Annotated in this window: 103 protein-coding genes and 1 tRNA gene (2 of these 104 only partly in view); 42 read left to right on the top strand and 62 right to left on the bottom strand. The window is 62.1% G+C overall.

Annotated elements, in window-relative coordinates; all coding sequences use genetic code 11:
• A protein-coding gene (locus AC07VH_RS18095) for a phenylacetate--CoA ligase family protein (protein WP_494787575.1) crosses the window boundary here: on the top strand, positions 1-1,097 show its 3' portion. Its footprint begins 160 nt before the window's first position; 1,097 of the gene's 1,257 nt are visible here — the last part of the coding sequence; its start codon lies off the left edge, out of view; it ends in the stop codon at positions 1,095-1,097.
• Between the two features lie 63 nt (positions 1,098-1,160).
• A complete protein-coding gene (locus AC07VH_RS18090; RefSeq protein ID WP_086137290.1) occupies positions 1,161-1,742 on the top strand; it encodes a hypoxanthine-guanine phosphoribosyltransferase in 582 nt (193 codons plus the stop codon).
• Positions 1,743-1,851: 109 nt separating this feature from the next.
• Here AC07VH_RS18090 and AC07VH_RS18085 read toward each other — a convergent pair whose 3' ends face one another.
• The 4 genes from AC07VH_RS18085 to AC07VH_RS18070 all read right to left on the bottom strand — a co-directional run bounded on the left by AC07VH_RS18085 (position 1,852) and on the right by AC07VH_RS18070 (position 4,211).
• The gene (locus tag AC07VH_RS18085) at positions 1,852-2,805 is read right to left on the bottom strand and encodes an NAD(P)H-dependent flavin oxidoreductase (RefSeq protein ID WP_494787576.1); all 954 of its coding nucleotides are present in this window, start codon (positions 2,803-2,805) and stop codon (positions 1,852-1,854) included.
• Positions 2,806-2,905: 100 nt separating this feature from the next.
• On the bottom strand, positions 2,906-3,829 hold the full coding sequence (locus AC07VH_RS18080; protein ID WP_494787577.1) for an MBL fold metallo-hydrolase: 924 nt from the start codon (positions 3,827-3,829) through the stop codon (positions 2,906-2,908).
• 8 nt (positions 3,830-3,837) lie between these two features.
• On the bottom strand, positions 3,838-3,987 hold the full coding sequence (locus AC07VH_RS18075) for a DUF1289 domain-containing protein (protein ID WP_230504287.1): 150 nt from the start codon (positions 3,985-3,987) through the stop codon (positions 3,838-3,840).
• Between the two features lie 74 nt (positions 3,988-4,061).
• Positions 4,062-4,211 carry a hypothetical protein gene (locus tag AC07VH_RS18070; protein WP_475418101.1) on the bottom strand — a complete coding sequence of 50 codons (150 nt, stop codon included), beginning with the start codon at positions 4,209-4,211 and terminating at the stop codon, positions 4,062-4,064.
• A 131-nt stretch (positions 4,212-4,342) separates the two neighbouring features.
• Between AC07VH_RS18070 and AC07VH_RS18065 the strand changes: the two genes are divergently transcribed.
• Positions 4,343-4,756, top strand: a complete 414-nt coding sequence (locus AC07VH_RS18065; protein WP_034752801.1) for a CopG family transcriptional regulator — start codon at positions 4,343-4,345, stop codon at positions 4,754-4,756.
• 54 nt (positions 4,757-4,810) lie between these two features.
• Positions 4,811-6,088: an extracellular catalytic domain type 1 short-chain-length polyhydroxyalkanoate depolymerase gene (locus tag AC07VH_RS18060; protein ID WP_494787578.1), complete on the top strand. Its 1,278-nt coding sequence runs from the start codon at positions 4,811-4,813 to the stop codon at positions 6,086-6,088.
• On the opposite strand, the gene AC07VH_RS18055 is transcribed toward AC07VH_RS18060, so the two are convergent.
• The 3 genes from AC07VH_RS18055 to AC07VH_RS18045 all read right to left on the bottom strand — a co-directional run bounded on the left by AC07VH_RS18055 (position 6,081) and on the right by AC07VH_RS18045 (position 10,608).
• The gene (locus tag AC07VH_RS18055) at positions 6,081-7,232 is read right to left on the bottom strand and encodes a response regulator (RefSeq protein WP_494787579.1); all 1,152 of its coding nucleotides are present in this window, start codon (positions 7,230-7,232) and stop codon (positions 6,081-6,083) included. The genes AC07VH_RS18060 and AC07VH_RS18055 overlap by 8 nt on opposite strands.
• Before the next feature lie 31 nt (positions 7,233-7,263).
• A complete protein-coding gene (locus tag AC07VH_RS18050; protein ID WP_494787580.1) occupies positions 7,264-10,311 on the bottom strand; it encodes a response regulator in 3,048 nt (1,015 codons plus the stop codon).
• A 108-nt stretch (positions 10,312-10,419) separates the two neighbouring features.
• Positions 10,420-10,608, bottom strand: a complete 189-nt coding sequence (locus AC07VH_RS18045; protein WP_494787581.1) for a cysteine-rich CWC family protein — start codon at positions 10,606-10,608, stop codon at positions 10,420-10,422.
• A gap of 231 nt (positions 10,609-10,839) precedes the next feature.
• Between AC07VH_RS18045 and argB the strand changes: the two genes are divergently transcribed.
• Entirely contained in the window at positions 10,840-11,733 is an 894-nt protein-coding gene (gene argB / locus AC07VH_RS18040) for an acetylglutamate kinase (protein WP_010393729.1), read from the top strand.
• A 65-nt stretch (positions 11,734-11,798) separates the two neighbouring features.
• Positions 11,799-11,873, top strand: a tRNA-Thr gene (locus AC07VH_RS18035).
• A gap of 143 nt (positions 11,874-12,016) precedes the next feature.
• Here AC07VH_RS18035 and AC07VH_RS18030 read toward each other — a convergent pair.
• Positions 12,017-12,886, bottom strand: coding sequence for a TraB/GumN family protein (locus tag AC07VH_RS18030; protein ID WP_489629281.1), 870 nt, complete (start codon positions 12,884-12,886; stop codon positions 12,017-12,019).
• A 90-nt stretch (positions 12,887-12,976) separates the two neighbouring features.
• Here AC07VH_RS18030 and AC07VH_RS18025 point away from each other — a divergent pair, with 90 nt between their 5' ends.
• The 3 genes from AC07VH_RS18025 to pabB all read left to right on the top strand — a co-directional run bounded on the left by AC07VH_RS18025 (position 12,977) and on the right by pabB (position 16,249).
• Positions 12,977-13,711, top strand: a complete 735-nt coding sequence (locus tag AC07VH_RS18025; protein ID WP_121670813.1) for a pyrimidine 5'-nucleotidase — start codon at positions 12,977-12,979, stop codon at positions 13,709-13,711.
• A gap of 102 nt (positions 13,712-13,813) precedes the next feature.
• Positions 13,814-14,389 (top strand): nucleoid occlusion factor SlmA, encoded by a 576-nt coding sequence (gene slmA, locus AC07VH_RS18020; protein WP_070313104.1) that lies wholly within the window; start codon positions 13,814-13,816, stop codon positions 14,387-14,389.
• Between the two features lie 21 nt (positions 14,390-14,410).
• Positions 14,411-16,249 (top strand): aminodeoxychorismate synthase component I, encoded by a 1,839-nt coding sequence (gene pabB / locus AC07VH_RS18015; protein WP_494787582.1) that lies wholly within the window; start codon positions 14,411-14,413, stop codon positions 16,247-16,249.
• Here the strand turns inward: pabB and AC07VH_RS18010 are convergent.
• Together AC07VH_RS18010 and AC07VH_RS18005 are read right to left on the bottom strand one after the other, a co-directional pair.
• On the bottom strand, positions 16,242-16,604 hold the full coding sequence (locus AC07VH_RS18010) for a DUF1428 domain-containing protein (RefSeq protein ID WP_494787583.1): 363 nt from the start codon (positions 16,602-16,604) through the stop codon (positions 16,242-16,244). The genes pabB and AC07VH_RS18010 overlap by 8 nt on opposite strands.
• 116 nt (positions 16,605-16,720) lie before the next feature.
• Positions 16,721-17,299 carry a glutathione peroxidase gene (locus tag AC07VH_RS18005; RefSeq protein WP_494787584.1) on the bottom strand — a complete coding sequence of 193 codons (579 nt, stop codon included), beginning with the start codon at positions 17,297-17,299 and terminating at the stop codon, positions 16,721-16,723.
• A 181-nt stretch (positions 17,300-17,480) separates the two neighbouring features.
• On the opposite strand from AC07VH_RS18005, the gene AC07VH_RS18000 reads away from it, so the two are divergent.
• Positions 17,481-18,611 carry an extracellular catalytic domain type 2 short-chain-length polyhydroxyalkanoate depolymerase gene (locus tag AC07VH_RS18000; protein ID WP_489629284.1) on the top strand — a complete coding sequence of 377 codons (1,131 nt, stop codon included), beginning with the start codon at positions 17,481-17,483 and terminating at the stop codon, positions 18,609-18,611.
• A gap of 144 nt (positions 18,612-18,755) precedes the next feature.
• Here AC07VH_RS18000 and gabD read toward each other — a convergent pair whose 3' ends face one another.
• From gabD to AC07VH_RS17925, 15 genes are all read right to left on the bottom strand, one after another.
• Positions 18,756-20,210, bottom strand: coding sequence for an NADP-dependent succinate-semialdehyde dehydrogenase (gene gabD, locus AC07VH_RS17995; protein ID WP_475415757.1), 1,455 nt, complete (start codon positions 20,208-20,210; stop codon positions 18,756-18,758).
• Between the two features lie 92 nt (positions 20,211-20,302).
• Positions 20,303-21,145, bottom strand: coding sequence for a PPK2 family polyphosphate kinase (locus AC07VH_RS17990; RefSeq protein WP_475415758.1), 843 nt, complete (start codon positions 21,143-21,145; stop codon positions 20,303-20,305).
• Positions 21,142-21,564: a CoA-binding protein gene (locus tag AC07VH_RS17985; protein WP_475415759.1), complete on the bottom strand. Its 423-nt coding sequence runs from the start codon at positions 21,562-21,564 to the stop codon at positions 21,142-21,144. Before AC07VH_RS17985 ends, AC07VH_RS17990 begins: the two co-directional genes overlap by 4 nt.
• Before the next feature lie 66 nt (positions 21,565-21,630).
• Entirely contained in the window at positions 21,631-22,284 is a 654-nt protein-coding gene (locus AC07VH_RS17980) for a bifunctional 2-keto-4-hydroxyglutarate aldolase/2-keto-3-deoxy-6-phosphogluconate aldolase (RefSeq protein ID WP_475415760.1), read from the bottom strand.
• A gap of 13 nt (positions 22,285-22,297) precedes the next feature.
• Positions 22,298-23,191 carry an SMP-30/gluconolactonase/LRE family protein gene (locus AC07VH_RS17975; RefSeq protein ID WP_475415761.1) on the bottom strand — a complete coding sequence of 298 codons (894 nt, stop codon included), beginning with the start codon at positions 23,189-23,191 and terminating at the stop codon, positions 22,298-22,300.
• A gap of 144 nt (positions 23,192-23,335) precedes the next feature.
• Positions 23,336-25,066 carry an L-arabinonate dehydratase gene (gene araD, locus AC07VH_RS17970; RefSeq protein ID WP_494787585.1) on the bottom strand — a complete coding sequence of 577 codons (1,731 nt, stop codon included), beginning with the start codon at positions 25,064-25,066 and terminating at the stop codon, positions 23,336-23,338.
• On the bottom strand, positions 25,063-26,076 hold the full coding sequence (locus AC07VH_RS17965) for a 2-dehydro-3-deoxygalactonokinase (RefSeq protein WP_494787586.1): 1,014 nt from the start codon (positions 26,074-26,076) through the stop codon (positions 25,063-25,065). Before AC07VH_RS17965 ends, araD begins: the two co-directional genes overlap by 4 nt.
• 83 nt (positions 26,077-26,159) lie before the next feature.
• Complete coding sequence (locus tag AC07VH_RS17960; protein WP_494787587.1) at positions 26,160-26,933, bottom strand: aldose epimerase family protein; 774 nt, start codon at positions 26,931-26,933, stop codon at positions 26,160-26,162.
• A complete protein-coding gene (locus AC07VH_RS17955; RefSeq protein ID WP_494787588.1) occupies positions 26,930-28,129 on the bottom strand; it encodes a XylR family transcriptional regulator in 1,200 nt (399 codons plus the stop codon). The genes AC07VH_RS17960 and AC07VH_RS17955 overlap by 4 nt, the downstream gene beginning before the upstream one ends.
• Before the next feature lie 67 nt (positions 28,130-28,196).
• Positions 28,197-29,339 (bottom strand): sugar ABC transporter permease, encoded by a 1,143-nt coding sequence (locus AC07VH_RS17950; RefSeq protein WP_077398401.1) that lies wholly within the window; start codon positions 29,337-29,339, stop codon positions 28,197-28,199.
• A complete protein-coding gene (xylG, locus tag AC07VH_RS17945) occupies positions 29,336-30,919 on the bottom strand; it encodes a D-xylose ABC transporter ATP-binding protein (RefSeq protein WP_494787589.1) in 1,584 nt (527 codons plus the stop codon). The genes AC07VH_RS17950 and xylG overlap by 4 nt, the downstream gene beginning before the upstream one ends.
• Positions 30,920-30,993: 74 nt before the next feature.
• Entirely contained in the window at positions 30,994-31,968 is a 975-nt protein-coding gene (xylF, locus tag AC07VH_RS17940; RefSeq protein ID WP_494787681.1) for a D-xylose ABC transporter substrate-binding protein, read from the bottom strand.
• 154 nt (positions 31,969-32,122) lie between these two features.
• Positions 32,123-33,910, bottom strand: coding sequence for an IlvD/Edd family dehydratase (locus tag AC07VH_RS17935; RefSeq protein WP_494787590.1), 1,788 nt, complete (start codon positions 33,908-33,910; stop codon positions 32,123-32,125).
• On the bottom strand, positions 33,907-34,674 hold the full coding sequence (gene xylB / locus AC07VH_RS17930; RefSeq protein WP_494787591.1) for a D-xylose 1-dehydrogenase: 768 nt from the start codon (positions 34,672-34,674) through the stop codon (positions 33,907-33,909). The genes AC07VH_RS17935 and xylB overlap by 4 nt, the downstream gene beginning before the upstream one ends.
• A gap of 26 nt (positions 34,675-34,700) precedes the next feature.
• Positions 34,701-35,861 (bottom strand): fumarylacetoacetate hydrolase family protein, encoded by a 1,161-nt coding sequence (locus tag AC07VH_RS17925; RefSeq protein ID WP_494787592.1) that lies wholly within the window; start codon positions 35,859-35,861, stop codon positions 34,701-34,703.
• Between the two features lie 429 nt (positions 35,862-36,290).
• Here AC07VH_RS17925 and chvE point away from each other — a divergent pair, with 429 nt between their 5' ends.
• From chvE to mmsB, 3 genes are all read left to right on the top strand, one after another.
• On the top strand, positions 36,291-37,313 hold the full coding sequence (gene chvE, locus AC07VH_RS17920; protein WP_225243237.1) for a multiple monosaccharide ABC transporter substrate-binding protein: 1,023 nt from the start codon (positions 36,291-36,293) through the stop codon (positions 37,311-37,313).
• 113 nt (positions 37,314-37,426) lie between these two features.
• Complete coding sequence (gene mmsA / locus AC07VH_RS17915) at positions 37,427-38,968, top strand: multiple monosaccharide ABC transporter ATP-binding protein (protein ID WP_494787593.1); 1,542 nt, start codon at positions 37,427-37,429, stop codon at positions 38,966-38,968.
• Positions 38,958-40,175, top strand: coding sequence for a multiple monosaccharide ABC transporter permease (mmsB, locus tag AC07VH_RS17910; protein ID WP_489629294.1), 1,218 nt, complete (start codon positions 38,958-38,960; stop codon positions 40,173-40,175). The genes mmsA and mmsB overlap by 11 nt, the downstream gene beginning before the upstream one ends.
• 64 nt (positions 40,176-40,239) lie before the next feature.
• Here the strand turns inward: mmsB and AC07VH_RS17905 are convergent, their stop codons facing one another.
• Both AC07VH_RS17905 and AC07VH_RS17900 read right to left on the bottom strand, forming a co-directional pair.
• Positions 40,240-41,859, bottom strand: coding sequence for an NAD(P)-binding protein (locus tag AC07VH_RS17905; protein ID WP_494787594.1), 1,620 nt, complete (start codon positions 41,857-41,859; stop codon positions 40,240-40,242).
• On the bottom strand, positions 41,859-43,370 hold the full coding sequence (locus tag AC07VH_RS17900; RefSeq protein ID WP_494787595.1) for a polyamine aminopropyltransferase: 1,512 nt from the start codon (positions 43,368-43,370) through the stop codon (positions 41,859-41,861). The genes AC07VH_RS17905 and AC07VH_RS17900 overlap by 1 nt, the downstream gene beginning before the upstream one ends.
• A gap of 59 nt (positions 43,371-43,429) precedes the next feature.
• Between AC07VH_RS17900 and AC07VH_RS17895 the strand changes: the two genes are divergently transcribed.
• The 7 genes from AC07VH_RS17895 to rsgA all read left to right on the top strand — a co-directional run bounded on the left by AC07VH_RS17895 (position 43,430) and on the right by rsgA (position 48,870).
• Positions 43,430-43,816 carry a DUF350 domain-containing protein gene (locus AC07VH_RS17895; RefSeq protein WP_494787596.1) on the top strand — a complete coding sequence of 129 codons (387 nt, stop codon included), beginning with the start codon at positions 43,430-43,432 and terminating at the stop codon, positions 43,814-43,816.
• Positions 43,817-43,847: 31 nt separating this feature from the next.
• Positions 43,848-44,888, top strand: coding sequence for an SPFH domain-containing protein (locus tag AC07VH_RS17890; protein WP_494787597.1), 1,041 nt, complete (start codon positions 43,848-43,850; stop codon positions 44,886-44,888).
• Positions 44,889-44,908: 20 nt separating this feature from the next.
• Positions 44,909-46,372: a DUF4178 domain-containing protein gene (locus AC07VH_RS17885; RefSeq protein WP_494787598.1), complete on the top strand. Its 1,464-nt coding sequence runs from the start codon at positions 44,909-44,911 to the stop codon at positions 46,370-46,372.
• The gene (locus AC07VH_RS17880; RefSeq protein ID WP_475415776.1) at positions 46,369-46,539 is read left to right on the top strand and encodes a hypothetical protein; all 171 of its coding nucleotides are present in this window, start codon (positions 46,369-46,371) and stop codon (positions 46,537-46,539) included. The genes AC07VH_RS17885 and AC07VH_RS17880 overlap by 4 nt, the downstream gene beginning before the upstream one ends.
• Before the next feature lie 2 nt (positions 46,540-46,541).
• Positions 46,542-46,907: an adenosylmethionine decarboxylase gene (speD, locus tag AC07VH_RS17875; protein ID WP_494787599.1), complete on the top strand. Its 366-nt coding sequence runs from the start codon at positions 46,542-46,544 to the stop codon at positions 46,905-46,907.
• Positions 46,908-46,976: 69 nt separating this feature from the next.
• Positions 46,977-47,531, top strand: a complete 555-nt coding sequence (locus AC07VH_RS17870) for a hypothetical protein (protein WP_070218932.1) — start codon at positions 46,977-46,979, stop codon at positions 47,529-47,531.
• A gap of 274 nt (positions 47,532-47,805) precedes the next feature.
• On the top strand, positions 47,806-48,870 hold the full coding sequence (rsgA, locus tag AC07VH_RS17865) for a ribosome small subunit-dependent GTPase A (RefSeq protein ID WP_494787600.1): 1,065 nt from the start codon (positions 47,806-47,808) through the stop codon (positions 48,868-48,870).
• Between the two features lie 75 nt (positions 48,871-48,945).
• On the opposite strand, the gene AC07VH_RS17860 is transcribed toward rsgA, so the two are convergent.
• From AC07VH_RS17860 to mnmG, 13 genes are all read right to left on the bottom strand, one after another.
• The gene (locus AC07VH_RS17860) at positions 48,946-49,365 is read right to left on the bottom strand and encodes a F0F1 ATP synthase subunit epsilon (RefSeq protein ID WP_065307860.1); all 420 of its coding nucleotides are present in this window, start codon (positions 49,363-49,365) and stop codon (positions 48,946-48,948) included.
• A 62-nt stretch (positions 49,366-49,427) separates the two neighbouring features.
• Positions 49,428-50,828: a F0F1 ATP synthase subunit beta gene (gene atpD / locus AC07VH_RS17855; protein ID WP_034752705.1), complete on the bottom strand. Its 1,401-nt coding sequence runs from the start codon at positions 50,826-50,828 to the stop codon at positions 49,428-49,430.
• A 29-nt stretch (positions 50,829-50,857) separates the two neighbouring features.
• Positions 50,858-51,733 carry a F0F1 ATP synthase subunit gamma gene (gene atpG, locus AC07VH_RS17850; RefSeq protein ID WP_034783836.1) on the bottom strand — a complete coding sequence of 292 codons (876 nt, stop codon included), beginning with the start codon at positions 51,731-51,733 and terminating at the stop codon, positions 50,858-50,860.
• Between the two features lie 62 nt (positions 51,734-51,795).
• The gene (atpA, locus tag AC07VH_RS17845) at positions 51,796-53,337 is read right to left on the bottom strand and encodes a F0F1 ATP synthase subunit alpha (protein WP_034752701.1); all 1,542 of its coding nucleotides are present in this window, start codon (positions 53,335-53,337) and stop codon (positions 51,796-51,798) included.
• A gap of 78 nt (positions 53,338-53,415) precedes the next feature.
• Complete coding sequence (locus AC07VH_RS17840; protein ID WP_076564768.1) at positions 53,416-53,961, bottom strand: F0F1 ATP synthase subunit delta; 546 nt, start codon at positions 53,959-53,961, stop codon at positions 53,416-53,418.
• Positions 53,962-53,963: 2 nt separating this feature from the next.
• The gene (locus AC07VH_RS17835; protein WP_034752697.1) at positions 53,964-54,434 is read right to left on the bottom strand and encodes a F0F1 ATP synthase subunit B; all 471 of its coding nucleotides are present in this window, start codon (positions 54,432-54,434) and stop codon (positions 53,964-53,966) included.
• A 43-nt stretch (positions 54,435-54,477) separates the two neighbouring features.
• The gene (gene atpE / locus AC07VH_RS17830; RefSeq protein WP_034752695.1) at positions 54,478-54,756 is read right to left on the bottom strand and encodes a F0F1 ATP synthase subunit C; all 279 of its coding nucleotides are present in this window, start codon (positions 54,754-54,756) and stop codon (positions 54,478-54,480) included.
• Between the two features lie 59 nt (positions 54,757-54,815).
• A complete protein-coding gene (gene atpB / locus AC07VH_RS17825; protein WP_046681851.1) occupies positions 54,816-55,625 on the bottom strand; it encodes a F0F1 ATP synthase subunit A in 810 nt (269 codons plus the stop codon).
• Between the two features lie 51 nt (positions 55,626-55,676).
• Positions 55,677-56,045 carry an ATP synthase subunit I gene (locus AC07VH_RS17820; protein ID WP_034752692.1) on the bottom strand — a complete coding sequence of 123 codons (369 nt, stop codon included), beginning with the start codon at positions 56,043-56,045 and terminating at the stop codon, positions 55,677-55,679.
• Between the two features lie 270 nt (positions 56,046-56,315).
• Complete coding sequence (locus AC07VH_RS17815) at positions 56,316-57,203, bottom strand: ParB/RepB/Spo0J family partition protein (protein WP_475415779.1); 888 nt, start codon at positions 57,201-57,203, stop codon at positions 56,316-56,318.
• A 64-nt stretch (positions 57,204-57,267) separates the two neighbouring features.
• A complete protein-coding gene (locus AC07VH_RS17810) occupies positions 57,268-58,038 on the bottom strand; it encodes a ParA family protein (protein ID WP_046681849.1) in 771 nt (256 codons plus the stop codon).
• 167 nt (positions 58,039-58,205) lie between these two features.
• Positions 58,206-58,850, bottom strand: a complete 645-nt coding sequence (gene rsmG, locus AC07VH_RS17805; protein WP_494787601.1) for a 16S rRNA (guanine(527)-N(7))-methyltransferase RsmG — start codon at positions 58,848-58,850, stop codon at positions 58,206-58,208.
• A complete protein-coding gene (gene mnmG / locus AC07VH_RS17800; RefSeq protein WP_475415781.1) occupies positions 58,847-60,784 on the bottom strand; it encodes a tRNA uridine-5-carboxymethylaminomethyl(34) synthesis enzyme MnmG in 1,938 nt (645 codons plus the stop codon). Before mnmG ends, rsmG begins: the two co-directional genes overlap by 4 nt.
• 327 nt (positions 60,785-61,111) lie before the next feature.
• Here mnmG and sugE point away from each other — a divergent pair, with 327 nt between their 5' ends.
• The 5 genes from sugE to AC07VH_RS17775 all read left to right on the top strand — a co-directional run bounded on the left by sugE (position 61,112) and on the right by AC07VH_RS17775 (position 64,945).
• On the top strand, positions 61,112-61,432 hold the full coding sequence (gene sugE, locus AC07VH_RS17795) for a quaternary ammonium compound efflux SMR transporter SugE (protein ID WP_494787602.1): 321 nt from the start codon (positions 61,112-61,114) through the stop codon (positions 61,430-61,432).
• A gap of 11 nt (positions 61,433-61,443) precedes the next feature.
• Positions 61,444-61,803, top strand: a complete 360-nt coding sequence (locus AC07VH_RS17790) for an NADH-quinone oxidoreductase subunit A (RefSeq protein ID WP_494787603.1) — start codon at positions 61,444-61,446, stop codon at positions 61,801-61,803.
• An 84-nt stretch (positions 61,804-61,887) separates the two neighbouring features.
• On the top strand, positions 61,888-63,045 hold the full coding sequence (locus AC07VH_RS17785; RefSeq protein WP_494787604.1) for an iron-containing alcohol dehydrogenase: 1,158 nt from the start codon (positions 61,888-61,890) through the stop codon (positions 63,043-63,045).
• A gap of 44 nt (positions 63,046-63,089) precedes the next feature.
• A complete protein-coding gene (locus AC07VH_RS17780) occupies positions 63,090-63,881 on the top strand; it encodes an EAL domain-containing protein (protein ID WP_494787605.1) in 792 nt (263 codons plus the stop codon).
• A 95-nt stretch (positions 63,882-63,976) separates the two neighbouring features.
• Positions 63,977-64,945: an IS1595 family transposase gene (locus AC07VH_RS17775; RefSeq protein WP_494804030.1), complete on the top strand. Its 969-nt coding sequence runs from the start codon at positions 63,977-63,979 to the stop codon at positions 64,943-64,945.
• 53 nt (positions 64,946-64,998) lie between these two features.
• On the opposite strand, the gene AC07VH_RS17770 is transcribed toward AC07VH_RS17775, so the two are convergent.
• The 7 genes from AC07VH_RS17770 to AC07VH_RS17740 all read right to left on the bottom strand — a co-directional run bounded on the left by AC07VH_RS17770 (position 64,999) and on the right by AC07VH_RS17740 (position 73,739).
• Positions 64,999-67,062: a 3-hydroxybutyrate oligomer hydrolase family protein gene (locus AC07VH_RS17770; protein WP_494787682.1), complete on the bottom strand. Its 2,064-nt coding sequence runs from the start codon at positions 67,060-67,062 to the stop codon at positions 64,999-65,001.
• Positions 67,063-67,144: 82 nt separating this feature from the next.
• On the bottom strand, positions 67,145-68,125 hold the full coding sequence (locus AC07VH_RS17765) for a branched-chain amino acid ABC transporter permease (RefSeq protein WP_230540106.1): 981 nt from the start codon (positions 68,123-68,125) through the stop codon (positions 67,145-67,147).
• 31 nt (positions 68,126-68,156) lie between these two features.
• Positions 68,157-69,041, bottom strand: a complete 885-nt coding sequence (locus AC07VH_RS17760; RefSeq protein ID WP_475415787.1) for a branched-chain amino acid ABC transporter permease — start codon at positions 69,039-69,041, stop codon at positions 68,157-68,159.
• Positions 69,042-69,202: 161 nt separating this feature from the next.
• Positions 69,203-70,411, bottom strand: coding sequence for an ABC transporter substrate-binding protein (locus tag AC07VH_RS17755; protein ID WP_494787607.1), 1,209 nt, complete (start codon positions 70,409-70,411; stop codon positions 69,203-69,205).
• A gap of 70 nt (positions 70,412-70,481) precedes the next feature.
• Positions 70,482-71,210, bottom strand: a complete 729-nt coding sequence (locus AC07VH_RS17750) for an ABC transporter ATP-binding protein (protein WP_070218917.1) — start codon at positions 71,208-71,210, stop codon at positions 70,482-70,484.
• Positions 71,210-71,980, bottom strand: a complete 771-nt coding sequence (locus tag AC07VH_RS17745; protein WP_035823437.1) for an ABC transporter ATP-binding protein — start codon at positions 71,978-71,980, stop codon at positions 71,210-71,212. Before AC07VH_RS17745 ends, AC07VH_RS17750 begins: the two co-directional genes overlap by 1 nt.
• A gap of 133 nt (positions 71,981-72,113) precedes the next feature.
• Positions 72,114-73,739: a GMC family oxidoreductase gene (locus AC07VH_RS17740; protein ID WP_494787608.1), complete on the bottom strand. Its 1,626-nt coding sequence runs from the start codon at positions 73,737-73,739 to the stop codon at positions 72,114-72,116.
• Between the two features lie 1,474 nt (positions 73,740-75,213).
• On the opposite strand from AC07VH_RS17740, the gene AC07VH_RS17735 reads away from it, so the two are divergent.
• Positions 75,214-75,990 carry a 5'-methylthioadenosine/adenosylhomocysteine nucleosidase gene (locus AC07VH_RS17735; protein WP_494787609.1) on the top strand — a complete coding sequence of 259 codons (777 nt, stop codon included), beginning with the start codon at positions 75,214-75,216 and terminating at the stop codon, positions 75,988-75,990.
• Between the two features lie 76 nt (positions 75,991-76,066).
• On the opposite strand, the gene putA is transcribed toward AC07VH_RS17735, so the two are convergent.
• Positions 76,067-79,720 (bottom strand): trifunctional transcriptional regulator/proline dehydrogenase/L-glutamate gamma-semialdehyde dehydrogenase, encoded by a 3,654-nt coding sequence (gene putA / locus AC07VH_RS17730; protein WP_494787610.1) that lies wholly within the window; start codon positions 79,718-79,720, stop codon positions 76,067-76,069.
• 207 nt (positions 79,721-79,927) lie between these two features.
• On the opposite strand from putA, the gene AC07VH_RS17725 reads away from it, so the two are divergent.
• Together AC07VH_RS17725 and AC07VH_RS17720 are read left to right on the top strand one after the other, a co-directional pair.
• A complete protein-coding gene (locus tag AC07VH_RS17725; protein WP_010393827.1) occupies positions 79,928-80,383 on the top strand; it encodes an Lrp/AsnC ligand binding domain-containing protein in 456 nt (151 codons plus the stop codon).
• A 205-nt stretch (positions 80,384-80,588) separates the two neighbouring features.
• Positions 80,589-82,148 carry a methyl-accepting chemotaxis protein gene (locus AC07VH_RS17720; RefSeq protein ID WP_489629306.1) on the top strand — a complete coding sequence of 520 codons (1,560 nt, stop codon included), beginning with the start codon at positions 80,589-80,591 and terminating at the stop codon, positions 82,146-82,148.
• Between the two features lie 51 nt (positions 82,149-82,199).
• Here AC07VH_RS17720 and AC07VH_RS17715 read toward each other — a convergent pair whose 3' ends face one another.
• Positions 82,200-83,180, bottom strand: a complete 981-nt coding sequence (locus AC07VH_RS17715) for a LysR family transcriptional regulator (protein ID WP_034752642.1) — start codon at positions 83,178-83,180, stop codon at positions 82,200-82,202.
• Between the two features lie 192 nt (positions 83,181-83,372).
• Here AC07VH_RS17715 and AC07VH_RS17710 point away from each other — a divergent pair, with 192 nt between their 5' ends.
• Positions 83,373-83,678: a hypothetical protein gene (locus AC07VH_RS17710; protein ID WP_489629307.1), complete on the top strand. Its 306-nt coding sequence runs from the start codon at positions 83,373-83,375 to the stop codon at positions 83,676-83,678.
• A gap of 72 nt (positions 83,679-83,750) precedes the next feature.
• Here AC07VH_RS17710 and AC07VH_RS17705 read toward each other — a convergent pair whose 3' ends face one another.
• From AC07VH_RS17705 to AC07VH_RS17685, 5 genes are all read right to left on the bottom strand, one after another.
• Positions 83,751-84,359, bottom strand: a complete 609-nt coding sequence (locus AC07VH_RS17705; protein ID WP_475415793.1) for a chalcone isomerase family protein — start codon at positions 84,357-84,359, stop codon at positions 83,751-83,753.
• Between the two features lie 108 nt (positions 84,360-84,467).
• Positions 84,468-84,734 (bottom strand): YfhL family 4Fe-4S dicluster ferredoxin, encoded by a 267-nt coding sequence (locus tag AC07VH_RS17700; protein ID WP_070218911.1) that lies wholly within the window; start codon positions 84,732-84,734, stop codon positions 84,468-84,470.
• Positions 84,735-84,748: 14 nt separating this feature from the next.
• Complete coding sequence (gene coaD, locus AC07VH_RS17695; protein ID WP_034752633.1) at positions 84,749-85,246, bottom strand: pantetheine-phosphate adenylyltransferase; 498 nt, start codon at positions 85,244-85,246, stop codon at positions 84,749-84,751.
• A 112-nt stretch (positions 85,247-85,358) separates the two neighbouring features.
• Positions 85,359-86,018 (bottom strand): 16S rRNA (guanine(966)-N(2))-methyltransferase RsmD, encoded by a 660-nt coding sequence (rsmD, locus tag AC07VH_RS17690; protein WP_494787611.1) that lies wholly within the window; start codon positions 86,016-86,018, stop codon positions 85,359-85,361.
• A gap of 71 nt (positions 86,019-86,089) precedes the next feature.
• A complete protein-coding gene (locus AC07VH_RS17685) occupies positions 86,090-86,995 on the bottom strand; it encodes a DUF6279 family lipoprotein (protein ID WP_494787612.1) in 906 nt (301 codons plus the stop codon).
• A gap of 26 nt (positions 86,996-87,021) precedes the next feature.
• Here AC07VH_RS17685 and glmU point away from each other — a divergent pair, with 26 nt between their 5' ends.
• Complete coding sequence (glmU, locus tag AC07VH_RS17680; protein ID WP_494787613.1) at positions 87,022-88,398, top strand: bifunctional UDP-N-acetylglucosamine diphosphorylase/glucosamine-1-phosphate N-acetyltransferase GlmU; 1,377 nt, start codon at positions 87,022-87,024, stop codon at positions 88,396-88,398.
• A gap of 652 nt (positions 88,399-89,050) precedes the next feature.
• Here glmU and AC07VH_RS17675 read toward each other — a convergent pair.
• Complete coding sequence (locus AC07VH_RS17675) at positions 89,051-89,524, bottom strand: Lrp/AsnC family transcriptional regulator (protein WP_475416973.1); 474 nt, start codon at positions 89,522-89,524, stop codon at positions 89,051-89,053.
• Positions 89,525-89,685: 161 nt separating this feature from the next.
• On the opposite strand from AC07VH_RS17675, the gene glmS reads away from it, so the two are divergent.
• Both glmS and AC07VH_RS17665 read left to right on the top strand, forming a co-directional pair.
• The gene (gene glmS / locus AC07VH_RS17670; protein WP_034782627.1) at positions 89,686-91,515 is read left to right on the top strand and encodes a glutamine--fructose-6-phosphate transaminase (isomerizing); all 1,830 of its coding nucleotides are present in this window, start codon (positions 89,686-89,688) and stop codon (positions 91,513-91,515) included.
• Positions 91,516-91,680: 165 nt separating this feature from the next.
• Positions 91,681-92,505 (top strand): TniQ family protein, encoded by an 825-nt coding sequence (locus tag AC07VH_RS17665; RefSeq protein ID WP_494787614.1) that lies wholly within the window; start codon positions 91,681-91,683, stop codon positions 92,503-92,505.
• Here the strand turns inward: AC07VH_RS17665 and AC07VH_RS17660 are convergent.
• Positions 92,436-93,598 (bottom strand): IS3 family transposase gene (locus AC07VH_RS17660; RefSeq protein ID WP_494787683.1). Its coding sequence is split into 2 segments (ribosomal slippage): positions 92,436-93,343 and positions 93,343-93,598, totalling 1,164 coding nucleotides; the frame shifts between segments, so codons are not numbered across the junction. The two genes, AC07VH_RS17665 and AC07VH_RS17660, sit on opposite strands and share 70 nt — an antisense overlap.
• 242 nt (positions 93,599-93,840) lie before the next feature.
• Here AC07VH_RS17660 and AC07VH_RS17655 point away from each other — a divergent pair.
• From AC07VH_RS17655 to AC07VH_RS17645, 3 genes are all read left to right on the top strand, one after another.
• Positions 93,841-95,013, top strand: coding sequence for a dsDNA nuclease domain-containing protein (locus AC07VH_RS17655; RefSeq protein WP_494787615.1), 1,173 nt, complete (start codon positions 93,841-93,843; stop codon positions 95,011-95,013).
• A gap of 8 nt (positions 95,014-95,021) precedes the next feature.
• Complete coding sequence (locus AC07VH_RS17650) at positions 95,022-96,755, top strand: hypothetical protein (RefSeq protein ID WP_494787616.1); 1,734 nt, start codon at positions 95,022-95,024, stop codon at positions 96,753-96,755.
• A 1,201-nt stretch (positions 96,756-97,956) separates the two neighbouring features.
• The gene (locus AC07VH_RS17645) at positions 97,957-99,075 is read left to right on the top strand and encodes a serine hydrolase domain-containing protein (protein WP_494787617.1); all 1,119 of its coding nucleotides are present in this window, start codon (positions 97,957-97,959) and stop codon (positions 99,073-99,075) included.
• Between the two features lie 27 nt (positions 99,076-99,102).
• Here AC07VH_RS17645 and AC07VH_RS17640 read toward each other — a convergent pair whose 3' ends face one another.
• Entirely contained in the window at positions 99,103-100,002 is a 900-nt protein-coding gene (locus tag AC07VH_RS17640) for a LysR family transcriptional regulator (protein WP_489629311.1), read from the bottom strand.
• A 128-nt stretch (positions 100,003-100,130) separates the two neighbouring features.
• Here AC07VH_RS17640 and msuE point away from each other — a divergent pair, with 128 nt between their 5' ends.
• The 3 genes from msuE to AC07VH_RS17625 all read left to right on the top strand — a co-directional run bounded on the left by msuE (position 100,131) and on the right by AC07VH_RS17625 (position 102,812).
• Positions 100,131-100,712 (top strand): FMN reductase, encoded by a 582-nt coding sequence (gene msuE, locus AC07VH_RS17635; protein WP_494787618.1) that lies wholly within the window; start codon positions 100,131-100,133, stop codon positions 100,710-100,712.
• 70 nt (positions 100,713-100,782) lie between these two features.
• The gene (locus AC07VH_RS17630) at positions 100,783-101,763 is read left to right on the top strand and encodes a DUF1852 domain-containing protein (RefSeq protein ID WP_494787619.1); all 981 of its coding nucleotides are present in this window, start codon (positions 100,783-100,785) and stop codon (positions 101,761-101,763) included.
• A 23-nt stretch (positions 101,764-101,786) separates the two neighbouring features.
• On the top strand, positions 101,787-102,812 hold the full coding sequence (locus AC07VH_RS17625; RefSeq protein ID WP_494787684.1) for a methionine synthase: 1,026 nt from the start codon (positions 101,787-101,789) through the stop codon (positions 102,810-102,812).
• A 262-nt stretch (positions 102,813-103,074) separates the two neighbouring features.
• Here AC07VH_RS17625 and AC07VH_RS17620 read toward each other — a convergent pair whose 3' ends face one another.
• The 4 genes from AC07VH_RS17620 to AC07VH_RS17605 are packed head-to-tail and all read right to left on the bottom strand — an operon-like array spanning position 103,075 to position 109,118.
• Positions 103,075-105,783, bottom strand: coding sequence for a bpX6 domain-containing protein (locus AC07VH_RS17620; protein WP_494787620.1), 2,709 nt, complete (start codon positions 105,781-105,783; stop codon positions 103,075-103,077).
• Positions 105,773-107,584, bottom strand: coding sequence for a hypothetical protein (locus AC07VH_RS17615; protein ID WP_494787621.1), 1,812 nt, complete (start codon positions 107,582-107,584; stop codon positions 105,773-105,775). The genes AC07VH_RS17620 and AC07VH_RS17615 overlap by 11 nt, the downstream gene beginning before the upstream one ends.
• Entirely contained in the window at positions 107,581-107,997 is a 417-nt protein-coding gene (locus AC07VH_RS17610; protein ID WP_070288922.1) for a bpX5 domain-containing protein, read from the bottom strand. The genes AC07VH_RS17615 and AC07VH_RS17610 overlap by 4 nt, the downstream gene beginning before the upstream one ends.
• On the bottom strand, positions 107,997-109,118 hold the full coding sequence (locus tag AC07VH_RS17605; protein WP_494787622.1) for an AAA family ATPase: 1,122 nt from the start codon (positions 109,116-109,118) through the stop codon (positions 107,997-107,999). The genes AC07VH_RS17610 and AC07VH_RS17605 overlap by 1 nt, the downstream gene beginning before the upstream one ends.
• Positions 109,119-109,490: 372 nt before the next feature.
• Between AC07VH_RS17605 and AC07VH_RS17600 the strand changes: the two genes are divergently transcribed.
• Positions 109,491-111,962 carry a DUF3772 domain-containing protein gene (locus AC07VH_RS17600; RefSeq protein WP_494787623.1) on the top strand — a complete coding sequence of 824 codons (2,472 nt, stop codon included), beginning with the start codon at positions 109,491-109,493 and terminating at the stop codon, positions 111,960-111,962.
• Positions 111,963-111,972: 10 nt separating this feature from the next.
• On the opposite strand, the gene AC07VH_RS17595 is transcribed toward AC07VH_RS17600, so the two are convergent.
• A complete protein-coding gene (locus AC07VH_RS17595; RefSeq protein ID WP_494787624.1) occupies positions 111,973-112,461 on the bottom strand; it encodes a DUF2938 domain-containing protein in 489 nt (162 codons plus the stop codon).
• A gap of 63 nt (positions 112,462-112,524) precedes the next feature.
• Between AC07VH_RS17595 and AC07VH_RS17590 the strand changes: the two genes are divergently transcribed.
• From AC07VH_RS17590 to AC07VH_RS17580, 3 genes are all read left to right on the top strand, one after another.
• Entirely contained in the window at positions 112,525-113,169 is a 645-nt protein-coding gene (locus AC07VH_RS17590; RefSeq protein WP_489629318.1) for an ArsR/SmtB family transcription factor, read from the top strand.
• A complete protein-coding gene (locus AC07VH_RS17585; RefSeq protein WP_494787625.1) occupies positions 113,169-113,681 on the top strand; it encodes a ClbS/DfsB family four-helix bundle protein in 513 nt (170 codons plus the stop codon). The genes AC07VH_RS17590 and AC07VH_RS17585 overlap by 1 nt, the downstream gene beginning before the upstream one ends.
• Positions 113,682-113,776: 95 nt before the next feature.
• A protein-coding gene (locus AC07VH_RS17580) for an NAD+ synthase (protein ID WP_494787626.1) crosses the window boundary here: on the top strand, positions 113,777-114,427 show its 5' end (the start). Its footprint extends 1,065 nt past the window's final position; only the first 651 of its 1,716 coding nucleotides appear in the window; its start codon is at positions 113,777-113,779; the stop codon falls past the right edge of the window.

Here is a 114,427-nt window from a genome sequence, read left to right as displayed (position 1 = left end):
CGCTGGCGCAGCTGCCCGTCACGCGCAAGTCCGACCTCAAGCAACTGCAGCACGCGCAGCTGCCGTTCGGCGGCTTGAACACGACGCCGAAAAACGCCCTGTCGCGCGTGTTCGTCTCGCCCGGCCCCATCTTCGATCCGGAAGGCCGCGGCCCGGACTGGTGGCGCTTTGCGCGCCCTATGTATGCGGCCGGCGTGCGCGCCGGCGGCCTGCTGCAGAACTGCTTTTCGTATCACTTCACGCCGGCCGCCTTCATGGTCGAAGGAGGCGCCGCGCGCATCGGCTGCACCGTCATCCCGGCCGGCATCGGCCAGACGGAAATGCAGGTGCAGGCGATGGCCGATCTCAAGCCGGACACGTATATCGGCACGCCCTCATTTTTAAAACTGATCATCGAGAAGGCGCGCGAAATGGGCGCCGACATCAGCAGCGTCACCAAGGCCCTGATGGGCGCGGAAGCCTTGCCCGAATCCTTGCGCAGCTGGTTTGCCGAGAACGGCGTGCCGCACGTGTTCCAGACCTATGCCTCGGCCGATATCGGCAGCATCGCCTATGAAACGGCCAGCCATGGCAAGCTCAATCCCGGCATGGTCGTCGATGAAAACGTGCTGCTCGAGATCGTCCATCCGGGCAGCGGCATTCCCGTCGCGCCGGGCGAAGTGGGCGAAGTCGTCGTCACCGTCTTCAATGCCGACTACCCGCTGATCCGCTTTGCCACCGGCGATCTGTCGGCCGTGCTGACGGGCGCGCCGGAGTCGCCGTGCGGGCGCACGAATACGCGCATCAAGGGCTGGATGGGACGCGCGGATCAAACCACCAAGGTGCGCGCCATGTTCGTGCATCCGTCGCAGGTGCATGAGATCGCGCGCCGCCACCCGCAAATCAGGAAGGCGCGGCTGGTGGTGTCGGGTCGCATGGCCAACGACGAGATGGCCCTGCATTGCGAAGTCGACGATCCGGCGGACGCCAGCGGCGTGGAAGCCATCATCGGCTCGATCCGCGAACTGACCAAGCTGCGCGGCGACGTGGTGCTGGTGGCGGTGGGCAGCCTGGCCCAGGACGGGAAAATCATCGACGACATGCGCGATTACAAATAAGGCCGATTTGCGGGATAATACCGGCATTGACCATCAGCCCTATTCATCGCCATGCAAGAGTCCATGCAAGAATTTCATCACAACCGTGCCCGTGACCTGATCAAGAACGCGGAACTGCTGTTCGACCAGGAGGCCGTGCAGGCGTCGATCACGCGCATGGCCGATGTGCTCAACACGCGCTTCAACGCCGAGGATTCGAAAGAGTTCCCGCTGGTGCTGGGCGTGATGGGCGGCGCCGTCGTGTTTACGGGCAGCCTGCTGCCGCAACTGAGCTTCCCGCTCGAATTCGACTACATCCACGTCAGCCGCTACGGCGACGACGACAAGGGTGGCGAAGTGGTGTGGAAAGTCATCCCCCGCTCGAACGTGGCGGGCCGCACCGTCATCGTGCTCGACGATATTCTCGACGAAGGCGAAACCCTGGCGCACGTCAAGCAGCGCCTGCTGGACATGGGCGCCTCGGAAGTCATCCTGGCCGTGTTCGCCGACAAGGCCATCGGCAAGAAAAAGCCCGTACAAGCCGACATCGTCGGCCTGGTGATCCCGAACCGCTTCGTCGTCGGCTTCGGCATGGATGCGTACGGCTACTGGCGCAACCTGCCGGGTTTGTGGGCCATCAAGCCGGAGGATTTGAAGCAGGAGTGATTGTGGTGTTGTCGGATTACGCGCTGCGCGCTAATCCGACCTACCGAATCCATGGTCGTAGGTCGGATTAGCGCAGCGTAATCCGACACCACCATCATCGCAACAACGATTACAGCGTCAACCGCGCGCGCGCCGCATCGTATTCGGCCTTCAGGCGCGCCACCATCTCTGCCACGCTGGGCACGTCGTCCATCAAGCCCACGCCCTGGCCCGCGCCCCAGATGTCGCGCCAGGCCTTGGCGCTGCCGGAACCGAAGTTCATCGCGCTCTTGTCCGCTTCGGGCAAGGCTTCCGGATCGAGTCCGGCCGCTTCGATCGATTTTTTCAGGTAATTGCCGTGCACGCCCGTAAACAGGTTCGTGTAGACGATGTCCGCCGCGCTTGAATCCACGATGGCGTCGCGGTAGCCGTCGCTGACGTTCGATTCCTTGGTCGCCAGCCAGCGCGAGCCGATGTAGGCAAAGTCGGCGCCCATCGCTTGCGCGGCCAGCACGGCGTCGCCCGTGGCGATGGAGCCCGACAGCGCCAGCGGGCCGTCGAAGAATTTGCGCACTTCGCCCACCAGCGCGAACGGCGACAGGGTGCCCGCGTGGCCGCCGGCGCCGCTGGCGACCAGGATCAGGCCATCGACGCCCGCTTCCAGCGCCTTTTTCGCGTGGCGGATCGAGATCACGTCGTGCAGCACGATGCCGCCATAGCTGTGGATGGCGTCGAGCATTTCCTTGGGCGGCGCGCGCAGCGAGGAAATGATGATGGGGACCTGGTGTTTCACGCACACTTCCACGTCGTGCGCGAGACGGTCGTTCGACTGGTGCACGATCTGGTTGACGGCGATCGGCCCGACTTTTTTATCGGGATTGGCGGCCTGGAAGGCGGCCAGCTCGGCCTGCAGGTCGGTCAGCCACGTGTCGAGCAATTCGGCGGGACGCGCGTTCAGGGCCGGGAAGGAACCGACGATGCCGGCCTTGCACTGCGCCGCGACGAGGGCCGGGCCGCTGGCGATGAACATCGGCGAGGCGATAACGGGTAAGGAGAGGTTTTGCAACGCAACAGGCAATGCCATGGCGGACTCGCTGGAAAGTTGATCGGACGTGAAAGACACACTGAACGTTGATTATAGTGCAGAAAAAGTACGATCGTGCTGAATTTATCGCAAGTCCCGCTCAACCCTCGTTGAGCAAGTACTCACCCTCGACCCGCGCCGCAGCAGCCCTGCATAGCTGCGATACGGCCCACTCGGCCAGCGCGGCCGCCTCCTGGCGCAGGAAGCGCCGGTTGGCCTCCTCGAAGATCGGCATGCCGCGCAGCATGGCCGGTATCTCGGCCAGGGCGATGCGCTGGCGCTCCAGCAGCAAAAACTTCAGCAGCACTTTGACCGCATTCTGCGCATTGCGCACGGGCTCGGACGCCAGGTAGTCGAGGCGCGAATACGCGCGCTGCAGGGCGCCGGCGGTGTCCGTGAACGGCCGCCCGTGGCCGGGAATGACGACGCGCACGTCCAGGCCCGCGATCAGGTCCAGCGTGGCGCGCGCTTCCGAAAAGCCGGAGCCGCCATCGAGTTCCGGGAAGATCACGCCAAAGCCGTTTTCCCACAGGGCGTCGGCGGAGATCAGGATGCCCTCTTCGGCACAGTAAAAAATCAGCGAGTGCGGGTCGTGGCCCGGTGCGCCCAGCGCCTGCCAGGCCATGCCGGCCAAAGTCAAGGTGTCGCCGGGAGAGACGGTGGCGTCAAAGCCGAAGCGCGGGCATTGCTGGCCCGTGGCCTGGAAGCTGAGGGCATCGGCATCCCACGTGCGCACCTTGTCCGCTTCCGCCACGGGAATGGCCGTGTGGCAGCCGTATGCGGCTTGCAGCAGCGCGTTGCCGCCGCAATGGTCGGAGTGCAGGTGGGTGTTGAACAGGCGGTCCAGCGGCCGGCCGGCCAGGCTGTGGCGCAGCAGGGCCAGGGTTTGCGGCGCATGCGTGACATAGCCGCTGTCGATCAGGGCCGTGTCATCCGTCCCCTGGAACAGGATGTTGTTCGACGACAGCCAGCCGCGTTCGAACACCTGCATGGCATCGGGGAACAGCGCTGGCGATCGCGGCATGGGCTTCCTCAGTAGTCGGGCTCGAAATCGAGCAAGGATTCGCGGCCTGGCAATTCGGCCCACACGGCGCGCTTGAAGTCGTCGTCGGCCTTGCTCCAGGCGATGATCTCGTCGAGCGTGCGCAGGCAGCCTTCGCACAAGCCGCTGTTGCGGTTCATCTTGCACAGGCTGACGCATGGCGACGGCACCGGCGACGGGAGCGGAACGGCTGGCGGAGGTGGGGGAGCGACCATCATGGAGCGGCATCGGTAAACGTGAAGGCTTTCATTATGCCGCGAAACCGCGCCGGCGAGGCGATGGCATCGCCTTGCAATGTTTCCGTGAATATATTTTCCAGCGAAACAATGGTCAACAACTGCTCTTCCGGAAATATATTTTTCACACATTCTCACTCTACGGGTGCCCGTCCTACACCACGATCAGGCCAGATCCTGCTTGACTTGAGACATTTCAGAACTATACTACCATCCATACAGATGGCAAATGGATGCCACGTGGAGTTTTTGGAGAGATATGGCCAAGCAAGACAGCAAGCCCAAAATTGGGGAATCCGAGAAAATCACCATCAACCTGGGCTTGATCGACCTGGGGCAGATCGATCTGCTGGTCCAGGAGGGATTTTATTCCAACCGCACGGATCTGATCCGTACGGCCATACGCAACCAGCTGGGCACCCACGCCGACGTGGTGAAACAGACCGTCGCCCGTAAAAGCCTGGTATTGGGCATGCAGCATTACTCGCGCGCCGACCTGGAAGCGATCCAGGCAGCCGGCCAGCGCCTGCAGATACAGGTGCTGGGACTGGCCAGCATCGCCAGCGACGTCTCGGTGGAACTGGCACTGGCCACCATCGAGTCGATTTTCGTATTAGGTGCCCTGCACGCCAGCACCGTCGTCAAGACGGCGCTCGCAGGGCGAATTCACTAGCGTATTGGTTCGCGGCGATGACCCGGCCGATGCGCGGCACCGTTAAGGATGGTCATGAAACTACCTCTCAACATGCTGGCGCAGATGCGCGCCGCGACCCGTAATCTGATGGGCAGCGGCCCTGCCGCCGCCACCGAAGCGATCCAGCAGGCGCTGTCTGCGGCCGGCCTGGCGCCGCAAGCGGCCGCCACGCAAGCGCCGCCACCGCAGCCGATGCGCGACATTAATCCGCCACCTGCGCCGCCACCGGCACAGGCCCGGGCCGGGCAGCCGCAAGCTGACGCCGCACCGGAAGCGGCATCGGTGCCGCCCACGCCCGCGCAGGCGGCGCAGGACTTCGCACAGGATTTCATGGCGCGCCTGGGCGTGCCGGCCGGCCTGGGCCAGCACAGCTTCGACATGCCCAGCTTCGAGCTGCCGAATTTTCATCCGCCCGGCTTCAACGCGCCGGCCACCACGCCGGCGGAGATCCCCGCCGGCGCGCAGTTCATCGATGGCGTGTACCGCAACCATGCAGGCACGCGTTCGTACAAGCTGTATATCCCCAGCAGCTACCACGGCCAGGCCATGCCGCTGATCGTCATGCTGCACGGCTGTACGCAAAATCCCGACGATTTCGCCGCCGGCACGCAGATGAATGCGCTGGCCGAAGAAAAGGAGTGTTTTGTCGTCTACCCGGCGCAGACGCAGGGCGCCAACAGTTCGCGCTGCTGGAACTGGTTCAACGCCATCGACCAGCAGCGCGGCCAGGGCGAACCGTCGCTGATCGCCGGCATCGCGCAGCAAGTCATCGACGACTACCCGGTCAACGAGCGTGAAGTGTTCGTCGCCGGCCTGTCGGCGGGCGGCGCCATGGCCGTCATCGTCGGCACCCTGTACCCCGACCTGTTTGCCGCCGTCGGCGTGCATTCGGGCCTGCCCTTCGCCTCGGCGCAGGACTTGCCGTCGGCGCTGGCCGCCATGAAGGGCGGCGCCATGCCCAATGCCCAGCGCAAGGCGCCGGCAGGCGGCGTGCCCATCATCGTTTTTCACGGCGACCGCGACACCACCGTCAACCCGCGCAATGGCGATGAACTGATCGCCCAGGGCGTGCGCAGCCAGGCGGGCGGCAAGGCGGCCAGGGCCGCCTCCGTCGACGGCAGCGTGCCGAACGGCCACCGCTACACGCGCACCACGCACAGCCAGGCCGACGGCTCGCCGCTGGGCGAACACTGGGTCATCCACGGCGCCGGCCATGCCTGGTCCGGCGGCAGCAACAACGGCAGCTATACGGACGGAAAAGGGCCGGACGCCAGCCGGGAAATGCTGCGCTTCTTCAAGACCGTCAGCTGATGTTTCCGGTGTAGGGCGCGATCTGCCGCTGCTTGTCGGCGATCTCGCATACGCCGTCGGCATAGCGGTTGGAGATGGCGATGAACTGGTCCTGGATCTGCAGGAAGGCGTCGACGATCTCAGCGTCGAAGTGCGAACCGCGTCCCTCGACGATGATCTGCACGGCCTGCGCGTGGTCCATGCCCTGCTTGTAGATGCGCCGGCTGATCAGGGCGTCGTACACGTCGGCCAGCGCCATCAGGCGCGCCGAGATCGGGATATCTTCGCCCGCCAGGCCTTGCGGGTAGCCGCTGCCATCCCATTTTTCATGGTGGCTGTAGGCGATCTCTTTCGCGTACTTGAGGAAATCGACTTCGATGCCCAGCTCGTGTTCGGCCGCCAGGATGGCGTCGCGCCCCAAGGTGGTGTGCGTCTTCATGATGGCCATTTCGTGCGGCTCGAAGCGCCCCGGCTTGAGCAGGATATGGTCGGGGATACCCACCTTGCCGATGTCGTGCAGCGGCGCCGTCTTGAACAGCAGTTCGATATTCTTGTCCGTCAAGAAATCGCGGAAACGCGGCAAGTTGCGCACCTTCTCGGCCAGCGCCTTCAGGTAGTGCGAGGTGCGGCGGATGTGGTTGCCCGTCTCGCTGTCGCGCGTCTCGGCCAGCGACGCCATGGCGTGGATAGTGACGTCCTGCAGCGCCGCCACTTCCTGCACGCGGCGCTCCACTTCCGTTTCCAGGTACTGGTTCTGGTCGCGCAGGAAATCCTGCATCTGCTTCATCGCCAGCTGCGTCTTGATACGGGCCAGCACGATGGGCGCGGAAATCGGCTTGGTGATGTAATCGACGGCGCCCAGGGCCAGACCCAGCTGCTCGTCGGCCACCTCGCTCATGGCGGTGACAAAAATCACGGGGATGCCGGCCGTGGCGGGATCGGCCTTCAGCGCGCGGCACACATCGTAGCCGCTCATGCCCGGCATCATGATGTCGAGCAGGATCAGGTCGGGCTGGTCGCCGCCGGCGGCGATCTTCAGGGCGCGCTCGCCATTGACGGCGATCTTGGTGCGGTAGTCGTCTTCCAGCACCGCGCGCAGCAGGTCGATATTGTCTGGCGTGTCATCGACCACCAGGATGGTTGGCTTGCTTGCCGGCGCTCTCATGCCCGTCCTTCGCTCTGCATAGTTATCCTTATCACAGTGTCAGCTCCAGCACATCGGCCACCTCGCCCAGCTGCGCCAGCGCACCTTCGAAATCGTATTGTCCCAGCATGCGCTTCAACTGGCGCGCATGTTCCGCCTGCCCCGCCGCGACCAGCACGGGACCGATGCCGTCAAGGTGCTTGACGGCCTGCGCATCGTCCTGCTGCAGCAGCTGCGACAGCTCGCGCAAGCCCGCTTCCAGGCAGGCCCGGTCCACCGGCGCCACGTGCGCCACCGGCGCGCCGCCCGCCTCGGCCGCGTTGCCGCGCGACTGCATCGCCAGCACGATCTTCGGCACCAGCTCGTCGAGCGCCAGGGTGCAGGCGGACAGCGCCTGCGGCAAGCCATCGTGCGAGCCCAGGCTGAGCAGGTGCTCGACCCGCGCGGCGCTGTCGGCCAGGCCGCCGGCACCGATATTGCCAGCCAGTCCCTTCAGGGTATGCGCTTCGCGGATCGCCGTCTCGAGCTGGTTGTTCTCGATGGCGGCAACGATGCGCTGCATGGCGTCGAACTGGGTTTCCACAAAACGGTCCAGCAATTTTCGCATCAAAGCGGCATTGCCGCCCACGCGGCGCATGGCCTCCGTCATTTTCAGGCCGGCGATCACGGGCAGCTCCGCGTCCGGCTGCGCCACCGCCGCCGCCATTTCCTGCGGCGCGGCCGGCGCGATCCAGCGCGCCAGGGTGCCGAACAGCTGCGCCACGTCGATCGGCTTGGCGATGAAATCGTTCATGCCGGCGTCCAGGCATTTTTCCTTGTCGCCGACCATGGCATTGGCCGTCATGGCGATCACGGGCAGATTCGAGTAACGGGGATCCTGGCGCAGCTTGCGCGTCGCCTGGTAGCCATCCATCACCGGCATCTGGCAATCCATCAGCACGCCGTCATAGGCGTTTTCCTCGATCTTCGCCAGCGCGATGGCGCCATTGCCGGCGATGTCGACGCGGATGCCGGCGTCGTTGAGAATATGCTGCGCCACTTCCTGGTTCACTTCATTATCCTCGACCAGCAGCAGCCAGGCGCCGCGCAGGGCGCGTTCGTCGTCGCGGTAGCTGCTCTGGCGCTGCGTCTTGCGGCTCTGCCCCGTCACGCCGCCAAACACGAACGATATCTGGTCGAGCAGGGTCGAAGCGCTGACCGGCTTGTTCAACACGCCGTCAAGCGGCAAATCGCGCTGGCGCGCCGCCTCCAGCAGCGCTTCGCGATGGAAGGCCGTGACCATGATGCAGGCCGGCGTGGCATCGATGCCGGCGGCATCGGCGCGGATGCCGGCCAGGGTATCGAGGCCGTTCATGCCCGGCATTTTCCAGTCCATCAGCACGAGGCCGTACGGGCGCCCCTCGGCGCGCGCCTGCGCCACGGCGCCGATGGCCGGCACGCCGCCAAACACGGCCCGCGCCTCGAAGCCGAGCGCCGTCAGCATGCTGACGAAGATTTCACGCGCGCTGGGGTTGTCGTCGACCACCAGCACGCGCAAGCCCTCGAAGCGCTGCGGAGCAAGCAGGCTGTCGCGCGGCACGGCGGCCAGGCCGAAGCGGGCCGTGAAGAAAAAGGTGCTGCCCACGCCCGCTTCGCTGACCAGGTCGATCTCGCCTTCCATCATCTCCACCAGGCGCTTGCTGATGGTCAGCCCCAGGCCCGTGCCGCCATGGTGGCGCGTGGTGGAGGTGTCGGCCTGGGTAAAGGCCTGGAACAACTTGCTGCGCTGGGGCGGCGTCAGGCCGATGCCCGTGTCGCGCACGTCCACGCGCAAGACAGCCGCATGCTCTTCCAGCTGCTGCAGGCGGATGGTGACGACGATCTCGCCCTTGTCCGTAAACTTGATCGCATTGTTGGTGAGATTGATCAGCACCTGGCCCAGGCGCAGCGGGTCGCCCTGCAAGGCGTTCGGCACGTCGGGGGCGATGTCGAACAGCAGTTCGAGCCCCTTGTCCTGCGCCCGCATCACGGACAGGTCGGCGATCTGCGCCAGCACGTCCTCGAGGAAGAAATCGACTTTTTCAAAGGCCATCTTGCCCGCCTCGATCTTCGAGAAATCGAGAATGTCGTCGATGATGGCCAAGAGGTTCTTCGAAGCCGACTCCACCTTCTCCAGGTAGTTGCGCTGGGTCGACGTGAGCTCCGTCTGCAGCGCCAGGTGGGTCATGCCGATGATGCCGTTCATCGGCGTGCGGATCTCATGCGACATATTGGCCAGGAAGTCCGACTTCATCTTGGTCGCATCCTCGGCCACTTCGACGGCATGGCGCAGGTCCTGCTCGACGGCCAGGCTGGTGCTCATGTCCTTGAGCGCCTGCAGCAATTCGCCCGTCTCGTCGCGCGACGTCACTTCGATGACGGAACTGAGGTCGCCATTGGCCACGCGCGTGGCGATCGCCACGGCCTCGCCCAGCGGACGCGTGATCGAGCGCGCCGACCAGGCAAAGGCCAGGCCCGTCAGCAGGGCCGCCAGGCCGATGCCGCCCATCAGCAGCAGCGAGGTATCGATGTCGTTGCGTATCCTGGCCGCGCTGTCGCGGATCAGCTGCTGCTGCAGGTCGTCGAGCTGGCCCACGTACAGCAGCACTTTTTCCAGCACCGGCAAGGTCTGCGTCTGCATGGCCTGCTCGGCGCGGGCATCCTCGCCGCGCTCGACCAGCTCGAACATCGTCTTGAGCGAGCCATAGTAATCGGCGCGCGCCAGGTGCATCTGTTCCAGCAGGCGCCGTTCCTCGGGCCGCGCATCGAGACCGTCGAGGATGCGCACCTGCTCGTCGATGCCTTGCTTGATCGCTTCCAGGCGCGCCTGGTTCGCCTGGCGCAGCGCCAGCTCGTGCTGGTTCGGCAGGTTGCCGATGCGCGTGGCCGCCTCGCGCGCCAGCCCGTGGATCTTGCTGGTGGCCTTGGCGGCGACCCAGTCGCGCTGCAGGATATCGTCGGTCTCGGCGCGGATGGCATAGATGCGGCTGCCAGACAGGACGATGACGACCAGCATCAGCACGATCAACATGGCATAACCGGCATTGATGCGCACGCCGATACTGATATCCCTGAAGCGCATAACTTTCCTATAAGAAATTCTTGAAAATCGAAGTCTGAACGTATTCCCCTACGGAAAGCAAGGTTTATTGCAAAGCAATTGCATGCCGAAGCACTTAATTAGCCGACGTTAGGGCTTGGCAGGAGGTGCCAGGGAGGCGATGTGCGCTTGCAGGCAGGCGGGGCACCAGCAGCCAACGGCGGCGCTGCCGGGCACGGGAACGGCGGGCGGCAGGGCGAGGCACCAGCAGGGTTCCTTGGCGTCCGGGTCGAGCTGGCCGCACTGGAAAGTGGCGCCACACAGGGTGCACTGGCTCATGGCTGTGTTTGAATTGGCAAGTGTGTGTCATGCTGCGCCGGGATGCGACGCAGATGTAACGGGCAGTAAAAGGGCTGGCTGGGGCACATATCGGGCCAGACTATAGGATCATCAGGGAAAATACAACAAGATCGCCCTATAATGCCTCCAGGATTTTCTTCTTCCCTGTAAAATCGCACAAATCTATTTTCCGGACTCGCCATGAATCAACTAGCTAACTTGAACCTGGACATGAATGACGACTTGACGGCGGTGTCGCCGCAAATCAAGGCGCAGATTCTGGCCGAGGCCCTCCCCTACATCCGCAATTTCCACGGCAAGACCATCGTCATCAAATACGGTGGCAACGCCATGACGGACGAACGCCTGAAGCACGGCTTCGCGCGCGACGTCATCCTGCTCAAGCTGGTCGGCATGAACCCGGTCGTGGTGCACGGCGGCGGACCGCAGATCGACAACGCGCTGAAAAAAATCGGCAAGCAAGGCACCTTCGTGCAAGGCATGCGCATCACCGATGAAGAAACCATGGAAGTGGTGGAGTGGGTGCTGGGCGGCGAAGTGCAGCAGGATATCGTCATGCTGATCAACCATTACGGCGGCCAGGCCGTGGGCCTGACGGGCAAGGATGGCGGCTTGATCCGCGCGCGCAAGATGCAGATGCCGGACCGCGAACATCCGGGCGAATTCCTCGACATCGGCTTTGTCGGCGAAATCGACGCGATCAACCCGGCCGTCGTCAAGGCGCTGCAGGACGACGCCTTCATTCCCATCATTTCGCCGATCGGTTTCGGCCAGGATGGCCAGGCCTACAACATCAACGCCGATGTCGTGGCGGGCAAGATCGCGGAAATCCTGAAGGCGGAAAAGCTGATCATGATGACCAACATCGCCGGCGTCCAGGACAAGCAGGGCAACCTGGTGACCGACCTGTCGGCGCGCGAAATCGACGAGATGTTCGCCGATGGCACGATCTCGGGCGGCATGCTGCCGAAGATCTCGTCCGCGCTCGACGCCGCCAAGTCCGGCGTGAACACGGTGCACATCATCGACGGCCGCATCGAACACTCATTATTGCTGGAAGTGTTGACCGAGCAGGCTTTTGGTACTATGATCCGTTCGCACTAAAAAAATCGCAATGCATCACAGCGAGTAGTTTGGCGGCGCAGATCACCTGGCGCCGCTTTTAATTTGCCCTTGTAGCTCAGTGGTAGAGCACTCCCTTGGTAAGGGAGAGGCCACGTGTTCGATCCACGTCAAGGGCACCAACTATATATCCCCGCAGCTGTAAAAATGCCCATGGCGGCGTTGTCCTTCCTCGCCGTACATTCGTACTGTCTTCGTCAGGACGCCTTGCCCTGAACATTTTTCCATCTGCTCTGCTATCTGTCGCCCGCATCGCCTCCGCGTTTCAATACACCCGCTCGACCTTCAAGCCCTTCTGACGCAATAAATCCGGCACGCTTTTCGCTCCGACCAGGTGCAGCACGCCGATGGCGGCCAGGCTGTGCTTTTCGCGCGCCAGCAGCTTGGCGATGCCGTCGGCCAGGGCCGGGTTGCGGCCGTCCAGCAACACCTTTTGCACGAACTGCGCGGCGAACGAGGGGTCTTGCGCAGCCTTGGCCGCCAACTTGTCGAAGGCAGCCGCGTCGGCGTTGCGCCAGGCGTCGGCGATCTCGCGCGCTTCCTGGCTTTGTTCCTGGTCCTCGATCGAGGCCACGCCGTCTTCCAGGAAGCGGCACTGCTCAAACGGCGACATGGCGCCAAACAGCGCCATCTGGCCTTCCATCGATTCGAGTTCCAGCACGGGGATCTTGCGCGCCCTGGCCTGCTGCGACAGATAATTGTCGACAGCCAGGTCGGAGCGGTAGCCCAAGGTGGAAAATTCGCCGATGGCCAGGATGCTGGCCAGCATCCATGGCTTCATCGGCGCCACCGATTCGGCCGGAATGCCGTATTTTTGCAACAGCGGCGCCAGACGCGGGGCCAGGGTCTGGCGGCAGTCGGCAGGCGCTTTGCTGCCCGGCGCCTCCATGCCGTATTTCAGCACGGCGCCCATGGCGGCGCGCGGATCGGCGCCGGGATCGATCTCCAGCGCCAGCGCCCCGGCCTGGTGCAGCGCCTGCGTTACCGTCGGCTCGAGCGGATAAAAATCGGGCGCGCCGACGTGGATGGTGCCGAACAGATACAGGGTGTGGGCCGCGTCCTGCACCTTGAACAGCGCGCCCCGGTTTTGCGCCACGGGCGGCGCTTCGGCGAAGGCCGCCTGCAACGGCAGCAAGAATAATCCGCAAAACATCACTATAATCTGGCGTCGCATGGTTTTCCTGATTGTTGAATTTTTCATCTTCTCTCGCTAGCAAAGACTCTCGTGCCTGTGTCCCATCTTAACCGCTCGTCGCCGGTCTGGCTGTTTGACCTCGACAACACGCTGCACAATGCCTCGCACGCCATCTTCCCCACCATCACGGCCAATATGAACACGTATATTGCCCGGGTGCTGGGCGACGGCGTGACGCCGGCCGACGACGCCATCGTCAATGCGGCGCGCGCGGCTTACTGGCGCCGCTATGGCGCCACCTTGCTGGGCATGGTCAAGCACCATCAGGTGCAGGCCGCGCATTTTTTGCACGAGACGCACGCCTTCGACGATTTGCGCGCCATGATACGCGCCGAGCGGGGACTGGGGGCTTTACTCAAACGCCTGCCTGGCCGTAAAATTTTACTCACCAACGCGCCGCTGCGCTATTCGAGCGACGTGATGCGTCACCTGGGACTGCGCCGGCACTTTTCACACCACGTCGCCATCGAGGCGATGCAGGTGCACCGCCAGCTGCGGCCCAAGCCATCGACGCTGATGCTGCGCAAACTGATGCGCAAGCACCAGATCCGCCCTGGCCGCTGCATCCTGGTGGAAGACACCCTCGCCAACCTGAAGGGCGCAAAAAGACTGGGCCTGCGCACGGCCTGGGTCACGCAATACCTGAAAATGGCCGATCCGATCGGCGTGGCGAAGCTGCCCAAGGCGTTAAATCGCCCCGCTTACGTCGATGTCAAAGTAAAATCTGTCCGGCATTTGGCACGCCGCCTTCACCGTCTGCGTTGAAGGGGACTCCTGGGCTTGCGGCTGACGCCGGAAGCCGCACCGCTAGCGGCGGTGACGGACCTCCCCATCAAGGCAGCATTTTTTTTAACGACAAGAGAAAATATGGCAAGCACACCGCCGGGCCAACGCAGGCTACAAATTCTTCAGGCCCTCGCCGCAATGCTGGAGCAGCCGAAAGGCGAAAAGATCACCACCGCCGCACTGGCGGCCAGACTGGCCGTCTCGGAAGCGGCCCTGTACCGCCATTTCGCCAGCAAGGCGCAAATGTTCGAAGGGCTGATCGAATTCATCGAGTCGAGCGTCTTCGGCCTGATCAACCAGATCGCGGAAAAGCACAGCGACGGCATGACGCAGACGCGCGACATCATCGGCATGCTGCTCAATTTCGCCATCAGCAATCCGGGCATGACGCGCGTGCTGATCGGCGACGCCCTGGTCAATGAGGACGAGCGCCTGCAAGTGCGCATGAACCAGTTCTACGACCGCGTGGAGCTGGCGCTCAAGCAGGCCTTGCGCGTGGCCGCCGCCGAAGGCCATGGCAAGGAAAGCGAAGTGGCGGCACGCGCCACCCTGATCGTCAGCTTCGTCATCGGACGCTGGCACCGCTACGCCAAGAGCGGCTTCAAGATCAATCCCTCCCAGGAAGCGGCGCTGCAAATCGCCATGCTGCTGGGGTAAGTCACCGCCGCGGCTGTCCCCATGCATACCGACTGTTTCGCCCTGCTCGACGACGCCAGCACGCCCGGCGCCGGTTCGCGCCTGTACACGGGCCTGGCGGCGGTCCTGCGGTGCAGCGAGGGGGAGCAGTGGCCGGCCCTGCTCGAAGGGCTGCAAGCGGCCTTGGAACGCGGCCAGTACGCCGTCAGCGTGTGCAGCTACGAGCTGGGCGCGCACTTGCTGGCCATGCCGCCGCGCGCGGCGGGTCCCGGCGCGCCGCCGCTGGCGCAGGTGCTCGTCTTCGAACACTGCACCCAGCTGTCGCAGGACGAGGTGCTGCAGTGGCTGGCCGCACGTACGCCGGCGATGGAAACGCCGGCCGGCATCGCCGGCATCCGCGCGAACGTGGATCAGGCCGAATTCACGCGCGCGCTGGGGCGCATCCACGACTACATCGTGGCCGGCGACACCTATCAGGTCAACTATACGTATCGGCTGCGCTTCGATGCCTTCGGCTCGCCCCTGACCCTGTATGCGCGGCTGCGGGAACGCCAGCCCGTGCCGTATGGCGCGCTGGTGATGCTACCCGATGGCGGCGCCCTGCTGTCGCTGTCGCCGGAACTGTTCGTGCGCCATGCGCAGGGCGAGCTGACGGCGCGTCCGATGAAAGGCACGGCGCCGGCCGCCCCGCCTGAACAAACGGACGAAAACGCGCGCCGCGCCGCCGCCCTGGCCAATGATCCGAAAAACCGCGCGGAAAACCTGATGATCGTCGACCTGCTGCGCAACGACATCGGCCGCATCGCCGCCACGGGCTCCGTCAAGGTGCCGGCCCTGTTCCAGGTGACACGCTACAGCAGCGTGCTGCAGATGACGTCCACCGTGCAGGCGCGTTTGCGCGGCGACGCCAGCCTGGCCGACATCTTCCAGGCCTTGTATCCATGCGGCTCGATCACGGGGGCGCCGAAACGCCGCACCATGGAAATCATCGCCGAACTGGAGCCGGCGCCGCGCGGCATCTACACGGGCGCCATCGGCTGGTTCGATCCGCCGGCCATCGGCACGGCCCACCCAATGGGTGACTTCTGCATGTCGGTGCCGATCCGCACCCTGGCCCTGCAGCCGGCGGGCCCTGACGGCCTGCGGCGCGGCGAGATGGGCGTGGGCGCCGGCATCGTCTTGGACAGCGACCCGCACGAGGAATTTGCGGAATGCCAGCTCAAGGCCCGCTTCCTGACGGGGCTGACCAATGACTTCGAACTGTTCGAGACCCTGCACGCGAGCCGCGCCGGCGGCTGCCGCCAGCAGGAGCGCCACCTGGCGCGCCTGGCCGCCTCCAGCGCCTACTTCGGTTTTGCCTGGGACCAACATGCTGCCCGCGCCGCGCTGCAGGCAGCGTGCGCGGCGCGTCCCGACGATATCCCCTTCCGCCTGCGCCTGGCGCTGCGCCAGGATGGCCGCTTCACGACGCAAAGCGGTGCGCTCAGCGCCTTGCCGGACACGGTCACCATCCTGCTGGCGTCCGACGCCACCACGGCGGATGACCTGTTCCTGCGCCACAAGAGCAGCGTGCGCGCGGGCTATGACGCAGCGTGGCGCGCGGCCGAGGCGCAAGGCGCCTTCGACATGCTGTTCTTTAACGAGCGGGGCGAGCTGACGGAGGGCGGGCGCAGCAATGTCTTCGTCCGGCTCGATGGCCGCTGGCATACGCCGCCCCTGTCCTGCGGCCTGCTGCCCGGCGTGCAACGCGCGGCCATGCTGGCCGATCCCGCATGGAATGCGCAGGAAACCATCATCACGCGCGCCATGCTGGCGCGGGCAGATGCCATCGTCGTGTGCAATGCGCTGCGCGGGGCGCTGCCGGCAAAACTGATTACTTGATGTCAACCTGCATCTCGTAGCCGCCGTAGATCATCCGCTTGCCATCGAACGGCAGCTTGGCCGGATCCATCATCTCGGCCAGGCGCGGGTCTTTCATGACCTTGTCGTTGATTTCATCGCGCTTGGCACGCGACGCATACACGATCCATGAAAACACCACCACTTCGCCATCCTGCAAGTCCACCGCCTGCGGAAACGAAGTCAGCTTGCCCGGCTTGACATCGTCGCCCACGCACTCGCGAAATTCCAGCGCGCCATACTCGCGCCAGACGGCGCCGCAGGCGCGCGACATGGCCAGATAGGTATCGAGCTTGGCCTTCGGTACGGGCACCACAAATCCATCGACATACACCATGATGTTCTCCTTTGTTGTGACAAACGCGAACAACCAGCTTAGGACAATGATGGCAAGACGACAAGCACGGCATTGAAAAAAAAGCAGGCGCGCTGGCCTGCTTGTGTGTCGGCAACTTACATCGCCAGCGCTTTTTCCACCGCGCCAACGAGCTTCTTGTCGTCCGGCGTCACCTTGCTGGGGAAGCTTTCCAGCACTTTACCGTGGCGGTCGATCAGGTATTTATGGAAATTCCAGGCCGGGGTCTTGCCCGTCTGCTTGATCAGGTCCACGTACAGCGGGTTCGGATTGGGGCCGGAGACGACGGACTTCGAAAACATGGGGAACTTCACGCCGTAGGTGTTGTAGCAGAAATCGGCGATTTCCTTGCTGTTGCCCGGCTCCTGCTTGCCGAAATCGTTCGACGGAAAGCCCAGCACCACCAGGCCCTTGCTGCCGTACTTGGCGTACAGCGCCTCGAGTCCTTCATACTGGTTGGTAAAACCGCAATAGCTGGCCGTATTGACGACCAGCACGACCTTGCCCGCGTACTGGCACAGGTTTTGCGGCGCTTCATCCTGCAGGCGGTTGAAGGTCTGCTTGAGGATGGCGGGGCAGGCGGCTGGCGCGGTTTCGGCGGCATGGGCCGGCATGGCCAGGCTGGCGCCGGCGGCAAGGGTGGTGAGCGCAAACAGCTGGGCTAGGGTCTTGGACATGAGGGGCACCATGGTTGAACGGAAAAAAACCATTCTATGTCAAACGCGGCGCGCACGTACAAGACGGTCAACAACAGCGATAGCTTGAGCGACATCAACGACGGTGCAGTACTTGCCCAGCGCACAGTTTTTTTACCTATGCTCGGCCTTCCTGTCCCTTTTCTTGCCTTTTGGAGTAGCCATGCCCTTCCCGCACCTGACCGCATTACCCACCGCCCTGCTGGCCGCCAGCCTGCTCATCCTGGCGCCCGGCGGCGCGCACGCCGCCACGGCCGCAAAAGCAGCCGTCAAGCCCGCCGCGAGCAAGGACGCCCCCGCCCTGCCCGCCTACCAGGCCGATCTGAGCCAGACCACGGTGTCCGGCCTGTCCTCGGGCGGCTTCATGGCGGCGCAGTTTGCCGTCGCCTACTCGGCCACCGTCGCCGGCGCCGGCATCATCGCGGGCGGCCCGTATTTCTGCTCGGGCCAGCCGGGCCGCTTCCCGTATATTCCCTACCTGACGAATGCCCTGACCACCTGCATGAATCCAGGCAGCTCGCAAGTGGCGCCGCCCGTGGCCAGCGAATTGCTGCGCGCGGCGAACGATTTTGCGCAGGCCCGTCTCATCGACGACACGGCCAACCTGAAACGCCAGCGCGTATATCTGTTCAGCGGAACGAAAGACCAGACCGTGACGCGGCCGGTGGTGGAACAGGTGGGAAAATTCTATCAACTGGCGGGCACGCCGGCGGCGCAGATCCGCTTCGTCGACACGCTAGGCGCGGGCCACGCCATCCTGACCGACAGCAATCAGGACAAGCCCTGCGCCGTGACGGAGTCGCCCTTCATCAACGACTGCGACTACGTGCAGGCGCGCGACATCCTGCAGCACCTGTATCCGGACCTGCAGCCGTCGTCGACCACCCTGACGGGCAAGCTGATCGCCTTCAACCAGCGCAGCTTCATCCAGAACGCGTATTCGAGCATGAACAATACGGGCTATGCCTACATCCCGAAAGCCTGCGACAGCGAGAGCTGCCGCGTGCACGTGGTGTTCCACGGCTGCCTGCAAACGACGCAGGCGATCGGCGACCGTTTCTATACCAGCACCGGCTACAACCAGGTGGCGGACGCCAACAAGATCATCGTGCTGTATCCGCAGGCCGAACCGAGCCCCGTCTATCCGTACAACCCGAAAGGCTGCTGGGATTTCTGGGGCTACACCAGCATCAACCCGATCGATCCGGATTTCTACCGCAAGAGCGGCACGCAGATGGAAGCGGTCAAGGGCATGCTGGACAGGTTGGGATCGGCTCGCAACAGCCGCCGATAACGGACGTCACGGATGCTTGAGAAAATCGTAGCGAGCGGCAACGAGGCTCGGCGCCCCCATCTGGCTAAGAAGCGCAGCTGTACTAAAGTACAGCGAGCATCGCAGGCCGGAAAGCGCGCCGCGCAGCAGATTTAATCAAGCATTCTAGATGCCGCCCATGCAGATGTACTTGATCACGAGGTAGTCTTCGATACCGTAGGTCGACCCTTCGCGGCCCAGGCCCGATTGCTTGACGCCGCCGAAGGGCGCGATCTCGTTCGAGATCAGGCCCGTGTTGACGCCGACCATGCCCGTTTCCAGGCCTTCGGCCACGCGCCAGATGCGGCCGATGTCGCGCGAATAGAAGTAGGCGGCCAGGCCGAATTCCGTGTTGTTGGCCAGGGCGATCACTTCATCGTCCGTCTTGAAGCGGAACAGGGGCGCCAGCGGGCCGAAGGTTTCCTCGGTGGCCACGCGCATGTCGTTCGTCACGTCGGCGATGATGGTCGGCTCGAAGAAGCCGTTGCCCAGCGCATGGCGCTTGCCGCCGGCCAGCAGGCGGCCGCCCTTGCCCAGCGCGTCGGCCACGTGCTCTTCCACCTTGGCGACGGCCTTGGCGTCGATCAGCGGGCCTTGCGTGACGCCCGCCTCGATGCCATTGCCCACCTTCAGCTTGGCCACGGCGGCCACCAGCTTGGCGGCAAACGCGTCGTACACGCTGTCCTGCACGTACAGGCGGTTGGCGCACACGCAGGTCTGGCCCGCATTGCGGTACTTCGAGGCGATGGCGCCTTCCACGGCCGCATCCAGGTCGGCGTCGTCGAAGACGATGAACGGCGCATTGCCGCCCAGTTCCAGCGACAGTTTCTTGATCGTCGGCGCGCACTGTTCCGCCAGCAAACGGCCCACCTGGGTCGACCCTGTGAACGTCAGCTTGCGCACGATGGGGTTCGAGGTCATTTCGCCGCCGATGTCTTTCGGCGCGCCCGTGACGATGCTGAACACGCCCGCCGGCACGCCGGCGCGTTCGGCCAGCACGGCCAGCGCCAGCGCGGAAAACGGCGTCGCTTCGGCCGGCTTCAGGACCATCGGACAGCCGGCGGCCAGGGCCGGGCCGACCTTGCGGGTGATCATGGCGGCGGGGAAATTCCACGGCGTGATGGCGGCGCACACGCCGATCGGCTCCTTGGTGATGACCAGGCGGCGGTCGGGCCACGGCGATTGCAGGGTATCGCCCGCCACGCGCTTGCCTTCTTCGGCAAACCACTCGATGAACGAGGCGCCGAACTGCACTTCGCCCTTCGCTTCCGGCAGGGGCTTGCCCTGCTCGGTGGTCATGATCAGCGCCAGATCGTCGGCGTTTTCCAGGATCAGGTCATGCCAGCGGCGCAGCACGGCCGCGCGCTCCTTGGCCGTCTTCTTGCGCCAGGCAGGCCAGGCGGCATTGGCCGCCTCGATGGCGCGGCGCGTCTCGGCCGCGCCCATCAGGGGCACCGTGCCGATATGCTCGCCCGTGGCGGGATTGCTCACATTAATCGTCTGGCCACCATCGGCGTCCATCCAGGCGCCATTCACGTAAGCCTGGTGACGCAACAAGGTAGGATCTTTCAACTGCAGCATATGGATCTCCGGTCTGGTTTGAATTATCGACGAGGGATACTATGCCACAGCGCGGCCGATTCCGCAGGCGGACAGCCGAATCGCCCGCGTATTTACTCGACCTTGAACGACGACAGTTTCGGGTCCGGCGCCGGATATTCGAGCTTCATGCCCTGCAGCGTTTCCAGCAGCAGCGAGGCCACCACCAGGTTGCGCTGCGTCTTGGAATTCGATGGCACCACGTACCACGGCGCGTGATCGGCATCGGTCTCGCGGATCGCCGTTTCATAGGCGCGCTGGTAGCCATCCCACTTCTTGCGCTGGGCGATATCGTTGGGATCGAACTTCCACTGGCGGTCGGGATCGTCGAGCCGCTCCTGCAGCCGTCCCCGTTGCTCGTCCTTCGAGATATGCAGGAAGACTTTCAGGATGATGGTGCCCGTTTCGCTCAGCATGCGCTCGAAATCGCGGATCTGCGCATAGCGGCGCCGGCATTCGGCCTTGTCGATCATGTCCTGCACGCGCGTGATCAGCACATCTTCGTAATGGCTGCGGTTGAAGATGGCGATCTCGCCCTTCACGGGCACGTGCTGGTGCACGCGCCACAGGTAGTCGTGCGCCAGTTCGATATCGGTGGGGCCCTTGAACGCCACGGCGCGGATACCCATCGGGTTGATATTGCTGAAGATGGCCTTCACCGTGCCGTCCTTGCCCGAGGTATCCATGCCCTGCAGGACCAGCAGCACCTTCTTCTTGCGCTGCGCATACAGCATGCTCTGGCACTCGGCGATCTGCGCCGTCAGCGCCACGGTTTCTTCGATGTCCAGGGCCTTGCACTGGGCTGGCGTCAGCTTCTTGTTCGCCGCCTTGGTGGCCGCGCCCAGCAGGCGCTTGCCGGCGAATTCCTCGTTCAGGTCGAAGCCCTTACCGGCGCGAAATTGCGTGCGCGCCTTCATGCCGCCACCGCCAGCTTGCGGTGCTCGATTTTTGTGCAATGGTCCATCACCACGTCCAGGCCCGCCGCCCGCGCCAGCTGCGCCGCCTGCTCGTTGACGATGTCGAGCTGCAGCCACAGGCAGCCCGCCTTGACGGCGATGGCTTCCTCGGCGATGGGCAGGATATCTTCCGGCTTGCGGAAGCAGTCGACGATGTCGATGCGCGCCGGCGCGACAGCCGCCGCGGCCTGCGCCAGGGTGGCATAGGCGCGCTGGCCCAGCACGTCGCGCCCGGCCAGGGCCGGATTGACGGGCAGCACGCGGTAGCCATGCCGCAGCAGGTAGTCGGCCACCTCGTGGCTGGCGCGTTCGGGCTTGTCGGACATGCCGACGATGGCGATGATGCGGCTGTCTTGCAGGATGCGGGCGATGTTGGGCATATTCGGGGCGTGGTTAGGCGTGCGACATTGCCCGCCTAGCGTAGCAGAATTATCCAGCGCAGGGAGCTATCCAGAAGACCTGGAACTCCGCACGGCCGCCATCTGCGCGACAAAAGCCTGCGCGCGCGCCGTCACGGCCGCGAAATCTCCCGTGGCGCCCGGGCCACTCAGGCTGCTGCCGATGCCCACGGCCACGGCGCCGCTGGCAAACCATGCGTGCAGGTTCTCCACCGTCACGCCGCCCGTCGGCATCAGCGGCGCTTGCGGCAGCGGGGCGCGCAAGGCCTTGATGTAGGCGGGGCCGAACATCTCGGCGGGGAAGACCTTGACGATGTCCGCGCCCGCCTGCAGGGCCGTGACGATCTCCGTCGGCGTCATCGCCCCCGGCATGGCCAGCACCTGGTAGCGCTGGCACAGCGCGATGGTCTCCACGTTCACGCCGGGCGAGATGATGAACTGGGCGCCGGCCAGGATGGCGGCGCGGGCCGTTTCCGTATCGAGCACCGTGCCCGCGCCCAGCAGCACGTCAGGACCATGGCGTTCGCGCAAGGTGCGCAGCACACCCAGGGTGTCGGGCGTGGTGAACGCCACTTCCAGCGCCGTGATGCCGCCGGCGATGCACGCCTCGGCGATCTGCAGTGCCGCATCGGGCGAGTCGGCGCGCACGATACCGACCATGCCCCGCTCGAGGATGCCATTGAAAACCATGTGCTTTTGCATCTGCTCTCTCCTGTCAGGCCGGCAGGGCGCCAAAGCGCACTTCCGGCAAACCGCGCACGCCCACCTGACGTGCATGAAACAATCCGCCGGCCAGCGGTTCGCCCGCCAGCTGCGCCGGGGTCAAGCTTTCCTGCGCCGTGGTGACGAACAATTCGTCGTAATGCGGACCGCCCAGGCTCACGCAGCTGGGCTGCGAGACGGGCAAGGCTATCGCCCGCTCGACGCTGCCGTCCGGCGCGAAGCGCAAGACCCGTCCCGCGCCCCACTGCGCGCTCCACAAGTGGTCATCCGCATCGATGGTGGCGCCATCGGCCGCGCCCGGCCCCGGATCGAGCACGGCAAACACGCGCACCCGGCTGGCGTCGCCCCCCAGGTAATCATCCCAGCGGTAGATCGCCTTCTTCATCGAGTCGCAAAAATACATGGCCGTGCCATCGGTGCTGAAGCAGATGCTGTTCGAGATGGCGATCTGCGGCAGCGGCAGCCGTTCCAGGCTCAAGTCCAGGTTGAGGCGATAGAAGCTGGCGATGGCATCGCGGCACGGCCGCTCATCGAGCGTGCCGAAGACAAAACGTCCCTGGCGGTCGCAGCGGCCGTCGTTCAGGCGCGTCATGGGCAGGTCGCCCTCCACCGTGTGCAAGGGTGTGACGGCCCCGCTGCGCGCGTCAAACCACGCCAGGCGCGAGGCCAGTCCCAGCAGCAGCACGTCGTCGCGGTCCGTCAGCGCGAAACAGGCCAGGCGCTCGGGCATATCCCAGCGCTGGCGCTCCCCCGTGCTCAATACCAGCGCATGCAGCTGGCAGCCTTCGATATTCGTCCAGAAAACGCGGCCGCTGCGCTCGCACCAGCGCACGCCTTCGCCCAGGAAGTTCTGTGCATCAACCAGTAATTGGGCCTGTGTCCCCATTATTTTTTTCCTTTAACTCTGTATAACGCATGATAAAACCGTCGCGAGCGGAAGTCAGTTGTGGCCGAGACGCGCAACTGTGCTTGAGCACAGTGAGCATCGAGGCCGCAAATGACGACGCGCAGCAGGTTTGATCGTGCGTTATCAATGTGACTCGCGCGGCACGGCCGAACCACGGCAGCCGACGAGGAAATCGAGGTCCGCGCCTTCGTCGGCCTGCGTCACGTGCTTGATGTACATGGACTGGTAGCCGCCCTGCATGGCCGGCTCGGGGGCGCGCCATTCTGCGCGCCGGCGCGCCAGCTCGGTCTCGTCGACGTCCAGGTGCAAGCGCCGTCCCGCCACGTCCAGCTCGATCATGTCGCCGTCGCGCACCAGCGCCAGCGGCCCGCCCACGGCCGCTTCCGGCGCCACGTGCAGCACCACCGTGCCGTAGGCCGTGCCGCTCATGCGCGCGTCCGAGATGCGCACCATGTCGCGCACGCCCTGCTCCAGCAGTTTTTTCGGTAATCCCATATTGCCCACTTCAGCCATGCCAGGGTAGCCCTGCGGGCCGCAATTTTGCAGCACCATCACGCAGCTGGCATCGATATCGAGCGCGGGATCGTCGACGCGCTTTTTATAGTGCTCGATGCTGTTGAAGACGACGGCGCGGCCACGGTGCTGCATCAGTTCCGGCGAGGCGGCGGAAGGCTTGATGACGGCGCCGCGCGGGGCCAGGTTGCCCTGCAGGATGGCGATGCCGCCCTCGTCCTTGAATGGCTGCGCCAGCGGGGTGATCACCTCGGGATTGAAATTTTCCGCCTCGGCCACGTTGACGGCCATGCTGGCGCCCGTGACGGTGAGCGCCCCGCCATGCAGTTTGCCCAGCAGGTCGCGGATGATCACGGGCAAGCCGCCCGCATAGTAAAAGTCTTCCATCAGGTACTGGCCCGACGGCATCAGGTTGAGCAGGCAGGGGATCTCGCGGCCCAGGCGGTCCCAGTCGCCCAGGCGCATGTCCACGCCGATGCGCCCGGCAATGGCCAGCAGGTGGATCACGGCATTGGTCGAGCCGCCGATGGCGCCGTTGACCATGATGGCGTTTTCAAACGCTTCACGCGTGAGGATTTGCGACAGTTTCAGGTCTTCATGCACCATGTCGACGATGCGCCGGCCCGTCAGCTGCGCCTGCAGCTTGCGGCGCGCATCGACGGCGGGAATGGCCGCGTTGCCGGGCAGGGTCACGCCCAGCGCCTCGACCATGCTGGCCATGGTGGAGGCCGTGCCCATGGTCATGCAGTGGCCGGCGGAACGCGACATGCACGATTCGGCCTGCTTGAATTCGTTTGAGGTCATGCGCCCGGCGCGCACGTCTTCGGAAAACTTCCACACGTCCGTGCCCGAGCCGATCGGCTTGCCCCGGTAATTCCCGTTCAACATGGGGCCGCCCGACAGCACGATGGTGGGCAAGTCCACGCTGGCCGCGCCCATCAGCAGGGCCGGGGTGGTCTTGTCGCAGCCCGTCAGCAGCACCACGCCGTCGATCGGGTTGGCGCGGATCGATTCTTCCACATCCATGCTGGCCAGGTTACGGAACAGCATGGCCGTCGGGCGCAGATTCGTCTCGCCCAGCGACATGACGGGAAATTCGACGGGAAAGCCGCCCGCTTCGAGCACGCCGCGCTTGACCATCTCGGCCAGGTCGCGGAAATGGCCATTGCAGGGCGTCAGTTCGGACCAGGTATTGCAGATGCCGATGACGGGACGACCATCGAAAGCGTCGCTGGGATAGCCCTGATTCTTCATCCAGCTGCGGTGAATGAAACTGTCCTTGTCGTCGCCGCCAAACCACGCTTGCGAACGCAAGGGACGCTTGTTCTTGTTGCTGCTCATACTGTCTCCTGCGGGGAAATCAAGCCGCGCGCGGCGGCGATCAGCAGCGCACCGTGACCGGCCAGATTGGCCTGCTGCTGGTCGTCGACGATGATGCGCTTGCCATAAAAAAATCCATGTTCTTCGATCAGCAGCCCGAGCGCCTGGCGCAGCATGGGCTTGCCGGTAATGACGAGCGGCGTATCGGGCCGCATCTGGATGGCGGTGCTGTTGCGCAGCGCCAGCAGGTCGCCGCTGAGGACGGCGCCCATCAGGAAATTGGCCCGTTCATTGCATTCGATGGCGCTGAACTGGCCCAGGGTGCGCACGCTGAAGCAGGCGCGCGCCAGCCCCGTCTTTTGCGCCGCGGCCGCGCCGGCCAGCAGCATTTTCGGCACCAGGGTCTGCGCAAAACCGCCATCGACCGATTGCTTGATCAGGGTGTGCTGCGTGATCGCCTGCAGCAGTTCCCCGGCGATGGTGGTGCTGCAGCCGAGGATGCGGCGCTGCTCGTCCACGCTGATCAGTTTGGTATGCGAGCCGGGCATGATCAGGGTCGCCGCGCCCCGCAACTGCAGGCGCTCGAGCAGCGCGACGACTTCCGTCTCTTCGCCGCGCATCATGTCCATCGCTTCGACGTTATGCAGGCCGACGGCGCCGTGCTGGTTGCGCACGCCGGGAATCAGCCACAGGGGCTGCGCCAGCACGTCGGGCAAGTCCACCGCCTGCATGCCTTGCGCCAGCTGGGCCAGGCCGGCGGGCGCCGGCAAATGCGGCACTTCCCGCACCCCCATGGGCGAAGTGATCATGCCAGACGCCAGCGCCAGGTCCACGGCAGACGGCGCGATGCCCGCGCTGGCCAGCACGCTGGCGATGGTGTCGCGCAGCGCCTGTTTCAGCGCGCCGTTATGGCCATCGATGGCGGTATTGCGCACGCCCGTTTCCAGCTGCGCCTGGGCGACGACGGCGCCGGCGCGCCACAGCAAGGTACGCGTATTGGTGGTGCCGGCATCGATGGTGAGTATGTTCATGGCAGGTTGGCAGCGTCGGTAAGGGCAAAAATAAATGAGGGAAAAACTACCCCATGGTAGAACTGCCCCGCATATCTGACCAATCACTTATTTGACATCATTGATACCGGTTCGGATATGTCAAACGCATCGATATCCTGCACGCCCAAACGGTAGGCGAGCTGGAACCGCCTCACCTGTCCCGGCTGCAATTGCACGCCCTGCGCCAGCAGGGAAAAACAGCGCGCATCGGAATACAGATGACAGCTATCCTGGGTGCTGGAAAAACGCAGGACCCGGCCGGAAGCGGGGTCGGCAACCTGCGCCGCCTCGCGCAGCTGGCCGCTGCCCGTCCAGTAAAAGTCATGCCGGAATCCCGGCGATTGCGCCAGCGCGGGCCAGGCCAGGCGCGACGTGAGCGGCGCCGGCTGGCGGAAGTCAAACGCACTGCCCGCCACGTCGAGCGGAGCGCTGCACGCGCAGCCGCCGGGCCAAGGCCGGTAACGGTCCGCGGCCAGGCGCAGCACATGGTCGCCCACGGCGGCGCGGCCGCCCTGCAGGTTGAAGCGGGGCGCGGCAAGCGCAAAACGGGAAACCATATCGGCCGTGGCGGCGCAGTCGAGGTGCAGGCTGCCATCGTCGTCAAGCCGGTAGGCCAGGCGCACCGACAGGCCGTCGTGCGCCAGGTGCAGCAACAAGCGGCCGTCATCCGGCGGCGCGCACTGCCAGCCCGCAGGCGCACGCGCCGCAGGGGGCGCCGCGCCCAGCACGTCGGCCAGGCGGCCATAACGGTCGGGCGCCCACCAGGCCCGCACGCTGGCGTCGTGCGCGTCGATGGCCACGCGCATGCCGCGCGCATTGCGCAGCAGATGCATCATGGCGCCTGCCCGGGGGCTGGCGGCGGCCGGCTGCGCTGCTGGAATTCGCGCGGCGTGCAGCCGAGTTCGCGCTTGAAGACGGCGTGCATGTACTGCACCGTGGTAAAGCCGCAACGCACGGCCACCTCGGCCACCTGCCCCGGCCCGCGCGCCAGCAGGGTCTTGGCCGCATCGAGCTTGAAATGCAGGATCTCGTCGTGCACGCTGCGCCCCAGCTCGTGGCGGAAGTGCGCTTCGAGCGAGGAACGCGACACGCCCACGTAATCGGCCACCTGCTCCGTCTTGATGCCCTGGCAGGCGTACTGGCGGATGAAATGGCGCGCCTGCATCACCTGCGGATGCTGGAAGGGCTGGTGGCGCGTGGAGGCGAGCACGTTCAGGCCCGCCGGCGGCACCAGGATGCGCGTGCCGGACAGGCGCACGCCGTTCAACATCTGGTGCAGCAGATGCGCGGCCGTGCGGCCCATTTCCTCGGTGCCCTGGATCACGGAGCTCAAGGGAATGCGCGTGAGCATGCGCGCCAGCGGGTCGTTGTCGATGCCGATCAGGGCAACTTGCTCCGGCACGGCGATACCCGCGTGCATGCACGCCTGCAGCAGCTGGCGCGCGCGCGCATCGCTGACGGCGATGATGCCGACGGGTTTTTCCAGGCTGTTGAGCCAGGCGATCTGCTGCTCCACCGCCTCGTCCCAAGACGGCGCGCTGGTGGCCACGCCCCGGTACACGTCGGCGCGCATGTGGTCGCGCTCCATCAGGGTGCAAAACGCCGTTTCGCGCTCCTGGGCCCAGCGGTTGACATCCGCCTCGGGCAGGCTGAAACAGGCAAAGCGGCTCAGGCCCGCTTCCACCAGGTGTTCATAGGCCAGCTTGACGATCTTGAAATTATCGGTCGCCACGTACGGGATGCCGGCAGGGTAATCCTCGGCGTGCGCATACGAGCCGCCCACGGCCACCACGGGCAGGCGGCTGTGCGCCAGCGCCGCGCAGACGGCGGGATCGTCGAAATCGGCGATGATGCCGTCGCCCTGCCAGCGTTCGATACCGGGCAGGCGACAGCGGAAATCCTCTTCCAGGAACAGGTCCCACGACACGCGCGTGGTGTTCAGGTAGGCGGCGATGCCCGCGATGATGTCACGGTCGTAGATTTTGTTCCCGTTAAACAGCAGCGCGATCCGGTGCGCGGTCGGTAACTTCATGCTGGCGTCTCCTCCATGTGGCGGCCGGGACGTATTTTCGCCCCTGGCTGCCGGTCACGCATCGGTCTTACCGGCGTCCCGCCCTTGTACTGACATCGACCCAGACGGCGAGGGTGAGGATACTGCCTTTCACGATCATCTGCCAGTAGGTGTCCACGTCCAGCATGGACATGCCGTTATCGAGGCTGGCCATCACCAGCGCGCCGATCAGGGCGCCGTACACGGTGCCCGAGCCGCCGCGCATCGAGGTGCCGCCGATGAAGCAGGCGGCGATGGCGTCGAGTTCGCTGAAGGTGCCGGCGGACGGCGAACCGGCCGCCAGGCGGCCCGTGTTGATCAGGCCAGCCAATGCGCACATCAGGCCCATGATGCCGAAGATCCACAGCTTGACGGCTTTCACGTTGATGCCGGACAGGCGCGTCGCTTCCATATTGCTGCCGACAGCGTAGATGCGGCGGCCGAACACGGTCTGGCTGGTGATGTAGCTGAACAGCCCCAGCAAGGCCAGCAGCAGCAGAACGGGCAGCGGAATGCCTTCATAGCCGTTCAGGGTCTGCACGAAGGCATACAGCACGGCGCCGATGACGGCCAGGCGCAAGCCGTCGGCCCAGGGCGCCGTCTGCGGCAAGCCGTGCTGGGCGCGGCTGGCGCGCGCGCGCCACGTCAGAAAGGCGGCCAGCAGGAACAGGCCGATGCCCAGCACGACGCCGGGCACCGCGGGCAGGTAACCCTGTCCCAGATAGACCATCGGCTCGGAGACGGGGGCGATCGTGATGCCGCCCGTGATGCCCAGCAGGATGCCGCGGTACGCCAGCATGCCGCCCAGTCCCACGATGAAGGACGGGATGCCGCGGTACGCCGTCAGGTAGCCATTCAAGAGGCCGATCACCAGGCCGCAGCCCAGCACCGCCATCAGGTTCAGCGCCAGCGGCCAGTGCTGCGTGACGTCCAGCACGGCGGCGATGCCGCCGAGTAGCCCCAGCAGGGAGCCGATCGACAGGTCGATCTCGCCGGCGATAATCACCAGCACCATGCCGCAGGCGAGGATGCCGGTGACGGACATCTGGCGCAGCAGATTCGACAGGTTGCGCGGCGTGAGGAAGCTGCCCTGCGTTTTCCATGAAAAGAAGGCCCAGATCAGCGCCACGGCGATCAGCAGGGCCAGCATCTTGTATTGGGTGAACAGCTGTTTGATACTGTGCGGTTTCATGCTGCGGCTTCCTTGTTTGCGGTGTTGGCGGCGGGCGCCGGGCGCTGGTCCAGCGCCGCCGCCAGCACGGTTTCCTGGCTCAGGCCATCGTTGATAAAGTCGCCGCGCAGGCGGCCTTCGCCCATCACCAGCACGCGGTCGGACACGCCCAGCACTTCGGCCAGTTCCGACGAGACCATGATGATGGCCACGCCCCGGTCGGCCAGCGCCAGCATCAGTTTGTAGATTTCATATTTGGCGCCCACGTCCACGCCGCGCGTGGGTTCGTCGAGGATCAGCACGCGCGGGCGCGTCAGCAGCATCTTGGCCAGCACGGCCTTTTGCTGGTTGCCGCCCGACAGGCTCGTAATGGGCAGCGACGGGCTGGCCGCCTTCAGTTCCAGCTGGGCGATCTCGCCGCGCACGGCCGTCAATTCCGCCTCGCCATCGATGCGCGTGGCACGCGCGAATTGCTCCAGCACAGCCAGGGTGATGTTCTGCCCCACGTCCAGATCCGGCACGATGCCGTGATGCTTGCGGTCTTCCGGCACCATGGCCAGGCCCATGGCGATGGCCTTTTGCGGCGACGAAGTGTCGATGCGGCGGCCATCGAGCCACACTTCGGCCTGGCACGGCCCCTGGTAGGCGCCGAACAGGGCCGAGACGAGTTCCGTGCGCCCCGCCCCCACCAGGCCGGCGATGCCGAGTATCTCGCCACGGCGCAGGGTGAACGACACATCGTCGACCCGCTTGCGCTGCGGGTTGTCGGCATCGATGCAGCTCACGTGGCGTGCCTCGAACAGCACTTCGCCGATGGCCGCAGGCGCATTGTTCCCCACTGCGCGCTGCGGATACAGCTGGCACATTTCGCGGCCCACCATCTGCGCAATGATGCGTTCCACGTTCATCTGCGCCATCGGCGTGGTGGCGATATGCTTGCCGTCGCGGATGACGACGATGGTGTCGCAGATGGCCGCCACCTCATCGAGCTTGTGCGAAATGTAGATGCAGGTGACGCCCTTGGCCTTCAGCGCGCGCAGGATATCGAGCAGCACGGCGATTTCCGAGGCCGTCAGCGACGACGACGGCTCGTCGAGGATCAGCAGGCGCGCATTCTTGTTGAGCGCCTTGGCGATTTCCACCAGCTGCTGGTGGCCGCCGCCGTAATTCATCACGGGCTGTGCCACGTTCAATTCGGGTATCTTCAGTTCGCGCAGCAGCTCGTCGGCGCGCTTGTACATGGCCGCGTAATGCATGCGCCCGCCGGGCAGGGTAAGTTCGCGGCCCATGAAAATATTCTCGGCCACGGACAGCTGCGGCACCAGCATCAGTTCCTGGTGGATGATGATGATGCCCGCGTCTTCCGTGTCGCGGATCGATTGCGCGCGCAGGGGCTGGCCATCCCACAGGATCTCGCCGTCCCAGGTGCCGTGCGGGTACACGCCGGACAGCACCTTCATCAGGGTCGACTTGCCGGCGCCATTCTCGCCGCACAGGCCGATGCACTCGCCGGCCCGCACCTGCAGGTCGATGCCGTCGAGCGCGCGGACACCGCCAAACTGTTTGACGATGCCTTTCATTTCAAGCAGATATTCAGACATCTGAGCTCACATTTATTGACCAGGAAAGAGGCGTAGGTCGGGTTAGCGCGCAGCGCGTAACCCGACACCAGCACTTAATTACCCAGCTGCGCCTTGGTATAGAAACCGTCGTCGACGAGAATATTCACGTTCGCCTTGGTCAAGGGCGTGGGTTTGAGCAGCACCGTGCTGACTTTTTTCAGGCCGTTGTCATAGCTGGAGTTGTAGGCCGGCTTTTCATTGCGCGCCAGTTGCACGGCCAGCTTGGCCGCTTCGGCGGCGATGGTTTTCAGGGGTTTGTAGACGGTCATCGACTGCGTGCCGGCGATGACGCGCTTGACCGCCGCCAGGTCGGCGTCCTGGCCCGAGACCGGCACCTTGCCGGCCAGTTTTTGCGCGGCCAGGGCCTGGATGGCGCCGCCGGCCGTGCCGTCGTTCGAGGCGACGATGGCGTCGATCTTGTTGCCGTTGGCCGTCAGCGCGTTTTCCACGATGGACAGCGCTTCGGTGGCGCTCCAGTCCTTCACCCACTGCTGGCCGACGATCTTGATATCGCCCTTGTCGATGTACGGTTTGAGCACCTTCATCTGGCCTTCGCGCAGCATCTTGGCGTTGTTGTCGGTCGGCGAACCGCCCAGCAAATAGTAATTGCCCTTCGGCTGCAGCTTGGTCACGCCTTCGGCCTGCATCTCTCCCACTTTCTCGTTGTCGAACGAGATATACGCATCGATATCGGCGTTCAGGATCAGGCGGTCATACGACAACACCTTGATGCCGGCCTTTTTCGCTTCCTTGACGGTGTTGTTGAGCACCGTGGCGTTGAACGGCACGATCACCAGCACGTCCACGCCGCGCGAGATCAGGTTTTCGATCTGCGAAATCTGGCGCTGTTCGCTGGCGTCGGCCGACTGTACGAAGACCTTGGCGCCCTGCTTTTCGGCGGCGGCGATGAAGAAGTCGCGGTCGCGCGTCCAGCGCTCGACGCGCAAGTCATCGATGGAAAAGCCGATCTTCGGGTTTTTCGCATCGGCCAGGGCGGCGCTGCTGCTCAATGCCAGCATGGCGGTCATGATGGCTGCACTGATGATCTTGTTCATTGTGTGTCTCCTTGTTGGATTTTATTAACAACGTTTTTTGAACTGCGGGTACTGCTAAAAAATTTTATGTCTGTGGTGGTGTCGGGTTACGCGCGGAGCGCTAACCCGACCTACCGCGACCTGCCTGCTAATGGTTATGGCGCGGCAGGGTCTGGCCCACGGCGCGGTATTTCAGCGCCAGCTCCATGCAGGCGCCCGTTTCCAGCTGGCCCACGCTGGCGCGATAGAGTTCCTGCCACGGCGTGGCGCTGTCGTTGACGGGTGGCGGCAGTTCCATGGCGCGGCGCGCCAGTTCCTGTGCCTCGACCAGCATGTCGCACTGCCCCCCGTTCAGGTCCACGCGGATGATGTCGCCCGTGCGCAGCAGCGCCAGGCCGCCGCCGACGGCGCTTTCCGGCGATGCGTTCAGGATCGAGGGGCTGTCCGAGGTGCCCGACTGGCGCCCGTCGCCCAGGGTCGGCAGGTTCAGAATGCCGGCCTTGAGCAGCGCGTCGGGCGGCTGCATGTTGACCACTTCGGCCGAACCGGGCCAGCCCACGGGACCCGCGCCGCGCATGACCAGCATGCAGCTGTCGTCGATATTGAGCGCCGGGTCGTTGATGCGCGCGTGATAGTCGCTTGAACCGTCGAAAACGATGGCGCGCGCCTCGAACACGCCCTCGCTGCCGGGACGCGACAGGTAGCGCTCGCGGAAAGCGGGCGAGATCACGCTGGTCTTCATGATGGCGAAGTCGAACAGGTTGCCCCGCAAGGCCATGAAACCGGCCTTTTCCTTCAGCGGCGCGGCAAACGGGCGGATCATCTCGCGGTCCGCGCTCTCCCGGCCTTGCAAGTTGGCCGCCATGCTCTGGCCCGTGACCGTCAAGCGGTCCGCGTGCAGCAGGCCCGCCTGCTGCAGCTCCCACATCACGGCAGGCACGCCGCCGGCGCGGTGGAAGCGCTCGCCCAGATACTTCCCGGCCGGCTGCATGTTCAACAGCAGCGGCACGTCGTAGCCGTGCGCCATCCAGTCGCTCGAGTGCAATGCCACGCCCGCATGGCGCGCCATGGCCATCAGGTGCGGCTGGGCGTTGGTGGAGCCGCCGATGGCCGCGTTGACGATGATGGCGTCCAAAAATGCCTCGCGCGTGAGGATGCGCGACGGGCGCACGTCGTCATGCGCCATGCCGACGATGCGGCGCCCCGTTGCATAGGCGATCTGGCCCCGTTCGCGGTACGGCGCGGGAATGGCCGAGCAGCCCGTCAGGGACATGCCCAGCGCCTCGGCCAGCGCATTCATGGTCGATGCCGTGCCCATGGTGTTGCAGTGGCCAGCCGACGGCGCCGAGGCGGCGGCGATCTGCAGGAATTTGTCGTTGTCGATCACGCCGGCGGACAGCTGGCGGCGGCCCTTCCAGATGGCCGCGCCGGAACCGACCAGTTCACCGTCCATCCAGCCGTCGAGCATGGGGCCGCCCGACAGCACGATGGCGGGAATGTCCACCGTGGCCGCCGCCATCAATTGCGCCGGCGTGGTCTTGTCGCAGCCCGTCGTCAGCACCACGGCGTCGATCGGGTAGCCATGCAGGATCTCCACCAGGCCCAGATACGCGAGGTTGCGGTCCAGCGCGGCCGTGGGACGGCGGCAGTTCTCGAAGATCGGGTGCAGCGGGAATTCCATCGGGATGCCGCCCGCGTCGCGGATGCCGTCGCGCACGCGCTGGGCCAGTTCCAGGTGGATGCGGTTGCAGGGACTGATGTCGCTGCCGCTTTGCGCAATGCCGATGATGGGCCGGCCCGAACGCAGTTCCTCGGCCGTGATGCCGTAGTTCATGAAGCGCTCGAGGTACAGCGCCGTCATATCGATGTGGTCGGGATTGTCGAACCAGTCCTGCGAGCGGAAACGCCGCGCCTGGCGGTTGCCTGGGGTACTCATGCGCCGTACCAGCCTGCGTCGACATAGTATTCGCGTCCCGCGCACTTGGCCGCGTTGTCCGACGCGAGGAACAGCGCCAGCGCCGCCACGTCTTCCGGCTCCACGCGCAGCTGCAGGCATTGTCCCTGCAGGATCACGGCTTCCGCTTCCGGCGTATGCCACAGCCGCTCCTGGCGCGGCGTGCGCACGGCGCCGGGAATGATGCAGTTGACGCGGATGCCGTCGCCCCCCAGGTCGCGCGCCAGTCCGCGCGTCAGGCCCTCGATGCCGGCTTTCGCCGTCATGTAGATCGACAGGTTCGCCTGCGCCAGGTGCCAGGAAATCGAGCCCAGGTTGAGGATCACGCCGCTGCCCTTGGCGCGCATGGCCGGCGCCACTGCCTGGGCGCAGAAATACTGGTGGCGCAGGTTGACGGCGATGCGCTCGTCCCAGTAGGCGGGCGTGACGTCCTGCAACTGGTGGCGGTCGTCATTGGCCGCGTTGTTGATGAGGATATCCGTGGCGCCCGCGCTGTGTTCGATCTCGGCGAAGGTGGCGGCCAGGGCCGCCAGGTCCGTCAGGTCGCAATAGCGGAAAACGGGCGGCTGCGGCAGGTGGGCCAGCCTTTCCTGCAGCGCCAGCGACGCCTCGCGGGCGATGTCGAGAAAGGTGACGCGGGCGCCCTGGCGCGCGAACGCCTCGACGATGGCCACGCCGATGCCGGTGCCGCCGCCCGTGATGACGACGCGTTTATCAGTCAGGCTGGGATAGGTTGCATGCTGCATGGTGTCTCTCTTTTCAAAAAATCGGATCAAAGCAAACCGCGGCGGGCCAGGTTCTGGTACAGCGCGCGCACGCCGAACGTCCAGGGGGCAATCGCATCGCAGCGCTGCACTTCGTTGACCAGCGCGCCCAGCGCGGCGCTGGCAATCGTCACGCGGTCGCCCAGGTGGTGCGTGAAGCCGCCGCCCTGCGCGCCGCGGTCCTTCACGGGCGAGAACATGGTCCCCAGGAACAGCATGAAGCCGTCCGGATACTGGTGATACTGGCCTGCCGTCTGGCGCACCAGGTCGAGCGGGTCGCGGCTGATCTCGCGCATGAAGCTGGCGCCTTCGAGCACAAAGCCGTCGTCCGCGCCCTCGATCAGCAGCGACACTTCCGCCTGGCGCACGGTGTCGAGCGTGAAGTGTTCGTCGAACAGGCGGATGAAGGGGCCGATGGCGCAGGAGCCGTTGTTATCCTTGGCCTTGCCCAGCAAGAGGGCGCTGCGCCCTTCGATGTCGCGCAGGTTGACGTCGTTGCCCAGGGTCGCCCCCAGCACCTCGCCACGGCTGTTGACGGCCAGGACGATCTCCGGCTCCGGGTTGTTCCAGGCCGACGATGGCAGCAAGCCCACCTGCGCGCCGCAACCCACCGACGACATCGGCTGCGCCTTGGTAAACACTTCCGCATCGGGGCCGATGCCCACTTCCATGTATTGCGACCAGGCGCCGCGCTGCTGCAGCTGCTGTTTCAGGCGCTGCGCCGCGTCCGAGCCCGGTTTCAATGCGGACAGGTCGCCGCCCAGCGTCGTTTGCAGGGCGGTGCGCAGGCTCGCCGCGCGTGCCGCGTCGCCGCCCGCCTGTTCCTCGATCACCCGTTCCAGCAGGCTGACGGCGAAGGTCACGCCGCAGGCCTTGACGGCCTGCAGGTCGCACGGCGCCAGCAGGAACGGCTCGCCAGCCGGCGCGGCCAGCGCCTGCGCCAGCAGCGCCTGCACGGAGCCGAGCGCGACGCCGGGCGCATGACGGGCGATATCGAGCGCATCGCTGCGCTCGAACAGCTCGGCCACCGTCGCCACCGTCTGCGTGATGTCGACCACCTCGCCGCCGCGCACGGCGACGACGCAGGGGCCGTCACGCCAGATACGGCCGATGAGGAGAGCCTGCGCCAGGTCGGCGGGCAACAGGGAGGCGGGGGAAATCGGCTGCATGGCAAGCTTTCAAAAGGTCGTGACGGGATGGCTGGTCTTCAAGTCCGGACCGATTCTGCGCGCCGCCCTGTGTCGCCGCAATTACGAAAATCACCAAATTGAATGATGATTATTGGTATTGCAGTGCACCAAAAAAAGCCGCCGCCCGTCCTCCGCTCCCGCCCTGTCCGCAGGCGGGAAGGGGCGCTATGGCGCATCGCATCAATTGGCCTATCGATATCGTTTTGGATATCGGCTATGCGAAAAAAGTGATTGGTGAGGGATGGATGGACAAACTAGTATCAGCCGTGGCCCGCAATCGGCCATCCGCACGGAGCCCGCCCGCTGGACGACGGCCCTGGCACATTCAACTATCGAAGACGGTGGAGACCTGAAATGAAAACAACAATGAAAATGCTGACCGCGAGCCTGGCGCTGGCCATCTCCGGCATGGCGGTAATGCCCGTGGCAAGCGCCGCCGACAAGGGCGCGATCGGCATCTCGATGCCGACCAAATCGTCCATGCGCTGGATCGCCGACGGCGACAACATGGTCAAGGTATTCAAGGAGCGCGGCTACAAGACGGACTTGCAGTTTGCCGACGACGATATCCCGAACCAGCTGGCGCAGGTGGAAAACATGATCACCAAGGGCGCCAAGGTGCTGGTGATCGCCGCCATCGACGGCACCACCTTGTCGAACGTACTGCAAAAGGCGGCCGACAAGGGCATCAAGGTCATCTCGTATGACCGTCTGATCCGCGGCACGAAAAACATCGATTACTACGCCACCTTCGACAACTTCCAGGTCGGCGTGCTGCAAGCGGGCTATATCGAATCGGCGCTGAAACTCAAGGAAGGCAAAGGGCCGTTCAATATCGAACTGTTCGGCGGCTCGGCCGACGACAACAATGCGCACTTCTTCTACAACGGCGCGCTGTCGGTCCTGAAACCGTACATCGACAGCGGCAAGCTGGTGGTGCGCTCGAAGCAGATGGGCATGGAAAAGGTCGCCACCCTGCGCTGGGACGGCGCCGTGGCGCAGGCCCGCATGGACAACCTGCTCAGCGCCTACTACGGCAATGCGCGCGTCGACGCGGTGCTGTCGCCGTATGACGGCTTGAGCATCGGCATCCTGTCCTCGCTCAAGGGCGTCGGCTACGGCACGCCGAAACAGCCGTTCCCCGTCGTCACGGGCCAGGATGCGGAGATTCCGTCGGTGAAATCGATCATCCGCGGCGAACAGGCATCGACCGTGTTCAAGGACACGCGCGAACTGGCCAAGGTCACGGCCAACATGGTCGACGCGATGATGAGCGGCAAGACGCCGGCCGTCAACGATACCAAGACCTATAACAACGGCGTGAAGGTCGTGCCGTCCTACCTGCTCAAACCCGTCACCGTCGACAAGGCGAACTGGAAGCAGGTGCTCGTCACCGGTAGCGGCTACTACACGGAAGCGCAAGTGAAATAAGCATCCAAGGTACTGAAGGCCCGGCACTGCCGGGCCTTTCGCTTCACGCACGATCAAGAACAAGACTGCCGCACGACCGCTGCCCACCAGCGCGGCCGTGCCAGAGAGGTTATATGACGAACACTATCCTGGAAATGCGCGGGATACGCAAAACATTCCCGGGCGTCGTTGCGCTCGACAATGTCAACCTGCGGGTACGCAGCGGCGAGATCCACGCCATCGTCGGCGAAAACGGCGCCGGCAAATCGACCCTGATGAAAGTGCTGAGCGGCGTCTACGGCCATGGCAGCTATACGGGCGACATCGATTACCTGGGCCAGACGCGGCACTTCCGCGGCATCAAGGACAGCGAAGAAATCGGCATCATCATCATCCACCAGGAACTGGCGCTGGTGCCCCAGCTGTCGATCGCCGAGAATATCTTCCTCGGCAACGAGCCGGCCCGCATGGGCGTCATCGACTGGGAATACGCGCAAGCGAAGACGCGCGAACTGCTGCAGAAAGTCGGGCTGAAGGAGTCCCCGGACACCCTGATCACCAACCTGGGCGTGGGCAAGCAGCAGCTGATCGAAATCGCCAAGGCGCTGTGCAAGGACGTCAAGCTCTTGATCCTCGACGAGCCGACGGCCAGCCTGAATGAAAGCGACAGCGCGGCCCTGCTCGACCTGCTGCTGGGCCTGAAAGCCCAGGGCATCGCCTCGATCCTGATTTCGCACAAGCTCAATGAAATTTCACGGGTCGCCGATGCCATCACGGTGCTGCGCGACGGCAACACGGTCGACAGTTTCGACTGCCGCACGGAGCCCGTCAGCGAAGACCGCATCATCGAAAAGATGGTCGGGCGCGAGATGGCCGACCGTTATCCGCCGCGCACGCCCACCATCGGCGAGACCATTTTCGAAGTGTGCGACTGGCGCGTCTTCCATCCCGAGCATGCCGACCGCCCCGTCATCAAGGGCATCAATATGCACGCGAAAAAGGGCGAGATCATCGGCATCGCGGGCCTGATGGGCTCCGGGCGCACGGAACTGGCGATGAGCCTGTTCGGCCGCGCCTACGGCCAGCGCATCAGCGGCACGGTGCTCAAGCATGGCCAGGAGATCGACGTCAGCACCATCGGCAAGGCGATCGCCCACGGCCTCGCGTATGTCACGGAAGACCGCAAGGGCCTGGGCCTGATCCTCGAGGAAGACATCCAGAAGAACACCAGCCTGGCCAACCTGGACGCGATTTCGCGGCACATGGTGATCGACGAGCAGCGTGAGTTCAGCGTGGCCGAGGAGTTCCGCCGCAAGCTCAAGACCCGTTGCTCGAGCGTGGCGCAGAAGGTGGTCAACCTGTCCGGCGGCAACCAGCAGAAGGTGGTGCTGGCGAAGTGGCTGTTTTCGCGCCCCGACGTGCTGATCCTCGATGAACCGAGCCGCGGCATCGACGTGGGCGCCAAGTACGAGATCTACAGCATCATCAGCGAGCTGGCCGCCGAAGGCAAATGCATCATCATGATTTCCTCGGAAATGCCGGAACTGCTGGGCATGTGCGACCGGATCTATGTCATGAACGAAGGCCGCTTCGCGGCAGAACTGAGCGCGGCAGAAGCATCGCAGGAACGCATCATGCGCGCGATCGTTACACACGGAGAAAACAATGGACAATAAACTGACAGCGGGAGCGGCGGCAGGCACCACCCCCGGCACCGCGCCGCAAGCGAAAAGCTATGCCGGCTTCCTGAAAAACAATATGCGCGACTACGGCATGCTGCTCTCGCTGATCGTCATCATGGGCTTTTTCCAGTACATGACGGACGGCACCCTGATGCAGCCGCTGAACCTGACGAACCTGGTGCTGCAAAACAGCTACATCGTCATCATGGCACTGGGCATGCTGATGGTCATCGTGGCCGGCCATATCGATTTGTCCGTCGGCTCGGTGGTGGGCTTCGTCGGCGCGCTGGCCGCCGTCCTGATCGTCAACTACGAGATGAACTTTGTCGCCGCCAGCATCCTCTGCCTGCTGGCCGGCGCCGTCATCGGCGGCGCGCAAGGCTATTTCGTCGCCTTCTTTAAAATCCCGTCCTTCATCGTCACCCTGGCCGGCATGCTGGTCTTCAAGGGCCTGACCCTGGCGCTGCTGGCAGGCCAGTCGGTCGGCCCCTTCCCGGAAGGCTTCCAGATGCTCAGCTCGGGCTTCCTGCCCGACCCGTTCGGCGGCGACAACCTGCGCGGCTTCTCTCTGCTGCTGGGCGTGATCGCCGCCGTGGCACTGATCGTCACCTCGCTGCGCAGCCGCGCCAAGCAACTGAAACACGGCATGGAAAACGAGCCGCGCGCCTTCTTCCTGTTGAAAAACGGCGTGTTCGCTGCCGTGATGGTGTATTTCAGCTACCTGCTGGCGTCGTACCGCGGTTTCCCCAACGTGCTGGCCGTGATGTCGCTGCTCATCGTCGCCTACACCTTCATCACCAACCGCACCGTGCTGGGCCGCCGCGTGTACGCCGTGGGCGGCAACGAAAAGGCGGCGCGCCTGTCCGGCATCAAGACGGAACGGGTCAGCTTCTACACCTTCGTCAACATGGGCATGCTGGCCGCGCTGGCCGGCCTGATCTTCGCGGCCCGCCTGAACACGGCCACGCCGAAGGCGGGCACGGGCTTCGAGCTGGACGTGATCGCCGCCTGCTTCATCGGCGGCGCCTCGGCCTCGGGCGGCGTGGGCAAGGTGATGGGGGCCGTCATCGGCGCCTTCATCATGGGCGTGATGAACAACGGCATGTCGATCATGGGCATCGGCATCGATTACCAGCAGGTGATCAAGGGCCTGGTGCTGCTGGCGGCCGTGTTCATCGACGTGATTAATAAAAATAAATGAGAAGAACAAGGAAGCACAGGTTCGAGCCTTAGGGGGCTCTGGCCGGCGTTCGCGCCGGCCTTTTTTATTTTGCCGCAAGGCGCGCCGCCCGATCCCCCCACCAGGCCGCCTCTTCGAACACGGAAAAGCCCGACAAATCCGCATGCGCGAACAGGATGGCGCCGTCGTGTTCGCGCAAGGCCTTCAAGCCCGCGTTGCTGCGAAATCCCGGCAAGGGCGCCGCCATGGCGTGGCCGCGCACGGTGATGTCGACGCGCTCGACGCAGCGCGCGAAATCGCGCCCATACGCCGTCTTTAAATCGACGCTGGCCAGCGCCAGCAGTTCTTCGGGGCTGGCCGTGTCGAGCCACTTGCGCGCTTGCTGCGGCGTGCGGTCGGACAGGGCCACGTAGGCGCTGAAGACGGTTTTCTCGGGCGGGCGCACGCGGATGTCCTGGTGCGTCGAGACGACATAGCCGAGGCCCGGTTCCTGGTACACCACGTTGTCCCAGCACAGGGGCGCATGCGGCAGTTCCTCGGGAAAGCGTTTCAGTAAAAAATTCGCCACCAGCCACGGCGCATACGCGGGCGTATCGCGCTGCGCGTCAAAGCCATACCCGGCGATATTCTTCACCACGCGCGCCGCCACATACAGTGGCATGGCGCAAATGGCCTTGCGTGCCTTGACCAGGTAAGTGCGCGGCTGGCCGTCGACCAGTTCCAGGCACAGCGCCTCCACGCCCTGTTTTGTGGTGGTCACGGAAACCACCGTGCCCGCATGACGTTTGACGCCCGACGCCTGCTCCATGGCCGTGGCGACCGGCTGCATGCCGCCCGGCCAGGTCAGCCAGGCGCCATTGCCGGCATTCGCCGCCTGGCCCCAGCGGCTGCAATAGTAATGCAAACCGGCCCAGGCCGAGACCTGGTCGTAGCGCGTACCGTAATCGTCGCGGCAGCAGTAGTTCAGGTACCAGTGCAGGGTGGGCGAGGTATAGCCTTCGCGCTCCATCCACTGCTTCAAGGTGATGGTGTCGAGCGCCTGCCAGGCCGGGTCTTGCGACGACGCCACGGTAGGGAAAACGAAGACGCGCTTGCCATCGTTGCCATGCGCCTGGCGCAGGCGCCGCACCTCGGCAAAGAAGCGTTCATGCTGCGCCAGTTCCGCAGGCGGCACGCCTTCGGTGGGAATGAAGCCGTCCTGCCAGTGGCCGTTGAACAGCAATCGCTCTTCCGGCGCATGCAGGATGTAGCGCTCGTCATAGTACGGCTTTTCCGCCATCGGATCGCGCTGGATAATGCCCAGGTCGAACAGGATCTCGCGCACATGGGTCGATTCGGGCGAAGGCAGCGGCAGGTAATGGCCGCCGGTCGGATAGGCCAGGTCGCCGAAGCGGCCGCCGGCCGCGTTGCCATACGGCTGCGGGCCGTCGATCATGAGAAAGTCCCTGTGCCCCAGCTTGTTCAGGCGCCAGGCAGCCGTCAGGCCGGCGATGCCGGAACCAAGGATGGCCACATCGGTCGTCAGCGTTCGGGTAGGCGCTGGCAATGCCTTGCGATCGCGAAGATAGTGTCCTTCGCTGCGGCCCGGATACAACACCTTCGGCGTAATTTCCTGCCAGCGCAGATACGCGGCGATGCTGCCGATGCCAGCGGCGGCCGCTGCCGTGCCACCGGCAGCCCACAGCAGGAAGGAACGGCGCTGCATCAGCGGATCACCCGGTTCCAGTCCTGCTCGAATTCATGCACGAGCGACTGGGTGTTGAGGCGGTTCGGCGCCATCGGCAACGGCTGCATGTCGGGCGGGAAGATGAACATCTCGCGCGTGGTGTCCGCATTCAGGTAGCGCATGGGCAGGCGGTAGCTGGTGGGCGGTTTGTAGTCGAGCTGGGGGGAAGCGAGAATAAAACCCCACTCGCCGAACGAGGGCACGTAGGCGTGGTAGGGCCAGGTGCGCATGCCCACTTCGCGCAGGGTCGAATTGATGGTCCAGTAGGCGTGCGGGGCAAAGAACGGCGACGTCGATTGCACCACCATCAGGCCCTTGGCCGCCAGGTGCTTTTTCACCAGATCGTAGAACGGCACCGAGTACAGTTTACCAAGCGCGAAGCTGGATGGATCGGGAAAGTCGACGATGGCCGCGTCGAACATGTCGCCGTTGTTGCGCAGCCAGACGGCGGCATCGGCATTGACGACGGTGACGCGCTTGTCCGAGAACGAATTGTTATTCAGCTTTGCCAGCTCCGGGCGCGTGGTAAAGGCGGCCGTCATGGCGGGGTCGAGGTCGACCACGGTGACGTGTTCGATCTGTGGATAACGGAGGATTTCGCGCAGGGCCAGGCCATCGCCGCCGCCCAGCACCAGCACGCGGCGCGCCCACGGCAAGGCTTCCAGCACGGGGTGTACCAGCGCTTCGTGGTAGCGGTACTCGTCGCGCGAGGAAAACTGCAGGTTGCCATTGATGTACAGCCGCGTATCGTCCTTCCAGCGCGTGATCACCAGGCGCTGGTAGGGCGTGGTGGTGGAATACACGATCTGGTCGCCGAACAGGCCGTGTTCACCCCAGGCCACCATGCGGTCCGACATGGCAAAGCCGGCGATCAATACCAGCATCACGGCGCAGGCGCGCAGGAAGCGCCCCGTCAAATTCTTCAGCTCCGCGCGGAACACCCAGATCGTCCACAGGCCCACGCCCACGTTGAGCATGCCGAACAAAAAGCCCGTGCGCACCAGCCCCAGGTAGGGCGACAGCACCAGCGGGAACAGCAGGGAGACGGCCAGCGCACCCAGATAATCGAAGGTGAGCACGCGGCTGACCAGTTCGGAAAACTCCGTCTGGCGCGAATTCAGGGCACGCATCACCAGCGGCACTTCCATGCCGACCAGTGCGCCGATCAGGAACACCATCACATACAATAAGGTCCGAAAGGGCGCGGCCATCCACGAAAACGTCATGAACAGGATGGCGGCCGACAGGCCGCCGATCAGGCCCACGGCCAGCTCGATGTCGACGAAGCGCGAGAGCACGTCGTCGTCCCGCACATACTTGGAAAAGTGAGCGCCCACCCCCATGGCAAACAGGTAGCAGCCGATGATGGTGGAAAACTGCAGGATGGAGTCGCCGAGCAGGTAGCTGGACATGGCGCCGGCGATCAGTTCATACGCGAGGCCGCAGGAGGCGACCACGAAGACGGACAAAATCAGAATCTTTTTGTTCATTGGACTTTTTTTGTTCTAATATGCGTTGACGTTATCAAATACTCATTGCGAGGAAAGCCGTGCCCGCCATCCTAAACTATCTGATCCATCTTATACTGGCCGCCGCGCTGCTGATTGCCTTTTTTATCATCTACACGCGCGTCACGCCGTATAACGAAGTGCTGCTGATCCGCCAGGGCAATCAGGCGGCGGCCCTGTCGCTGGGCGGCGCGCTGCTGGGCTTTTCCGCCACCATCGCCTCGTCCCTGATGCACACGGCCGACTACCAGCAATTCTTCGCCTGGGCCTTCGGCGCCATGGTGGTGCAATTGCTCGCCTATGTGGTCACCACGCGCCTGCTGCGCATGTCGAAGGACCAGATCGAATCGAACAACAACGCCTTCGGCGGCCTGCTGGGCGCCATTTCGCTGTCGATCGGCGCCATCAACGCCGCCTGCATTTCCTGACACCGCTTTATCTTATTCAAGGACATCCATCATGAGCATCGGCAGCTTTATCAAGAAGCAGTTTATCGACGTACTGCAGTGGAACGAAGAGACGGAAGGCGTGCTGGCCTGGCGCTTTCCCATGCAGGATTTCGAGATCCAGAACGGCGCCATCCTGAATGTGCGCGAATCGCAGGTCGCCGTCTTCGTCAATGAAGGCAAGATCGCCGACGTCTTCGGTCCCGGCACGCACAAGCTGACGACGCAGACGTTACCGTTGCTGACCAACCTGAAAAACTGGGACAAGCTGTTCGATTCGCCGTTCAAGTCGGACGTGTATTACTTCAGCACGCGCGTGCAGACCGGCCGCAAGTGGGGCACGCCGCAGCCGATCACCATCCGCGACAAGGATTTCGACATGATCCGCGTGCGCGCCTTCGGCATGTATTCGTACCGCATCGCCGACGCCCGCACCTTCTTCACCGAGATCAGCGGCACGCGCGAAGTCTATACGCGCGACGAGGTGGAAGATCAGTTGCGCGGCATTCTGATGTCGAGCATGGCCAGCTCGCTGGGCGGCGCGAATGTCCCCTTCCTCGACATGGCGGCCAACCAGGCGCTGATGGCGCAGGAAGTCAAGGATGGCCTGACGCAGGCGTTTGCCCGCTACGGCGTGGGCCTCGATGAATTCAACGTGGCCAGCATCAGCCTGCCCGAAGAATTGCAGGCGGCGCTCGACGAGCGTATTTCCGCCGGCATGAAGGGCGGCCTGGGCGCCGACAAGATGAGCGGCTACACCAAATTCCAGGTGGCCAATGCCATCCCGCTGGCGGCGCAGAACGAAGGCGGCATGGCCGGCATCGGCGCCGGCCTGGGCGCCGGGCTGTCGATCGGCCAGGTGATGGCGCAAAGCATGGGCGGTGCGCTGCAGCAGCCCGCCCCGGCCCCCGCTCCGGCGGCGCCACCGGCACCCGCGGAAGAACCGATCGAGGCGCGCCTGGAAAAACTCAAGGGTTTATTGGACAAGGGACTCATTTCGCCGGCCGACTACGACGGCGCCAAGGCTGAACTGCTGAAAAAACTGATCGGCTGATTAGAGCGAAATACGACTGCATGCAAACTGTTTCCTGTCCCAGCTGCGGCGCGGAAGTCCGTTTCCGCTCGCACGCTTCCGTGCTCGCCGTGTGCGAGTACTGCCACAGCACCATCCTCAAGGACGCCGATGCCGTCAGGGACGTGGGCAAGATGTCGGCCGTCCTGGAAGACTATACACCGATCCAGATCGGCACGGCCGGCGTGCACGACGGCGTGCACTTCACCGTCGTCGGCCGCATCCAGCAGCGCTACAGCGCCGGCACGTGGAACGAGTGGTATCTGCTGTTCGACGACGCCAGCACGGCGTGGCTGGGCGACTCGTCCGGCCTGTACACGCTGACGCGCGAGCGCGGCACGCAGGACGCACTGCCCGCCTTTGGCGAGCTGGCGCCGGGCAGGCGCTACACGATCTGCGGCGAACCGTACACGGCCGCCGAGATCCGCAACGCCGAGTGCATCGCCGGCCAGGGCGAGCTGCCCTTCAAGGTGGGCGCGGGCTGGCGCATCCAGGTGGCGGATTTCCGCAACTACGCCAGCTTCGTCACGCTCGACTACACGGATGGCCCGCAACCGGTCGTCTACCAGGGCGTGGCCGTCACCCTGGACAGTTTGCAGTGCCAGCTGCTGCGCGACGACGATGCCATCGCCAAAAGCGCCGGCAAGTACCGCGGCAAGCTCGATGCGCTCGACTGCCCCTCCTGCGGCAGCGGCATCCAGTATGTACCCGGCGCGGCGGCGCAGATGGTGTGCCCCGCCTGCCACGCGCAGCTCGACGCCAGCGGCCCGGAAGCGCAGGTGCTGGCCATCGGCAAGCAGGTGCACGACAACGCCGACATCACGCTGGAGCTGGGCGCCAGCGCGAAGATCAGCAATGTGGATTTCACGGTGATCGGCATGATGCGCCGCGCCGACGACGAGGGCAGCGAGTGGAACGAATACCTGCTGTACAACGCGCGCGCCGGCTTCTTCTGGCTGGTGGAGACGGACGAGGGCTGGTCGCGCTCGAACGTGCTGCCGAACTGGCCCAACTGGGCCTCGCTGGACGCCGCCAGCTGCACGCTCGATGGCGCCACCTACCGCAAACTGTATGACTACGGCTCGCAGGTCGTGTATGCGGCTGGCGCCTTCAACTGGAAGGTGGCCGTCGGCGACAGCACGCGCGTGTTTGAATTCGAACAGGGACAGACCAAGCTGGCGGCGGAGCTCACGGGCGAGGAGATGACCTGGTCGCGCTCCGTGCCCGTCGCCTATGACCAGATGGCCGCCTGGTTCGGCGCCGCCTTCCATGGCGGCGCCAAGGCGCAGAATATCCAGCTGAGCCACCGCGGCATCGCCAAGGTCTTCATGGTCATCGTGCTGGTCTTGAACGCGATCCCCATGTTCGTCTCGTTCTCCAGCACCTTGATGTGGAGTTTGCTGGGCTGCCTGGCGCTGTTCCTGCCCGCCGTTTTCCTCGACAAGAATGCAAAGAATCCCCCATGAGTAAATACGTGATCTATGCCCTGATGGTGACGTTTTCCGTCACGGCCGCCAACTGGGTGCGCATGTTCAAGGTGGCCGGCAGCGGCAGTGGCAGCAGCTGGAGTTCGCGCACGGGCGGCGGCGGCGGCAGCTATGGCGGCGGCTCCAGCGGCGGCAGCCACAAATAAGCATGGCGTCCACACCGCATCTGCCCCTGGGCACCCATCTGCTGGCCGACCTGCCGGGCATCGCGCCGGAGCGCCTGCGCGATTGCGCCGCGCTCGAAGGCCTGCTGCGCGCGGCGGCGCTGGCCGCCGGGGCGCAGGTACTGCACGGCCATTTCCACAGCTTTGGCCCCGGCCAGGGCGTCACGGGCGTGCTGCTGCTGGCCGAGTCGCACATCTCCATCCACACCTGGCCGGAATGCGGCTTTGCCGCCGTCGACATCTTCATGTGCGGCCCGGCCCGGCCGCAGTTGGCGCTGGACATCATCCAGGCGGCGCTGCAACCGGCGCATTGCCAGCTGCAGTCCGTGCGCCGTGCCCCGCCCGGGTAGACCTGGCGTCGCTGGTGGATCGCGCGGGGATCGCTTACACTGTCGGCTGATCCCCCAACCGTGACTCCCATGCGCCGTTCCGCCCTCCTTGCCCTGCCCCTGCTGCTGCTGGTTTCCGCCTGCGATGACTACACGGCGCCCAGCCTGTATCAGGCCACCACGCCCGAGTGCAAGACGTGGACGGATGGCTCGCGTTTCGAACTGCCGCGCGGTATCAGCATCTACGCCACGCCGCCCGTCACCTTGAAGGAAGGCGGCACGGAGCTGGCGCTGATCTTTACCTTGCCCGTCGGCACGCAAGCCAGTTTTACGCGCCTGTCCTTCCTGCTGGAAGAACCGAAAAAGCCGCCTTTCGCGGAAGCCAAGATACTCACCATTTACCAGCGCGGCATGAACCAGAAGGCGGAGATCGTCGACGTCATCGAGCAGCTGCCCATCATGTTTGCCGCCGTCGGCAACAGCAAGGAAACCCAGTGGCGCCTGCGCCTGCAACTGCCGCGCCAGCTGCCGCAGCGCTTTGATCTGTCCATGCCCGACATGCTCGTCGGCGGCAAGCGCTATCCGGTGCGCACGTTTACGTACCGTTATTTCCCCGAACGCCAGGCATACGGCATGTGCAGCTGAGCCACACCGTCCATTGACGGCGGCGCGTGCCGCTGGCACACTGGCGTTTTCCATCACACAACAGGAGTAGACAACATGCGCCATTCGGATACTGCCGTGCTGTCGGCTGCCTGATCACTGTTTCCCCAGCTAAGCCTTTTTAGCCCGCCATTCCCCATACGCGTGATCGCGTAGCCGACTTCCCTTCTTTCGTGCCAGTCATTGCGACTGGCGGTGCCTGCACGCGCAGGCTACACGTCCGCACGCGGACGACAGAATCTGGAATAACGCTACCATGATCGCATTCGATTTTGCGCAACTACGCCTTATCGGGCTGCAGCAGGCCATCGCCGGCGCAGCCACCCAACTCGACTTATCTTCCCCCGCCACGCAGCTGATGCGCGTTTGCGCCGTCCACCGGGACAGCCTGCTCGTGCACGACGGCAGCCTGGAACAGCCGGCGCAGATCCTGCCGCGCCTGCTGCACGCGCTGCTGGAACACGACACCATCCTCGCGGTCGGCGACTGGGTCGCCGCCGAACCCGATGGTCACGGCACGCTGTGGATAACGGCGCACTTATCCCCGGTCACGCAGATCGCGCGGCGCGGCAATGACGGCCGGCGCCAGGTGCTGGCCAGCAATGTCGACACGGCCCTGCTGGTGATGGGACTCGATGGGGATTTCAATCCGCGCCGCCTGGAGCGTTATCTGGCCATCGTGCTGGCGGCCCAGGTCAGCCCCGTGGTGGTGCTGAGCAAGGCCGACGTGGCCGACGATGTGGCGCGCAAGCTGGCGCTGCTGAAACAGCGTCTGCCGCCCCACGTACCGTTGTTTGCCATCGATACGCGCCATGCGTATGACGTGGCCATCCTGGAGCCCTGGCTGGGCGCCGGCCAGACCCTGGTGCTGCTCGGCTCATCGGGCGCGGGCAAGTCCAGCCTGACCAATACCTTGTGCGCGGCGGATCAAGCGACCAATGGCGTGCGCCATGGCGACGGCCGCGGCCGGCATACGACGACGGCCCGCTCGCTGCACCTGTGTGCGGATGGCGCCTGCATCATCGACACGCCGGGCTTGCGCAGCTGGCGCGCCGATGCCGATGCGCAGACCCTGGCCGCCACCTTTGACGACATCGCGGCGCTGGCAGCGACGTGCCAGTTCCGCGATTGCCAGCATGCCAGCGAACCCGGTTGCCAGGTCCGTGGCGCCGTCGACGGGGACCGCCTGCGCAACTATCACAAGCTGCTGCGCGACGCCCGCCGTAGCGAGGAGACGCCGCTCGAGCGCATTGCCGCGCGCGCCAAGTGGAAGACGGTCTTGAAGGCGGGGCTGGAAAGGGGGAAGGACAAGCGCCGTTAATTTTTACTGACATCCGTTTGCTGAAAAAAAAGGCAGCCCGCAGGCTGCCTTTTTGTATTACTGCATGCGAGCAAATTAATGCTTGCGCAGCTTCTGGATCGCCGCCAGCTGCGCAATCGCGCTGGCCAGCTCGGCTTGCGCTTGCGCGTAGTCGATGCCCGAATCCTTGTTGTGGATATTTTCTTCCGCCAACTTCTTCGCTTCCAGCGCTTTCGCTTCGTCGAGGTCGTGACCGCGGATCGCGGTATCGGCCAGGACGGTCACGGTATCCGGTTGCACTTCCAGCAAGCCGCCGGCAACGAAGACGAACTCTTCTTCAGCCTGGCCGACTACCTTGATGCGGACCGCGCCCGGACGGATGCGGGTAATCAAAGGCGTGTGGCGTGGGTAGATACCCAGCTCGCCCTGTTCACCCGGCAACGCGACGAATTCTGCTTCGCCTGAAAAAATCAGTTCTTCAGCGGAAACCACGTCAACGTGAATTGTGTGTGCCATGTGTGTCCTATCGGGTTGAAGAACCCCGCCGTGTAAGGGGCGGGGTTAGGCCCAGACTTAACTTAGTTAAGTTTCTTGGCTTTTTCGATTGCTTCTTCGATCGTGCCGACCATGTAGAACGCTTGTTCCGGCAGGTGATCGAGTTCGCCCGAAGCGATCATTTTGAAGCCCTTGATCGTGTCTTTGAGCGAAACGTATTTACCAGGCGCGCCGGTAAAGACTTCAGCGACGTGGAAAGGCTGCGACAGGAAACGCTGCATCTTACGTGCACGGGCAACCAGCAGTTTGTCTTCCGGTGCCAGCTCGTCCATACCCAGAATCGCGATAATGTCGCGCAATTCCTTGTAGCGTTGCAGGGTCGTTTGCACGGCACGCGCGGTGTCATAGTGCTCTTGACCAACGATCAACGGATCGAGCTGACGCGAGGTCGAATCCAGCGGGTCCACGGCTGGGTAGATACCCAGGGAAGCGATGTCACGCGACAGCGCAACGGTCGAATCCAAGTGAGCAAACGTGGTAGCAGGCGACGGATCGGTGTAATCATCGGCTGGAACGTAGACGGCCTGGATCGAGGTGATCGAACCGGTCTTGGTCGACGTGATACGCTCTTGCAGACGGCCCATTTCTTCCGCCAGGGTCGGTTGGTAACCCACAGCCGACGGCATACGGCCCAGCAGTGCCGACACTTCGGTACCGGCCAGCGTGAAGCGGTAGATGTTGTCGACGAAGAACAGAACGTCCTTGCCTTCATCACGGAACGATTCAGCGATCGTCAGGCCGGTCAGCGCGACGCGCAGACGGTTACCTGGCGGTTCATTCATCTGACCGTAGACCATCGCGACCTTGGAGTTCTCTGGATTTTCCAGATCGACCACTTTCGCGTCAGCCATCTCGTGGTAGAAGTCGTTACCTTCACGGGTACGCTCACCCACACCGGCGAACACGGACACGCCGCTGTGCGCCTTGGCGATGTTGTTAATCAGTTCCATCATGTTCACGGTCTTGCCTACGCCAGCGCCGCCGAACAGACCAACTTTACCGCCTTTTGCAAACGGGCAAACCAGATCGATCACCTTGATGCCGGTTTCCAGCAGTTCTTGCGATGGCGACAGTTCGTCGTATGCAGGAGCGGTGCGGTGGATCGACGCGATCTGCTCGTGCGACACGGGGCCGCATTCGTCGATCGGGTTGCCCAGCACGTCCATGATGCGACCCAGGGTTGCTTTACCGACTGGCACCATGATAGGTTTGCCGGTATTTTGAATCATCATGCCGCGACGCAGGCCATCGGACGAGCCGAGTGCAATGGTACGGACAATGCCGTCGCCCAACTGCTGTTGTACTTCCAGGGTCAGTTCCGAGCCTGCCATCTTCAAGGCATCAAATACCTTAGGCATCGCGTTGCGGGGAAACTCAACGTCCACCACAGCGCCGATACACTGAACGATTTTGCCATCAGCCATGTTCGTTCCTTCAATATAGTTAAATTCGTTTAAACCGCAGCCGCACCGGCGACGATTTCGGAGAGTTCTTTGGTAATCGCAGCTTGGCGGGTCTTGTTGTAGATCAGCTTCAATTCGCCGATCACACTACCCGCGTTGTCGCTTGCAGCTTTCATCGCGACCATCCGTGCCGATTGCTCGGACGCCAGATTCTCCGCGACTGCCTGGTACACCAGCGCTTCTACATAGCGCTCCAGCAATTCGTCGATCACGCTTTGCGCGTCCGGCTCGTAGATGTAATCCCACGAGTGGGCACCCTTGTCGGCGACCATCTTGTCGGCCGTCAGGGGCAGCAACTGCTCCACGACTGGTTCCTGTTTCATCGTGTTGATGAATTTGGTGTAGCACAGGTACACTGCATCGATCTTGCCTGCCTGGAACTCTTCGAGCATGACCTTGACAGGTCCGATCAATTTGTCCAGGTGGGGCGTATCACCGGTTTGAATGGCGTGCGCAATGATCTTGACGCCGATGCGATTCAAAAAACCCAAACCCTTGTTACCGATGGCAACAGCTTCAACCCGGTTGCCAGCTGCTTCCAGCTCGCGCGACTTCGACGTCACCTGGCGCAGGATGTTGGTGTTCATGCCGCCGCACAGACCCTTGTCGGTCGTGACAACGATGAAACCCACTGCCTTCGCTTGCGTACCCTGGGCAGCTGCCAGGAACGGGTGCGTGTATTCCGGATTGGCGGTCGCCAGATTGGCGGCGATATTCCGAATCTTGTCACTGTAGGGACGGGCGGCGCGCATACGGTCCTGCGCTTTGCGCATTTTCGATGCGGCAACCATTTCCATCGCCTTGGTGATCTTCTTCGTATTCTCTACGCTCTTGATCTTGCCACGTATCTCTTTGCTTGATGCCATGAGTCCTTACTCCTTCTGCGCGTAGGGCGGCGCCTCACTCGAGGCGGGCGCCGCCTGGCCGCTTAATATGCGCCGGATTTCTTGAAATCAGCAATGGCCGCCGACAGAGTTGCTTCGCTGTCTTTGTCGAGTTGCTTGGTTTCTTCGATCTTGGCCAGCAGAGCAGCTTGCTTGGTCTTCATGTAAGCGTGGACACCAGCTTCGAACGACAGCACTTGCTTGACTGGCACGTCGTCCATGAAGCCTTTGTTCACCGAGAACAGCGATACGGCCATCAGCGAGATCGACAGTGGCGAGTACTGGGCTTGCTTGAGCAATTCCGTCACGCGGGCACCACGGTCCAGCTGCTTGCGGGTCGATTCATCCAGGTCCGAAGCGAACTGCGCAAACGCGGCCAGTTCACGGTACTGCGCCAAGTCGGTACGGATACCGCCGGACAGGTTTTTGATGACCTTGGTCTGGGCGGCGCCACCGACGCGCGATACGGAAATACCGGCGTTAATCGCAGGACGGATACCGGCGTTGAACAGCGAGGTTTCCAGGAAGATCTGACCATCGGTAATCGAAATCACGTTGGTTGGCACGAAGGCGGATACGTCGCCAGCTTGCGTTTCAATGATCGGCAGTGCCGTCAGGGAACCGGTCTTGCCTTTGACGGCGCCGTCGGTGAACTTCTCGACGTAGTCGGCGTTCACGCGTGCTGCGCGTTCCAGCAGGCGGCTGTGCAGGTAGAACACGTCGCCTGGGTACGCTTCGCGACCTGGTGGACGGCGCAGCAGCAGCGAGATTTGACGGTATGCAACAGCTTGTTTGGACAGATCATCGTAAACGATCAGTGCATCTTCACCGCGGTCACGGAAGTATTCGCCCATGGCGCAACCGGAGTACGGCGAGATGTATTGCATGGCGGCCGATTCCGAAGCGGAAGCGGCGACAACGATGGTGTATTCCATCGCGCCGTGCTGTTCCAGCGAGCGCACGATGTTCTTGATCGACGAGGCTTTTTGGCCAATCGCGACGTAGATACATTTCATGCCCTGGCCTTTTTGATTGATGATCGCATCAATCGCCACGGCCGACTTGCCGGTTTGACGGTCGCCGATGATCAGTTCGCGCTGGCCGCGGCCAACGGGAACCATCGCATCGATCGACTTCAGGCCGGTTTGCATCGGTTGCGAAACGGATTCACGGGCGATCACGCCCGGGGCGATTTTTTCAATCGCGGCCGTCAGTTTGGTTTCGATGGCGCCTTTGCCGTCGATCGGCTGGCCCAGCGCGTTGACTACGCGGCCGAGCAGCTCAGGACCGACTGGCACTTCCAGAATGCGGCCGGTGCATTTCACCGTGTCGCCTTCGGAGATGTGCTCGTAGGCACCCAGAATCACGGAACCGACGGAGTCGCGTTCCAGATTCATTGCCAGGCCAAACGTGTTGCCTGGGAATTCCAGCATCTCGCCTTGCATCACGTCCGACAAACCGTGGATGCGGCAGATACCGTCGGCGACGGAAATAACCGTGCCTTGATTACGCACTTCAGCGCCGCCGTCAAGACCTTGGATCCGGCTCTTGATCAACTCGCTGATTTCAGATGGGTTGAGTTGCATACTAACTCCTAAAAGTGTTTCTCTCAGCTTGCGCGAGGGGTAAGGGTCTGTCTAAGCTGGCCTGCCGAAGCGCGTGTCTTACGACACCAGTGCAGCGTGCAGTTGCTGCAGCTTGGCGCGCACCGAGGTATCGAGCACTTGGTCGCCAACAACCACGCGCACGCCGCCGAGCAGCGATGGATCCACTGTGACGGCAGGGTTGAGCTTACGACTGAATTTCTTTTCCAGCGTTGCGACCAGCTCGGCCGTTTGGCCTTCGCTCAGATCGAAAGCGCTCGTGATCTCGGCGTCAGCCGCACCTTCCACACTGTTTTTCAACGTATGGAATTGCGCGCCGATTTCCGGCAGCAGGCTGATGCGGCCATTTTCGATCAACATGGTGACGAAGTTTTTCACTTCCTCATTGAGCGGCGATTTCAACAACGACAGGATGGTGGCGGCGACGTCGCTTTCCGAGACTTTCGGATTGCGCGCGTACGCCTGTACCTCGGGGTGGCTACCGATCTGTGCCAGTTCGGACACCAGTTCGGACCACGCCGCGAGGTTGCTTGACTCCTTACCAGCTTGGGCTACGCGGAACAAAGCTTCCGCGTAGGGACGGGCGACGGTTGCGAGTTCTGCCATGATTACAGCTCGACAGCAAGACGCTGCAACATTTCGGCGTGAGCCGTAGCGTTGACTTCACGCTTCAAGATCTGCTCGGCACCCTTGACAGCCAGGTCAGCCACCTGAGCGCGCAATTGTTCGCGTGCTTTCGACAGTTGCTGTTCGGCGTCCGACTGGGCTTGCGCAATGATACGCGCAGCTTCAGCTTGTGCATTTTGCTTGATCTCTTCAGCAACCAGCTGCGCGCGCTTTTCAGCGTCCGCAACGCGTTGCGACGCTTCTTCACGTGCACTGTTCAATGCCTCTTGCGCACGCTTTTCAGCGACAGCCATCGAAGCCTGACCTTGATCGGCCGCAGCCAATCCATCCGCGATTCGTTTGGCACGCTCATCCAGCGCATTGTTCAGCGCTGGAAATACGAACTTCATCGAGAACCAGACCAACACCGCGAAGGTGATCATCTGGCCGATGAGCGACATATTGATGTCCATACCTTTGCTCCTAACTAAAAGTTTCTCCTAGGGTTGGAGCGAATTACTGAGCAACAGCCGTCAGAGCGGACAGGAACGGGTTAGCGAACGTGTACAGCAGAGCAACACCAACGCCGATCATCGAGATAGCATCCAGCAGACCAGCGATAACGAACAGTTTGGTTTGCAGTTGTGGCATCAGTTCTGGTTGACGTGCCGAAGCTTCCAGGAATTTGCCACCCAAGATAGCGAAGCCCAGAGCGGTGCCGATTGCGGCCAGGCCGATGATGATTGCTGCTGCCAGAACGGTCATGCTTTGTACTTGTGCGATCAGAGCTTGCATAAAATTCTCCTAAATTTAAAAACGAAAGATACTAAAAAAACAAAATATAAAGTTAATGATTAATGTTTCTCAACCGCGAGGCTCAGATACACAACCGTCAACGCCATAAACACAAAAGCTTGCAAAGTTACAATCAAGATATGGAAAATTGCCCATGGACCACCCAACGCCCACTGTGCCCACCAAGGCAACAACGCGATCAAGATGAAAATCAGTTCGCCGGCATACATATTGCCGAACAGTCGCAGCGACAGGGAGATCAGTTTTGCAACCAGCTCAACCATTTGCAGCAAGAAATTGACAGGTGCCAGGGCGATCGTGCCGATCAGGCCGCTCGCATGGAACGGTGCCGTGAACAGTTCCTTGATCCAGCCGCCCAGGCCCTTGGCCTTGATCGAGAAGGCGATCACGCACAGCACCACCGACAGCGACATGGCGAAGGTGTGGTTGACGTCGGCGGTCGGCACGGCGCGCAGTTTATGCACGCCAAACCAGCTCAGGATCTTCGGCAACAGGTCAACCGGCAGGAAGTCCATCGCGTTCAACAACCAGACCCACACAAAAATAGTGATGGCCAGCGGCGCGATGACCTTGCTTTTCGCGTGGAAGGCCCCATTAATAGTGTCATTGACGATTTCCATGACCATTTCGACGAAGTTTTGCAACTTGCCAGGGACACCAGCCGTCGCGCGGCGCGACGCCATATAGAAAACAGCCAGGAAAACAAAGCCCAGAATGGCCGAAATCCAGAACGTATCCAGATTGATCATGCCGTCGGCACTTCTCAGGTGGGCCAGATGGTGACTGATGTATTCTGTGGCGTTGGCCGGGGCAGCATGGCCCGCTTCAATAGCGTGTTCTGTGGTCATAATGAATTTAGATTTGTCGTTTCAGAGCTCAACAGGCCCCAAAACCAATGATTAAACAGCGAGCAATGAAAACCAGTATGCTAAGGTTGCCACCGCGAAACCCAAGATCAGCCATAACCAGGCGGCCGACTGAAACAACACCAGTGCCAATATAAACAGCACCGCTGTGATAAATATTTTCACCACTTCTGCGCGCAAATGCGCCCGGAATGCCTTGTTGGCGTCGCTAGAACCGCGAACCACCAACAGGGCATACACCAGGCTACCGATGACTGCGATAGCGCCGCCGTATGCGGCGGACCAGCCTCTGACACTGCCACCAAAAAACAGGGTAACCGTGGCAAAACTGATAGCGATTGCTAGCTGCAATGCAACTACTTTGTAGACTGGCTTGGCAATACTTTGTTGTGAATCACTCAATTGCCAAGTTCCCAGAAAAATCTACACACGCAAAGACACGGGATTATAGTTGGCTTTGATCTATAGAGTCAAACGTTGCTGCACCGCAGCAGGGCAATTGCTGCGTGAAACTGACGCTTTACCGACTATTCGCCGCCATTTGCACCACTATATGGCAAAGTCGCTTGTCTGGCCGCTTCCAGCCGTGTTATCAAGGAATCACGTGGTGCATCCGGAAAGCATGGCCGGATCGGCCACACCCACATGGCCCCTGTCTTTGCAGCTTGCTATTTAACCACGCAAGCGGGTCAACAAACCATCCAGTACGTCAAGATCGGCAAAATCAATCACCAATTGGCCACGGCCCTTGTTGCCCATTTTGAACACCACGGGCGTGGCCAGCGCATCGGACAGCTCTTCTTCCAGGCGCGCGATGTCGCCGGACTTTTCCTTTTGCCGCGGCTCGACCGGGTTGGCCGCTTCCTCGACCGTGCGGGTGACGAGCTTTTCCGTTTCGCGCACCGACAGGCGCTTGGCCACGACCTGGTTGGCCAGGGTGATCTGGCTGGCCGCATCGACGGCCAGCAGCGCGCGCGCATGGCCCATGTCGATATCGCCGGCCATCAGCATGGTCTGCACGGGTGCGGCCAGGTTCATCAAACGCAACAGGTTCGACACGGCGCTGCGCGAGCGTCCCAGCGCAGTGGCCGCTTGCTCATGCGTAAAATTGAAGTCGGCGATCAGGCGGTGGATGCCCTGCGCTTCTTCCAGGGGATTGAGGTCTTCGCGCTGGATGTTTTCGATCAACGCCATGGCCGCGGCGGCCAGGTCGTCCACATCGCGCACCAGCACCGGTACTTCCGTCAGGCCGGCCAGCTGCGAGGCGCGGAAACGGCGCTCGCCCGCAATGATTTCATATTTGACAAGTCCGCTCAGGGTGTCTTGCCCGATGGGACGCACCAGGATCGGCTGCATCAGTCCTTGCGCCTTGATCGAGGCGGCCAGTTCATTCAAGGCCCCCTCGTCCATGCGCGTGCGCGGCTGGTACTTGCCGGCTTGCATTTGCGACACTGGCAAGTTCGACGGTTGATGCGTGTCCGGACTGGCGAAGTCGCCGCCGCCGCCGCCCAACAGGGCGTCGAGTCCGCGACCCAGTCCTTTTAATTTTTTCGTAGCCATGCTGTCCTAATCGTGTTTTCAGAGTAAGCGCTCACATCAAACCGTGCAGGCGCCCGCCCCTTGTTTACATATGTTTGATGCGTTCGACCATCTCGGCGCCGAAGGCGATATACGCCTGGGCACCTTTCGAGCTGGGGTCGAAGGTCACGCCGGGCAAGCCGTACGACGGCGCCTCGGCCAGACGCACGTTGCGCGGGATGATGGTATTGAAGACCTTGTCGCCGAAGTGCTGTTCCAGCTGCGCCGACACTTGTTGCGATAATGTCATGCGCGGATCGAACATCACGCGCAGCAAACCGATGATCTTCAAGTCCGGGTTCAGGTTCGCATGCACCTTCTTGATGGTGTTGACCAGGTCGGACAAGCCTTCCAATGCGTAGTACTCGCACTGCATCGGGATGATCACGCCATGCGCGGCGCACAGGCCATTCAGGGTCAGCATCGACAATGCCGGTGGGCAATCGACCAGGATGAAGTCATATTCACTGTCGACTTCGGCCAGCGCATCCTTCAGGCGGCGTTCGCGGTTGTCGAGTTCGACCATCTCCACTTCGGCGCCGGCCAGCTCGCGGTTCGACGGCAGCACATCGAAGCGCCCCGCTTCCGAACGCTGGCGTGCCGTCTTGACATCGGACTCGCCCAGCATGACCTCATAGGTCGACGCCTTCAGGCCGGCCTTGTTGATGCCGGCGCCCATGGTCGCATTGCCCTGCGGGTCGAGGTCGACCAGCAGCACGCGCTGGTTCAACTTGGCCAGACCGGCGGAGAGGTTGACGCTTGTTGTGGTTTTACCAACACCACCCTTTTGATTTGCTACACAAAAAATTTTGGCCATGTATCTTCTAGTTGTAAAGAGATGCAAACTTCATCGTGCGCCCCGGCATCCGGCCGAAACGATTTATACTGTTTATTTCATTTATACGATATAAATCGTTTATACGGTTTATATTATTTATACCGTATAAACTGTTTATATGATTTATACCGTTAATTCAGCGGCCTTTAAATTCTTGCCATAAAGACCAGATGACGCTCTGCATTTAGCCCTGGCACCTGGATCGCCCGTAATTCCGTCACTTTCCAGTCTGCCGGCAGTCGCTCGCGCTCGTCTGGCGGTGCCACCCCTTTCAAGGCGATGAATTGCCCGCCCTCGGCCAGCACGTGGTGCGACCAGTTGACGAAATCGGACAGGTCGGCAAAGGCGCGCGAGGTGATCACGTCGAATTTCTGCGCCACTTCCAGCTGTTCCACCCGCTTCGTGTACACGGTGACGTTGGCCAGCCCCAGTTCCGCCTTCACTTGCATCAGAAAAGCCGTCTTTTTATGCACGGTGTCGATCATCGACACCTTCACGTCGGGCCGCGCGATGGCCAGGACCATGCCCGGCAAACCGCCGCCGGCGCCCACGTCAAGCACATTCTTTGCATCCGCGAACGCCGGCACGGCGGCCAGCGAATCGAGCACGTGCAGGGTCAGCATCTGCATCGGATCGCGCACCGACGTCAGGTTGTACACGCTGTTCCATTTGGCCAGCAAGGCCAGGTAATCGAGCAGTTTTTCCGTCTGATCCGCGCTCAGGTCCAGCCCCAGCGCGGCGACGCCTTCATCCAAAATCTGGGCCAATGCGGCCCGGTCAAACTGCTTCATTCAACAACCTCGTCCTTTAAAGTGGTGGTCTGCGCGGCGCCGAAGCCGCGCTTTTTCAGGTGTACCAGCAGCAGCGAAATCGCCGCCGGCGTCACGCCGGAAATGCGCGAGGCCTGGCCCAGGGTTTCAGGGCGCTGCTTGTCCAGTTTTTGCCGCACTTCGACCGACAACGCGCCGATATCCAGGTAATTGAAACCTTCCGGCAAGGCCAGGTTTTCATAGTGTTCATGGCGCTCGATTTCCTTGCTCTGGCGCTCGATGTAGCCCGCATATTTGAGCTGGATTTCCACCTGCTCGCGCACGGCGGGGTCTTCCACGCCGGGGCCGGCCAGGGCCTGGCCTTCGATGCCCGTCATGCTCATCAGGGTGTCGTAGGCGACGTTCGGGCGGCGCAGCAGGTCCGCCAGCGAGTATTCGCGCTCGAGGGCCTGGCCGACGATGCGTTCCGATTCGGCGGCCGCCAGGATGCGCGGATTGACCCACGTGGAACGCAGGCGCTCGAGCTCGCGCGCCACCGCTTCGCGCTTGGTCTCGAACGCTTGCCACTGGGCGTCGCCCACGCAGCCCAAGGCGCGGCCGATTTCCGTCAGGCGCATGTCGGCATTGTCTTCGCGCAGGCTCAAACGGTACTCGGCGCGGCTGGTGAACATGCGGTACGGCTCCTGCACGCCCTGGGTGATCAGATCGTCGACCAGCACGCCCAGATAGGCCTCGGAGCGGCCCGGTACCCAGGCTTCCTTGTCCTGCGTCAGCAAGGCCGCATTCAGGCCCGCCAGCATGCCTTGCGCGGCCGCTTCCTCGTAGCCCGTGGTGCCGTTGATCTGGCCGGCGAAGAACAGGCCCGCGACGGCCTTCGTTTCCAGCGACGCCTTCAAGCCGCGCGGGTCGAAATAATCGTATTCGATGGCGTAGCCGGGACGCAGGATATGGGCGTTTTCCATGCCCTTCATCGATTGCACCAGGGCGATCTGCACGTCGAACGGCAAGCTCGTGGAGATGCCGTTCGGATAGAACTCGTGCGTCGTCAAGCCTTCCGGCTCGAGGAAGATCTGGTGCGATTCCTTGCCCGAGAAGCGGTGGATCTTGTCTTCGATCGAGGGGCAGTAACGCGGACCCACGCCTTCGATCACGCCCGTGTACATGGGGCTGCGGTCCAGGCCGGCGCGGATGATGTCGTGCGTCTGGCTATTCGTGTGCGTGACCCAGCACGGCACCTGGCGCGGGTGCATGGCCGTGTTGCCCATCACCGAAAACACGGGCACGGGATCGAGGTCGCCCGGCTGTTCCTGCATCACGGAAAAGTCGATCGTGCGGCCATCGATGCGCGGCGGCGTGCCCGTTTTCAGGCGGCCTTGCGGCAGTTTCAACTCTTTCAGGCGGGCGGACAAGGAGATGGCGGGCGGGTCGCCGGCGCGGCCGGCCGAGTAGTTATTCAGGCCCACGTGGATCTTGCCGTCGAGGAAAGTACCGGCCGTCAGCACGACGGCGCGCGCGAGAAACTTCAGGCCGATCTGCGTCACGGCGCCGACGACCCGGTCGCCTTCGACGATCAGGTCGTCGACCGCTTGCTGGAACAGCCACAGGTTGGTTTGGTTTTCCAAGCGCGTACGGATGGCGGCCTTGTACAAAATACGGTCGGCCTGGGCGCGCGTGGCGCGGACTGCCGGGCCTTTCGAGGAATTCAGGATGCGGAACTGGATGCCGGACTCGTCGGTGGCAATCGCCATCGCGCCGCCCATGGCATCGACCTCCTTGACCAGGTGGCCCTTGCCGATGCCGCCGATGGAGGGATTGCACGACATCTGGCCCAGTGTCTCAATATTATGCGTGAGCAATAGCGTCTTCTGCCCCATGCGGGCGGAAGCGAGGGCCGCCTCGGTACCGGCGTGACCACCACCGACAACGATGACGTCGAATTCTGTAGGAAATAACATGATAAATAGGTAACAGTGCAAGTAAAAATGCGGGAAGAGAGCTCCGATTATAGAGTCTTTTTGCGAGCGCAACCTTCCACGGGCCAATTTTTGCTTAATTTTTACTCAGCAAGGGCAAGTCAACGGCGATTTTTGTTTCACGTGGAACACGCAGCAGTGCCAGGACAGGGGCCTGCATGGGGCTGCGGCAGGGTGAAATGTTTGCTACAATTGCCCATCGTCCACTACCGTGGTCACGCCAGTGACCATCGCGACGATCATCCAGGAGGACGGCCTCCCCCATCATGGGAACACACCGGGACGGCCCGCTCTGTATAAGGAGCCGCCATGGCCTGGATACTTTTAATGATTGCCGGCATGCTTGAAGTCGTGTGGGCATACTCGATGAAACTCTCCGCGGGTTTCACCAGACTCACCCCCTCCGTGATTACCATCGTCATGATGATCGCCAGCTTCGGCTTGCTGTCGCTGGCCATGCGCACCCTGCCCTTGGGCACGGCCTACACCATCTGGACGGGCATCGGCGCCGTCGGCGCCTTTGTCGTCGGCATCGTCTTTCTGGGCGAACAAGTCAATGCCATGCGCGTGTGCGCCGCCGTCCTCATCGTGTGCGGCATCGTGCTGATGAAACTGTCATCGAGTCACTGAGAGGAATCCCCATGCTCCTCGAAAACTATTTCCCCGTGCTGCTGTTCATTCTGATCGGCATCCTCGTCGGCATCGTGCCCATGCTGCTGGGACGCGTACTCGGTCCGCACAAGCCCGATCCGCAAAAACTGTCCCAGTACGAATGCGGCTTCGAGGCGTTCGGCGATGCGCGCATGAAGTTCGACATCCGCTTCTACCTGGTCGCCATCCTCTTCATCCTGTTCGATATCGAGGTGATCTTCCTGATGCCCTGGGCGGCCAACGTCAACGCACTGGGACTTGCCGGCTTCTGGGCCGTCATGGGGTTTCTGGCCGTGCTGACCATCGGCCTGGCCTATGAATGGAAACGCGGCGCGCTGGAGTGGGAGTAAGCCCGGCTTCTGGTTCCACGTGAAACATGCGCGGGGTGGGAAAGCGGAGTAAGCTGGGCTTCTGTCCTTTTGTCGGGAGTTTGCATGTCCGCCTTCCAATTCCGCACCGTGCCGCATCTCATCGTGGAACCGGGCGCCGCCGCCCAGCTGGGCGTGCACATCGCCCACCACTTCCCTGCCGTGCGCCGCGCCCTGCTCGTCACCGACGCGGGCTTTTTGCGCACCGGCCTGGCCAATGCCTCTCTGCACAGCTTGCAAGCAACGGGCATCGAGGTCCATGTCTTTTCCGACGTGCAAGCCGATCCGCCCGAAGCCGTCGTGCTGGCCGGCGTGGCCCAGGCCCAGATGTTTCACGTGGAACTGATAATCGGCCTCGGAGGCGGCAGTTCGCTGGACGTGGCCAAGCTGATCGCCGTGCTGGCACCGGGCCGCCAGGAACTGGCCCAGCTGTATGGCATCGGCAATGTGCACGGCCAGCGCCTGCCCCTGGTGCAATTGCCGACGACGGCCGGCACGGGTTCGGAGGTGACGCATATCGCCATCGTCACCACGGGTGCCACCAGCAAGATGGGCGTGGTCGCGCCGCAGCTGTATGCGGACCTGGCCATCCTCGACGCCAGCCTGACCCTGGGCTTGCCGCCCGCCGTGACGGCCGCCACCGGCATCGACGCCATGGTGCATGCGATCGAAGCCTACACCAGCCGCCTGCAGAAAAATCCCTTGTCCGACATGCTGGCCACCCAGGCGCTGTCGCTGCTGTACGCCAATCTCGTCACCGCCTGCCGCGATGGCAGCAACTTGCCGGCGCGGCAAGCCATGCTGCTGGGCGCCATGCTGGCCGGCCAGGCGTTTGCCAATGCGCCCGTGGCCGCCGTACATGCGCTCGCCTATCCCATCGGCGGCCTGTTCCACGTGCCACACGGCCTGTCGAATGCGCTGGTGCTGCCCCACGTGCTGCGTTTTAATTTGTCCCATGCAGCACCGCTGTATGCGCAACTGGCCACCATCCTGCAGCCCGGCATTGTCGGCAGCGACGAAGCGCGGGCCGTGGCCCTGATCGACGCCATGCAGGCCATTGCCCAGGCCACGGGCATCGCGCGCACCCTGCGCGAAGTGGGCATCGCATTCAGCGACCTGGACCGTCTGGCCGATGAAGCCATGCTGCAAACGCGCCTGCTGGGCAACAATCCGCGGCCCCTCACGCGCGGCGATGCACGCGCCATCTATGCGGCCGCACTGTGAACCAGCAGACGGAGTCTGCCAACCCGCCCTGCTACACTGCCGCCATGACGCCTCCCGATATCCCCTTTCATCCCGACAGCACCAGTTTTCCCTACGGCGCCTGTGCCGGCTGCCATGACAGCGCGCCGCTGCCGTTTGCCTTCGAGTATGCCTATCAGCCCATCGTCGACCTGGCCACGCGCAACATCTATGCGCACGAGGCGCTGGTGCGCGGCCCCAACGGCGAAAGCGCGGCCAGCGTGCTGGCGCAAGTCAACGACGCCAACCGCTACCGCTTCGACCAGGCGTGCCGCGTCAAGGCCGTGGCCGGCGCCGCCCGGCTGGGCATGCAGGGCTTCCTGTCGATCAACTTCCTGCCCAATGCCGTCTACCGCCCGGAAGTGTGCATCCGCAGCACCCTGGAAGCGGCCAGGCTGCACCGCTTCCCTACCGACAAGATCATCTTTGAAGTGACGGAAGGCGAACGGGTGCAAGACCGTCCCCACCTGGTCGATATCTTCCGCGCCTACCGGCGCTTCGGTTTCCAGACGGCCATCGATGATTTCGGCGCCGGCCATGCGGGCTTGAACCTGCTGGCCGAATACCAGCCCGACATCATCAAGATCGACATGGACCTGGTGCGCGGCATCGATACGCTGGCGCCGCGCCAGGCGATCGTGCGGGCCATCGCCAGCCTGTGCAGTGAACTCGGTATCCGCGTGCTGGCCGAAGGCATCGAGACACGCGCCGAACGCGACTTCCTGGCCAGCTGCGGCATTTCCCTGATGCAGGGCTACTGGTTTTCCATGCCGGTCTTCCAGGGACTGGGCCGGATCGCCGATACGGCCTGGGAGTAATAAAAAGGCTCTGTCCCCGCTAAGTAGGGGAAGTCCGGGAATCTTCCTGTATCCCTGCTGTCTGACTGTACATCGCAGACAAACGGGAGCCCTCCATGCAGACCGGCCAATGGAAAACCTTCATCGCCCAGTTCGCCGCACTGAACCGTCGCCAGCGCCTGGCGGGTATCGCTCTGCTGCGAGGAAGCGCACCGCAGGACGCTGCCGCGGTACTCGTCGAAAACGTGGCCCGGCAGCGATTGCACTGTCCTGCCTGCAAGAGCAATCATGCTCACCGGCATGGCCATGCGCACGGACTGCAGCGCTACCGTTGCGTGCCGTGCGGCCGCACCTTCAATGCGCTCACCGGCACGCCGCTGGCGCGCTTGCGCCATAAATCACTGTGGCTCGATTACGCCGATTGCCTGCTGGCATCCGATTCCGTGCGCAAAGCGGCGTTACAGCTGGGCGTGCACCGCAACACCACCTTTCGCTGGCGCCACCGGTTTTTATCGTTGGCAAAAACGGACCGACCGCATTGCCTGCATGGCATTGCCGAAGCGGACGAACTGTATGTGCTCGAATCGGAAAAGGGAGCGCGGCATCTGACCCGTCCGGCGCGCCGCCGGGGCGGTCATGCCCGCCAACGTGGCATTTCCGATGAGCAGGTCTGCATCCTGGTGGCGCGCGACCGCACGGGGCAGACACTCGATTTCGTCACGGGAAAAGGAGCGCTGACGCAGGCGCAGGTGCGCCATTATTTGTTGCCCATGATCGACAAGGATATCCTGTTGCTCACCGATGGCCATGCCGCCTACCGGGCTTTTGCAAAGGAGGCGGGGATCAGCCACCAGGCCGTCAATTTGCGCGCAGGCATCCGGGTGCAGGGCGCCGTGCATGTGCAGCACGTCAATGCCTATCACAGCCGCCTGCGGGAATGGCTACGCCCCTTTCACGGGGTGGCGACGCGCTACCTGCCAAATTACCTGGGCTGGCGCTGGATACTCGACGCCGGGCGTATCCGTTCGCCGGAAACATTATTGAAGGCAACACTGGGAGCATTCCCACATCTGACGGTGACATAGCCAATAAAAAAGGCCACGTGAAACGTGGCCTTAGGTTCCACAGGCATTACCGCCTAGTTGGGAATATCGACCTGCGTCCCCGTCACGCTGATGGCATTAGCGGGCGCCGGCGTTGCCGCAATCGCCGGCACGTTGACGTTCGTGATCAAGGTCGACGCATCGGCACGCGTCACCGTGCGCACCACCTGCGATGGCGGCAAGGCTTGCTTGGCATTCAAGTGCGCATACATGGCGTCGAGCGCCCGGTTCAGGTACACGTGCAGCGGCACGATCAGGGTCGGCAAGGCGCTGCTGAAGGAATCGAAGTGGTTGGCATTGGTCACCTCGATATAGCGCAGCCGGCTATTTGCCCCTTCCACGGCGGCGTTCAGGCCCAGGTAGGCGCGCGCAGCGTGGTTGACGGGAATCAAGGTATCGCTGCGCCCGTGCACGATGAGGGCCGGCTTGCCCTGCAATTTGCCGCTGGCCGCTACCTCGGCCATGCCCGCCCGCACGCGCACGCTCTGCCCGGCCAGGGTGCCCTGCAAGTTGGCGCCGCTGACGGCGTCGCGCCCCGTCGCCAGGCTGCGCAGGCACAGGAAGCCATCGAGCGACTGGTCCGCCAGGCTGGTCGATGGCGACACGCCGGCCGTGTAGACCTTGGCGCCGCCCACGCTGTTCTCGTACACGACATTACCAGGGATGCCGTTTTGCGCGGCAAAGCTGACCGCCTTTTGCGCCGATGTGAACGCGATCGGATTGCCGCTGCCATCCGTCTGCGCAAACGTGAAACCGCACACTTTATCGGTCACGGAGAATTTTCCGTAGGCATACGCATACGTGACGGCCACGAGGATGTTCGTGCCCGCGTGCGAAGCCTGCAGCGGATCGGAATCGACCAGCCAGCCATACGCGCGCAAGCGCTGCTTCGCGTCCGCCTGCTGCGCCGCCAGGTCGGCGCCGTTTAGTAAGCCCTTCGCCACGAGCGCCGTGCAGCGTCCCGCATTGCCGGCCACGGAAGCGATGCACGGCTGATACAGGGCCGCATAGGTGGCGTAGTCGAACAGCGCGCGGCCCGGATTGGCGACCACCACCCCGCCCTGGCGCACGCTGTAGGCGCTCGACGCCGCCGGCTGGATTTGCGGCTCGCTGGCCGCCACGCCGCTGATCAAGCCTTTCGTATCCTGTTCCGCCGCCAGCAGGGCCGAGCCGGCGCCGTTGGAAATGCTCGAAGCGATCGTGATCGTGTTCTTCGGCGTCAGCCGCACGATGCGCGAACTGCCGTCGCGGGCCAGCACGCCGTAGCGCTCGTTCAACACGTAATACGCCATCTCGACCGCCTGCAAGGTGACCTTGCCCCAGTCCTTCTCCGGATTCTGCTGCGAGTGCGCATGCTTGAAGGCGACGCGGTTCGGGTAGGCGCCAGCCCAGGCCAGCCGGTCGGCATCGCCCAGGTCCGGCGCGAAGAGCGCGTTCTTGCCGGCGGCGACTCTTCCCACGCGCAAGCCGTTCTGCAGATTGACGCTGTCGTCCTCGAACACATACAAGCCCGTGCCGGAACCCTTGTCCGCATACGCCACGGCGCAGCCCTTCTTCAAACCCCATTCGCCCGAGCTGCCGATGGCGCCGTAGATGCCGCGCGAACCGCTGGACGTGCCCGTGACGATGCAGGCATGGTCCGGGTCGAAGCTGGCCGGCACCTGCACCATCAGGGTGACATTCTTCTTGCCCGTGCCATCGTCGGCATAGGCGAGGTATTCGCTGCCCGCCACCAGGCCCTCGCCGCTGCCCACGTTGCCGGCCGCATCCACGTTCGGTCCGTACAGGGTGCCGTAGCCGCTGTTGGCGGCGATGTCGAGCACGGCGCGGTAATTGGCGTAGATCGCATTGCGGCGCAGCTCGAGCGGCGTCGGCTGTTCAGCATTCGCATACGCGGGCGTGGCGCCCGCCAGCCCCGTCTTGCCCAGCCCTGCCGTCAGCAGATCGTTCGTCTTGCCGTCGTAGTCGGCGCGCGTGATGGTGCCCAGGTAGCTGGGCATCTGGTTCAGTTCTTCCGGCGCATGGTTGCTGCCGCAGGCTGCCAACGCCAGCAGGGTGCACAGGCTCGTGCCAACAGTGCCCGCGCGCGTGATCGTCATTTGCATGGTGGTTCTCTCCGTTGAAGTAACAGTGGACGCACAATGAAAAACGCCGGACGATCCGTCCGGCGTTGCTTGAAAATCAGACAGCGGCTTTTGCCGCCCTGCCGCCGAAACGCGCGATGGCTTCGCCGACGATGCCGCGCCGGAACAGCAGCACGCAGATGACGAAGATCACGCCCGTGACCATGCCCACCGATTCGCCCAGGGTGCCGAACCACTCGATGCCCGTGTGCGTGGCCAGGTAGGTGCCAACATCGCCCAGCTTGTTTTCCAGCGCGATGATCAGCACGGCGCCGAGGATGGGGCCGGACAAGGTGCCCATGCCGCCCACCAAGGTCATCAGCACGACCAGGCCCGACATGCCCCAGTACACGTCGGTCAGGGTTTCAAAGCCCAGCACCAGGGTCTTGGTGGCGCCGGCCAGGGCGGCGAGCGAAGCAGACAGGACGATGGCCATCAGCTTGTACTTGTTGACGTCGTAACCGAGCGAGATGGCGCGCGGCTCGTTTTCCTTGATCGCCTTGAGGACCTGACCGAAAGGCGAGTGGATGGTGCGTACGATCAGGGCGAAGCCGGCGACAAAAATGGCCAGCACGACGTAGTACAACACCGTGTCATTGCCCAGGTCTATCGTGCCCAGCAAGGTTCCACGTGGAACACCCTGCAAGCCGTCCTCGCCGCCCGTGAAGGGCAGGCGCAAGGCCAGGAAGTACACCATCTGCGCCAGCGCCAGGGTGATCATCGTAAAGTAGATGCCCTGGCGGCGGATCGCCAGGCCGCCGATCACCAGCCCCAGCAAGGCACCCGTGGCGACGCCGGCCAGCAAGCCCAGTTCCGTCGGCCAGCCCCAGGTGCGCAGCGCGTAGCCGGTGACATAGCCGGCGCCGCCGAAGAAGGCCGCGTGGCCGAACGACAGCAAGCCCGTATAGCCGATCAGCAAGTTGAACGCGCAGGCAAACAGGGCAAAGCACAGCAACTTCATCAGGAAGACGGGATAGCCGTAAAACGGGGCCGCCAACGCCAGCAGCAGGGCAATGGCGTAGCCTACATTCTTATTCATCGTGGTAGCTCCAATACATGACTGATGAGGATTACTTTTCTTTGCCGAACAGGCCGGCGGGACGCAGCAGCAGCACGATGACCATCACCACGAACACCACGGTGGCCGAGCCTTCCGGGTAGAACACGCGGGTCAGGCCCTCGATCACGCCCAGGCCGAGGCCCGTCAGGATGGAGCCCATGATGGAACCCATGCCGCCGATCACCACCACGGCAAACACGACGATGATCAGGTTCGAGCCCATCAGCGGCGAGACCTGGATGATCGGCGCCGCCAGCACGCCGGCGAACCCGGCCAGCGCCACGCCGAAGCCGAACGTCAGCGTCACCATCAGCGGCACGTTAATGCCGAACGCTTCCACCAGTTTCGGGTTTTCCGTGCCGGCCCGCAGGTAGGCCCCTAATTTGGTTTTCTCGATGACGAACCAGGTGGCCAGGCACACGGAGAGCGAGGCGATCACCACCCAAGCGCGGTAGTTCGGCAAGATCATGAAACCGAGGTCCGTCGCGCCGGCCAGCGCTTCGGGCACGGCATACGGCTGGCCCGAGACGCCATAGAAGGAGCGGAACACGCCTTCCATGATCAGGGTGATGCCGAACGTCAGCAGCAAGCCATACAGGTGGTCGAGTTTGTACAGCCAGCGCAGCATGGTTTTCTCGATCAGGATGCCGACCAGGCCGACGAGAATCGGGGCGACGACCAGCATGACCCAGTAACTGATGTCGAAATAGCTGAGGCCCATCCAGGCCAGGAAGGCGCCCATCATGTACATGGCGCCATGCGAGAAGTTAATAACGTTAAGCAAGCCGAAGATGACGGCCAGACCGAGGGACAACATGGCATAGAACGAGCCGTTGACGAGACCCAGCAGCAGCTGGCTCATCATCGCTTGTAATGGAACGCCGAAAATTTCCATGGCATCACAGTATAAAAAGCACCGCCGCAAGACGGTGTGGTATCAAGGGAAACGCGCCACCGCAAACGGGTACGGCGGCGCAAGGCGAACCCTGCGAGCGAAGCGCATGCAGGACGGAGCGCCCGCGCGGCGGCGGGCGCTCCGCGGATGTGGCTACAGCGTTACTTCCACAGCGAACACTTCGATTCAGCCTTGGTCACATACGCTTGCGCACCGGGTACGGTGGCCACCACCTTGTAGTAATCCCATGGGTATTTCGACTCGGACGGTTTCTTGACTTCCATCAGGTACATATCGTGCACCATGCGGCCATCGGGACGCACTTCGCCATTCTGGGTGAACATGTCGTTGATCTTGGTCTTTTTCAGATACGCCATGACCTTCTCGGTATCATCCGTGCCGATCGCCTTGACGGCTTTCAGGTAGTTCGCCGCGGCCGAATAATCGGCCGCCTGCAGCATCGACGGTTCCTTCTTCATCTTGGCGAAATAGCGTTTCGACCAGGCGCGCGTTTCCGCATTCAAGTCCCAGTACCAGCCATCGGTCAGGTACATGCCTTGCGTCAGGTTCAAGCCCAGCGAGTGGATGTCATTGATGAAGATCAGCAAGCCGGCCAGTTTCATCGATTTGGTCAGGCCGAACTCATTGGCCGCCTTGATGCTGTTGATGGCGTCGCCGCCCGCATTGGCCAGGCCGAGGATTTGCGGTTTGGCCGCTTGCGCCTGCAGCAGGAAGGACGAGAAATCGGACGCGCCCAGCGGATGCTTGACGCTGCCCAGCACCTTGCCGCCGGCCGCCTTGACGACCTCGGCCGTGTCTTTTTCCAGCGAATGGCCAAACGCATAGTCGGCCGTCATGAAATACCAGTTCTTGCCGCCCTGTTTGACGATGGTGCCGCCCGTGCCGCGCGCCAGCGCCACCGTGTCATAGGCGTAATGCACGGTGTACGGCGTGCACTCTTCATTCGTCAGACGCGAGGAGCCGGCGCCGATGGCAATAAAAATTTTCTTCTTTTCCGCCGCGACCTTGGCCATGGCCAGGCTGGCGCCGGAATTGGTGCCGCCGATCAGCATGTCGACGCCTTGCTGGTCGAACCATTCGCGCGCCTTCGAGGCGGCGATGTCGGCCTTGTTTTGATGGTCGGCGGAAATAAACTCCACCTTCTTGCCGGCCAGTACCACGCCGGCATCGGCGATCGCCATCTTGATGGCTTCCGCGCCGCCGAGGCCGTCGACGTCGGAATACACGCCCGACATGTCGGAAATAAAACCGATCTTGATGGTGTCGCCCGATACCTGGGCGTGCGCGGCAGCGGAAAAGCCCAGGGCGCAAATAGTGGCGGTGGCAATGGCGATAGCGTTACGTTTCATAGTGTCTCCGTTGGGATTATTGTTTGCTATTTAAACGATTGCTCGACGACGATACGGAACTACATGGGCATTACACGCCAAGCAGCTCGGTCAATACCGGCATCTTGGCTTCCAGTTCGGATGCAGCAAAAGTCTCGACGATCTGACCGTGCTCCATCACATAAAACCGGTCCGCCAGCGGCGCGGCAAACCGGAAATTCTGTTCCACCATGACGATGGTGTACCCCTTCGCCTTCAGGGTGGTGATCATGCGCGCCAGCCCCTGCACGATGACGGGCGCCAGGCCTTCGGAAATTTCATCGAGCAGCAGCAATCGCGCGCCCGTGCGCAGGATGCGGGCCACGGCCAGCATCTGCTGTTCCCCGCCCGACAGGCGCGTGCCCTGGCTGTGACGGCGTTCCTGCAAATTCGGGAACATGGCGTAGATTTCCTCCACCGACATGCCCTTCTCTCCGCTGGCCAGGGTCGGCGGCAGCAACAGGTTTTCCTCGGTCGACAGCGACGAGAAAATACCGCGCTCTTCAGGACAGTAACCGATACCCAGGTGGGCGATTTTGTGCGTGGCCAAACCTATCGCTTCGCTGCCATTGACTTTGATGGAGCCCGTGCGCGCGCCCGTCAGTCCCATGATGGCGCGCAAGGTGGTCGTGCGGCCGGCGCCGTTGCGGCCCAGCAAAGTCACCACTTCGCCCTGCTCCACTTTCAGATTGACGTCGTGCAGGATGTGCGATTCGCCATACCAAGTGTGCAGTTGCGTAATTTCCAGCGCGGGTGCGCCGCCATTCACTTGTGTCGCCATCAATGCGCCCCTTCCAGTTCGGCGTGGGTGGTGCCCATGTACGCTTCCATCACCTGCGGATTGCGCGACACTTCCGCGTAACTGCCCTCGGCCAGCATGGCACCGCGCTGCAGGACGGAAATCTTGTCGCAGATGCCAGACACCACGCTCATATTGTGTTCCACCATCAAAATCGTGCGGCCGGCCGACACTTTCTTGATCAGCTCGGTGACGCGGTGCACGTCTTCGTGGCCCATGCCTTGCGTCGGTTCATCGAGCAGCATCATTTCCGGCTCCATCGCCAGGGTCGTGGCGATCTCCAGCGCCCGCTTGCGCCCGTAGGGCATATCGACCGTGATGGTGTCGGCAAACTCCGTCAGGTCGACTTCGGCTAGCAAGGCCATGGCTCGGTCGTTGAGCTGGTTCAAGGCACGTTCGCTTTGCCAGAAGTGGAACGAGGTACCGAGCTGGCGCTGCAAGCCGATGCGTACATTCTGCAGCACGGACAAATGCGGGAAGACGGCGGAAATCTGGAAGGAACGGATCACGCCCATGCGCGCGATCTGGGCCGGTTTGGCGGCCGTGATATCTTTCCCATTGAACAGGATCTGTCCGGATGTGGGGACCAGGAATTTGGTGAGCAAGTTGAAACACGTGGTCTTGCCGGCGCCGTTAGGACCGATCAAGGCGTGGATATGGCCCCGCTCTACCTTCAGGTTCACCTCGCTCACAGCGGTGAACCCCTTGAATTCCTTGGTCAAATTTCTTGTTTCCAAGATTACGTTTGACATCGTGTCTCCTAGTTGTACTTTTTGTACTACTTAGTCATTTTTATAATACACAACTTAAATTTAACGCACAATACAGTATAACTACGGGGATTTTTCGCCATCCCGAATGGCGCAAACCCGCGCTTTTACGCGGTCATTTCCAGGCTGCATGTATCATTTGCGCCGCTTTTTCCGCGATCATCACGGTGGGCGAGTTCGTGTTACCAGAAGTAATGTACGGCATGATCGAGGCATCGACGACGCGTAAACCAGCCACGCCGATCACGCGCAAGGAACTGTCGACCACGCTCGCGGCATCGCCTGTCACGCCCATGCGGCAGGTGCCTACGGGATGAAAGATGGTGGTGCCGATCTGGCTGGCCGCCTGCGCCAGCTCTTCCTGGCTCTGGAATTGCACGCCAGGCTTGTATTCCTGCGGCGCAAATTTTTTCAGGGCCGGCGCGGCGGCGATGGCCCGCGTCAGGCGCAAGGCGTCGGCCGCCACGGCGCGGTCCTGCTCGGTACTCAGGTAATTAGGCACGATCTTCGGCGCCGCATAGCTGTCGGCCGACGCGATGTGCACATGCCCGCGCGAGGTGGGGCGCAGATTGCAGACGCTGGCCGTAAACGCGGGAAAGGCGTGCAAGGGTTCGCCGAATTTGTCGAGCGACAGCGGCTGCACGTGGTATTGCAGGTTCGGCGTGGCTTGCTGCGGATCGGACTTGGCGAACGCCCCCAGCTGCGACGGCGCCATCGACATGGGCCCGCTCTGGAACAGCGCATATTGCAAGCCGATCTGCATTTTTCCAACGATATTGCTGGCCATCACATTCAAGGTCTTGACGCCCTGCACCTTGAAAACCATGCGCAGCTGCAAATGGTCTTGCAAATTGCCGCCCACGCCAGGCGAGTCCAGCACGGGCGTGATGCCGTGTTCGCGCAGCAAGGCGGCCGGGCCGATGCCGGACAGTTGCAGCAATTGGGGCGAACCGATGGCACCCGCCGTCAGCAAGGTTTCCCGTTTCGCCGTCGCCTGCCACTGCGTGCCGCCGCCCGTAAACACGATGCCCGTGCAACGGGGTCCCGTTTCCGTCGTTTCCAGCAGCAGACGTTCCACGTGGCAGCCCGTCATGATCGTCAGGTTCGGGCGGCGCGCAGCCGGTTTCAAGAACGCTTTCGAGGTATTCCAGCGGATGCCGCGGCGCTGATTGACGTCGAAATACGCGCTGCCGCTGTTGTCGCCGCCATTGAAATCGCTGGTTTTCGGGATGCCCACCTGCTGCGCCGCGTCGCGGAACGCGTTCAGGATATCCCACGACAGGCGCTGTTTTTCCACGCGCCATTCGCCGCCCACGCCATGGTTTTCCGAGGCGCCGCCGTAATAATCCTCGCTTTGCTTAAACAGCGGCAAGACCTTGTCCCAGCGCCAGGAAGCGTCGTCCGTCAGGTCGGCCCAGTGATCGTAATCGCCGGCCTGGCCCCGCATGTAGATCATGCCGTTGATGGACGAGCTGCCGCCCAGGACTTTGCCGCGTGGATAGATCAGGCTGCGCCCGCCCAGGCCCGCATCCGCCTGCGTGGTATACAACCAGTCCGTGCGGGGATTGCCGATGCAATGCAGATAGCCGACGGGGATGTGGATCCACACGTAATCATCCTTGCCGCCCGCTTCCACGAGCAAAACGTTGGCATCCTTGTCGCGCGTGAGCCGGTTGGCCAGCACGCAACCTGCCGTGCCGCCGCCCACGATGATGTAGTCGTATTCGCCTGCCGATTCCAATGAAGCTCCTTTCGGTATGCCATCAAGCTGTCGCGCGGCGTGTCTCCCCACCGCGTCCCGTTACCAGAGTCTGTCTTTCTTCATGCATGCATGGCTGCTGAGCCACATTGAGATTACCACCAGTGCCGGGCCAGGGCGACATTAATCGCATGACCTGCGTGATCACCGCGTAAACGAGCTCGTCTGACAGCTAAAAACCCGTTCCAAACAGGGTCTGCCAGCTGTGGATAACCATATGGATATCCACAGGTACGATATGTGAGTAAACGAAAATTTTTTTGGACGAGTTTTTTTTATCCCAAAACCATCCCAGGCAGATACAACGCTTACTCAGCGTTTATCCGTACGCCAAGCGATTGTTTACAAGGATAAATCAGGACTTATCCACAGAAGTTGTCGCCGTTAACTACTATTACTATTCTTGTATACGATCTTGTTAAGGTAAACCCGACAACGCGCGCTTTGCCTGCCCTTGCTACGAAGGAAAGCCCTGCAGCCTTCTCCTGCAAAAAAAAACCGCAAGCGGCTTCTGTACGCAAAAAAATCCAGTCAACAACTGAGCGACGAAAACCGGCACGGCCAGCGTCATGCAAGCAGCACTGCCAAACCGTTTTGCAAAATGGAAGCGTCAACCGACCTGGCCAGGTACGCGGCAAGAAACGGTGCGATGTCGAAAAGAGGGATAATTTGAGACGATTGTGGATAAGTCACTTGATATCCACAGGATGACTTGTGAGTAAACACGAAGTTATGCGCAGGCCCGCATTTTATACAATTTTGCTCCTCGCGTGATACAGCGATTATGCACGCTTTATTTTGCGCGTAAACGATTGATCCTGTTGAAAAAAAGCGACTTATCCACAGAAAAAAACGCGTTTACTATTACTACTATTTTTATATATAAATCTATTGTAAACCGACAAAAAAAGCGGAAGTGCGGGGATATTTCCAAAAAGCATGCAAAAAACGCCCAAAAAAAAGACAACGGCGACAGCACGACCCACTGCCAAACCGTCTTCAGGAATCACCTGGATGCCGATGTTCGTGAAAGAAGCGCGTTCCTGATCACTCAGCTTGGATTGCCAGACAGGGATCCGTGCACGCAAATCCCGTCAAACATGTCACTGCAGCAAGAAAAACGGCGATTTTTGCTTGCTGGTGTGGATAAGTGCCTGCATATCCACAGGATGAGATGTGGGAAAAGTCGATCTTTGTCCACAAGCCAATTTTTATCCCAAACAAGTCCTCCGTAGATACAATGCTTGTGCGCCTACTTTTTTGTGTGCTAAGTCGATGATTTTTCGATGGTATACCGACTTATCCACAAAAAAATGGCCGTTTACTATCACTACTATTTTTATGTATACATCTTTATTTAAAACACAGAGACAAACGCGCACGGTGGAAAAGTCGCCGAAACGGCTGTTTTCACCCTATAAACCGTTTTGCAATGCAAAAAACCTGTAAAAACAGCATGAATTCACACAAAAAAATGCGATTAGGCATCATCAGTGCCTTGCACGAAGAACAGCAGGGGCTGGTAGAAGCCATGCAAGGCCCCCAGAGGCGTTCGCACGGCATGCGCGACTACACCCTGGGAACCCTGTGGAATATCGACGCTGTGTGCGTTCTGTCGCGTCTGGGCAAGGTTGCCGCTGCCATGACAGCTTCTATCCTTGTGGAAAAGTACGGAGTTACCCACATCGTCTTCACCGGCGTGGCCGGCAGTGGGGATAAACACGTCAAAGTGGGCGATATCGTGGTGGCGGAAGCGCTGCTGCAGCACGATATGGATGCCCGTCCTTTGTTTCCCCGCTTCGAAGTGCCGCTGACGGGCTTGCAGCGCTTCGCCACGGATCTGGAACTGAGCACGCAACTGGCTGGCGCCGCGGAAGATTTCCTGCGCGACGATGTTTCCAGCGTGCTCAAGGCGGCCGATATCGTGCAATTCGGCTTGCAGCACGCGCAAGTGCATCGGGGCCTGATCGCCAGCGGCGACCAATTCATCGGCAGCGCCGCGCATATCAACCAGCTGAAAGCGGATATCCCGGATCTGCTGGCCGTCGAAATGGAAGGCGCCGCCGTGGCACAAGTGTGTTTTGAACTCGGTGTGCCGTTTACGGTCATGCGCACCATTTCCGACAACGCCAACGAAGAGGCGGCCGTCGACTTCATGCGTTTCGTGCAGAGCGTCGCCTCGCCGTATGCGTTTGCGGTGATTCAGCAGCTATGCCAGCGCCTGGCTGGCTGATTTTTCAGCTAGCGTGCATAAAAAAAGGGCAGAACCACTGGTTCTGCCCTTTTTGCGTTGATGACCTGCCTAAATATTAGACGCTGAGCATCATTAAACTCGCGTTACCACCCGCTGCCGTCGTATTCACGCACAGCGCCCGCTCAGCGACCAGGCGCCACAGGGGGATGGCACCGTCCTGCGTGGTGGCGATGGTGCCCACCAGGGCCCCTTCCCGTGCCGCCAGCAGCGGTTTGAGCTGGCCATCGAGGCTAGGCTCGATCATGGCGATCTGGAAATCCTGCTTGACCGACTCCAGGCTGCTGACGATCTGGATGCGGTCCTTCAGCGCCGCCGGCAAGTCGCCCGGGATCAGATCCGGCGCTTGCGCCAGCACCAGGGCCTGGTTGCCTGTGGCCAGGACGGCCGCCAGCTGGTTCATCAAGGTGCCGGAGGTGGCTGCTGCGCACAGGATCGTGCCCCGTGCGGCAAAGCTCAGGGTATTGCGCTCGCCCGTCGGGCCAGGCAAGACGGTGGTGCTGCCCAGCAAGGTGGTGCGTGCGTATTCCTGCGCCAGTTGCTGCACCTTGTCGTGGCCGTGCATCTTCGCCCACACGGTCAGCGCATCGAGCGCCGGCGGCGCCTGGCGCTGGTGCTGCACGCCGGCCGGCGCATTGCGCTGCAGGCGTTTCAGGTACAGGGGGCCGCCCGCCTTCGGACCGGTGCCCGATTTGCCTTCGCCGCCGAACGGCTGCACGCCGACGACGGCGCCGACGATGTTGCGGTTGACATAAATATTGCCCACGTGCGCGCGCTGGGTGATGAACGCGATGGTTTCATCGATGCGCGTATGAATGCCCAGGGTCAAGCCGTAACCGCTGTCATTGATCGATTGCACCAGTTGCGGCAGTTCGGCCCGCTTGTAGCGGATCACGTGCAGCACGGGGCCGAAGACTTCGTGCGTCAATTGCGCCAGCGACTTGATTTCCAGTACGGTCGGGGCGACGAACGTGCCTTTGACGGTCGGCAAATCGAGCGAATAGTGGTCGATGGCCATGGTTTTCATCTTGTTGATGTGCGCCAGCAAGTTACCTTGCGCTTCCGCATCGATGACGGGACCGATATCGGTGGCCAGGCGGTCTGGATTGCCAACGCGCAATTCCTGCATGGCGCCTTTCAGCATATGGATGGTCTTGTCGGCGATTTCCGTTTGCAGGAACAGCACGCGCAAGGCCGAGCAGCGCTGGCCGGCACTGTCGAAAGCGGACGACATCACGTCCTGCACCACCTGTTCCGGCAGGGCCGACGAATCGACGATCAGGGCGTTCTGGCCGCCCGTTTCGGCGATCAGGGGAATGTCGATGCCTTCGGCCACGGCGCGCGCGGCCAGGTTGCGGTTGATCAACTGCGCCACTTCCGTCGAGCCCGTGAAAATCACGCCTTTGACGCGCGCGTCATTGCACAGGCCGGCGCCAACGACCTCGCCGCTGCCGGGAAGGAATTGCAGTGCGCCGCGCGGCACGCCGGCCGCATGCAGCAATTGCACGGCGCGGTGGGCGATCAGCGGCGTTTGCTCGGCCGGCTTGGCCAGCACCACGTTGCCGGCGGCCAGGGCGGCGGCCAGCTGGCCAGTAAAGATGGCCAGCGGGAAATTCCACGGGCTGATGCAGGTGACGGGACCGAGCGCCAGGGTGTTTGGCGCGTGTTCCACCTGTGCCGCGTAGTAGCGCAGGAAGTCGACGGCTTCGCGGATTTCCGCGATCGCGTTCGGCAGCGACTTGCCCGCTTCGCGCACGGCCAGGGCCATCAGCTCGATGTGGTGTTCCTCGAACAGGTCGGCGGCGCGCAGCAACGCTTGCGCGCGGACCGACGGTTCCGTCGTTTGCCAATCCATGGCATACGCGCTGGCGCTGGCCAGCGCCGTTTCCACATCGGCCGGGCCGGCTTCCATGACCTTGCCCACGACATCGTCGTGCTGGGCCGGATTGTGGATGACTTGCATCGGCGTATTCAGGCTGACGGCGCCATCGATCAGCGGCGCCGCCTGCCATGTCTGCTGCTGCGCCAGGCCGGTGGCCAGGGTGCGCAAGGTGTCTTCATTCGACAGGTCCAGGCCGGCCGAGTTCCTGCGCTCGCTGCCGAACATGTCCAGCGGCAGCGGAATCGACGGGTGCGGCAAGCCACCCTGCAGGCGTGCCTGTTCCAGCGGATCGCGGATCAGGCTATCGATGGCCACGCTTTCGTCGACGATCTGGTTGACGAAGGACGAATTGGCGCCGTTTTCCAGCAGGCGGCGCACCAGGTAGGCCAGCAGGGTTTCATGCGAGCCGACGGGCGCGTAGATGCGGCACGGTTTATCGAGGTTGTCTGGGCCGACGACCTGGTCGTACAGGGTTTCGCCCATGCCGTGCAGGCACTGGAATTCGTAGTCGGTAATGCCGTCGCGCTTCGCCCAGGTATAGATGGTCGACAGGGTTTGCGCGTTGTGCGTGGCAAACTGCGGGTAGATCAGGCTGCTGGCAGCCAGCAGTTTTTGCGCGCAGACGAGGTAGGACACGTCCGTGTAGACCTTGCGCGTGTAGACGGGATAGCCTTCCTGGCCGTCGACTTGCGCGCGCTTGACTTCAGCATCCCAGTACGCGCCCTTGACCAGGCGCACCATGAACTTGCGGCCGCTGCGGCGCGCCAGGTCGATCAGGAAATCGATGGCGAAGGGGCAGCGCTTCTGATACGCCTGCACCACGTAGCCGATGCCGTCGAAGCCGGCCAGGTCCGCATCGAACGCCAGTGCTTCCATCAGATCCAGCGACAATTCCAGGCGGTCCGTCTCTTCCGCATCGATGTTGAAGCCGATGTTGTACTGTTTTGCCAGCAACAGCAGTGCTTTGACCTTTGGCAGTAATTCTTCCATGACGCGGGCGCGCTGGGCGCGGCTGTAGCGCGCGTGCAGGGCCGACAGTTTCACGGAAATGCCGGGGCCGTTGCGGATGCCGCGCCCGTTCGATGCCTTGCCGATGGCATGGATCGCCGTTTCGTACGAGGCGTAATAGTTGGCCGCGTCGGCTTGCGTCAGGGCCGCCTCGCCCAGCATGTCGTACGAGTAACGGTAGCCGCGCGTCTCATTCTCGCGGCTGTTCTTCAGCGCTTCCTCGATGGTCTGGCCCGTCACGAACTGGTTGCCCAGCATGCGCATGGCCAGGTCGACGCCCTTGCGGATCAGCGGTTCGCCGCCTTTGGCGATGAGCTTGGTCATGGCCGAACCGAGGCCCGATTCGCTGCTGGTACTGACCAGTTTGCCCGTAATCAGCAAACCCCAGGTGGCCGCGTTGACGAACAGCGACGGCGATTCGCCCAGATGCTTGCGCCAGTCGCCCTTGCTGATTTTGTCGGCGATCAAACGGTCGGCCGTTTGACTGTCGGGTATACGCAACAGCGCTTCTGCCAGACACATCAATGCAACACCCTCTTCCGACGATAGCGAGAACTCGTGCATCAGTGCATCGACGCCGGACGCGCGTGTGCGTTTTTGGCGCACGTTCGAGACCAGGCGGTGCGCCAGCGCTTGTCCTTCGGCCGTCGTTTCGGTGCTGCTGGGGCGGACTTGTTGCAACAGCCACTGCACGGCGGAAACCTCGTCGCGCCTATAGGCGGCAGTGATGGCGGCGCGTTGGGGTGTCGCTTCGGGCAGGATTTCTGCCTGGAACGCAGCAAAAGGAATCGGGGTAAAAGCCGAGGGGCCTGCAGGGTGCATAAGTGCTCTTTACAAGGAAAAAGGGGACGAAAACTGACGTAATTCTTGCTCTTTTTTGGTGCAAAAAAATACAGAAAGTCGGACGTTAAGATGATTCGATTGTAAAGGGGATTCTTATGGATTAATTCTGGTAATACAGGGGGCTAGCAATAGATAGTTTTTGATGCGACAATTTAACCAAATAATATTAATTTGGGGGTGATAGGAATGCTGGACAAGATCAGTAAGAAAATCTTGATGGAATTGCAGAGCGATGGACGCATCAGCAATGTGGAGCTGGCCGCGCGCGTGAACCTGTCGCCTGCCGCCTGCCTGGAGCGCGTGCGCAAGCTGCACGAATCCGGTTACATCATGGGCTATACGGCCCAGTTGAACCCGCAGCTGCTCGACGTCTCGCTGCTGGTGTTCATCGAAGTGGTGCTCGATCGCACGACACCGGAAGTGTTCGACGCCTTCAAGCATAGCGTACAAATCATTCCAGAGGTACTGGAATGTCATATGGTGGCCGGCGGTTTCGATTACCTGGTCAAGGCGCGCGTCAAGGACATGGCGGCCTACCGCGAATTCCTGGGCAAGACCTTGCTGCAAAAAGGTGTGCGGGAAACCCACACTTATGCCGTCATGGAAGAGGTCAAAAACACCACCAAATTGCCAATTAAGTGACCTCGGTGTAGCGGCCCCACTTTTCTGATTGAGCTATCGGAACAAATGTTGTAGGGTAGAACTACAATTCTGCTATCCGGTAGCCGCCTGAAACGCCGCGCAGACGGTAACTTCAGGGTGCAAGGTTGGGCAATCGTGCCCACCCGCATACGGTTACAGCACGTCCCCTCAACGGGGCGTGGCGGGTTCGCGCAGCGGGGGACAAATGAAGCAGTTGCAGCATCAGCTGGTGCGTTTCTTTGTATTCACGATCCTGGCCATGGCCATGGCCTGTTGCCTGGCCTACCTGCTGCTGCTCTCGGGCGGCGACCATCCGTATCTGATCGCCTGCGTGGCCGCCGCCATAGGCGCCGCGCTGCTGGCGTTTGCCGGCCGTCCGCGCGGCGAGCCGGGCTTGCACGAGTTCGCCGACACGGTGGGCAACGCCATCGATGCCATCATGATCGGCGCGGCGGAAACCTCGTATTTTGTCGATTCCGTCAAACAGAAGGTGGAACTCGACGTGCGCACGGCCAGCGAGATCGCCGACAGCTCCGTGCAAAATGCCGCGATGACGGAAAAGATCGCCGCCAATGCGGAACGGGCCGCCAAGGTGGCCGCCGGCGTGCGCGTGGAAAGCGTGGCGGCGCGCGCCGAAGTGGATCAGGGCTTGCGCCGCATCAATCATGCGCGCGAAGAAGCGCAAGGCGCTTCCAGCTCCATGCTGAGCTTGCAGGAAAAATCCAGACGCATCACGGGCTTTACGGAAGCTATTTCCGATATTTCCGCGCGCACCAACTTGCTGGCGCTGAACGCCGCCATCGAAGCGGCGCGCGCCGGCGAACACGGACGCGGTTTTGCCGTGGTGGCCGGGGAAGTGCGGCAATTGGCGCAGCGCACCAAGGAAGCTTCCGATGAAATCAGCGTGATGGTGCGCGAAATCAATGAACAGTCGGAAAAAGCGGCGCGCGGCATGAGTTCGCTCGCTACCGGTGTCACGGAAGCGGCGCGCAATGTGGAAAGCGTGCATGCCTCATTGAGCCATATCGAGGAATCGTCGGGCGAGTCCGAGGACGAGATCGGGCAAATCGCCCGCGCCTCGCGCGAACACGTCGACACGACGCAGCTGATCGCCGACGCCATCCTGCAAATCCGCGACAGCATGCTGTCGACGAATGCGGAATTGCCGCGCGCCACGCAGTCGGCCATGGCCCTGGCCGAGCGGGCCGAAGTGATCGCCGGCGCCCTGGGCGAATCGAGCGTGGCCACGCCGCACGACGAGATCCGCGAGGCGGCCCAGCGCGCCGCGCGCGAGGTGGGCAAACTGTTCGAGCAGGCGATCGCCTCGGGGCGCATCACGCGCGAAGCCCTGTTCGACCGCCACTACCGCCCCATCCCGAACACGAATCCACCCAAGCACAACACGAAGTTCGACGCGTTTACAGACAAGGTGCTGCCCGAGCTGCAGGAAGGCGTGCTGGCGGCATTGCCCCATCTGGCGTATGCGGGCGCCGTCGACAACAATGGCTATTTTCCAACGCACAACAAGAAGTTTTCCCAGCCGTTGACGGGCGACTACGCCACCGATATGGTGAATAACCGCACCAAGCGCATCTTCAGCGACCGCACGGGCAAGCGCTGCGGCAGCAATACCAAGCCCTTCCTGTTGCAAACCTATAAACGCGACACGGGTGAGGTCATGCACGATTTATCCGTGCCCATCCACGTCGAGGGCAAGCACTGGGGCGGTTTCAGGATCGGTTATCGCTCCAGCAGTCACGCATAGCAAAACGCCTGATGAGAGATCATCAGGCGTTTTTTCTTGGGCCGGCTACGGTTACTCAATATGCGGCTTCGGTGCCACGCCGCCGCCGGCCGCCGTCGCCGTGCGTAACGTGGGCGTGTTCATGCTTTCCAGGTGATTGCGCAGCCATTTATGGGCGGGGCTGCGGGCGTCGCGTTCGTGCCACAGCATGTCCAGGTGGACGGCCGGCAAGGTCAACGGCAAATCCTTGTACAGCAGGGACTCCGTCATGCCCGTCGAGGCGATCAGATGGCGCGGCAAGACGGTGATCAGGTCGGAATTGGCGACGACTCGCCCGGCCGTGAAGAACTGGTTGACCGTCAACAAGATGCGCCGTTCGCGGTGGATCTGCGACAGTGCCTCGTCGATCAAGCCATGCGCGCGGCCGGAAAAGCTCACCAGTAAATGGTTCGCCGCGCAATAGTTATCCAGGGTCAGTTCCTTGTCGGCCAGCGGATGGCCGCGCCGCATCACGCATACATATTTGCCGGAATACAGGCGCTCGTGGCGGATGGGCGAACCCGTCTCGCTCGACAATTGCGCCGCCACGCCGGGAAAGAAGCCCACGGCCAGGTCGATATCGCCGCGCAGCAGCATGGGCCGCGGTTCGCGCGTCGTCAGCGGCATCATGCGCACGTTGACGCCCGGCGCTTCCCGTTCGATCGAGCGCATCAGCGAAGGCAGCCAGAACGCGGCCGTCGCATCGGCCATGGCCATGCGGAAGGTGGCGTGGGTTTTCGACACGTCGAAGGTTTCCGGCGTGACGGCCGCTTCCAGGCTGGCCAGGGCCGAGCGCACGGACGGCCACAGCGCTTCGGCGCGGGGCGTGGGTTTCACGCCATATGCCGTGCGGATCAGCAATTCGTCACCCAGGCTCTCGCGCAGGCGTTTGATGGCGTTCGATACCGCCGGCTGCGTCATCGCCAGGTGGCCCGCTGCGCGCGTCAGGTTTTGTTCCGTCATGACGGCGTCGAAAACACGCAGCAAGTTCAGATCCAGCGTCAGAAAACTCATGGAAAGCCCAAGATAAAAGTTGAATTGATTACTTAAGAGTGTAAACCGCGCCGGGCACGAATATTTTCACTCGTAAAAAAATATTACAGTTTTCCATTCACGATTCATATAATTGGTATCAAGAAATGGAATTAGATTTATATGTTGCACTGCACTATAGTACTGGCAAATTCTATAATGCACTGGAACAGTATGTCTACCTTCGCCTCCGCCCTGTACGCAGTATCCGCACCCGTGCTGGAGATTTCCCTGCTGAACGCCCTGCAACTCGTGCTGGTGATCGTTGCCGTGGGCGCCTTCGCCCTGCTGTTCAAGCCTTTGCTGGTGGGCATCGCCCGCGCCATGGTGCTGGTGGTGCGTCCCAAGCTGAGTCGCGAAGAGCGTTTGGCGCGCCAGCAGCTGCGCGAAGCGCAAGCCTTGCAGCGTACCTTGGGCAAGATGGATGGCGTGTCGCCAAGCAATGCCGCCGAATTGCGCGCCCTGTCGACGCGCGCCTGAGCGATCAACTGTTGCAAATGACAAGCCGGCGTGAGCCGGCTTTTTTACGCCCGCGTTTTCGTTCAGGCCGCTTTAGGCCATATCGCCCAGCAAATGCGCGCGCAACAAGGTGTCGGCCGGATGGGCGCCGATCCAGATTTTCAGCAGCGCATTGTAAAAGGCCAGGTCCGGCACCGTGTCGCCCACCTGTTTGCCGTTCAGCTTGCACAACGTCCCCTCTTCCGGCAGCCAGTCCACGGTGAGGATATCGCCCTTTTTCAGGCCGGGCACCATTTCGAACATGGCGCCGAACTGCATCGTCTGGCTCAGCAGGCGCGTGCGGTCGGCCTGGTCGGAACTGCGCTTCAAGCCCTGCATGAAGGCCAGACCCAGCTCGTCGGACGTGATGTCGCGCAGCATGACGATTTCCAGGCGGCGCGGCCCGGGCAGCGCCAGGATCTCGGCCAGCTGGGTTTTCTTTTCCGGCAGGTACAGCGCAATCGTGTAGACCTTGAAGATGACCTTGTAGCGCACGCCGGCGCCGTTGAGTTTCAACTCGCGGCTGGCCAGCTGCACCGTGTCGTCCAGCTTGACGCCGCCCACCTCGACGGCCAGCGCAGGTTGCGCCAAGGCGGCGCACAGGCCCGCGCACAGGCAGGCGGCGGCCAGCGAGCGGCCCAAACGGGATGTGCGTATTTGCATCTTCTGCCTCCGTGGAGAAACATGTGCTGTGGATAAGTCCGCACAAGCACACAGTGTAGAACAGTTGGCAGAAGCTGGCGCCACGCAGAAGTGGCGAGGAAGAAATGCTTAGGGTTTGGCGGCAGGCAGTTCCGCCTGCAGGCGTTCGTATTTGGCCATCAATTGCTCTGGGCTTTCGCGCCAGGCGGGATTGAAGGGGATGCAACTGACGGGGCACACTTGCTGGCATTGCGGCTCGTCAAAGTGGCCCACGCATTCGGTGCACTTGTTGGGATCGATTTCGTAGATTTCCGCGCCCATGTAGATCGCGTCATTCGGGCACTCGGGCTCGCAAATGTCGCAATTGATGCATTCGTCGGTGATCAGTAATGCCATGATTTCACTCTTACTTATTGCGATGATGCAGCGTTGGCGGCAATCTTGTTTTGCAGCCAGCGGTTCACCGAGGGGAAGACAAACTTGGAGACGTCGCCGCCCAGCGCCGCGATTTCGCGCACGATGGTGCCCGAAATGAACTGGTACTGGTCGGATGGCGTCAGGAACATGGTTTCGACATCGGGCAGCAGGTAGCGGTTCATGCCCGCCATCTGGAATTCGTATTCGAAGTCGGAGACGGCACGCAAGCCGCGCACGATGACCCGCGCTTCATGCTTGCGCACGAAATCCTTGAGCAGGCCGGAAAAGCTTTCCACTTGCACATTCGGGTAGTGGCCAAGCACTTCGTTGGCGATTTCCAGGCGTTCGTCGAGCGAGAAAAACGGTTGCTTGTTCTTGCTGTCGGCCACACCGACGATCAGCTTGTCAAACAGGCCCGATGCGCGGCGCACCAAATCTTCATGACCGCGCGTGAGCGGATCGAATGTTCCTGGATAAACGGCTACAACCATTGCGGCTCCCTGATGATGCACCAATATAGACGCGCATTATGCCTGAAATTGGTGACCACCTTGGTGCTGCGCCTCGGGCCAGGGAGCTTTTTTGCCTCATTTATAGGCAGATTCAGGCAGTTGCCGGCACTTTGTTGTAAGTTAGCAAATGATAATAAACGGTGCCCGCCTTGTCGGCGCGGATGACTTCCCACGGCGCCATCCATTCCGGCTTTTCCAGTGCGCTGGTTTCATCGAAGACCAGCGGCAAGCCCGATTCCGCGTACACGATGCCGCCTTCCTTGAGCAGGTTGGCGCACAGCGGCAACACTTTCGCCAGGAAATCCTGCTGGTAAGGCGGGTCGAGGAAGATCAGGTCGTAACGCTGGCCGCGCGCTGCCAGGCCTTGCGCCGTCAGCAGGGCGTCGCCGCGCAGCAGCTGGACATTGTCGGCGCGCAATTTCACCTTGTTTTCTTCCAGCTGGCGGATCACGGGCGTATGCGTGTCGACCATGGTCACGGAGGCGGCGCCGCGGCTGGCCGCTTCGAAGCCCAGCGCGCCGCTGCCGGCGAACAGGTCCAGCACCTGGGCGTTGGCCCAGTCGCCGTCGCGCAGGTGGTTGATCCAGTTGAACACGGTTTCGCGCACGCGGTCCGGCGTCGGGCGCAAGCCCAGTGCCTGCAAAACAGGCAGCACGGAGCGCTTCCACTGGCCGCCGATGATGCGTACCTGGTTCGGTGGCGGCGCGTGGTGGACGGGGACTTTGGCGGGTTTCTTGATCTTTTTTTGCATGGGGATTTCTTCAATTCGATGGTGGCCACTATAGCATATGGCCCCCATCCCCCCCTGCTGGCGCTGCCTGCCTATTTGGCTTGCGTGGCCAGGGAATTGAAATCGTCGATCCAGCCCTGCATGCGCTTGACGGCATGGGCTTTTTGCGCCAGCGTGGCGATCTTGATGACCGTCATGACCATCTGCGCCGTGCTGCTTTCGTAGGCGTCAAAAAAGGCTTTGCGTTCCGAATGTTCCAGGCGCTCGAAACTGTCCTTGATCAGGGTCGTGATCAAGGCTGCGGTGGCTTCCTTGCCGAGTTTTTCTTGGTGGACTTTCTTGACCAGGGTCAACACATTCTGCTGGCGCCGCATGCGTTCGTCGAGCCATATCTCATTGTTCAGCGGACGCGCGTCGGACGCCTTGCGGATGATGGCTTCCTGCTCGCTGCTGAAGCCGCCGAACCACAGTTCGAATTGCTCCATGGCTTTCTTGTAGCGCAATTTCTGACGCTTCTCCTGGTCGCCGCTCAGGTATTTCTTGCGGTAATCGTCATTGTTCGACTTGAACTTCTTTTCCATCTGCGCGATCTGCTCGGGCTTGAGCGAGCGGGCCAGGTCGGCCAAGTCGGGCGCCGCCTTCAGCAGCAGTGCCTGGGTGCGCTGCTTGATCTCGCCGTAGTCGGCCATCAGGTCCGCCTGCGTGATATTGCCTTGCAGCTGTTTCTGGCCCGTGCGCAGGATTTCCACGTAATCCTTCAATTGCGTCTTGCGGTGCCAGTCGAACAGCTTGTCGATGTCTTCGCGCACCCAGCCCTTCTGGTCGCGGTCCAGGTCGACATACGCGTTCAGCCACCAGTACAGCACGGTATCGCCGTTGTTGTAGGCCAGACGCAAGCCGCTGCAGCCGGCCATGACGACGAGCATGATGGCCAGCACGGCATAAGTAAACCGCTGGAAGGGCGTGGAAGACGGGGCCTGCGTGTTAAACTTTTTCATATTCTTAACTTATAAAATTACGGTCTATGAACGTTGTCATTCTCGCTGCCGGTATGGGCAAACGCATGCAGTCGGCACTGCCCAAGGTATTGCACCCGTTGGCGGGCAAGCCGCTGTTGTCGCACGTCATCGACACGGCGCGCGTCCTGGCGCCGTCCCGATTATGCGTGATTTACGGCCATGGGGGCGCTGCGGTGCTGAAGTTGCTGGACGGCTACAAGTCCAAGCAAGACCTGGCGATCGACGCGGCGGAACAAACGCAGCAGCTGGGCACCGGTCATGCCGTGCAGCAAGCCGTGGCTTTGCTGGACGACAGCGTGCCCACCCTGATCCTGTACGGCGACGTGCCGCTGACCAGCGCCGCTTCCCTGCAGCAACTGGTGCAGGCGGCCGGCAAGGACAAGCTGGCCATCCTGACCGTGGAACAGGACGATCCCTTCGGCCTGGGCCGCATCGTGCGCGAACACGGCGCCATCGTGCGCATCGTCGAGGAAAAGGATGCCACGCCAGAAGAGCGCGCCATCCGCGAGATCAACAGCGGCATCATGGTCGCGCCCACCGCGCAGCTGAAGCAGTGGCTGTCGGCCTTGTCGAATGACAATGCCCAAGGGGAATACTATCTGACCGATATCGTTGCCCAGGCCGTCGCCGACGGCGTGGCCGTCACCTCGGCCCACCCGGCTGCCGTGTGGGAAGTGGCGGGCGTCAACAGCAAGGTGCAGCTGGCCCAGCTGGAACGCATCCACCAGAACAATATCGCGCAAGCCCTGCTCGAGCGCGGCGTGACCCTGCTGGACCCGGCCCGCATCGACGTGCGCGGCGAACTCATTTGCGGCCGCGACGTCACCATCGACGTCGGCTGCGTATTTGAAGGCCGCGTGGAACTGGGTGACGGCGTGCGCGTGGGCGCCAACAACGTCATCATCAATGCCACCGTGGCCGCTGGCGCGCACATCAAGCCCTTCTGCCATCTCGAGGACGCCGTCGTCGGCGCCGCTTCCATCATCGGCCCCTACGCGCGCCTGCGTCCGGGCACGGTCCTGGCGGAAGATGTGCACATCGGTAACTTCGTCGAAGTGAAAAACAGCCAGGTCGCCGCGCACAGCAAGGCCAACCACCTGGCCTACATCGGCGACGCGACCATCGGCTCGAAGGTCAACATCGGCGCCGGCACGATCACCTGCAACTACGACGGCGTGAACAAGTTCCGCACGGTGATTGAAGACGACGCCTTCATTGGCAGCGACAGCCAGCTGATCGCCCCCGTCACCGTCGGCAAGGGCGCCACCCTGGGCGCCGGCACGACCTTGTCGAAGGATGCGCCGGCCGGCAAGCTGACGGTGTCGCGCGCGCGGCAAGTGACCATCGACGGCTGGACGCGTCCCGTGAAAATCCCCAAGTAAGCGAGTCCGCCCTCACCCGGCATGACGCCGCCAGCCTGTCCGGGCTGGCGGCGTTTTTTTACGCCTGTGGATAATCCTGTGGAAAGTTGGCTGGCAACCCGGGATAAGTCGGGGCCTTATTTCCATCAAACATTTCCGCTGTATTTTGGTATGTGGATAAACATGTGAACAAACAGGCGGACAAGCGATGGATAAGCCCGGTATAAGCTGCGTATAAATGGTGAAAAACCTGTGGGAAAGATGGGATAAGTTATCTGGCCAAGTTTGGTGCTCGAGCAGGCAGGCTAGTCTCGCAGGCTATGAAAGTAGCCTCAGTTTTTTGCCTGCCTGGATTGTGGATAAGCTTGTGCGTAATTGGCGAATAAGTTATGAATAACTTATAAGTCATTGTATTTCAAGGATATTTAAGACAAATTTGTAAAGCCTGGCTGTGGGTAAAGCTGTGCAAAAGCCTGTGATTAATAGGTGGGCAAGCGCTGGATAAGCCGGGATAAGTTTTATCCGGGAGCTGATGTCTATTTATTGACAGGTCTCATGCGAGGCTGGATGGCGGCGGTCGTGTAAATCCGTGATGTTCATACTGTGGATAAACTTGTGCATAAGCGGGCGAAAAGGCTGGGATAAGCGGGGATAACTTCTCTGCCAGCCGGGTTTACACAGCGATGCGAGTCTCGAACTTGCTGCGAAACGTGGAAAAGTAGCTTTTCACGTTGCGCACATTCGCGTGCGCGGCAAACAGGCGGTGCGCCAGCGCGTGGTAGGCGGGCATGTCGGCCACCTGCACCATCAGCACGAAGTCGGGCCCGGGCGAGACGCGGTAGCATTGCAGCACGGCGGGCTCGTCCGCCACGAGCTGCTCGAATTCCGCCATGCGTTCCGCCGCCTGCACGTCGAGCGTGATTTCCACGATGGCCGTCAGGCGCGCCCCCACCAGCTGCGGCGCGACGATGGCCACTTGCCGTTCGATGACGCCGCTTTCCCGTAAATGCTTGACCCGCCGCAAACACGTGGGCGCCGAGACGTGCACGGCTTGCGCCAGCTCGCTGTTGGTTTGCGACGCGTCAATTTGCAAGGCGTTCAGGATGCGACGATCGATCTCGTCGAGGGTAATATTGTTATCGTTCATGATTTTGATGAATTGGAAAATATATTGAGTATAAGTGAAATAATATTTCACCGTAAAATAGTCATGAAATATTTGGTCAAAAATATACGGATTTAGAAAGCATATTTCACGCACTCTGCATTAGCATGCGTGCATTGATTAAATTTTAGACAGAGGTTTCCATGTGCGGCATCGTCGGCGCAGTAGCGCAACGTAATATCACTCCCATCCTGGTCGAAGGCTTGAAGCGCCTGGAATACCGCGGCTACGATTCCTGCGGCATCGCCCTGCATGCGGATGGCCGGTTGCAGCGTTCGCGTTCCACCTCGCGCGTGGCCGAACTGGAAAAGCAGATCGCCGAAGAAGGCTTGAGCGGTTTTACGGGCATCGCCCACACGCGCTGGGCCACGCATGGCGCCCCTGTCTCCTTCAATGCCCACCCGCACTTTTCCCCGACGGAAGAGAACGCCCGCGTGGCGCTGGTGCACAACGGCATCATCGAAAACCATGACGAACTGCGCGCCGAACTGACGGCCTTGGGTTACGTCTTCCAGAGCCAGACGGACACGGAAGTGATCGCCCACCTGGTCGAGCACATGTACAACGGCGACCTGTTCGAGACCGTGCAGCAGGCCGTGAAACGCCTCGACGGCGCGTACGCGATCGCCGTCTTCTGCCGCGACGAGCCGCACCGCGTGGTCGCCGCGCGCCAGGGCTCGCCCCTGATCGTCGGCCTGGGCAATGGTGAAAACTTTGTCGCGTCCGACGCCATGGCGCTGGCCGGCACGACGGACCAGATCATCTACCTGGAAGAAGGCGACGTGGTCGACCTGCAACTGTCGCGCTGCTGGATCGTCGATGTCGATGGCAAGCCCGTCGAGCGCGAAGTGAAAACCGTGCACGCCCACACGGGCGCGGCCGAGCTGGGCCCGTACCGCCACTACATGCAGAAGGAAATCTTCGAGCAGCCGCGCGCCATCGGCGACACGCTCGAAGGCGTGACGGGCATCATGCCGGAACTGTTCGGCGACGACGCGTATAAAATCTTCAAGCAGATCGACCGCGTGCTGATCCTCGCCTGCGGCACCAGCTCGTATGCGGGCATGACGGCCAAGTACTGGATCGAGTCGATCGCCAAGGTGCCCGTCAGCGTGGAAGTGGCCAGCGAATACCGCTACCGCGACAGCGTGCCGCACCCGAACACCCTGGTCGTGACCATTTCGCAAAGCGGTGAAACGGCCGACACCCTGGCCGCCCTGAAACATGCGCGCAGCCTGGGCATGCAGCACACCTTGACCATCTGCAACGTGGCCACCAGCGCCATGGTGCGCGAATGCGCCCTGGCCTACATCACGCGCGCCGGCGTGGAAGTGGGCGTGGCGTCCACCAAGGCGTTTACCACGCAGCTGGCGGGCCTGTTCCTGCTGACCCTGTGCCTGGCGCAAGTCAACGGCCACCTCTCCGAAGAGCAGGAAGCGGCGCACCTGAAAGCCATGCGCCACCTGCCCGTCGCCATCGCGTCCGTGCTGGCGCTGGAGCCGCAGATCATCGCCTGGTCCGAAGAATTCGCGCGCAAGGAAAACGCCCTCTTCCTGGGCCGCGGCATGCACTACCCGATCGCCCTCGAAGGCGCGTTAAAGCTGAAGGAAATCTCGTACATCCACGCCGAAGCGTATCCGGCCGGCGAGCTGAAACACGGCCCGCTGGCCCTGGTGACGAATGAAATGCCCGTCGTCACTATCGCGCCGAACGACGCCCTGATCGAAAAGCTCAAATCGAACATGCAGGAAGTACGCGCCCGCGGCGGCCAGCTGTACGTCTTCGCCGACGTCGACTCGCGCATCAGCTCCGGCGAAGGCTTGCACGTCATCCGCCTGCCCGAGCACTACGGCGATCTGTCGCCTATCCTGCACGTGGTCGCGCTGCAATTGCTCGCGTATCACACGGCCCTGGCGCGGGGCACGGATGTCGACAAGCCGCGCAATCTGGCCAAGTCGGTGACGGTGGAGTAAGCCGGCCGGGGGCCTGACTAGAACAAATAAAGTCAGTCGGAAAACAATAAAGTTGGTCGGATTTTTAGCCAATATATTCGGTGACTCCGAGGTTTTCCGCCAGCTGTCTTTGTTGATGACAAACAGGTCGGAGGCGTTTCATTAGCTTCCGGCCGATGTGGGTAGGTGGCGCATTTGGATTTTATTGATGTAGAACCCCTTCCTGATGAATTGGCGCACAGTATCATTGCGCGCCTAGCATTCTTGAATTGCTGTGATAGCGATACCCTTATTGCAAAGCTCGCACTTTTCTACGGTATACCTAAGTCATCAAGCCATGTTTCAGTGGTCGCCCAGACAATTGGCTACCGAAACGCGGAGTTTTTGAAAATGCATACCTTGCACCCTCTTCTGTATGCTGTAGATAGGGGGACTAACCTAGTAGATCTTGTAAATAGAAGGGCCGGTTTTCGAACATTCTTTGGCCCAAAGATCAATACTGCCGCCAATTACTGCGCGCGTTGCTCAGAGCTCGATCGCCATGTGCATTCGATGTCTTTCTGGCGACGCGCTCACCACTTGCCATCGGTGGATTGGTGCCCTGTTCATTATTGCGGCCTAGAGAGCTATCGTATGCTCCACACTGAGTACCCTACATCTGACTCAAAGACCGTAGGCGCACCAACAGTCTATGTCGAGGGTACTGAACACGCCGCTAATCCTGTCCTGCGCCGCTATGGTGCCTTGCTCATGGTTTGGAGGGAGAAAGAAGTCCCGTATCGTTCACGTGATATATGTGATCTCATCCTCGACGCTTGCCTCCATCAAGGAATTGGGATCACGAAGGGCGACAGCCAAAGTTTACTAAGCGACGCCTTGGTAGAGGCTCTGCCCCATTCTTGGCTTGTCAAATTTATGCCGAGATTGTCAAACTGTAGTGGTCAACCCATCCCGGACACTACGTTAAGTTTTTCTTCGGCGACGGCCGGTGCCAGTCCCTGGTTGAACTGATGTGGCCGTATCCAGTTATACCGGTGCATCAGGTAATGGCTAATGTCCCGTTGTGCTTCCTGTGCCGTCATGTAACCAGTTGACGGCAGCCATTCCGTTTTGAAGCTGCGGAACAGCCGTTCCATCGGGGAGTTATCCCAGCAATTTCCCCGCCGGCTCATGCTCTGTCGTATCCGATAGCGCCATAAGCGCTGACGGAATTTTCGACTGGCGTACTGGCTACCTTGATCCGAATGCAACAGTAGGCCCTGTGGTCGACCTCGCTGCTCGTAAGCCATTTCCAGCGCTTGCACAACAAGGTCAGCGTCGGGTCGTAGCGAGAATGCCCAGCCCACCGCTCGGCGAGCGAACAAATCCAACACCACTGCCAAGTAATACCATCGGCCTTGCGCCCAGACATAGGTGATGTCCCCGCACCAGACCTGATTTGGCGCCGCCACTGTGAATTCACGATTGAGGTGGTTTGGAATATCGACCCGCTCCACCGTAGCCTGCTTATAGGCATGGCTGCCAGGTTGTTTGCAGACCAGCCCCAACTCTTCCATCAAACGACTGACTTTGAAGCGGCCAATTGCCGTGCCTTCCTCACGCATCATGCCCATGATACTGCGGCTTCCCGCCGAACTGCGACTCTCGACGAACAGCTCGTGCACGCGGCTACGCAATGCCATGCGCTCAACATCAATGTGCCGGGCGCGCTCCCGATATGCATACAGGCATGACCGCGCTACGTCGAACACCGCGCCGATCAACTCGATTGATTCGTCACCACAAATCTGATCGATTACCTCGTACGTTCTATCCCTTCCGACATCAAGAGCGCGGTAGCCTTTTTTAAAATAGACTTCTCCCGCTCGAGACGCTCAATGCGTGCTTCGAGTTCCTGTATTCGCTGCTGATCAGGCGTCATTGCCTTACTCTGTGGCGTGATGCCTTGCCGCTCCAACTGAAGCTGCTGCACCCAGCGGCGCAGCACTGATTCGCCGATGCCGACCGACCGGCTTGCCTCCGTATGGCTATATCCTTGATCCAGTACCAGGCATGCCGCCTGCTGTTTGAACTCAGGGGAAAACGTACGTCTTTGCTTGCTCATCAAACACCTCTCCATGGCGAGCATTCTCGCCTAAATCAGTGTCCGGGTACATTAAACCACTACAATATGGCTGCACGGTAGTTTGACCTGTGTTCACGTAAGTCCCAAGCTCACACTTGAATCCGAGACTGAAATTCATGCTGTGCTTTGGCGCTTGCCAAAAGACAAATTATTTTGCTAGTATGCCGTTGGCGTAGCTGTTCCCCAGGCAAGGCCATAATTCTAAGCCTAGGAGGCACAGAGTGCGGAAGTCACTAACGGCTTTGCTAGCCGATACCACAGATGATGATAATTCCGGTCAAGTGGCCTCCCAAGGATTTACCTACCAAGAATGGTATGCGGTTTTGTTAATTTCGGAACTCTTGGAAAAGCCGGATGATTTTGCTGTCGGTATTGAAGTTAAAGAGGACATCGCAGTTTTGAATTCGTCTACCGCGCCAACTGCGGTTGAGTTTTGCCAGGTAAAAACGAATGAGCAAGCCATCGCTTGGACATTTTCCGAATTGCATAAAGTCTCCAGCCGGAAGCTAAAGGATGGAAGTCAACCTTTGTCTATCTTGGCGAAGCTTTACAACAGGCGGCGGCAATTCAATGGGTATGCGACCACACTCCGTTTTGTGACGAACACCAGTATAAAACTGGATGACGGAAATGGTTCGATGAATATCCAAAACTATCATTTGGCGAACTTGGTTGATAAGGCAAAGCTGTCCCTGAATGCGGCGTTGGCAAAACAGCTGCAAATGGATGCAGGTGCTATAGAGCTCGAAGAAATTTGGCTTCATCGGTCTGACCTTCCTCTCGGACAGCAGAACTTGTTCATTAGTGGGAAGCTCAGCGACTTGGCCCACAATCGAAAGCTGGAATTCAAAGTTTCTCAGCCGGCAGTGGCGGCCATGATGCTCGTTTCCGAGATGAGAAAACGCGGTGCAAATACCGGCTTTGCAGCTACCTTCGATGAGTTAAAAACCCAGCGCCTAATGTCGCGCCAAGACGCGCTGCAGACGCTTATTAGAGTCTCGGAACCACCTCCAGCCATCGACGATACCTTTCAAGAAGGCATCAGTCGGCTAAATCAAGAGGTGTACGACTTCTCAATGCTCGAAGATATTCGGGCGCAGAAAGTTTCCCTTCTGTCAGCGATGGCGGACAGGACAAATATTTTGTTTAAGCGTCAAGTAGTGACACTTATGGAGTGCTGTAAACGCGTGAAGGCCGAAAATGGTCTTGATACAAAAAAGCTGGGTAGTTTCATGGAGCGTGTGGCGGTAGAAGCTCTCAACAAGAACAAGCAAGACTTCGCGGCGGTAGAAATGTCCTTCCTTTATGCTCTCTCTCTAATGGTAATTCGGAATGGAATCGACATCAACGTATTCACTGTTGCGGCTGGTCCGCAATCTGAGGGTCAGAAATGAACCGAAACGTGACCTTCAAGACGCTTTGGCTCGTCTCACAGACGGAGCAAAAAGCAAAAATACAGGCTTTTCCGACGAATCGGACCATCCTATTCGGCCCGAACGGAACGGGCAAATCCAGGATAACTAAGAACCTTTTTTGGACGCTTGGGTGCGCACCTGAAAAACATAATTCTGCAGGCTGGGACCCAGATTGCATCGGAGCCCTGGAGTTTGAATTTGAACAAAAGACCTTTACTGTCCTGCGTCAGCGAAAAAGCTTTGGTCTGTTCAATTCAGGTCGTGAGTTGATTGCTTTTGCGGACAATCATGGCACGTGGGACCGGGTCATGGCAGATAGGTTCGGCTATAAGCTAATGCTGCAACGGCAGCAGAATTCATCTTCTGCTCGTGTCGGCATCGACTACTTAACGCTACCTACTTACATCGATCAAGATGGAGGATGGGGAGCTTCATGGAGCTCATTCTCTAGCCTTGGACAGTTTCGGGCTTGGAAGAAACCTGTGTTTGAAGCCTACATCGGGTTACGGCCAAACGCTTATTTTGCGGCAAAGCAGAAATGGCAGGAAGCGTCCGACGTACTTAAGGGGATGCAGTCTAAATTCGACACTCAGAGGTTGGCATTCAAACGAGTGCGGGAGATTTTGCCTAAGAACGTCCCAATCCTCAATTCCGAACGATTCGAAAACGAGTTGGTCGATTTAGGGGAAAGAGCCCGGACTTTACAGCAGAAACAAAATGAGTTGCGTGCAATGCTTGTGGTCGCCGTCAATAACAAGCAGCAAATTGTATCGTCATTGAAATTAGCTGCAGAAAACTACAAGAACCTTACCGATGACCTTGGCTTTCTAAGTGAGCGAAACGAAGAAAACATCGAATGCCCCACATGCGGCACTTTGCACGAGAACTCATTTCATGCCCGATTGCAGCTCACTCAAGACGCACACGCATTCGCTTTACTCATATCTGAGCTTCGCGGCGAACGGGCCAAGGCAGTTAACCATCATGAGCGACTGCTGGCCCAGCTAGAAGAAGTGAGCAAGCAGAGTCGAGAGATTACCTATGCCATTCGCGAGGAACGCTCCGGGTTACAGGCAAAGGAGCTCATCCTGGCAGCACACAGCGTACAGACCCTCGACAACGCATTTGATGCGGTAACCTCTGAGCTTTCAGGCGAGATTTCCGTGTATGCCGCTGACGTTGAAGAGCTCAAAGCTGGTTACAAAAAATACGAGGACAAGGTCCGAAGCAAAGAAGTGGGAGACTATTTCACCAATAGTGTCACGTGGTTCTCAAACAAGCTGAACGTGCCTAGTGAAGAACAAATCAAAAAAACGAAGCCAGGCGACCGGGGAAACTCTGGTGGCAGTTCTGCGCCTCGGTCGTTGCTTGCAGTCCATTTGGCAATGGTCAAATCGAATGCTGCGTATGGGGATACTCCGCTTTTCCCGTTTGTGGTCGATACCTTACAGCAGTCTGGCCAAGATTTGAAAAATTTGTCGTCAATGATTGAAATTTTAAACGGCGACAATGGCATCACTCAACAAATTATCTTGGCTGTAGAGATGTTGCCTGAAAATGTGGATATTGCTAACTTCGACATCGTGCCGCTAACCGAGCATAGAGGCTTGTTGAATGTTGCCGACTACAAGGACGTTGAGTTCCTGGCCCAAATGATGAAGAGTCTCAACGATGCAATCGTTACAAAGAAAGTGGTCGATAGACTGAGTGAATCACCGTAATCGAAGGGCAGCCTCCCGCCTCACCTTTCCGCACCGCTTGGCCTGCGATATCAGAGCGAAGGCGCGGTACGCCTATTCCGGATGCTTGTATTTGGCCATCCCGGCTGCCGTCTGTCAGCTTGATCGCAGGACTCGCGTAGTCGTTAAACAGCTTCTCGCTAGCGCGGTGCGCTTGGCGCGTCGAGCGCTTAAGCTGTTTGGCGACGTGGCCGTAGTTCCCGCAGAACTGCGTGTAGCGGTATGTCCGTCGCATAGCTAGGCGTACCATTCATGTTGCAGATTCATGTCACGACCTCCTCCATGACGTTCATCAACAATTGTTCATCCAACCGCCAAGGAACGCTCAGCTGGCGCGGTTCTGTCGAAACGTTTGCTACGATGCCCGGCTGCGTAGCGGTAGCCTGTATCGTCGCCTGATCCTGCGGCAGCGCGGCGGCGATGTCGCCGCGTCAACGCGTAGCCGAGGGGCTAGCTCCCTGATGATGGGGGTGGAATTCCCGACTGATGGAGTGCGCGCCAAGATTTGCGCCCGGTTCCCAGTCGATAATGTCGTGCATGGACAGGCCGATACTTGGCCACTCGTCTGCCGTGACGGTCACACCGACCAGACTGCAGAACTATACCTTGGCCACTGGGCTTCGACGTAATCCTCCTCAACCATTCGAAATTGATCAAAGAATACTTTGCTCGTGAATTGGATGCCGTGATTCGTGTTAAAAATGTCCGGCTTGACCGATTAGCTCCTCTTCTAAGCAGCCCGCGCAGAACGCTATTTCTGATGCGCCAAGACGGCACACTCCGCGAACGCCGGTCCATCACCTCCATGAGATAGGCAAAGCGCCATACTGCCTGATTCCCCGCATGGTTGGATAGGACCATCGCTACTAAGGCCCTTGAAGACTGATCGACGCACTTTATTGTTGTGCGCTTGAACGAAAGTGAGGCAGTTATTGGTATCCGACGAACTTTAATTGAACGACGGTTCCCAAGGAATCAATAAGTTACACTCTTAAATCCGACCAACTTTATTTGTTCTAGTCAAGGCCATCAGGAATAGAAAGAAAACGCCACCGCCAGGTGGCGTTTTCTTTCTACCTGGAAAATTCATACGCATGACTTTTTTCTGCCGCCGCTGAATCCATTGTGCGAGAATGCCCATCCCCCTTCGATGGTGTGCATGATGAACAAACTCGCCGCAATCATGACTGGAATGACACTGGTGCTGGCAGCTTGCAAGCCTGCAGCCACGGCACCTGCGCACGACATTCCTGCGGCCATGCGCCAGACCGCGACCACCCTGTTGCAGTCGCCATTGCTGCACGCGACCTCGATTGCCGTCGTGTATCGCGGCAAGCAATTCATGCTGCATCAAGGCGAGCTGGAGACCGGCAAAGCCAATCCGCCGGACGATACGACGCTGTATGAAATCGGCTCGGTCAGCAAGACTTTTGCCGGCCTGCTGCTGGCGAACGCCGTGCTGGATGGGAAGGCGGCGCTCGACGATCCCATACAAACGTACCTGCCAGCCGCCTATCCGAACCTGCAGTCGCAGGGGCAGCCCATACGCTTGCGCCACTTGATCACGCACACGAGCAATATGCCGGGCATGCTGCCCTTGCAGGTGAACTCCGTCTTGAAGGATTTCACGGCACACGCCACGCCGGCAAAGCTCAATGCCGCCTATGCCGGCTACGGACAACGGCAATTCTGGCAGGACTTGCACACCGTCAGCATCAAAGGTCCGCTCGGTAAGGACTACGCGTATTCCAGCGCTGGTACGGAACTCGTTGCGCACACGCTCGAAACAATCTACGGCATGCCCTATGAAGTCTTGCTCACGCAATGGCTCGCGCGCGAAGCGGGCATGCAGGATATCAGGCTGAGCATCACCGCCAAGGATGCCGGCCGGCTGGCGCCCGGCTACCACAGCGACAATCCCGCCGTCACCACGCCGATGCCGCAACTGCCCTGGGGGGCGGCGGGCAACCTGAAGTCGACGATGCCGGACATGGCAAAGTACCTGCGCCTGCAATTGGGCGCCCATCCCGCCGTCGTCGAATCGCACCAGCCGCTGGTCCGCTTTCAGGATGACTTCAGCATCGCTTATTTCTGGAACATCGGCAGCAATCGCCAGCTGGGCACGCATTATGTCCACCATGGCGGCGTGCCGCGTGCGCAAAGCTACGCCTACGTCGTTCCCAAGTATCAGCTTGGCGTCTTTATCATCACCAACCAGAGCGGCGACACTACGGCCGGTGCCATGGAAGGCGCGCTGGCGCATATTTTCGACACTGTGGAAGCCATGGAAGGCGCGCGGTAGCCGGCCCGATTGAACAGGCGCGCGTGCTTAGCTACCTTGCGCAACGACAGGCTGGCGCGCCAGTGCGATGAAGGCGCGCACGTAGTCGATGGCGGTGTCCGTCTCGCGTGCGCCCAGGAAGATCTGCTTGGCGATGCCGCGCGCGCCCAGGCGCACCGGCACCACGTCCATCTTGGCCGCATATTCCTCGACCAGCCAGCGCGGCAGGGCGGCCACGCCGCGGCCGCTGGCCACCATCTGCAGCATGATGTCGGTCGTTTCGATGGCTTTGTGGCGCTTGGGCGTGACACCGGCCGGCAAGAGGAATTGATTGTAAATATCCAGGCGCTCGATGTCGACGGGGTAGCTGATGAGCACTTCCCGGGTCAGCTGCTGCGGCTGCACATACGCCGCTGTAGCGAGTGCATGGCCCTTGGCCACGACGAGTACCTGCTCGTAGTCGAACACGGGTTCGAAGGTCAGCCCCGGCTTGTACAGCGGGTCGGGCGTGACCAGCAGGTCGATCTCGTAGCCGAACAGCGCGCCGATGCCGCCGAACTGGAACTTTTGCTTGACGTCCACATCCACGTCGGGCCATGCGGTCAGATACGGCGACACCACTTTGAGCAGCCACTGGTAGCAAGGGTGGCATTCCATGCCGATGCGCAGCGCGCCGCGTTCGCCCTGCGCGAACTGGCCCAGGCGCTCTTCGGCCAGGTCCAGTTGCGGCAGTACCCGGTTCGCCACCGCCAGCAGATACTGGCCGGCCTGCGTCAGGCGCAAATTTCTCCCTTCGCGCAGCCAGACGTCGGTGCCCAGTTGCTGCTCCAGCTTCTTCATGCTGTGGCTCAGGGCCGACTGGGTCAGGTGCAGCACGCCTGCGGCGGCCGTCAACGACCCTTGTTTTTCGACCTGCTGGACGATGCTGAGGTGAATGCGTTCAAGCATTGGAATGAGCCATATTCATGGATGTATGAAATATGACCATTATACTTCATCGATTCCTCCCGCTATCATCCACTTCCCTGCTGCCGGTATTTACCGGCCTTCGCGCATCACTCCCTATGAAAGCAAACATGACACGTCCCCTGCGTATAGTCGCGGTTTCCGGCGGGCTACAACGCCCTTCCAAGGCGGCAGCCCTGGCCGAGCACCTGATGGACCTGATCGCCGACGAAGTGCTGTGCGAACAACGCCTGATCGAACTGGGTCAGCTGGCGCCGCAGCTGGCCGGCGCCGTCTGGCGCTCGCAGCTGCCCGAGACGGTGGAGCGGGAACTTGCGGCGGTCGAGCAAGCTGACATCGTGGTAGTGGCAACCCCGGTCTATCGCGGCTCCTACACGGGACTGTTCAAGCACTTCTTCGACTTCATTCATCAGGACGCCTTGATCGACAAGCCCGTCCTGCTGGCGGCTACCGGCGGCAGCGAGCGCCATGCCCTGATGATCGATCACCAGTTGCGGCCCCTGTTCAGCTTTTTCCAGGCACGCACCTTGCCGCTGGGCGTCTACGCGACCGACAAGGATTTCCTCGACTACCGTCTGCAGGACGAGGCGCTGATCCAGCGGGCCGCACTGGCGGTGCAACGGGCCTTGCCCTTGATCGGATTGACGCGCCATGCGAGACCGGCCACGACGCAAGAGCTGGCCGCCGCCTGATATGCATCGCCACAGTCGCCAGGCAAGCAACCCATTCACCTTTTCGCAGAAATCAGGACAGCAGATCACCATGAGCAACGACTTTGTATTCAGCATCAAGAGCATTGTTTTCGATGAAAACTATCATCCATCGGACACTACGCGCCTGACGACCAACTTTGCCAATCTGGCCAGGGGAAAGAGCCGCCAGGAGAACTTGCGCAACACCCTGAAAATGATCGACAGCCGCTTCAACAGCCTGGCGCACTGGGACAACCCGAAGGCAGACCGTTATTCTGTCGAGCTCGAAATCATTTCCGTCGAGTTGAATATCGATGTCAAAGGCGGCAATATCCCGCTGATCGAGATATTGAAGCCGAATATCCTGGATAAAAAAACCGGACAACGCATCGATGGCATCGCGGGGAATAACTTCTCCTCTTACGTGCGCGATTACGACTTCAGCGTGCTGCTGCCAGAACACAACAATAATCAAGCCACATTCAGCGCACCAGAGGATTTCGGCGATTTTCATGGCAAGCTGTTCAAGCACTTTGTCAGATCCGATGCTTATCAAGAGCGCTTCAGCAAGCCGCCGGTCATCTGCCTCAGCGCTTCGAGCAGCAAGACCTATCAGCGGACGGAAAATCAGCACCCCATCCTGGGCGTCGAGTATCAGCAAAACGAGTTCTCCTCGACGGATGCCTATTTCGAGAAAATGGGCATGCAGGTGCGCTATTTCATGCCGCCAAACAGTGCCGCGCCGCTGGCGTTTTATTTTATCGGCGACCTGCTGGGCGACTACAGCAATCTGGAGCTGATCGCCACCATCAGCACGATGGAAACCTTTCAAAAGATTTATCGGCCCGAAATCTACAATGCCAATGCCGCGGCGGGGAAATGCTATCAGCCCAGCCTGAAGAATCAGGATTATTCACTGACGCAAATTGTCTATGACCGGGAAGAGCGCAGCCAGCTGGCCGTCAAGCAGGGCAAATATACGGAAGAGCATTTCATCAAGCCCTACAAGCATGTTCTCGAACAATGGGCTGCCGCCACGCTCGCCGATTAATCCAACTACACGAAATCGTCATCATGAAAAAATTATTGCCTACTTCCACTGCCGGCAGCCTGCCCAAACCTTCCTGGCTGGCGCAGCCTGAAAAACTCTGGTCGCCCTGGAAATTACAGGACGAGGAATTAATCGAGGGCAAACAGGATGCCTTGCGTTTGTCGCTGCAGGAACAGCAGCAGGCAGGCATCGATATCGTCAGTGACGGCGAGCAGACCCGCCAACATTTTGTCACCACGTTTATCGAGCATCTGAGCGGCGTCGATTTCGACAAACGCGAGACCGTCCGGATTCGTGACCGCTACGATGCGAGCGTGCCGACCGTCGTGGGCGCCGTGAGCCGCCCGAAGCCGGTGTTTGTCGACGACGCCAAATTTTTACGTCAGCAAACCACGCAGCCGATCAAATGGGCGCTGCCAGGTCCGATGACGATGATCGATACGCTGTATGACAGCCACTATAAAAGCCGTGAAAAACTGGCCTGGGAATTCGCCAAGATCCTCAATCAGGAAGCGCGGGAACTGGAGGCGGCCGGCGTCGACATCATCCAGTTTGACGAACCCGCTTTCAATGTCTTCTTCGATGAAGTGAACGATTGGGGCATCGCCACCCTGGAGCGGGCGATCGAAGGGCTCAAATGCGAAACGGCCGTGCATATTTGCTATGGTTACGGCATCAAGGCCAATACGGACTGGAAAAATACGCTGGGGTCCGAATGGCGCCAATATGAGGAATCGTTCCCCAAGCTGCAGCAATCGAATATCGACATCATCTCGCTGGAATGCCACAACTCGCGTGTGCCCATCGACCTGATTGAACTCATACGCGGCAAAAAAGTGATGGTCGGGGCCATCGACGTGGCCAGCAATACCATTGAAACGCCGGAGGAAGTGGCCAACACCCTGCGCAAGGCGCTGCGCTTTGTCGATGCCGACAAGCTCTACCCGAGCACCAACTGCGGCATGGCGCCCTTGGCGCGTGGCGTGGCAAGAGGCAAACTCAATGCGCTCAGCGCCGGTGCGGCAATCATCCGCGGAGAACTCGCCTAAGTAACCCCCAATAAATTATTGTGATTTCTGACTTCCATAACCGGCGCTCTGCGGCGTTGCCCGCTGCTAGCAGTGCTCGCACTGCGTCGCAGCGGGCGCCTTGCATAGCATCCGGTTCTGTTCGTCATAAATTCGCAATAATTTCCTGAGGATTACTTAGCAGGAGGTGAAATACGGTCCCGGTGCGTCTTCCGGGGCGACGCACCGATTCCTTTCCCGACATCCCCAATATGTTCGGGCATCCGATTGAGCCGGCACGCGTCTACGCCAGCGTCAAGGTGTGCACCTGGCTGTTTTCGCAGTCGATATCGATCAGCCGGCCCGCGTCGTCGCACAGCAGGATGTGGCCGTCATTGACATGCACGCGTGCCGCATCGCATTCGTCCAGCCGCAATTGGGCCAGGACGGTTCCCGTTCCGCCATCGGCCACCAGGCATTCCATGGGGCTGTCGTCGTCGAGGTGGCTGCGCACCATCAGCAAGCCTGCCGCCTGGGTCACCTCGGGAACCGAGGCAATCGCCTGCAACGGTAGCGTCAAGGGCGCAGTGGCGCCGCCGTGATGCACTTGCAGGTAGCGAGGCCCGTCATCCCCCATGATGCAGACCAGGGTGGGCGCATCGCGCGCGCTATGCGGCAGCAGCGCCAGCACTGGATCGCGTGGATGCGGGAAGCTGTCGCGCTGCAGCAGGCGGCGCGCGGGCAATTGATAGCGCCATTGCTGGATGCCTTCTGCCGTCGCCAGCAGCAAGGTCTGTACGCCAGGCTCTTCCTGGAAGGCGACCACCCGCCCTGGCAAGTCGGCCACTTGCCAGCTCACCGCCAACTGATCCTTGCTGCTGTCGATGGCGACGAGGCGGTTGTCGATCACCGCGTTCCAGATCAGGCCGTCATAGTTGTCGGCCCAGAAGCGTAGTGGCTGGATGATCCAGTCCGACACTTTGCGCGCGATCAAGTCGATGCGGCTGACGCGCCACATGCTGTCGCGCTGCACCAGCGCCAGCGCACGCTGGCCGCCGGCCGCCATCACCAGCCGCGTCGCCGGCACTGGGAACTGCGCCAGTTGCCGGCCATGCCGGTCGATGCGCACCACGCCGCCCTCGCCCAGCGCCAGCAGGTAATGGCCGTCCGGCAGGCGCCGGGCATCATGGATCGTCAACAGGCCGCGTTCGGCCAGATGCACCCGCAGCGGCTTGCGGCGCTTGCGCAGCTCCTGGGGCGGCACCATGGCAGGCAGGGTCAATGCCGACAGATCGGCCCGCAGGACGGCGCCGTCGGACAGTGACAGCAGCTTGGTCATTGCCTTCTTGTCGAATGCGATACGTTCGCCCATGCGGTCGGCCAGCAAGGGGTGCATGAGTTCCGCCGCCACGCGTCGGGTGGCGGGCGAATGCAGCGACAGCGCCAGCAATTCCGTGCCCAGGCGCATGCGCTGCTGCGCGCCTTCGTCGCTGTCGTCGTCGAGCAGCTGCAGCACGGCCGCTTCGCTGTCGGCCAGGCTGGCTGGCAGCAAGGCCAGCTTTTTGAGGAGGGCACGCATGCCCAGCACGCCCCCCGTGCGCTCGCCTTCCAGCAGCCATGCCAGCGCCTTGTCCTGCTGCTCCGGTAATGGCCAGATGGCTTCCGCCGCTTCGCTCAGCTGGCCGCGCATGGCCAGATCCTCGGCCCATAGCAAGCGCATCTCCGGTGCCTGCGGACTCTTGCGCCGTTCCAGCAACTGGACCGCCGCGCCAAACGCTTGGCCGAGCCGGGCCAGCTTCACCGCCCGTTCGACGTCGCCTGCCATGCACCACAGGCGCACGGCGACTTCCGGCGCCAGCTCCATGGTTTCCGCCAGCTGCGCGGCTTGCTTGATGCGGCCCTTTTTCTCCAGATAGTCGACTGCCTCGCTACCGCACTTGAGCAGTTCCGCCAGCACGTAGGTGGCTTCGTCGATCTTGCCTTCACGATCGAGCCGCTCAAAGGTGGCGCGGTAGGTCGCGCGCAAGTATTGCTCCAGCTCGCCGCCGAGGCTGATCGAGCTGCTCGCCTGGCCGGGGCCGGAAATTTCCAGGCTGGTGCGCGGGCGCGGCGTGCCGAAGGCGGGACGGCGCGCTGGCGACAGGGTGTCGAGCGGAATCGCATGGCGCAGGGCTTCTTTCACGTCGCCCTGTTCCAGCAGCTGCATCATCTTGCGCAGATAAGCGGCCTGGCGCCAGCCGATCACCGTGGAGGCGCGCGTCATGATCGCCAGCCGGGTCGCCAGCGCGGCCAGGCGCTGCTGCAGCGCCGATGGCGGTCGCTGTTGCCGGCCGCTGTCCGCCTGCGCGGATGCGGCCTGCTTGCCGCCGCCGAACAGCTTGATCAAGCCCAGCGGTATGGCGCCCAGCAGGACGGCCGCCACGCCCGTCACCGCCAGCGCGATGCCGGCGCCGCGCCGCATGGCCTTGGCGCCGTGCTGCGCCTTGTCCATCTGGCGTAGAAACGCTTCGCGTTTGTCGCTGGGCGGTGCCAGCGCGCCTGCGAAGATGTCGCGCACGGGCAGCGTTTCCAGCAAGGCCGCAGTGGCCGCAGCCGCAGCGGCTGGCGGCGGGCGCAATGGCGCATGCAGGGGAATCGCGCGCAGATCGAGCCAGGCGGCCGGGTCGATACGCGGCGCCGCCGCAAGGCTGATCAGCTGCGCCTGCGCCGCGCGCACCAGCCAGATGCCGGACGGAGGCGTGACCGCCCGTTCGTCCGCCGCCAGTGGCGCGCTGCTGAGGATGCCCGCCTGTTCGCACAGCGGCAAGCCGTCCAGCGCGGCGCACTGGCCGTAGCGCGGCGTCGCCAGCAACAGCAGGAAACCATCGTGCACCCGGTGCAGTCGCGCGCCCGGCGCCCAGTGCCGCAGCACGCGGCGGCGCACCTCGGCCTCGCCCAGCAGGGCCAGGTCGAACCACAGCGCATGCACCAGCTGCATGCCGTCATGCAGGGGGCGGCGTATCTTATGACTCATCAATGTCTCGATCGCAGGAAATTTGCAACAGCGGCTGCTCGTCATCGATATGGCGCACGACGAGGGTGCTGCTCTTGGCCGTGATCCAGGCGATGCGCGCGCTGGCAGGATCCATGCTGGCTTGCTGTATCGCTTCGGGTGACGTGGCCAGCGTGTAGCGCAGATGGCCGACCCGCAATTCGATGCGGTAGCGGCCCGGATGCAGCACCACCAGGCCGGGCTTGGGATGTTTTTCGCTGATGGCCACGCCCAGCACGGCGGCGTTGTCATCGATGTCCATCGCATCGCCCATGGCGTGGCTGCCGACCCACCAGCGGCTCGGGCCGGTTTTGAGCGCCAGCAGGTTGCCGCTGTGGCCGGCGTGCTCGCCTTTCAAGGCGCCATGCAGCAGCCTGCTGCCTTGTTGCGCGATCCGTTGCATCTTGTACGGGGTCGCATTCTGGCGATGCCAGTGATACAGCTGCACGCCGTCGCCATCGGCGCAGCCGATATACAGCGAGTCGCCCAGCTGGTCAGCGCCGATCACATTGTCGAGCACAGCCCGGAAGGAAACCGTGGACGCCACCTTGTGCGATGCCGCCGGAGCCGCCTGCCAGCAAACCAGCCGTCTTTTGGTATCGAGTACAACGACATGTTCGTAGCAATGGACGTTGTGGTTGGCCAGCAGATAGAACGTCTGCAACCATCGCCCCATGCCGGGCGGCGCATGGAATTGTTCCAGCGGCGGCCGGTCGCACAGGATCGGTTTGCTGGAAAACAGGGGACCGGGAAAGTTGTGAAAACCCAGCGTGCCGCCGGCCGAGGTAATACAGGACAGCGCCGGCTTGAACACGCCGGCTGCCAGGATGGCGCCATGCTTCGGCGCGGAGATGATGCGCGGCTTGCCGGGTTTGACGGACGCCGACTGGGGCACGTGATAGACGATGGCGCCGCCATTGAGTTGCGGCGCGCACACGAGATTGCCGCCGCTGGCGAAGCGCGGCGCCTGTGCGCGTGACGGCTGGTGGCCGTGGTGATGGATCACGCCCGCTGGCGCGCGCGGCGCAAACGGTTTTCGCAGCAGGCGCACGCCTGTCGGCGCGTCGGGCAATTCCAGTTGCACCGTGCGGTAGTCATGCCGCTGCCGCAGGCTGACATTCAGATGGTTGCCGCAGAGGGCGCGGCGAATCGCCACCCGCTCACGCGCCTGCCTGGGCGCCTCGCCGGCAACGCCGATCAGCCAGCAGTCGGCCAGGTCGCCGCCAAGCCTGGTTTGCCACTGCTCGCGCGCGTTGGCGGGCGCTGCGTGCAGGGTGCGCGACTGGATCAGCTTGCGCAAGCCTTCTTTTTCCGTGTCTTCGGACAGGATACCGGGCAGCTGCCAGATGCCCCAGCTGAACCGGGCGCCAGCCTGCTGCGCGCGGCGCGCCAGCAGGATGAACAGCGCCAAATGTGCGAGACGCGGCTCGCCCAGCTGGGATGGCCCCGCGTCGAACAGCACCACGCTGTGCAGCGAGCGCTGGTGTACCGCCGGCTCGGGGCCGTTGAACAGCAGCTCGCCACTGGCGGCGCGGCGCAGGAATTCATCCGGCTCGGCATCGGCATACACCCATTGCGTCATCAGCAGGCGCTCGTACTGGCCGCGCCGCACGATGTTGCCGATACCGGCCGGATCGGCACCGCGCTCCAGGGTGGCGGTACTGAGTTTGCCGACCAGCGGATGCAGGCGCAGCAGCAGTGCGCCGACGGCGGGCGCCAGATCGGGTGGAAACAGCGTGAGCCATGGTGCCCACGGCTCGAGTGCGGTTGGCAGCGAGGTCATGCCAACTCCTGGGCCAGCCAGTCCAGCAAGGATGGTGTCAGTGTCTGGGCCGCAGCCAGCGGGAGCAGCAGCTCCGGCGCGGGCCACAGCAGTACCGGGCTGCTGCCGGCCCGTTCGATCAGATTGGTTTGCACCAGGTCTGCCGGCAGCGCCGGCTCCAGATGCGTGGGCGTCCACAGATTCGGGGCTTGCGGATGCGGGGCGCAGTAGCGCGCGCCGTCCACCCATGGCAATGCATCGTTCGCGCCCAGCAGCACCATCAGGTCACGCGTCGCCACCACCGACAAGGCCAGCAACTGGCTGGCAGTGCAGGTGCGCAGGCGCGCCAGCAGCACGGGGGCCAGCGTCGCTGGCGCCACCATGCCGGCCGGCGCCAGCGCGGTGACGCGCGTTTGCCATGCCATCACCGGCATCAGACTGTGCTCGCCGCGGCGATCAACTGCTGGCGGCGCTGCGCCAGTTGCTCGGGTAGTTGCGCGGCATCAAAGTTGGCGTCGATTTCGCGCAGCAGCGCTTCGATGCGCGGGCGGGTATCACCAGCGCCGCTGTTCGCCAATAGCAGGTCGGCGCTTTCGGCCAGGCGCGCCAGCCGCGCCATCGGCTGCTGGGCGGCCTGCTCGACCACCGCGTGCAGCAGTGGATGGCTGGCTTCCGCCAGCAGTTCGCGCAGGATTTCGCGCGCGCTGAGCTGGCCTGCCGCCGTCGGTATCACGTACAGCAGCGGCCACAGGTCGGCGCGGGTGGCCGCCTTGCGGCCGGCCAGCACGGCCGCCGCCGCGATCAGCTGCTGGGCCTTGACGATGCGGCGGTCCGACAGTTGTACCTGGGCCTGGCGCAGCAGGCGGATCGCCTGTGCCAGCGCCAGCCGCACGCCCTCCATGTCGACCTGCGGCACGGCCTGGTTCAGCACGTCGAGGCTGGACAGGTCGAGCATGGCCGTCACCTGGTGCTGGCCGGCAGCCCAACCGCCTGCCAGCAGATCCTCCAGACGGTTGTCGGGCACCGGCTCGACAAACACGTGTAGCAGGAAGCGGTCGGCGAACGCTGCCAGGCCCTCATCCTCGGGTAGCGCGTTGGAGGCGCCGACACAGACCCGCAGCGGGCACTCAATGCGCGTATGGCCGCGCCGGAACTGGCGTTCGTTCAGCAGTCCCAGCAAGGTATTAAGGATGGCGGTCGAGCCAAGGAAAACTTCGTCGAGGAAGGCGATTTCCGCTTCAGGCAGCATGCCGGCGATATCGGTTTCCACCTGGCCCACGCGCAGTTTGCTCAGGTTGACGGGGCCGAACAGCTCGGATGGCTCCGTGAAACGGCCCAGCAGATATTCGAAATACTGTCCGCCAAGGCTCTGCGCCACGCGCCGTACCACAGCGCTCTTCGCCGTGCCGGGGGGACCAATCACCAGCAAATGTTCCCTTGCCACGGCCGCCAGGATCATCAGTTCGGCCAGTTGTTCGCGATCGACCAGGCCTGCGGTGGCCTCGCGAATGGCGGCTCGTAAATGCTGCGCGGCTTGATTCACAGGCAATGTCATGGGTGCTCGCGTTGATATAGAGAATAATTTAATATTTTAACAAGAAGCTGATATGTTGTCTTGTGGAAATTTTTTTGTAAACATCAAGACCATTGCGGTCCCCTGGCCGCCGCTTTTGCGGGCCGCCGGACGGGCATGATACGGGATGGAAATGGCGCCCTGCGGCCGCTGGCTGGCACGGGCTTGCTCTTGCCGCACGAAAATATCCGTCAGCGATCGCAGGAGTGCGCTAGTCTGTCGATGTTTGCCGTACAGTTCAGCAACTCCCGTACTACCCGTCGTTTCCGGCCCCCTGCAGAGGCATTTCAAAGCCGCGCACGCCGGTGCGATGCCGTCTTGATACCACTTGTCTCACCTGGCCCATAGGACCGCATGATTTCATTCCGTACCCCCCACTGTTTGTCCGCGCGCCCGCGCCCGCGCGGCTGGCTGCTGCCGCTGCTATTGAGCCTGCTGCTGGCTTGTTCCTTATCAACACCTGCCGCCTGGTCGCAGCCCGTCGACGATGCCGCCACGGCCGACCAGCGCCTCGACGGCTTGCGCAGGCAGATCACGGCCATCCAGAAGGCGCTCGATGGCGAGGCGGAACTCGATGACGCGACCCTGTCGCAGATGCGCGCCGATGCGCTGGCGGCCAGCGCCGAGGCGGACAAGGTGGCCGAGGCACTCACGCCTACGCTCTCCAGCGTGCAGGCGCGGCTGGCCGAGCTGGGCAAGCCGGCGGCGGGCACGAAAGATGTCCCCGACGTGGCGGCGCAGCGCAGCCAGCTGGACCGCACCAGCAGCGCGCTCGACGCGCAGGTAAAACTGGCGCGCCTGCTGGCCGTGGAAGCGACGCAGGCGTCGGAACAGGTGTCGACGGCGCGCCGCGCGCAGTTGCAGGCGCGCCTGGGCGAGCGCACGGCGTCGATTCTGGCCGGCTCGTTCTGGAACCAGCTGCATGCGGAGTTGCCGCAGAATCTGCAACGCCTGCGGGCGCTGGGGCAGGAGTTGGGCAACGCGGCGCGCGCCACGCCGTGGTCGGCCTGGGGCGGCTTGCTGGCCGGCATCGTGGCCGTGATCGGCGCCAGCGTCTGGGCTTCGCGCTATCTGCTGGTGGTCACGGCCACGCGCGTGCCGCATGGCCGCTTGCGCCGTTCGCTGCATGCGCTGGCCGTGCTGGTGCTGGCGGCCGCCACGCCGGGGCTGGTGGCGGAATTGCTGGCCATGGGCTTGCGCTGGGAGGGCGGCCTGTCCGAAAAAACCTCGACTTTCCTCAGCAGCTTGATCGGCATTATCTGTTTTGCCGGTTTCACGGCGGGCCTGGGCCACGCGCTGCTGTCGCCGTGGCGCGTGTCGTGGCGCCTGCTGCCCCTGCCCGATGCGCTTGCGCACCGCTTGCGCCATTTTCCCTCGATGTTTTCCTTTATCGTCGTGCTCGTATGGGCCACGGAACGGGTCACCATCGTCATCAATGCGGGCCTGTCGACGGCCGTGGCCGTCAATTGCATCGTCGCCCTGGTGATGAGCACGACCATCGCCTATGGCTTGATGCGCGCCGAGCGCTGCTGGCGCCTGTTGCGCGAGGCCGATCCCGCCACCCTGGTCACGCCGCTGTGGCTGCGCTGCATCACGGTGCTGCTGTGGCTGGCGCTGGCGTCGAGCGTCATCAGCTTGCTGGTCGGCTATGTGGCCTTCGGCAGCTTTGTCGCCAAGCAAATCGCCTGGGTCATCGTGGTGGTGGGCAGCACCTATCTGCTGACGGTGCTGGTCGATGATATCTGCATGCTGCTGGCCTCGACGCCGCCGCCGCCGGACGCCGTCAACCCCGTGCTGGCCACGCCCAAGGCGCGCGACCAGGCGGCCGTGCTGCTGTCGGGCATCGGCCGCGCCATCGTCGTGCTGCTGGCCCTGATGCTGCTGCTGGCGCCGTTCGGCGAAGGTCCGGGCGAGCTGTTCCAGCGCGTCGGCAAGCTGCAGGATGGCCTGGCCATCGGCGAGGTGGCGATCCGCCCTGGCGCGCTGATCCAGGCCCTGCTGGTGCTGGTCGTCGGCTTCGTAGCGCTGGGCCTGTTCAAGCGCTGGCTGCAAAACAGCTATTTGCCAACCACCAATCTCGATTCCGGCATGCAAGTGTCGTTCATCACCCTGTTCGGCTATATCGGCGGCGTGCTGGCCGTGGCGCTGGCCCTGTCGGCGGCCGGCATCGGTCTGGAACGCATCGCGTGGGTGGCGTCGGCCTTGTCGGTGGGTATCGGCTTCGGCTTGCAGGCCGTGGTGCAGAACTTCGTTTCCGGCCTGATTCTATTGGCCGAGCGCCCCGTGAAAGTGGGCGACTGGGTCTCGCTGGGCGGCGTGGAAGGCGATATCCGCCGCATCAATGTGCGCGCCACGGAAATCCAATTGGGCGACCGCTCGACGGTGATTGTGCCGAACTCGGAATTCATCACCAAGACGGTGCGCAACGTGACCCTGGCCAATCCCCTGGGCCTGGTGCAGGTCAAGCTGCCGCTGCCGCTGGGCACGGATGCGCAAGCGGCGCGCGCGCTGATCCTGTCCGCGTTTGTCGATAATCCCGACGTGCTCGACACGCCGGCGCCCAATGTGCAGCTCGACGGCATCGACAATGGCTTGTTGCTGTTCAACGCCACCGGCTATGCCTCGTCGCCGCGCTTGACGTCGGGCATCCGCAGCGCCCTGCTGTTCGAGCTGCTCAAGCGCCTGGACGAGGCGCATATCGCGATCGCCAAGCCCAGCACCATGGTGCTGAGCAGCGTGCCGGCGCAGTCCGAGGCGCAGCTGATCCCGGCGGTGGCCGCCGCGCCGGCCCCGGCGCCCGCACCCGTGCCGCCGCTGACGAGCTAGTCGGCACGAGTCAGCGCACGGTCGACCACAGCAGCGCCGCCAGGTACAGGCCGATGCCGAACGCCGTGTGGGCCATCAGGCTGCGCAGGCGGGCGGCCGCCGGATGCGGTGTCTTGCTGGCGGCCAGGCCGGCGCCCATGCCCGGCTGCAAGATGCAAAACGGCGCGGCCACGCTCACGAAGCCCGCCAGCAGGGCCGGCGCGAACGTCGGCCCTTGCACCCACTCCTGCCCTACCAGCGCCAGCAGCACGGCCGCAAACAGCACGCCGATCACGTAATGGGCCGTCCAGCCCAGGATGGCTTCATCGCGCACGGGTGCCGCCTGGGCGATGTTGACGTGGCGCAAAGTGCCGCGCGGCAAATGACCGAGCCAGCGCCCCACCATCGCAAAGTTCAGCGAGGGTATGCACCAGAAGCGCTTTAACGCCACCGCCCACACATCCATCACTGCCGTCGCGCCCACGCCGATCGCCAGGGCATCGAGCCAGAGTATTTGCATCGTGTCTCCCTCATAACATTCAATTGATTGCTTGAATGTTATAAGGGTGCTAGCATCGTGTCAATGAAAAATGCTGATATTGAATTGCTTACCGGTTCCGCCGGGTTTGCCCATATTTTAGGCAGCGCACCGCGCTTGCGCCTGCTCGAGCAGATCGCGCACGGCGAGTATGCGGTGGAGCAGCTGGTGGAGTTGACGGGCCTGTCCGTGGCGAATACCTCGCAGCATTTGCAGCAGCTGCGGCGTGCCGGTTTCGTGCAGGCGCGGCGCGACGGCAAGCGCGTGCTGTACCGGCTCGGCAACGGCCCTGTCATGCAATTGCTCGATGCGCTGGACGTGTATGCGCAGCACCAGCGCAGCGAATTGCAGGCGCTGGGCCGGGGCGACCACGTGGAAGCGATCACGGGCGACGAGCTGCTGGAACGCATGCAGGAAGCCAGCATCACCGTGCTCGACGTGCGGCCCGCGCAGGAATTTGCCGCCGGCCACTTGCCCGGCGCGATCAATATTCCTTTTGACGACTTGCAGCGCCGCCTGGACGAATTGCCCGCGAACGCAGAGATTGCCGCTTACTGCCGCGGCCCGTACTGCGTGCTGTCCGTGCAGGCCGTGGCGGCCCTGCGCCAGCACGGCTTGCCTGCGCGCCGTTTGGGCAGCGGCTACGACGACTGGCAGGCGGCCGGCTTGCCGGTGATCCGGGCGGCGTGATGGCGATCCCCAACAGCAAGCGGGAACTGGTCGACGCCATCAACAGCACGTACGCCAAGCTGATGCAGGAGCTGGCGCGCGTGCCGCCGGCCTTGGCGCGCGATCCCGTGCTGGAGGGGCAAGTGAAAGGCACGCGCATGAGCGTGTGCGATCTGCTCGCCTACCTGGTGGGCTGGAATGAGCTGGTTCTGCACTGGCATGCGCAGCTGCGCGACGGCAAACGCATCGAGGACATCGCCTTTCCCGCCGAAGGTTTCACGTGGAACGCTCTCGGCGCTCTGGCGCAGCGCTTCTATGCCGACTATGCTGACCTCAGCATGGACGACTTGCTGCAGCGCCTGGAGCAGGCGAAAGACCAGCTGCTGGCGCTGATCGACGCGCACGACGACGTGCAATTGTATGGCCAGCCCTGGTACACGCATTACACGATGGGGCGCATGATCCAGTTCAATACGGCGTCGCCGTATGCGAACGCGCGCACGCGCTTGCGGTCCTGGCGCAAGACCATGTAGGCAGCGACCGGCAGGCTTGCACGATTGCATCAGTACGCTCAGAAAACTTTTCAGGCAGGATAGTGGTTTCAAGCGGAACCAATTGAAGGATCACCATGCTGACCATCGCCCTCGCCCAGATGAATCCCACCGTGGGCGACTTCGACGCCAATGTCGCCGCCATCACCGCGCGCATGGCCCGCGCCAGCAGCGATGGCGCCGACCTGCTGGTGTGCCCCGAACTGTCGCTGTGCGCATATTACCCGGGCGACCTGTTCGAGGATGCCGCCTTCTTGCGCGGCCTGCAGCAGGCGCTCGAGACCCTGCTGCAGGCGTCCACGCGCTGGCCCGCGCTGGTCACCGTCATCGGCACGGCGCGCCCCAACCCCGGCGTCGGCAAGCCCCTGTACAACGCCTTGCTGGCCATCCGCGACGGGCATATCGTCGCCGAATACTACAAGCAGCTGCTGCCGACCTACGGCATCTTCGACGAGGGCCGCCATTTCGAGCCGGGCCCGCCCGGCGCCTGCACCCTCGATATCGCCGGCTGCAAGGTCGGTTTCATGATTTGCGAGGATGGCTGGAACGACGACGGCCGCGCCTACGCCGTCAACCCGTTTGAGGCCCTGCACGCGGCGCGGCCTGATCTCATCGTCAGCATCAACGCCAGCCCGTCCGATATCGGCAAGCGCGCGCAGCGCCACGCCGTGTTTGGCGCCGCCTGCCAGCGCGTGAATCTGCCTCTGCTGTTCGTCAACCAGGTGGGC

It is taken from the genome of Janthinobacterium sp. GW821-FHT03C10 (assembly GCF_059420865.1).
This window is presented reverse-complemented; position numbering and strand designations above follow the sequence as displayed.

Bases quoted from the DNA above. Each gene is read 5' to 3' on its own strand.
- AC07VH_RS17975 (WP_475415761.1), bottom strand. From the start codon at position 23,191: ATGGGGACACAGGCCCAATTACTGGTTGATGCACAGAACTTCCTGGGC.
- AC07VH_RS17890 (WP_494787597.1), top strand. From the start codon at position 43,848: ATGAGCATCGGCAGCTTTATCAAGAAGCAGTTTATCGACGTACTGCAG.
- AC07VH_RS17715 (WP_034752642.1), bottom strand. From the start codon at position 83,180: ATGAGTTTTCTGACGCTGGATCTGAACTTGCTGCGTGTTTTCGACGCC.
- AC07VH_RS17585 (WP_494787625.1), top strand. From the start codon at position 113,169: ATGGCGATCCCCAACAGCAAGCGGGAACTGGTCGACGCCATCAACAGC.
- atpB (WP_046681851.1), bottom strand. From the start codon at position 55,625: ATGACCACAGAACACGCTATTGAAGCGGGCCATGCTGCCCCGGCCAAC.
- AC07VH_RS17625 (WP_494787684.1), top strand. From the start codon at position 101,787: ATGAAAAAATTATTGCCTACTTCCACTGCCGGCAGCCTGCCCAAACCT.
- AC07VH_RS17985 (WP_475415759.1), bottom strand. From the start codon at position 21,564: ATGCCCAACATCGCCCGCATCCTGCAAGACAGCCGCATCATCGCCATC.
- msuE (WP_494787618.1), top strand. From the start codon at position 100,131: ATGACACGTCCCCTGCGTATAGTCGCGGTTTCCGGCGGGCTACAACGC.
- AC07VH_RS17810 (WP_046681849.1), bottom strand. From the start codon at position 58,038: ATGGCCAAAATTTTTTGTGTAGCAAATCAAAAGGGTGGTGTTGGTAAA.
- mmsA (WP_494787593.1), top strand. From the start codon at position 37,427: ATGACGAACACTATCCTGGAAATGCGCGGGATACGCAAAACATTCCCG.
- AC07VH_RS17935 (WP_494787590.1), bottom strand. From the start codon at position 33,910: ATGAGTACCCCAGGCAACCGCCAGGCGCGGCGTTTCCGCTCGCAGGAC.
- AC07VH_RS17600 (WP_494787623.1), top strand. From the start codon at position 109,491: ATGATTTCATTCCGTACCCCCCACTGTTTGTCCGCGCGCCCGCGCCCG.
- AC07VH_RS17955 (WP_494787588.1), bottom strand. From the start codon at position 28,129: ATGAAGTTACCGACCGCGCACCGGATCGCGCTGCTGTTTAACGGGAAC.
- AC07VH_RS17620 (WP_494787620.1), bottom strand. From the start codon at position 105,783: ATGAGTCATAAGATACGCCGCCCCCTGCATGACGGCATGCAGCTGGTG.
- AC07VH_RS18045 (WP_494787581.1), bottom strand. From the start codon at position 10,608: ATGAGCCAGTGCACCCTGTGTGGCGCCACTTTCCAGTGCGGCCAGCTC.
- AC07VH_RS17705 (WP_475415793.1), bottom strand. From the start codon at position 84,359: ATGCAAATACGCACATCCCGTTTGGGCCGCTCGCTGGCCGCCGCCTGC.
- argB (WP_010393729.1), top strand. From the start codon at position 10,840: ATGAATGACGACTTGACGGCGGTGTCGCCGCAAATCAAGGCGCAGATT.
- AC07VH_RS17770 (WP_494787682.1), bottom strand. From the start codon at position 67,062: ATGACGATCACGCGCGCGGGCACTGTTGGCACGAGCCTGTGCACCCTG.
- AC07VH_RS17700 (WP_070218911.1), bottom strand. From the start codon at position 84,734: ATGGCATTACTGATCACCGACGAATGCATCAATTGCGACATTTGCGAG.
- AC07VH_RS18010 (WP_494787583.1), bottom strand. From the start codon at position 16,604: ATGGTGTATGTCGATGGATTTGTGGTGCCCGTACCGAAGGCCAAGCTC.
- AC07VH_RS17840 (WP_076564768.1), bottom strand. From the start codon at position 53,961: ATGGCAGAACTCGCAACCGTCGCCCGTCCCTACGCGGAAGCTTTGTTC.
- AC07VH_RS17775 (WP_494804030.1), top strand. From the start codon at position 63,977: ATGCAGACCGGCCAATGGAAAACCTTCATCGCCCAGTTCGCCGCACTG.
- AC07VH_RS17905 (WP_494787594.1), bottom strand. From the start codon at position 41,859: ATGCAGCGCCGTTCCTTCCTGCTGTGGGCTGCCGGTGGCACGGCAGCG.
- AC07VH_RS18055 (WP_494787579.1), bottom strand. From the start codon at position 7,232: ATGAGAGCGCCGGCAAGCAAGCCAACCATCCTGGTGGTCGATGACACG.
- AC07VH_RS17780 (WP_494787605.1), top strand. From the start codon at position 63,090: ATGACGCCTCCCGATATCCCCTTTCATCCCGACAGCACCAGTTTTCCC.
- AC07VH_RS18090 (WP_086137290.1), top strand. From the start codon at position 1,161: ATGCAAGAATTTCATCACAACCGTGCCCGTGACCTGATCAAGAACGCG.
- AC07VH_RS17750 (WP_070218917.1), bottom strand. From the start codon at position 71,210: ATGGCGACACAAGTGAATGGCGGCGCACCCGCGCTGGAAATTACGCAA.
- AC07VH_RS17900 (WP_494787595.1), bottom strand. From the start codon at position 43,370: ATGAACAAAAAGATTCTGATTTTGTCCGTCTTCGTGGTCGCCTCCTGC.
- AC07VH_RS17725 (WP_010393827.1), top strand. From the start codon at position 79,928: ATGCTGGACAAGATCAGTAAGAAAATCTTGATGGAATTGCAGAGCGAT.
- AC07VH_RS17760 (WP_475415787.1), bottom strand. From the start codon at position 69,041: ATGGAAATTTTCGGCGTTCCATTACAAGCGATGATGAGCCAGCTGCTG.
- pabB (WP_494787582.1), top strand. From the start codon at position 14,411: ATGCATACCGACTGTTTCGCCCTGCTCGACGACGCCAGCACGCCCGGC.
- araD (WP_494787585.1), bottom strand. From the start codon at position 25,066: ATGAGCAGCAACAAGAACAAGCGTCCCTTGCGTTCGCAAGCGTGGTTT.
- speD (WP_494787599.1), top strand. From the start codon at position 46,542: ATGGCGTCCACACCGCATCTGCCCCTGGGCACCCATCTGCTGGCCGAC.
- atpE (WP_034752695.1), bottom strand. From the start codon at position 54,756: ATGCAAGCTCTGATCGCACAAGTACAAAGCATGACCGTTCTGGCAGCA.
- AC07VH_RS17870 (WP_070218932.1), top strand. From the start codon at position 46,977: ATGCGCCGTTCCGCCCTCCTTGCCCTGCCCCTGCTGCTGCTGGTTTCC.
- AC07VH_RS17765 (WP_230540106.1), bottom strand. From the start codon at position 68,125: ATGAATAAGAATGTAGGCTACGCCATTGCCCTGCTGCTGGCGTTGGCG.
- AC07VH_RS17645 (WP_494787617.1), top strand. From the start codon at position 97,957: ATGACTGGAATGACACTGGTGCTGGCAGCTTGCAAGCCTGCAGCCACG.
- AC07VH_RS17965 (WP_494787586.1), bottom strand. From the start codon at position 26,076: ATGAACATACTCACCATCGATGCCGGCACCACCAATACGCGTACCTTG.
- AC07VH_RS18085 (WP_494787576.1), bottom strand. From the start codon at position 2,805: ATGGCATTGCCTGTTGCGTTGCAAAACCTCTCCTTACCCGTTATCGCC.
- rsgA (WP_494787600.1), top strand. From the start codon at position 47,806: ATGATCGCATTCGATTTTGCGCAACTACGCCTTATCGGGCTGCAGCAG.
- mnmG (WP_475415781.1), bottom strand. From the start codon at position 60,784: ATGTTATTTCCTACAGAATTCGACGTCATCGTTGTCGGTGGTGGTCAC.
- AC07VH_RS17710 (WP_489629307.1), top strand. From the start codon at position 83,373: ATGTCTACCTTCGCCTCCGCCCTGTACGCAGTATCCGCACCCGTGCTG.
- AC07VH_RS17590 (WP_489629318.1), top strand. From the start codon at position 112,525: ATGAAAAATGCTGATATTGAATTGCTTACCGGTTCCGCCGGGTTTGCC.
- AC07VH_RS17720 (WP_489629306.1), top strand. From the start codon at position 80,589: ATGAAGCAGTTGCAGCATCAGCTGGTGCGTTTCTTTGTATTCACGATC.
- AC07VH_RS17605 (WP_494787622.1), bottom strand. From the start codon at position 109,118: ATGACATTGCCTGTGAATCAAGCCGCGCAGCATTTACGAGCCGCCATT.
- AC07VH_RS17640 (WP_489629311.1), bottom strand. From the start codon at position 100,002: ATGCTTGAACGCATTCACCTCAGCATCGTCCAGCAGGTCGAAAAACAA.
- rsmD (WP_494787611.1), bottom strand. From the start codon at position 86,018: ATGCAAAAAAAGATCAAGAAACCCGCCAAAGTCCCCGTCCACCACGCG.
- AC07VH_RS17615 (WP_494787621.1), bottom strand. From the start codon at position 107,584: ATGACCTCGCTGCCAACCGCACTCGAGCCGTGGGCACCATGGCTCACG.
- AC07VH_RS17860 (WP_065307860.1), bottom strand. From the start codon at position 49,365: ATGGCACACACAATTCACGTTGACGTGGTTTCCGCTGAAGAACTGATT.
- AC07VH_RS17835 (WP_034752697.1), bottom strand. From the start codon at position 54,434: ATGGACATCAATATGTCGCTCATCGGCCAGATGATCACCTTCGCGGTG.
- AC07VH_RS17745 (WP_035823437.1), bottom strand. From the start codon at position 71,980: ATGTCAAACGTAATCTTGGAAACAAGAAATTTGACCAAGGAATTCAAG.
- glmU (WP_494787613.1), top strand. From the start codon at position 87,022: ATGAACGTTGTCATTCTCGCTGCCGGTATGGGCAAACGCATGCAGTCG.
- AC07VH_RS18065 (WP_034752801.1), top strand. From the start codon at position 4,343: ATGGCCAAGCAAGACAGCAAGCCCAAAATTGGGGAATCCGAGAAAATC.
- atpD (WP_034752705.1), bottom strand. From the start codon at position 50,828: ATGGCTGATGGCAAAATCGTTCAGTGTATCGGCGCTGTGGTGGACGTT.
- AC07VH_RS17735 (WP_494787609.1), top strand. From the start codon at position 75,214: ATGAATTCACACAAAAAAATGCGATTAGGCATCATCAGTGCCTTGCAC.
- AC07VH_RS17610 (WP_070288922.1), bottom strand. From the start codon at position 107,997: ATGCCGGTGATGGCATGGCAAACGCGCGTCACCGCGCTGGCGCCGGCC.
- sugE (WP_494787602.1), top strand. From the start codon at position 61,112: ATGGCCTGGATACTTTTAATGATTGCCGGCATGCTTGAAGTCGTGTGG.
- AC07VH_RS18005 (WP_494787584.1), bottom strand. From the start codon at position 17,299: ATGTCCAAGACCCTAGCCCAGCTGTTTGCGCTCACCACCCTTGCCGCC.
- AC07VH_RS17595 (WP_494787624.1), bottom strand. From the start codon at position 112,461: ATGCAAATACTCTGGCTCGATGCCCTGGCGATCGGCGTGGGCGCGACG.
- atpA (WP_034752701.1), bottom strand. From the start codon at position 53,337: ATGCAACTCAACCCATCTGAAATCAGCGAGTTGATCAAGAGCCGGATC.
- slmA (WP_070313104.1), top strand. From the start codon at position 13,814: ATGGCAAGCACACCGCCGGGCCAACGCAGGCTACAAATTCTTCAGGCC.
- gabD (WP_475415757.1), bottom strand. From the start codon at position 20,210: ATGCTGCAGTTGAAAGATCCTACCTTGTTGCGTCACCAGGCTTACGTG.
- AC07VH_RS17815 (WP_475415779.1), bottom strand. From the start codon at position 57,203: ATGGCTACGAAAAAATTAAAAGGACTGGGTCGCGGACTCGACGCCCTG.
- xylB (WP_494787591.1), bottom strand. From the start codon at position 34,674: ATGCAGCATGCAACCTATCCCAGCCTGACTGATAAACGCGTCGTCATC.
- AC07VH_RS17880 (WP_475415776.1), top strand. From the start codon at position 46,369: ATGAGTAAATACGTGATCTATGCCCTGATGGTGACGTTTTCCGTCACG.
- AC07VH_RS18060 (WP_494787578.1), top strand. From the start codon at position 4,811: ATGAAACTACCTCTCAACATGCTGGCGCAGATGCGCGCCGCGACCCGT.
- xylG (WP_494787589.1), bottom strand. From the start codon at position 30,919: ATGTCTGAATATCTGCTTGAAATGAAAGGCATCGTCAAACAGTTTGGC.
- AC07VH_RS17785 (WP_494787604.1), top strand. From the start codon at position 61,888: ATGTCCGCCTTCCAATTCCGCACCGTGCCGCATCTCATCGTGGAACCG.
- AC07VH_RS17925 (WP_494787592.1), bottom strand. From the start codon at position 35,861: ATGCAGCCGATTTCCCCCGCCTCCCTGTTGCCCGCCGACCTGGCGCAG.
- AC07VH_RS18080 (WP_494787577.1), bottom strand. From the start codon at position 3,829: ATGCCGCGATCGCCAGCGCTGTTCCCCGATGCCATGCAGGTGTTCGAA.
- AC07VH_RS17675 (WP_475416973.1), bottom strand. From the start codon at position 89,524: ATGAACGATAACAATATTACCCTCGACGAGATCGATCGTCGCATCCTG.
- rsmG (WP_494787601.1), bottom strand. From the start codon at position 58,850: ATGAAGCAGTTTGACCGGGCCGCATTGGCCCAGATTTTGGATGAAGGC.
- AC07VH_RS17630 (WP_494787619.1), top strand. From the start codon at position 100,783: ATGAGCAACGACTTTGTATTCAGCATCAAGAGCATTGTTTTCGATGAA.
- AC07VH_RS17960 (WP_494787587.1), bottom strand. From the start codon at position 26,933: ATGATGCATCTGCTGCGCAATGCGCGCGGCATGCGCGTGGCCATCGAC.
- AC07VH_RS17885 (WP_494787598.1), top strand. From the start codon at position 44,909: ATGCAAACTGTTTCCTGTCCCAGCTGCGGCGCGGAAGTCCGTTTCCGC.
- AC07VH_RS17790 (WP_494787603.1), top strand. From the start codon at position 61,444: ATGCTCCTCGAAAACTATTTCCCCGTGCTGCTGTTCATTCTGATCGGC.
- AC07VH_RS17990 (WP_475415758.1), bottom strand. From the start codon at position 21,145: ATGAAGGCGCGCACGCAATTTCGCGCCGGTAAGGGCTTCGACCTGAAC.
- coaD (WP_034752633.1), bottom strand. From the start codon at position 85,246: ATGGTTGTAGCCGTTTATCCAGGAACATTCGATCCGCTCACGCGCGGT.
- atpG (WP_034783836.1), bottom strand. From the start codon at position 51,733: ATGGCATCAAGCAAAGAGATACGTGGCAAGATCAAGAGCGTAGAGAAT.
- xylF (WP_494787681.1), bottom strand. From the start codon at position 31,968: ATGACCGCCATGCTGGCATTGAGCAGCAGCGCCGCCCTGGCCGATGCG.
- AC07VH_RS17755 (WP_494787607.1), bottom strand. From the start codon at position 70,411: ATGAAACGTAACGCTATCGCCATTGCCACCGCCACTATTTGCGCCCTG.
- AC07VH_RS17950 (WP_077398401.1), bottom strand. From the start codon at position 29,339: ATGAAACCGCACAGTATCAAACAGCTGTTCACCCAATACAAGATGCTG.
- chvE (WP_225243237.1), top strand. From the start codon at position 36,291: ATGGCGGTAATGCCCGTGGCAAGCGCCGCCGACAAGGGCGCGATCGGC.
- AC07VH_RS18075 (WP_230504287.1), bottom strand. From the start codon at position 3,987: ATGAACCGCAACAGCGGCTTGTGCGAAGGCTGCCTGCGCACGCTCGAC.
- AC07VH_RS18000 (WP_489629284.1), top strand. From the start codon at position 17,481: ATGCCCTTCCCGCACCTGACCGCATTACCCACCGCCCTGCTGGCCGCC.
- mmsB (WP_489629294.1), top strand. From the start codon at position 38,958: ATGGACAATAAACTGACAGCGGGAGCGGCGGCAGGCACCACCCCCGGC.
- glmS (WP_034782627.1), top strand. From the start codon at position 89,686: ATGTGCGGCATCGTCGGCGCAGTAGCGCAACGTAATATCACTCCCATC.
- AC07VH_RS17685 (WP_494787612.1), bottom strand. From the start codon at position 86,995: ATGAAAAAGTTTAACACGCAGGCCCCGTCTTCCACGCCCTTCCAGCGG.
- AC07VH_RS17980 (WP_475415760.1), bottom strand. From the start codon at position 22,284: ATGCAAAAGCACATGGTTTTCAATGGCATCCTCGAGCGGGGCATGGTC.
- AC07VH_RS18050 (WP_494787580.1), bottom strand. From the start codon at position 10,311: ATGCGCTTCAGGGATATCAGTATCGGCGTGCGCATCAATGCCGGTTAT.
- putA (WP_494787610.1), bottom strand. From the start codon at position 79,720: ATGCACCCTGCAGGCCCCTCGGCTTTTACCCCGATTCCTTTTGCTGCG.